The 114235-nt window shown below is 49.7% G+C and carries 118 protein-coding genes, 3 tRNA genes and 4 pseudogenes (2 of these 125 cut by a window edge); 82 read left to right on the forward strand and 43 right to left on the reverse strand.

Going from position 1 to position 114235, the window contains the following annotated elements; all coding sequences use genetic code 11:
- Nucleotides 1-31, forward strand: the 3' end of a protein-coding gene (locus C2M17_RS06420; protein ID WP_105200021.1) for a cysteine desulfurase-like protein. It extends 1208 nt beyond the left edge of the window; the window shows 31 of its 1239 coding nt (coding positions 1209-1239); the start codon falls outside the window, past its left edge; the stop codon is at nt 29-31.
- Nucleotides 32-88: 57 nt separating this feature from the next.
- Here C2M17_RS06420 and C2M17_RS06425 read toward each other — a convergent pair whose 3' ends face one another.
- Nucleotides 89-793, reverse strand: a complete 705-nt coding sequence (locus C2M17_RS06425) for a 2OG-Fe(II) oxygenase (protein ID WP_105200022.1) — start codon at nt 791-793, stop codon at nt 89-91.
- A 28-nt stretch (nt 794-821) separates the two neighbouring features.
- Here C2M17_RS06425 and C2M17_RS06430 point away from each other — a divergent pair, with 28 nt between their 5' ends.
- Entirely contained in the window at nt 822-1226 is a 405-nt protein-coding gene (locus C2M17_RS06430; protein ID WP_105200023.1) for an acyl-CoA thioesterase, read from the forward strand.
- Here C2M17_RS06430 and C2M17_RS06435 read toward each other — a convergent pair.
- A complete protein-coding gene (locus C2M17_RS06435; protein ID WP_158683990.1) occupies nt 1223-2155 on the reverse strand; it encodes a hypothetical protein in 933 nt (310 codons plus the stop codon). The genes C2M17_RS06430 and C2M17_RS06435 overlap by 4 nt on opposite strands.
- A 50-nt stretch (nt 2156-2205) precedes the next feature.
- Nucleotides 2206-5031 (reverse strand): excinuclease ABC subunit UvrA, encoded by a 2826-nt coding sequence (uvrA, locus tag C2M17_RS06445; RefSeq protein WP_105200026.1) that lies wholly within the window; start codon nt 5029-5031, stop codon nt 2206-2208.
- Between the two features lie 208 nt (nt 5032-5239).
- On the opposite strand from uvrA, the gene C2M17_RS06450 reads away from it, so the two are divergent.
- The 6 genes from C2M17_RS06450 to C2M17_RS06475 all read left to right on the forward strand — a co-directional run bounded on the left by C2M17_RS06450 (nt 5240) and on the right by C2M17_RS06475 (nt 11360).
- Nucleotides 5240-6607 (forward strand): MFS transporter, encoded by a 1368-nt coding sequence (locus C2M17_RS06450; protein ID WP_105200027.1) that lies wholly within the window; start codon nt 5240-5242, stop codon nt 6605-6607.
- Nucleotides 6608-6626: 19 nt separating this feature from the next.
- The gene (gene ssb, locus C2M17_RS06455; RefSeq protein WP_105200028.1) at nt 6627-7310 is read left to right on the forward strand and encodes a single-stranded DNA-binding protein; all 684 of its coding nucleotides are present in this window, start codon (nt 6627-6629) and stop codon (nt 7308-7310) included.
- Between the two features lie 116 nt (nt 7311-7426).
- Nucleotides 7427-7660, forward strand: a complete 234-nt coding sequence (locus C2M17_RS06460; protein ID WP_267894412.1) for a hypothetical protein — start codon at nt 7427-7429, stop codon at nt 7658-7660.
- Between the two features lie 154 nt (nt 7661-7814).
- On the forward strand, nt 7815-8909 hold the full coding sequence (locus C2M17_RS06465; protein WP_105200030.1) for a trypsin-like peptidase domain-containing protein: 1095 nt from the start codon (nt 7815-7817) through the stop codon (nt 8907-8909).
- Nucleotides 8903-9367, forward strand: coding sequence for a S1 family peptidase (locus C2M17_RS06470; RefSeq protein WP_158683991.1), 465 nt, complete (start codon nt 8903-8905; stop codon nt 9365-9367). Before C2M17_RS06465 ends, C2M17_RS06470 begins: the two co-directional genes overlap by 7 nt.
- Before the next feature lie 409 nt (nt 9368-9776).
- A complete protein-coding gene (locus C2M17_RS06475; RefSeq protein ID WP_105200032.1) occupies nt 9777-11360 on the forward strand; it encodes an EAL domain-containing protein in 1584 nt (527 codons plus the stop codon).
- Here the strand turns inward: C2M17_RS06475 and C2M17_RS06480 are convergent.
- Nucleotides 11344-12252, reverse strand: coding sequence for a 1-aminocyclopropane-1-carboxylate deaminase/D-cysteine desulfhydrase (locus C2M17_RS06480; RefSeq protein WP_105200033.1), 909 nt, complete (start codon nt 12250-12252; stop codon nt 11344-11346). The two genes, C2M17_RS06475 and C2M17_RS06480, sit on opposite strands and share 17 nt — an antisense overlap.
- Before the next feature lie 377 nt (nt 12253-12629).
- On the opposite strand from C2M17_RS06480, the gene C2M17_RS06490 reads away from it, so the two are divergent.
- The 8 genes from C2M17_RS06490 to tldD are packed head-to-tail and all read left to right on the forward strand — an operon-like array spanning nt 12630 to nt 23135.
- Nucleotides 12630-13673, forward strand: coding sequence for a rod shape-determining protein (locus C2M17_RS06490; RefSeq protein ID WP_105200035.1), 1044 nt, complete (start codon nt 12630-12632; stop codon nt 13671-13673).
- The gene (gene mreC, locus C2M17_RS06495) at nt 13673-14521 is read left to right on the forward strand and encodes a rod shape-determining protein MreC (RefSeq protein ID WP_105200036.1); all 849 of its coding nucleotides are present in this window, start codon (nt 13673-13675) and stop codon (nt 14519-14521) included. Before C2M17_RS06490 ends, mreC begins: the two co-directional genes overlap by 1 nt.
- On the forward strand, nt 14514-14990 hold the full coding sequence (gene mreD, locus C2M17_RS06500; RefSeq protein WP_105200037.1) for a rod shape-determining protein MreD: 477 nt from the start codon (nt 14514-14516) through the stop codon (nt 14988-14990). The genes mreC and mreD overlap by 8 nt, the downstream gene beginning before the upstream one ends.
- Before the next feature lie 2 nt (nt 14991-14992).
- Nucleotides 14993-15550, forward strand: coding sequence for a Maf family protein (locus C2M17_RS06505; RefSeq protein ID WP_199774427.1), 558 nt, complete (start codon nt 14993-14995; stop codon nt 15548-15550).
- Nucleotide 15551: 1 nt separating this feature from the next.
- Nucleotides 15552-17024 carry a ribonuclease G gene (gene rng, locus C2M17_RS06510; protein WP_105200039.1) on the forward strand — a complete coding sequence of 491 codons (1473 nt, stop codon included), beginning with the start codon at nt 15552-15554 and terminating at the stop codon, nt 17022-17024.
- Nucleotides 17024-20872, forward strand: a complete 3849-nt coding sequence (locus C2M17_RS06515; protein ID WP_105200040.1) for a YhdP family protein — start codon at nt 17024-17026, stop codon at nt 20870-20872. Before rng ends, C2M17_RS06515 begins: the two co-directional genes overlap by 1 nt.
- Complete coding sequence (locus tag C2M17_RS06520) at nt 20872-21699, forward strand: carbon-nitrogen hydrolase family protein (RefSeq protein ID WP_442792600.1); 828 nt, start codon at nt 20872-20874, stop codon at nt 21697-21699. The genes C2M17_RS06515 and C2M17_RS06520 overlap by 1 nt, the downstream gene beginning before the upstream one ends.
- Nucleotides 21696-23135 carry a metalloprotease TldD gene (tldD, locus tag C2M17_RS06525; RefSeq protein WP_105200042.1) on the forward strand — a complete coding sequence of 480 codons (1440 nt, stop codon included), beginning with the start codon at nt 21696-21698 and terminating at the stop codon, nt 23133-23135. Before C2M17_RS06520 ends, tldD begins: the two co-directional genes overlap by 4 nt.
- Before the next feature lie 62 nt (nt 23136-23197).
- Here the strand turns inward: tldD and yjgA are convergent, their stop codons facing one another.
- Nucleotides 23198-23710: a ribosome biogenesis factor YjgA gene (gene yjgA / locus C2M17_RS06530; protein ID WP_105200043.1), complete on the reverse strand. Its 513-nt coding sequence runs from the start codon at nt 23708-23710 to the stop codon at nt 23198-23200.
- Nucleotides 23711-23901: 191 nt separating this feature from the next.
- On the opposite strand from yjgA, the gene pmbA reads away from it, so the two are divergent.
- Nucleotides 23902-25251, forward strand: a complete 1350-nt coding sequence (pmbA, locus tag C2M17_RS06535; RefSeq protein WP_105200044.1) for a metalloprotease PmbA — start codon at nt 23902-23904, stop codon at nt 25249-25251.
- Between the two features lie 136 nt (nt 25252-25387).
- Entirely contained in the window at nt 25388-25804 is a 417-nt protein-coding gene (locus C2M17_RS06540; protein ID WP_105200045.1) for a VOC family protein, read from the forward strand.
- A gap of 59 nt (nt 25805-25863) precedes the next feature.
- On the opposite strand, the gene mgtE is transcribed toward C2M17_RS06540, so the two are convergent.
- The 12 genes and pseudogenes from mgtE to C2M17_RS06600 form a co-directional block, all read right to left on the reverse strand.
- Entirely contained in the window at nt 25864-27222 is a 1359-nt protein-coding gene (gene mgtE, locus C2M17_RS06545; RefSeq protein ID WP_105200046.1) for a magnesium transporter, read from the reverse strand.
- Nucleotides 27223-27333: 111 nt separating this feature from the next.
- A complete protein-coding gene (locus C2M17_RS06550) occupies nt 27334-27600 on the reverse strand; it encodes an HPr family phosphocarrier protein (RefSeq protein ID WP_105200047.1) in 267 nt (88 codons plus the stop codon).
- Nucleotides 27601-27605: 5 nt separating this feature from the next.
- Nucleotides 27606-28451: an RNase adapter RapZ gene (rapZ, locus tag C2M17_RS06555; protein WP_105200048.1), complete on the reverse strand. Its 846-nt coding sequence runs from the start codon at nt 28449-28451 to the stop codon at nt 27606-27608.
- Nucleotides 28452-28557: 106 nt separating this feature from the next.
- A complete protein-coding gene (gene ptsN, locus C2M17_RS06560) occupies nt 28558-29004 on the reverse strand; it encodes a PTS IIA-like nitrogen regulatory protein PtsN (RefSeq protein ID WP_105200049.1) in 447 nt (148 codons plus the stop codon).
- Nucleotide 29005: 1 nt separating this feature from the next.
- Entirely contained in the window at nt 29006-29293 is a 288-nt protein-coding gene (hpf, locus tag C2M17_RS06565) for a ribosome hibernation promoting factor (protein WP_022945550.1), read from the reverse strand.
- 25 nt (nt 29294-29318) lie between these two features.
- Entirely contained in the window at nt 29319-30809 is a 1491-nt protein-coding gene (locus tag C2M17_RS06570) for an RNA polymerase factor sigma-54 (protein ID WP_105200050.1), read from the reverse strand.
- A 23-nt stretch (nt 30810-30832) separates the two neighbouring features.
- Nucleotides 30833-31559: pseudogene (gene lptB, locus C2M17_RS06575) on the reverse strand (LPS export ABC transporter ATP-binding protein).
- Entirely contained in the window at nt 31556-32086 is a 531-nt protein-coding gene (lptA, locus tag C2M17_RS06580; protein ID WP_105200051.1) for a lipopolysaccharide transport periplasmic protein LptA, read from the reverse strand. The pseudogene lptB and the gene lptA overlap by 4 nt, the downstream one beginning before the upstream one ends.
- Nucleotides 32076-32630: an LPS export ABC transporter periplasmic protein LptC gene (gene lptC, locus C2M17_RS06585; protein WP_105200052.1), complete on the reverse strand. Its 555-nt coding sequence runs from the start codon at nt 32628-32630 to the stop codon at nt 32076-32078. The genes lptA and lptC overlap by 11 nt, the downstream gene beginning before the upstream one ends.
- Nucleotides 32627-33178, reverse strand: a complete 552-nt coding sequence (kdsC, locus tag C2M17_RS06590) for a 3-deoxy-manno-octulosonate-8-phosphatase KdsC (RefSeq protein ID WP_105200053.1) — start codon at nt 33176-33178, stop codon at nt 32627-32629. Before kdsC ends, lptC begins: the two co-directional genes overlap by 4 nt.
- The gene (locus C2M17_RS06595) at nt 33178-34146 is read right to left on the reverse strand and encodes a KpsF/GutQ family sugar-phosphate isomerase (RefSeq protein WP_105200054.1); all 969 of its coding nucleotides are present in this window, start codon (nt 34144-34146) and stop codon (nt 33178-33180) included. The genes kdsC and C2M17_RS06595 overlap by 1 nt, the downstream gene beginning before the upstream one ends.
- Nucleotides 34147-34157: 11 nt before the next feature.
- The gene (locus C2M17_RS06600) at nt 34158-35129 is read right to left on the reverse strand and encodes a calcium/sodium antiporter (protein ID WP_105200055.1); all 972 of its coding nucleotides are present in this window, start codon (nt 35127-35129) and stop codon (nt 34158-34160) included.
- A 203-nt stretch (nt 35130-35332) separates the two neighbouring features.
- On the opposite strand from C2M17_RS06600, the gene C2M17_RS06605 reads away from it, so the two are divergent.
- From C2M17_RS06605 to murA, 7 genes are read left to right on the forward strand one after another with little or no spacing between them, the layout of a single operon-like run.
- Complete coding sequence (locus C2M17_RS06605; protein ID WP_105200056.1) at nt 35333-36127, forward strand: ATP-binding cassette domain-containing protein; 795 nt, start codon at nt 35333-35335, stop codon at nt 36125-36127.
- Entirely contained in the window at nt 36127-36915 is a 789-nt protein-coding gene (gene mlaE, locus C2M17_RS06610; protein ID WP_442792512.1) for a lipid asymmetry maintenance ABC transporter permease subunit MlaE, read from the forward strand. Before C2M17_RS06605 ends, mlaE begins: the two co-directional genes overlap by 1 nt.
- A gap of 12 nt (nt 36916-36927) precedes the next feature.
- A complete protein-coding gene (mlaD, locus tag C2M17_RS06615) occupies nt 36928-37482 on the forward strand; it encodes an outer membrane lipid asymmetry maintenance protein MlaD (protein WP_105200057.1) in 555 nt (184 codons plus the stop codon).
- 6 nt (nt 37483-37488) lie between these two features.
- Nucleotides 37489-38166 (forward strand): MlaC/ttg2D family ABC transporter substrate-binding protein, encoded by a 678-nt coding sequence (locus tag C2M17_RS06620; protein WP_105200058.1) that lies wholly within the window; start codon nt 37489-37491, stop codon nt 38164-38166.
- Entirely contained in the window at nt 38159-38452 is a 294-nt protein-coding gene (locus C2M17_RS06625) for an STAS domain-containing protein (protein WP_105200059.1), read from the forward strand. Before C2M17_RS06620 ends, C2M17_RS06625 begins: the two co-directional genes overlap by 8 nt.
- A 5-nt stretch (nt 38453-38457) precedes the next feature.
- Nucleotides 38458-38715, forward strand: a complete 258-nt coding sequence (locus C2M17_RS06630; protein WP_105200060.1) for a BolA family protein — start codon at nt 38458-38460, stop codon at nt 38713-38715.
- A gap of 11 nt (nt 38716-38726) precedes the next feature.
- The gene (murA, locus tag C2M17_RS06635; RefSeq protein ID WP_105200061.1) at nt 38727-39986 is read left to right on the forward strand and encodes a UDP-N-acetylglucosamine 1-carboxyvinyltransferase; all 1260 of its coding nucleotides are present in this window, start codon (nt 38727-38729) and stop codon (nt 39984-39986) included.
- Between the two features lie 52 nt (nt 39987-40038).
- On the opposite strand, the gene C2M17_RS06640 is transcribed toward murA, so the two are convergent.
- The 3 genes and pseudogenes from C2M17_RS06640 to C2M17_RS06650 form a co-directional block, all read right to left on the reverse strand.
- Nucleotides 40039-41121: a trypsin-like peptidase domain-containing protein gene (locus C2M17_RS06640; RefSeq protein WP_105200062.1), complete on the reverse strand. Its 1083-nt coding sequence runs from the start codon at nt 41119-41121 to the stop codon at nt 40039-40041.
- Nucleotides 41122-41225: 104 nt separating this feature from the next.
- A pseudogene (locus tag C2M17_RS06645) lies at nt 41226-42577 on the reverse strand (DegQ family serine endoprotease).
- A gap of 120 nt (nt 42578-42697) precedes the next feature.
- Nucleotides 42698-43150, reverse strand: a complete 453-nt coding sequence (locus C2M17_RS06650) for a YhcB family protein (protein ID WP_105200063.1) — start codon at nt 43148-43150, stop codon at nt 42698-42700.
- Nucleotides 43151-43250: 100 nt separating this feature from the next.
- On the opposite strand from C2M17_RS06650, the gene zapE reads away from it, so the two are divergent.
- The 11 genes from zapE to C2M17_RS06705 all read left to right on the forward strand — a co-directional run bounded on the left by zapE (nt 43251) and on the right by C2M17_RS06705 (nt 52778).
- On the forward strand, nt 43251-44339 hold the full coding sequence (gene zapE / locus C2M17_RS06655) for a cell division protein ZapE (protein WP_105200294.1): 1089 nt from the start codon (nt 43251-43253) through the stop codon (nt 44337-44339).
- Between the two features lie 246 nt (nt 44340-44585).
- On the forward strand, nt 44586-45014 hold the full coding sequence (gene rplM / locus C2M17_RS06660) for a 50S ribosomal protein L13 (RefSeq protein WP_105187995.1): 429 nt from the start codon (nt 44586-44588) through the stop codon (nt 45012-45014).
- A 13-nt stretch (nt 45015-45027) separates the two neighbouring features.
- Nucleotides 45028-45417 (forward strand): 30S ribosomal protein S9, encoded by a 390-nt coding sequence (gene rpsI / locus C2M17_RS06665; protein WP_105200064.1) that lies wholly within the window; start codon nt 45028-45030, stop codon nt 45415-45417.
- 476 nt (nt 45418-45893) lie between these two features.
- The gene (gene petA, locus C2M17_RS06670; protein ID WP_105200065.1) at nt 45894-46490 is read left to right on the forward strand and encodes a ubiquinol-cytochrome c reductase iron-sulfur subunit; all 597 of its coding nucleotides are present in this window, start codon (nt 45894-45896) and stop codon (nt 46488-46490) included.
- Complete coding sequence (locus C2M17_RS06675) at nt 46490-47755, forward strand: cytochrome b (protein WP_105200066.1); 1266 nt, start codon at nt 46490-46492, stop codon at nt 47753-47755. The genes petA and C2M17_RS06675 overlap by 1 nt, the downstream gene beginning before the upstream one ends.
- Nucleotides 47752-48489, forward strand: coding sequence for a cytochrome c1 (locus C2M17_RS06680; RefSeq protein WP_105200067.1), 738 nt, complete (start codon nt 47752-47754; stop codon nt 48487-48489). Before C2M17_RS06675 ends, C2M17_RS06680 begins: the two co-directional genes overlap by 4 nt.
- 141 nt (nt 48490-48630) lie before the next feature.
- The gene (gene sspA / locus C2M17_RS06685) at nt 48631-49257 is read left to right on the forward strand and encodes a stringent starvation protein SspA (protein WP_105200068.1); all 627 of its coding nucleotides are present in this window, start codon (nt 48631-48633) and stop codon (nt 49255-49257) included.
- Nucleotides 49257-49739 (forward strand): ClpXP protease specificity-enhancing factor, encoded by a 483-nt coding sequence (locus C2M17_RS06690; RefSeq protein ID WP_105200069.1) that lies wholly within the window; start codon nt 49257-49259, stop codon nt 49737-49739. The genes sspA and C2M17_RS06690 overlap by 1 nt, the downstream gene beginning before the upstream one ends.
- Before the next feature lie 220 nt (nt 49740-49959).
- Complete coding sequence (gene aroK, locus C2M17_RS06695) at nt 49960-50478, forward strand: shikimate kinase AroK (protein WP_105187988.1); 519 nt, start codon at nt 49960-49962, stop codon at nt 50476-50478.
- A gap of 21 nt (nt 50479-50499) precedes the next feature.
- Nucleotides 50500-51570, forward strand: coding sequence for a 3-dehydroquinate synthase (gene aroB / locus C2M17_RS06700; protein ID WP_105200070.1), 1071 nt, complete (start codon nt 50500-50502; stop codon nt 51568-51570).
- Between the two features lie 329 nt (nt 51571-51899).
- On the forward strand, nt 51900-52778 hold the full coding sequence (locus C2M17_RS06705; RefSeq protein WP_105200071.1) for a Dam family site-specific DNA-(adenine-N6)-methyltransferase: 879 nt from the start codon (nt 51900-51902) through the stop codon (nt 52776-52778).
- Here C2M17_RS06705 and C2M17_RS06710 read toward each other — a convergent pair.
- Entirely contained in the window at nt 52734-52913 is a 180-nt protein-coding gene (locus tag C2M17_RS06710) for a DUF2970 domain-containing protein (protein WP_105200072.1), read from the reverse strand. The two genes, C2M17_RS06705 and C2M17_RS06710, sit on opposite strands and share 45 nt — an antisense overlap.
- Before the next feature lie 12 nt (nt 52914-52925).
- Entirely contained in the window at nt 52926-53234 is a 309-nt protein-coding gene (locus tag C2M17_RS06715; RefSeq protein ID WP_105200073.1) for a hypothetical protein, read from the reverse strand.
- A gap of 257 nt (nt 53235-53491) precedes the next feature.
- Between C2M17_RS06715 and rpe the strand changes: the two genes are divergently transcribed.
- From rpe to speD, 9 genes are all read left to right on the forward strand, one after another.
- A complete protein-coding gene (gene rpe, locus C2M17_RS06720) occupies nt 53492-54166 on the forward strand; it encodes a ribulose-phosphate 3-epimerase (protein ID WP_105200074.1) in 675 nt (224 codons plus the stop codon).
- Nucleotides 54163-54825, forward strand: coding sequence for an HAD-IA family hydrolase (locus C2M17_RS06725; protein WP_105200075.1), 663 nt, complete (start codon nt 54163-54165; stop codon nt 54823-54825). The genes rpe and C2M17_RS06725 overlap by 4 nt, the downstream gene beginning before the upstream one ends.
- Nucleotides 54826-54841: 16 nt before the next feature.
- Nucleotides 54842-55846: a tryptophan--tRNA ligase gene (trpS, locus tag C2M17_RS06730; protein WP_105200076.1), complete on the forward strand. Its 1005-nt coding sequence runs from the start codon at nt 54842-54844 to the stop codon at nt 55844-55846.
- A 69-nt stretch (nt 55847-55915) separates the two neighbouring features.
- The gene (locus C2M17_RS06735) at nt 55916-56497 is read left to right on the forward strand and encodes an anthranilate synthase component II (protein ID WP_105200295.1); all 582 of its coding nucleotides are present in this window, start codon (nt 55916-55918) and stop codon (nt 56495-56497) included.
- Between the two features lie 683 nt (nt 56498-57180).
- Complete coding sequence (locus C2M17_RS06740) at nt 57181-58380, forward strand: aspartate aminotransferase family protein (RefSeq protein ID WP_105200077.1); 1200 nt, start codon at nt 57181-57183, stop codon at nt 58378-58380.
- 116 nt (nt 58381-58496) lie between these two features.
- On the forward strand, nt 58497-59516 hold the full coding sequence (astA, locus tag C2M17_RS06745; RefSeq protein ID WP_105200078.1) for an arginine N-succinyltransferase: 1020 nt from the start codon (nt 58497-58499) through the stop codon (nt 59514-59516).
- Nucleotides 59517-59528: 12 nt separating this feature from the next.
- Nucleotides 59529-60998 (forward strand): succinylglutamate-semialdehyde dehydrogenase, encoded by a 1470-nt coding sequence (gene astD / locus C2M17_RS06750; RefSeq protein ID WP_105200079.1) that lies wholly within the window; start codon nt 59529-59531, stop codon nt 60996-60998.
- Between the two features lie 251 nt (nt 60999-61249).
- Nucleotides 61250-61657, forward strand: coding sequence for an OsmC family protein (locus C2M17_RS06755; protein ID WP_105200080.1), 408 nt, complete (start codon nt 61250-61252; stop codon nt 61655-61657).
- A 95-nt stretch (nt 61658-61752) separates the two neighbouring features.
- Nucleotides 61753-62559 carry an adenosylmethionine decarboxylase gene (speD, locus tag C2M17_RS06760; RefSeq protein WP_105200081.1) on the forward strand — a complete coding sequence of 269 codons (807 nt, stop codon included), beginning with the start codon at nt 61753-61755 and terminating at the stop codon, nt 62557-62559.
- Between the two features lie 24 nt (nt 62560-62583).
- Here the strand turns inward: speD and C2M17_RS06765 are convergent, their stop codons facing one another.
- A complete protein-coding gene (locus C2M17_RS06765; protein ID WP_105200082.1) occupies nt 62584-63483 on the reverse strand; it encodes a phosphoribulokinase in 900 nt (299 codons plus the stop codon).
- 137 nt (nt 63484-63620) lie between these two features.
- Between C2M17_RS06765 and C2M17_RS06770 the strand changes: the two genes are divergently transcribed.
- Nucleotides 63621-64523 (forward strand): hypothetical protein, encoded by a 903-nt coding sequence (locus tag C2M17_RS06770; protein WP_105200083.1) that lies wholly within the window; start codon nt 63621-63623, stop codon nt 64521-64523.
- On the opposite strand, the gene C2M17_RS06775 is transcribed toward C2M17_RS06770, so the two are convergent.
- The 5 genes from C2M17_RS06775 to C2M17_RS06795 all read right to left on the reverse strand — a co-directional run bounded on the left by C2M17_RS06775 (nt 64524) and on the right by C2M17_RS06795 (nt 67140).
- The gene (locus C2M17_RS06775) at nt 64524-65198 is read right to left on the reverse strand and encodes a hypothetical protein (RefSeq protein WP_105200084.1); all 675 of its coding nucleotides are present in this window, start codon (nt 65196-65198) and stop codon (nt 64524-64526) included.
- A 6-nt stretch (nt 65199-65204) separates the two neighbouring features.
- A complete protein-coding gene (locus C2M17_RS06780) occupies nt 65205-65558 on the reverse strand; it encodes a DUF2750 domain-containing protein (protein ID WP_105200085.1) in 354 nt (117 codons plus the stop codon).
- Between the two features lie 5 nt (nt 65559-65563).
- On the reverse strand, nt 65564-66136 hold the full coding sequence (locus C2M17_RS06785) for a glutathione S-transferase family protein (RefSeq protein ID WP_105200086.1): 573 nt from the start codon (nt 66134-66136) through the stop codon (nt 65564-65566).
- A gap of 86 nt (nt 66137-66222) precedes the next feature.
- The gene (locus C2M17_RS06790) at nt 66223-66504 is read right to left on the reverse strand and encodes a peptidylprolyl isomerase (protein ID WP_105200087.1); all 282 of its coding nucleotides are present in this window, start codon (nt 66502-66504) and stop codon (nt 66223-66225) included.
- An 84-nt stretch (nt 66505-66588) separates the two neighbouring features.
- The gene (locus C2M17_RS06795; RefSeq protein ID WP_105200088.1) at nt 66589-67140 is read right to left on the reverse strand and encodes a glutathione peroxidase; all 552 of its coding nucleotides are present in this window, start codon (nt 67138-67140) and stop codon (nt 66589-66591) included.
- 78 nt (nt 67141-67218) lie between these two features.
- On the opposite strand from C2M17_RS06795, the gene C2M17_RS06800 reads away from it, so the two are divergent.
- Complete coding sequence (locus tag C2M17_RS06800) at nt 67219-67707, forward strand: GNAT family N-acetyltransferase (protein WP_105200089.1); 489 nt, start codon at nt 67219-67221, stop codon at nt 67705-67707.
- On the opposite strand, the gene asd is transcribed toward C2M17_RS06800, so the two are convergent.
- Both asd and rsgA read right to left on the reverse strand, forming a co-directional pair.
- Complete coding sequence (gene asd, locus C2M17_RS06805) at nt 67696-68562, reverse strand: archaetidylserine decarboxylase (protein WP_105200090.1); 867 nt, start codon at nt 68560-68562, stop codon at nt 67696-67698. The two genes, C2M17_RS06800 and asd, sit on opposite strands and share 12 nt — an antisense overlap.
- Nucleotides 68563-68680: 118 nt before the next feature.
- Entirely contained in the window at nt 68681-69739 is a 1059-nt protein-coding gene (rsgA, locus tag C2M17_RS06810; RefSeq protein WP_105200091.1) for a small ribosomal subunit biogenesis GTPase RsgA, read from the reverse strand.
- 116 nt (nt 69740-69855) lie between these two features.
- On the opposite strand from rsgA, the gene orn reads away from it, so the two are divergent.
- The 4 genes from orn to C2M17_RS06830 all read left to right on the forward strand — a co-directional run bounded on the left by orn (nt 69856) and on the right by C2M17_RS06830 (nt 71018).
- Nucleotides 69856-70401: an oligoribonuclease gene (orn, locus tag C2M17_RS06815; protein WP_105200092.1), complete on the forward strand. Its 546-nt coding sequence runs from the start codon at nt 69856-69858 to the stop codon at nt 70399-70401.
- Between the two features lie 176 nt (nt 70402-70577).
- A tRNA-Gly gene (locus tag C2M17_RS06820) sits at nt 70578-70653 on the forward strand.
- Between the two features lie 132 nt (nt 70654-70785).
- A tRNA-Gly gene (locus C2M17_RS06825) sits at nt 70786-70861 on the forward strand.
- A gap of 81 nt (nt 70862-70942) precedes the next feature.
- Nucleotides 70943-71018 (forward strand) — tRNA-Gly (locus C2M17_RS06830).
- A gap of 132 nt (nt 71019-71150) precedes the next feature.
- Here C2M17_RS06830 and queG read toward each other — a convergent pair.
- On the reverse strand, nt 71151-72317 hold the full coding sequence (gene queG, locus C2M17_RS06835; protein WP_105200093.1) for a tRNA epoxyqueuosine(34) reductase QueG: 1167 nt from the start codon (nt 72315-72317) through the stop codon (nt 71151-71153).
- 12 nt (nt 72318-72329) lie between these two features.
- On the opposite strand from queG, the gene C2M17_RS06840 reads away from it, so the two are divergent.
- The 17 genes and pseudogenes from C2M17_RS06840 to rplI all read left to right on the forward strand — a co-directional run bounded on the left by C2M17_RS06840 (nt 72330) and on the right by rplI (nt 89081).
- Nucleotides 72330-73817 (forward strand): NAD(P)H-hydrate dehydratase, encoded by a 1488-nt coding sequence (locus tag C2M17_RS06840; protein WP_105200094.1) that lies wholly within the window; start codon nt 72330-72332, stop codon nt 73815-73817.
- 7 nt (nt 73818-73824) lie between these two features.
- Nucleotides 73825-74295, forward strand: a complete 471-nt coding sequence (tsaE, locus tag C2M17_RS06845) for a tRNA (adenosine(37)-N6)-threonylcarbamoyltransferase complex ATPase subunit type 1 TsaE (RefSeq protein ID WP_105200095.1) — start codon at nt 73825-73827, stop codon at nt 74293-74295.
- Nucleotides 74288-75627 (forward strand): annotated as a pseudogene (locus C2M17_RS06850) (N-acetylmuramoyl-L-alanine amidase). Before tsaE ends, C2M17_RS06850 begins: the two are co-directional and overlap by 8 nt.
- 8 nt (nt 75628-75635) lie before the next feature.
- Entirely contained in the window at nt 75636-77483 is a 1848-nt protein-coding gene (mutL, locus tag C2M17_RS06855) for a DNA mismatch repair endonuclease MutL (protein ID WP_105200096.1), read from the forward strand.
- 6 nt (nt 77484-77489) lie between these two features.
- Entirely contained in the window at nt 77490-78407 is a 918-nt protein-coding gene (gene miaA, locus C2M17_RS06860; RefSeq protein WP_105200097.1) for a tRNA (adenosine(37)-N6)-dimethylallyltransferase MiaA, read from the forward strand.
- Nucleotides 78408-78486: 79 nt separating this feature from the next.
- A pseudogene (gene hfq / locus C2M17_RS06865) lies at nt 78487-78754 on the forward strand (RNA chaperone Hfq).
- 11 nt (nt 78755-78765) lie between these two features.
- Entirely contained in the window at nt 78766-80049 is a 1284-nt protein-coding gene (gene hflX / locus C2M17_RS06870) for a ribosome rescue GTPase HflX (RefSeq protein WP_105200098.1), read from the forward strand.
- A gap of 142 nt (nt 80050-80191) precedes the next feature.
- A complete protein-coding gene (hflK, locus tag C2M17_RS06875) occupies nt 80192-81364 on the forward strand; it encodes an FtsH protease activity modulator HflK (RefSeq protein ID WP_105200099.1) in 1173 nt (390 codons plus the stop codon).
- 2 nt (nt 81365-81366) lie between these two features.
- Nucleotides 81367-82245: a protease modulator HflC gene (hflC, locus tag C2M17_RS06880; protein ID WP_105200100.1), complete on the forward strand. Its 879-nt coding sequence runs from the start codon at nt 81367-81369 to the stop codon at nt 82243-82245.
- 75 nt (nt 82246-82320) lie between these two features.
- The gene (locus tag C2M17_RS06885; RefSeq protein ID WP_105200101.1) at nt 82321-82515 is read left to right on the forward strand and encodes a DUF2065 domain-containing protein; all 195 of its coding nucleotides are present in this window, start codon (nt 82321-82323) and stop codon (nt 82513-82515) included.
- A gap of 125 nt (nt 82516-82640) precedes the next feature.
- Nucleotides 82641-83957, forward strand: coding sequence for an adenylosuccinate synthase (locus tag C2M17_RS06890; RefSeq protein ID WP_105200102.1), 1317 nt, complete (start codon nt 82641-82643; stop codon nt 83955-83957).
- A 316-nt stretch (nt 83958-84273) separates the two neighbouring features.
- Nucleotides 84274-86727, forward strand: a complete 2454-nt coding sequence (gene rnr / locus C2M17_RS06895) for a ribonuclease R (RefSeq protein ID WP_105200103.1) — start codon at nt 84274-84276, stop codon at nt 86725-86727.
- Nucleotides 86728-86739: 12 nt separating this feature from the next.
- On the forward strand, nt 86740-87474 hold the full coding sequence (gene rlmB / locus C2M17_RS06900; RefSeq protein WP_105200296.1) for a 23S rRNA (guanosine(2251)-2'-O)-methyltransferase RlmB: 735 nt from the start codon (nt 86740-86742) through the stop codon (nt 87472-87474).
- 187 nt (nt 87475-87661) lie between these two features.
- Nucleotides 87662-88006, forward strand: a complete 345-nt coding sequence (gene rpsF / locus C2M17_RS06905) for a 30S ribosomal protein S6 (protein WP_105200104.1) — start codon at nt 87662-87664, stop codon at nt 88004-88006.
- Nucleotides 88007-88024: 18 nt separating this feature from the next.
- Entirely contained in the window at nt 88025-88354 is a 330-nt protein-coding gene (priB, locus tag C2M17_RS06910; protein ID WP_105200105.1) for a primosomal replication protein N, read from the forward strand.
- An 11-nt stretch (nt 88355-88365) separates the two neighbouring features.
- Nucleotides 88366-88593 (forward strand): 30S ribosomal protein S18, encoded by a 228-nt coding sequence (gene rpsR, locus C2M17_RS06915; RefSeq protein WP_010386263.1) that lies wholly within the window; start codon nt 88366-88368, stop codon nt 88591-88593.
- A gap of 35 nt (nt 88594-88628) precedes the next feature.
- Nucleotides 88629-89081 carry a 50S ribosomal protein L9 gene (gene rplI / locus C2M17_RS06920; RefSeq protein WP_105200106.1) on the forward strand — a complete coding sequence of 151 codons (453 nt, stop codon included), beginning with the start codon at nt 88629-88631 and terminating at the stop codon, nt 89079-89081.
- A gap of 544 nt (nt 89082-89625) precedes the next feature.
- On the opposite strand, the gene C2M17_RS06925 is transcribed toward rplI, so the two are convergent.
- The 3 genes from C2M17_RS06925 to yidD form a co-directional block, all read right to left on the reverse strand.
- A complete protein-coding gene (locus C2M17_RS06925) occupies nt 89626-90156 on the reverse strand; it encodes an outer membrane beta-barrel protein (RefSeq protein ID WP_105200107.1) in 531 nt (176 codons plus the stop codon).
- Between the two features lie 433 nt (nt 90157-90589).
- Entirely contained in the window at nt 90590-90931 is a 342-nt protein-coding gene (locus C2M17_RS06930; RefSeq protein WP_105200108.1) for a cupin domain-containing protein, read from the reverse strand.
- A 20-nt stretch (nt 90932-90951) separates the two neighbouring features.
- Nucleotides 90952-91311, reverse strand: a complete 360-nt coding sequence (gene yidD / locus C2M17_RS06935; protein WP_105200109.1) for a membrane protein insertion efficiency factor YidD — start codon at nt 91309-91311, stop codon at nt 90952-90954.
- Nucleotides 91312-92359: 1048 nt separating this feature from the next.
- Here yidD and C2M17_RS06945 point away from each other — a divergent pair.
- The 7 genes from C2M17_RS06945 to C2M17_RS06975 all read left to right on the forward strand — a co-directional run bounded on the left by C2M17_RS06945 (nt 92360) and on the right by C2M17_RS06975 (nt 100827).
- Nucleotides 92360-92923: an RNA polymerase sigma factor gene (locus C2M17_RS06945; protein ID WP_105200111.1), complete on the forward strand. Its 564-nt coding sequence runs from the start codon at nt 92360-92362 to the stop codon at nt 92921-92923.
- Nucleotides 92910-93419, forward strand: a complete 510-nt coding sequence (locus C2M17_RS06950; protein ID WP_199774396.1) for a hypothetical protein — start codon at nt 92910-92912, stop codon at nt 93417-93419. The genes C2M17_RS06945 and C2M17_RS06950 overlap by 14 nt, the downstream gene beginning before the upstream one ends.
- Before the next feature lie 9 nt (nt 93420-93428).
- The gene (locus tag C2M17_RS06955; RefSeq protein ID WP_105200112.1) at nt 93429-94385 is read left to right on the forward strand and encodes a DUF4097 family beta strand repeat-containing protein; all 957 of its coding nucleotides are present in this window, start codon (nt 93429-93431) and stop codon (nt 94383-94385) included.
- A gap of 135 nt (nt 94386-94520) precedes the next feature.
- Nucleotides 94521-95900, forward strand: a complete 1380-nt coding sequence (gene dnaB, locus C2M17_RS06960; RefSeq protein WP_105200113.1) for a replicative DNA helicase — start codon at nt 94521-94523, stop codon at nt 95898-95900.
- A 5-nt stretch (nt 95901-95905) separates the two neighbouring features.
- Nucleotides 95906-96985 (forward strand): alanine racemase, encoded by a 1080-nt coding sequence (gene alr / locus C2M17_RS06965; RefSeq protein ID WP_105200114.1) that lies wholly within the window; start codon nt 95906-95908, stop codon nt 96983-96985.
- Between the two features lie 198 nt (nt 96986-97183).
- Nucleotides 97184-98164 (forward strand): FHA domain-containing protein, encoded by a 981-nt coding sequence (locus C2M17_RS06970; RefSeq protein WP_105187937.1) that lies wholly within the window; start codon nt 97184-97186, stop codon nt 98162-98164.
- Between the two features lie 14 nt (nt 98165-98178).
- Nucleotides 98179-100827, forward strand: a complete 2649-nt coding sequence (locus C2M17_RS06975) for a serine/threonine-protein kinase (RefSeq protein ID WP_105200115.1) — start codon at nt 98179-98181, stop codon at nt 100825-100827.
- On the opposite strand, the gene C2M17_RS06980 is transcribed toward C2M17_RS06975, so the two are convergent.
- The 3 genes from C2M17_RS06980 to C2M17_RS06990 all read right to left on the reverse strand — a co-directional run bounded on the left by C2M17_RS06980 (nt 100814) and on the right by C2M17_RS06990 (nt 102368).
- On the reverse strand, nt 100814-101362 hold the full coding sequence (locus C2M17_RS06980; protein ID WP_105200116.1) for a hypothetical protein: 549 nt from the start codon (nt 101360-101362) through the stop codon (nt 100814-100816). The two genes, C2M17_RS06975 and C2M17_RS06980, sit on opposite strands and share 14 nt — an antisense overlap.
- 101 nt (nt 101363-101463) lie before the next feature.
- On the reverse strand, nt 101464-101895 hold the full coding sequence (locus C2M17_RS06985; protein ID WP_105200117.1) for a secondary thiamine-phosphate synthase enzyme YjbQ: 432 nt from the start codon (nt 101893-101895) through the stop codon (nt 101464-101466).
- A gap of 38 nt (nt 101896-101933) precedes the next feature.
- Nucleotides 101934-102368 carry a transcriptional repressor gene (locus C2M17_RS06990; protein ID WP_105200118.1) on the reverse strand — a complete coding sequence of 145 codons (435 nt, stop codon included), beginning with the start codon at nt 102366-102368 and terminating at the stop codon, nt 101934-101936.
- Between the two features lie 113 nt (nt 102369-102481).
- Here C2M17_RS06990 and C2M17_RS06995 point away from each other — a divergent pair, with 113 nt between their 5' ends.
- The 6 genes from C2M17_RS06995 to C2M17_RS07020 all read left to right on the forward strand — a co-directional run bounded on the left by C2M17_RS06995 (nt 102482) and on the right by C2M17_RS07020 (nt 106923).
- On the forward strand, nt 102482-103090 hold the full coding sequence (locus tag C2M17_RS06995; RefSeq protein ID WP_105200119.1) for a MarC family protein: 609 nt from the start codon (nt 102482-102484) through the stop codon (nt 103088-103090).
- A gap of 108 nt (nt 103091-103198) precedes the next feature.
- The gene (dusA, locus tag C2M17_RS07000) at nt 103199-104203 is read left to right on the forward strand and encodes a tRNA dihydrouridine(20/20a) synthase DusA (protein ID WP_105200120.1); all 1005 of its coding nucleotides are present in this window, start codon (nt 103199-103201) and stop codon (nt 104201-104203) included.
- 143 nt (nt 104204-104346) lie between these two features.
- Nucleotides 104347-104550: a PspC domain-containing protein gene (locus tag C2M17_RS07005; RefSeq protein WP_105200121.1), complete on the forward strand. Its 204-nt coding sequence runs from the start codon at nt 104347-104349 to the stop codon at nt 104548-104550.
- A gap of 101 nt (nt 104551-104651) precedes the next feature.
- Nucleotides 104652-105140, forward strand: coding sequence for a copper chaperone PCu(A)C (locus tag C2M17_RS07010; protein ID WP_105200122.1), 489 nt, complete (start codon nt 104652-104654; stop codon nt 105138-105140).
- Between the two features lie 8 nt (nt 105141-105148).
- Nucleotides 105149-106135 carry a DUF2333 family protein gene (locus tag C2M17_RS07015; RefSeq protein WP_105200123.1) on the forward strand — a complete coding sequence of 329 codons (987 nt, stop codon included), beginning with the start codon at nt 105149-105151 and terminating at the stop codon, nt 106133-106135.
- An 11-nt stretch (nt 106136-106146) separates the two neighbouring features.
- Entirely contained in the window at nt 106147-106923 is a 777-nt protein-coding gene (locus tag C2M17_RS07020) for a TIGR04219 family outer membrane beta-barrel protein (RefSeq protein WP_105200124.1), read from the forward strand.
- Between the two features lie 236 nt (nt 106924-107159).
- Here the strand turns inward: C2M17_RS07020 and C2M17_RS07025 are convergent, their stop codons facing one another.
- The 3 genes from C2M17_RS07025 to C2M17_RS07035 form a co-directional block, all read right to left on the reverse strand.
- A complete protein-coding gene (locus C2M17_RS07025; protein WP_105200125.1) occupies nt 107160-107552 on the reverse strand; it encodes a hypothetical protein in 393 nt (130 codons plus the stop codon).
- 187 nt (nt 107553-107739) lie between these two features.
- The gene (locus C2M17_RS07030) at nt 107740-108525 is read right to left on the reverse strand and encodes an META domain-containing protein (RefSeq protein WP_105200126.1); all 786 of its coding nucleotides are present in this window, start codon (nt 108523-108525) and stop codon (nt 107740-107742) included.
- Nucleotides 108526-108628: 103 nt separating this feature from the next.
- A complete protein-coding gene (locus tag C2M17_RS07035) occupies nt 108629-109195 on the reverse strand; it encodes a PhnA domain-containing protein (protein WP_105200127.1) in 567 nt (188 codons plus the stop codon).
- A gap of 242 nt (nt 109196-109437) precedes the next feature.
- On the opposite strand from C2M17_RS07035, the gene C2M17_RS07040 reads away from it, so the two are divergent.
- Nucleotides 109438-110079 (forward strand): paraquat-inducible protein A, encoded by a 642-nt coding sequence (locus C2M17_RS07040; protein WP_233997928.1) that lies wholly within the window; start codon nt 109438-109440, stop codon nt 110077-110079.
- On the opposite strand, the gene C2M17_RS07045 is transcribed toward C2M17_RS07040, so the two are convergent.
- The 3 genes from C2M17_RS07045 to C2M17_RS07055 all read right to left on the reverse strand — a co-directional run.
- A complete protein-coding gene (locus C2M17_RS07045; RefSeq protein WP_233997929.1) occupies nt 110076-111563 on the reverse strand; it encodes a Ppx/GppA phosphatase family protein in 1488 nt (495 codons plus the stop codon). The two genes, C2M17_RS07040 and C2M17_RS07045, sit on opposite strands and share 4 nt — an antisense overlap.
- The gene (ppk1, locus tag C2M17_RS07050) at nt 111550-113628 is read right to left on the reverse strand and encodes a polyphosphate kinase 1 (protein ID WP_105200129.1); all 2079 of its coding nucleotides are present in this window, start codon (nt 113626-113628) and stop codon (nt 111550-111552) included. Before ppk1 ends, C2M17_RS07045 begins: the two co-directional genes overlap by 14 nt.
- A 109-nt stretch (nt 113629-113737) precedes the next feature.
- Nucleotides 113738-114235, reverse strand: the 3' portion of a protein-coding gene (locus C2M17_RS07055; RefSeq protein ID WP_105200130.1) for a glycine cleavage system protein R. The gene runs 3 nt beyond the window's last position; only the last 498 of its 501 coding nucleotides appear in the window; its start codon lies beyond the right edge, outside the window; it ends in the stop codon at nt 113738-113740.

The raw sequence follows: 114235 nt of genomic DNA on the forward strand, positions 1-114235 counted from the left end.
TACCCTGTTCGGCGAGCTACTCGGCTCATAGCGCTTCGCTCTGTTAAAAAGGCTGCCTAGGCAGCCTTTTTTGATCTTATATGATGGGTTATTTTTGTGCTTGGCCGTAGATCTGCTCGGCGCGATTAAACAACACCCAAGAGGTAAGAATGTACTTGTCATTCGACAAGGGTTTGTTGCCGCGGTGGGTATGGGTAAAGTAGGCCGGTGCGACCACCATGGTGCCGCGTTTTGGAGCGATTTTACGCTTTTGATAGTAAAACTCGGTTTCGCCGCCTTCGGTCACATCGTTCAAGTAGAACATAAACAGCAGGACGCGGTGTAAGGCTTCGTTATGGCCGGTTTGTGGATAGACCTCACTGTGCCAGTAAGGATACCCGCCCTTATTGATCTCGTATTTCTGCGCTTGAATACTGCCTAAACGAAACAGCTGTTGCATCAAGGTACCCAGTTGCGGTTTGGCCACCTCTTCAAAGTTGTCCTGGTTCAGCGCCACCGGTTTACCGGTTTTTGGGTGGAAGACCTGTAAGCCAAAGGCGCCAATCATCATAAATAGATGTTCTTCAACATAGCGCATCACGTGTTGTGCGGTGACCTGCTGAATATGCTGCAAGTGCTGCTGGTACTCTGGATGAGCATTGAGGTAAAGGTCTTTACTGTCTTTTTTACTTAAATCTATGCCGCCAGAGGTGGTACCCTGCTTCAAATGCGGGCTCTGCTCGAACAGGTCGATAAACTGACTACAAAAAGTGTCACTAAGCGCGTTATCATAAACGCCAATGAAGTCTGTCATGACTGCAACCTTACCTATTGGAATTATTATGCTTATTGAAAAAGTTCAGCCCAGATTTAGTGAAACGGATGTCCTCGGGCACATTAACAATACAGTACTACCGGTGTGGTTTGAAGCCGCCCGCACGCCTATTTTTAAAATCTTTACCCCAGATCTTAATCCACATCAATGGCGCTTGATTGTTGCTAAGGTGGAAGTGACCTTTTTGGGCGAGCTTTTCTATGGCCAGGAAGTGGAAGTGAAAACCATGATCGAGCGCATCGGCTCCAGCTCTTTTGTGATCAAACAACAAGCCTGGCAGCATGGGCAGTGTTGTGCCGAGGGTAAGACGGTGATGGTGCGTTATAACTTCGAAAACAAAGCGTCACAAGCCTTAAGCGAAGAGGAAAAGTCGCAACTTAGCCAGCATCTCGAGACGGCGCAAGAGCGTTAGGGAGTGGTGGGAAAGGCCGGAGACACACACCGTTTTGTTTCAAAGCGAACACCATACTCGGCTTGTTCATCCTCGAAGAGCTCAACAATTTCATAATCATTGAGCTCAACCACCTTACTGTTTTTACTTTTTTCGCAGCGTGAGAAGCTGTCTGCCTCCCAATTGTAGGCAAACTGGGCGACCAGGATTTTTATCCACTTATCGGAATCCTTGCCCGGCTCGGCAATGTTTGCTTCAAGGTGCATGGTCGCAGGGGCCTCTCGTGTTTGTTCTGCACTGGGTTCTAGCTCCTTACTCATCTCTTTTTCAAAGCTCGCACTAACCTGATCTATGACATCACCGGCGTTGTCGAAATCCCCTGAGGTTACCACTAGGTTGGCCGTGACAATAACACATAAAACAAAGCGGGCGATGGCGGTTTGAATGGGTCGTTTGGTGCTGTCCAAGAAGTGCAAGCCAAAGCGCTGGAAAGGTCTGAGTAAGAGTAACACCAAGATGTAAAGGGGAAGCACCAGCTGGAGAAGAAGCAAGGCGATAACCGAAAGCGCTAACATCCAACTGGGCAGGTACAGCAAGATAGCAAAGTTATGGGTATAGTCGAAATGGCTTGCCGCCACGCCGGTGACTTCATTTACCGTGCCAGCTGCATTCGCCAGCACAAAATTGGCTATGGTACCGTAAAACAGTAAGAGAATGGCTTTACCGGGAAGTGAGTGAAAAAGCTGAAGAAAGCGCGGCCAGAACTCAATGGTTAAAGCCGCCACTGTGCATGCCGTTGTCAGCCAGATACTGACGGGAGAGAGCAACAAAGCGACCGCGTACAGGCGTTGTGCCAGGGTCAATGCTTGCCAAAACCTTGCAAAGCCTAGTTTAAGGTTTCTCGTAGTTCGGGCTGTTTTTGCTTTGAGGCGTAATAAGGGGGCCGTCATGATAAGCCTGAATATTTTCTTTATTTATTCAGACTTTACCCCCTAATTGCTTATTTTGCCAACAATGGCTTGAGATAGTGCCCGGTATGGGAGCGCTCATGCGCAGCTACTTCTTCCGGGGTACCGGCGACGAGAATTTCACCGCCACCGCTGCCGCCTTCCGGCCCCAAATCAACAATCCAGTCGGCGGTTTTGATCACATCCAGGTTATGCTCAATCACCACTATGGTATTGCCGTGGTCGCGCAGGCGGTGCAATACCGTCAGCAGTTGCTGAATATCATGGAAGTGCAGGCCGGTAGTGGGCTCATCCAAGATATACAGGGTTTTACCCGTGTCGCGCTTGGACAGCTCTCGGGCCAGTTTCACACGCTGCGCCTCACCGCCGGATAAGGTGGTTGCCGCCTGTCCCAGACGAATATAGGACAGGCCTACATCCATCAGAGTTTGCAGCTTACGATTGATAGCAGGAATGGCATCGAAAAATTCGCGCGCGTCTTCCACCGTCATTTCCAGCACCTGATGGATGTTTTTACCCTTGTAGAGCACCTCTAATGTTTCGCGGTTATAGCGTTTGCCCTGACACACATCGCAAGGCACATACACATCCGGCAGGAAGTGCATTTCCACCTTGATCACGCCATCGCCCTGACAGGCCTCACAGCGTCCACCCTTAACGTTAAAGCTAAAGCGACCCACCTTGTAGCCACGCGAGCGTGACTCTTGAGTACCGGCAAAAAGTTCACGTATGGCGGTGAAAATACCCGTATAGGTGGCCGGGTTTGAGCGTGGCGTACGGCCGATAGGGCTTTGGTCGATATCGATAACTTTATCGAAATGATCCAGGCCGGTAATTTCTTTATGCGGCGCCGGCTCAACCGCTGTGGCGCCGTTGAGTACAGTGTGTGCCACCTTAAACAAGGTGTCGTTAACCAGGGTCGACTTACCCGAGCCGGAGACACCGGTAATACAGGTCATTAAACCGAATGGGATGCGCAAGTCGACATTCTTGAGGTTATTGCCGGTAGCGCCAAACAGCTCTAGCCATTTCTCGTTAGTCGGGTGGCGCTCCTTGGGCACGGCGATTTCTTTGACGCCGCTGAGGTATTGGCCCGTCAATGAGTCCGGATTGTTCATGATGTCGTCGCGCGAGCCTTCGGCCACCACGTGGCCACCATGAACTCCGGCGCCCGGACCGATATCGATAATGTAGTCAGCGGCGCGAATGGCGTCTTCATCGTGCTCCACCACCAAGACGGTATTGCCGAGGTCGCGCAGGCGCGTCAGGGTTTGCAGCAGGCGGTCGTTATCGCGCTGGTGCAAGCCGATAGAAGGCTCGTCCAACACATACATAACCCCTACCAGGCCGGCACCTATCTGGCTGGCCAAACGAATGCGCTGGGCTTCGCCCCCGGAGAGGGTATCGGCACTGCGCTCCAGGGATAAATAATTTAGGCCGACATTGACTAAGAAGGATAAGCGGTCGCGAATTTCTTTAAGGATCTTATCGGCAATCTGTGCTTTTTGGCCGCTGAATTCCAGGCTGTCGAAATAGTCGAAGGCCTGGCCTATGCTCATCAGGGTCACCTTAGGCAGGTTAGTCTCGTCGATAAAGACGTTACGTGCTTCCTGACGTAAGCGTGAGCCGCTACAACTGGGGCAAGCCTGTGAGGTTTGATACTTGGCCAGCTCCTCACGCACCGAATTGGACTCGGTCTCATGGTAGCGGCGCTGCATATTATTGAGCACGCCCTCGAATTCATGATTGCGGGTGATTAGATCGCCGCGGTCGTTACGATAATGGAAGGCGACCTTGTCCTTGCCAGAACCCTCCAGTACCACCTTTTTGGCCTCATCACTTAAATTTTGGAAGGGCGTATCCAAATCAAATTGATAATGCTCGGCCACAGATTGCAGCATTTGGAAATAGTAGAAGCTGCGCTTGTCCCAGCCCTTAATGGCACCACCGGCGAGGCTTAGCTCGGGGTTATGAACCACGCGGAGGGGGTCGAAATACTGGCGTACACCCAGGCCATCACAGGTTTGACAGGCACCGGCCGGGTTATTGAAGGAAAATAATCTTGGCTCAAGTTCGCTCATGGCATAGCCACAGCTTGGGCAGGCAAAGTTGGCGGAGAACACCAGCTCTTCTTCGAGGGAATCATCCATGGCGGCCACCTGAGCAACGCCACCGGAGAGCTCCAGCGCGGTTTCGAAGGACTCGGCTAAACGTTGTTGCTGCCCTTCTTTCACCTTTAAGCGGTCAACCACCACTTCTATGGTGTGCTTTTTATGTAGCTCTAACGGCGGAGGATCGGATAGGTCACAGACTTCACCATCGATGCGAGCGCGGATATAGCCTTGTGCCGCCAGTTGCTCGAGCAGCTTAACATGCTCACCCTTACGGTTTTTTACCACGGGTGCCAACAACATCAATTTGCTGCCCTCGGGCAGGGCTAGGACGTGATCCACCATCTGGCTGATGGTTTGCGCCGCCAACGGCAGGTGATGGGTTGGACAGCGTGGCTCGCCGACACGGGCAAACAGCAAACGCAGGTAATCGTATATCTCGGTGATGGTGCCCACGGTTGAACGTGGGTTATGGGAAGTCGACTTCTGCTCGATGGAAATAGCTGGCGACAGGCCTTCAATATGATCTACATCGGGCTTTTCCATCAGCGATAAAAACTGGCGCGCGTAGGCCGATAAGGATTCCACATAACGCCTTTGCCCTTCGGCATACAGGGTGTCGAAGGCGAGGGACGATTTGCCCGAGCCCGATAATCCGGTAATGACGATCAACTTATCCCGAGGTATGGTTAGATTGATGTTTTTAAGGTTATGGGTGCGCGCACCGCGAACTTCGATATTATCCATTCTTCGCCTGTTTCCCGAGCTGCTTATTAACCTGTAAGTATCGCATAGTTTGCCATTACTTAGCGATGCTTTCTTGCCCTTAAACCGAGCCGATGGCTTGCATCTTGGCAAGGGCTAAATTCGCGGCTAGGCATGTCCCAATGGCAGGCGATTATGCTATCATCGCCGGCCAAGATAGAATTTGTTATCAGCCGATTAGTAATCCGTCATGTCTGCATCCCAGTTAAACAGTGTTGAAAAGCGCGCCGCGCTGTCGTTGGCGAGCGTGTTTGCCTTTCGTATGCTTGGCCTCTTTATGTTGATGCCGGTGCTGGCCATTTATGGTCAGGATCTCAGTGGTTTTTCGCCCTTATGGATCGGACTTGCCATTGGTGCCTACGGTTTGACTCAGGCGCTGCTGCAAATCCCCATGGGCTGGCTATCTGACCGTTTCGGTCGTAAACGTATTATTATCGCCGGATTAATCGTCTTTACCCTGGGCTCTGTGATAGCTGCTTTGGCCGAGTCCATGTATATGCTGACGCTAGGTCGAGCACTACAGGGCATGGGCGCCATTGCCAGTGCCTTGTTGGCCTTGGCTGCGGATCTAAGCCGCGACGAGCAGCGTCCCAAGGTGATGGCGGTAATCGGCATGAGTATCGGCATGAGCTTTGCGATTGCCATGTTGCTTGGCCCCATGGTGGCGGCCAGCTTTGGCGTCTCAGGTATCTTTTGGTTAACGGCAGCACTGGCGCTGGTGGGAATGGCCATAGTTGTATGGCTGGTACCCAGTGCGGTTAATCGGGCTCCCAAGGGGGAAACCACTGTGACCCTGCGGGATGTGGGTAAACTGGTGCGCCACCCGGATCTGGCGCGTTTGGATTTGGGGGTGCTGTTTTTGCACCTGAGCCTGACCACCATTTTTGTTTCCTTGCCACCTCAGCTTATTAACGACGGTTTACCCGCGGCCCAGCATTGGCAATTGTATATTCCGGTATTTATTTTATCTTTTGTGCTTATGGTGCCTATGATGATAGTGGCTGTGGCTAAGCAAAAGGAAAAACCCCTGTTTTTGGTGGCTATAATTATGCTGGTTGTCAGCATGCTGGGCTTGGTTTTCGGAGTCAACTCTGTCTACATGATAGCCTTGTGTATGATGTTGTATTTTGTCGCATTTAACTTTTTAGAGGCGACCATGCCGGCCCTGGTATCTCGACTGTCGCCAGCCAATCAGAAGGGCTCGGCCATGGGCGTGTTCTCATCATCCCAGTTTATCGGTGCCTTTTTGGGCGGTATTCTTGGCGGATTTGTGGCTCAGCGCGGCACCCCTGAGATGGTGTTTGCGGCTGCCGCCTTGGTTGGGTTAATATGGTTTGTCATTGCTGTAAAAATGCGAGTACCGCCGCGCAGTAAAATTATCAGTTTGCTAAGTGCAGTAGGCAGCGAACATGATGCAGAACAATTAGCGGCGCAATTGGTAGAGCTGCCGGGAGTGCTTGAAGCCACGGTGGTATGTGATGAAAACCGTAGCTACCTCAAGGTAGACGAGAAGAAATTTGATTTACAGGCGGCGCAACAGCTAGTCGCCTCAGCGTAAAAAGTAGGAGCATATATCCATGGCGCGCGGTATTAATAAAGTGATTTTAGTGGGCAACCTGGGTCAAGACCCTGAAGTTCGCTACATGCCTAACGGCAATGGCGTTGCTAACATTAGCATCGCGACCAGCGACAGCTGGAAGGATAAAAACACGGGTCAGATGCAAGAGCGTACCGAGTGGCACCGCGTGGTGTTGTTCGGCAAGCTGGCCGAGGTAGCCGGTGAGTATCTACGTAAAGGCTCGCAGGTTTATATCGAAGGTAAATTGCAAACCCGTAAATGGACAGATCAAAGCGGTCAGGAAAAGTACACCACGGAAATCGTGGTTGACGGTTTCGACGGTAAAATGCAGATGCTCGGCGGTCGCGGTGAAAACCCAGGCGGCGCTCAAGGCGGTTACCAAGGTGGCCAGCAGCAGGGCGGCTTCGGTGGCGGCCAGGCGCAGAGCCAACAAGGCGGTCAGCAAAGTGGTGGCTATGGTCAATCACAGCAGCAGGGTTATGCACCGCAGGGTAACCAAGGCATGCAGCAAGCTGCTCCACAACAAGGTGGCCAGCAAGGTGGCCAACAAGGCGGTGGTTATGGCAACCAGCAGGGCGGCCAACAGGGCGGTTTCGCTCCCAAGCCACAAAATGCCCCTCAAGGCGGCGCTGCTAACCCAATGGAACCGCCAATCGACTTCGATGACGATATTCCGTTCTAAGGAATACATAACTAATAACTGTTGATTAAAAATATTAAAGGTCTGCTTTGCAGGCCTTTTTTATGCTCTGTAAAAAATTTTTTAAAAACTAAGTACGTTAACTCCCTTAATTAACAATCCACAAATCACAAGGTTCTCAATGGCCTAATTGCTTTGTCATGTTACCCAATGAAGCAGAAAAAATGATAGATAAATCGTTGCTTTATACCGCATCAATTCGTCCAAGTGAAAGGCTGGTGCTGATGGGCGATGAAAAGGTAATTGAAACGGCTATTGAAGTTGGTTCAAAGGCATTAAGCAGAGCGACATTTTTGACTGAGAGAATAGGTTCAGCCAGAAGCCTGTGCTAATTCACGTATTGTCCGTTATTTTGAAAAGCAGGCACTGTAACAGGATTGTATTTGCTCGATTTCAGACCTACGTGAACAATGACATAATATTTTTAATTGGTTATATTTATCTCAATAAAAATATAAGACAAAAAAGATTATAAAGGGAACTGGTATGAAAAAGATTTTACCATTAGCCATAGGGATCAGCATTCTATTAACAGGTTGTAACTCCACACCAAATTATCGAAAAGTTTCTGAATCCGAAATTACAAACCACCAGAGCCAGATCACAGATTTCCAAGCTGGAAATTATTACCCGCAATGGATTCAGCCTTCAAATAAATCTGAAAAATGCGAAATGCTTATGGAAGGCTATACCGAGCAACCCCATCAAGGCACAGTAGAATGGGATGGGAAGTGTAAAGACGGCAAAGCCGAGGGACTTGGTAAAATTAATGTTACAAATGGTAGTGTTAGAGGTTTTGAGATTACTTACCATAACAAAGGAATTACTGATCAACTCTATTACCTATGGGTTGAAGGAACAAATAATGTCGAGTTTGGCACGTATATTCGTGAAAATGACAAAATGACTAAAAAATTACAAAACCATGCGTCATTAAAACCAAATGGAGATATTGATTTCATATATTCTCAAGGGGAGCAAAGTCTTACAACAGGAATATTCACTGGAGTTGCAAGAAAGAACTATGCTGATGGTTTTGCTAAGCTATCAGGACAATTCGGCAATTTGCGTTTCTTTGGAGCCAGAGAGTCATTTGATAAAAGTAACCAGCCGACTTATACAATTTGGGGCTTCTATGATATGAACGCAGATAAGCCTGACAAGTATATTGTAGTGAAAAATAAACATGGGGTATTTCATCAGAAATGGCAATTTGGTACTCAGAAAGAAAATGTAACCTTACCGGAAAGTTATACAGATGAAACTTTAAAAGTATCAATTCAAGCCTCTACATTGGCAAATAGAGCTAATAGTTCAGGAAAGCTTGCACTAGCTATGAAGCAAAGGTATGACTCTCAGAATATTAATTCCTCACCTGTAACAACAAAGCCTGAAAACAAAAAGCCAGAGTCGTCTAAAGGTATTTCTACAGGCACTGGTTTCTTTATTTCTAATGATGGTTTCGTACTTACCAATAGCCATGTTATTGAAGGCTCAACAAGCATTTCAATTATTCTCAATGGTAAATCTGTATCGGCTACTCTAGTTGATCATGACCCTAGCAATGAATCGCTTTGCTGAAAGTAGATGAGGCGGTTGAAGGTTTGCCTATTGAGCTTAAGAAGAAAACGAAGCAAGGGACTGAAATTGCTGTATTAGGCTATCCAAATATAGGCTTACAAGGTAACGAGCAAAAAGCGACATTCGGCTATATTAATGCTAATTCAGGTATCCAAGGCGATACACGTTATTTTCAAATCAGTTCGCCTATCCAGCCCGGAAACTCTGGTAGCCCAATGGTAAATGATCAAGGCGTAGTCATTGGGATTGCTTCAGCATCGTTAAATCAATCAGCAGCTATTAAAGCTACGGGAACATTGGCTCAAAATGTAAATTATGCCGTTAAAATAGCTTATTCACTCCCAATGTTGATAAATCATGGTGTTGACTATATTGAACCAGCCAAGCAAAAAGCCTTGGAAAAAACAGAGCTGATAGAGAGTATTTCAAATAGCGTTGTTCTTGTTGTGGCAGAGTGATGTAGGTTAGTTATGTAATGGTATTACCCCCTGAATTAATTAAGTTAATTGATCGTAAAGCATCGGTAGAGTGTGGGCATAATAATTTACTTCACTCTTCTGTTTATATTAGTCAATTAAATGCGCACATAAACGGCACATTTGAGTTAGCAAAGCATGAAATCGAATCCAAAGTGGATTTCTTAGCTGGTTGCATGACTATAACACTATGAGGTAAATAAGCTTGCTTAACTGAGCTTATTGAAATCTAGATAGTTTCTTCTGAAGGCCCCGTAATACGGGGCTTTTTTATGGGCTCACACTTGAGCTTCCCCAGCACATGGACAACACTTTAGTCATGAGTAAAGATGACTAATAGACCTTGGATTTGTCCATTTTCACTAAGTATCAAAAGCTTGGCTTAACTTGCATGCTTGGCGCGCTGATGATGGTGCTGATCAACGCCATTTTGGTGTGGGGCTTGATGCAGGAGCGGCAATCGCAAATACAACAACTGGAAACGCGGCTTGAGCAATTGGGCAGTGTTAACGAGCAGGTGCTCTCCACGGCTCTGGCGCCTTATGGTTTATCAAGTAAGGCGCAAACGGGGAGTTTTGTGATGCCGGTACAATTTAATCTGGCCCTGAGCTCAGGGGCGCTCACTGTTTATAGTCAGCCCTTGTGGCAGCAGCATAGCCATTGGTTTATTGCCATTAATGTTTTGTTGCTTATTTTTTTATGGCGCACGGTACAGTGGCTGCGCAGGACCGAATGGCGTGCGGCGCGGGCATTCAGCTGCTACGGAGGGCAGAAAAAAGAGGACGAAGACCAGGATACCCATCCGGTCAGTGCCAATATGCTGGGGGTCAACCAGCTTTATCAAAGTGTTTTTGCTATTGTTTATTGCCAGCGCTTAAGCTCGGTAGCATCCGGGGTCGTGAGCTTATTCGAGACCCTGTTGCAGGAGCAGTTACAGCATCAACAAAGGGTATCGGTTAAAATTCTTAATTCCGGCTGCTTCGCCATTACGGTTAAAGAAGTGGCCTATAAACAGCTGGAAACTCATTTGCAAAGCTTTAGTGCCATGGCGCTTAAGTGTTGCCGTAGCCTATTGCCTGATTTGCGTCGCGATGAGGTTAAAGTCGGCCTTTGTAACTATCGCAGTGGTGCCGATCAGGCGGTGGTCTATCAGCTATGCCAATCGGCATTGGCATTGGCGTGTCAAAGTGAGCATAAGCATTGCTACCGCATTCCCTTTAGTCATAATCACTCCATGCTGCTGGCCGCCAAGTCCTGCTCTTTGGTTGATGCCATTAATAACGAGCAGTTTGTATGTTTCTTCCAGCCTGTATTCGACTTATATAATGAGGAGATTATGCATCACGAAACCCTGCTGCGAATTCGCCATCCACAGCTAGGGCTGATTTCTCCTGAATATTTACTAAGTCACAGCACGCCTGAAAGTGCTGCGCGCAGCGTTGATATTGCCGTACTGAAGCGTCTTGAAACCATGCTTAAGAGCGAGCAGCTGCAGGCCGATATCAGTTTAAATATTCACCCCAGCTCCTGGCTTGATGATGATGTATGGCGGCGGTTAGGGGAGTTTTTAGAAGCCCACCCCAGGGTGTGCCTGGAGTGTCCGGCAGCGATGCTGGCCAAGCAACCCAGGCTGATAGCAAAGCGCTTAAAAAGCACAACAGCGTGCCAGCGCGGTATCATTGTCGACCAGCTAAGCAAGTGGCCCACCGACGCCATAAACACCCTTAATGTACCGATTAAGGCCGTTAAATTAGCCAGTGAATTGATCAGCCATGTGGATACGGACAGGCATATTCAGCGTCGGGTTTTATCTTATGTCGCCAATGCACAGCGCTTGGGGATAGTGGTTTTTGCGGTCGGCATTGAGCGCCATCAACAGGCCGAAGTGCTAAAACAACTGGGTGTGCAAGGAGCGCAAGGCTTTTACTTCACCGGCACCATTAACCAACTCAGTGCCTTTAACTTGCCCCAATAAGGCCGCGATACCTAAGGCCTTCCTTACCCTGTAGGCCACCGGTATGGATGGCAATGATATGGCTGCCGCCGGGAAAATAACCCTGTTCGATCAGTTGCCAGAGGGCATAGATCATTTTGCCGCTGTAGATGGGCTCCAGTGGGACCTTGTGAGTGTGTTCGAACCATTGGCAAAAGCGCCATAGTTCGGGGCTAAAGCGACCATAGCCGCCGTCATGATGGTCACAAAGCAGACGCCATTCGCAGTTGGGCTGTGGCTGAAGCCGTGTGATTTCTAGTTTTAGGTATTCGGCATTTTTCAATACAGCTATGCCCAACACCTGGGTTTGTGTATGCCCGGATAGCAGTCCCGCCAGGGTGCCGCCACTGCCGGTGGCACACGCTAAGAACTGATGTTCCGGCAGGCTGTGGGCCAGTTCTTCGACTCCCCTTAAGGCGGCGGTATTGGTGCCACCTTCGGGAAGGATAAAAGCCTTGGTAAAGCGCTGCTGTAATTGCTCTAGGTACTCCGGGCTATTGCGCTGGCGATACTCGATACGGGTAACCGGATGCAACTGCATACCGCAGGCCTTGGCAAAACGCAGCGTCGGATTATGCTCATCCAGCTGCGGGCCGCGCACTATAGCGCGCGTTGGAATGCGGAATATTTTGCCGGCGGCGGCACTGGCATACAGGTGGTTGGAAAAGGCGCCACCAAAGGTCAGCAGCTCGGATTTACCGGATTGGGCAAAGGCGACCAGGTTGTACTTTAACTTGCGCCATTTGTTGCCATGGATAATGGGATGCAGCAAATCGTCACGTTTAATACTCAAGCGCACACAGTGTTTGGTTAGCAGCGCATCCTGGATTTGCTGCAGGGGAGATTCGGGGATTGTATTTTCGACCAGATTCATGGTTAACCGTGTTTATTTGCTGTGAGTATGTGCACTGATGGCGCTGCGTTATTATCCGTTGCGATTAGGATAAAAGCCAGCTTCAAGCTGGAATCCAGTACTTTTACCCACCGAGTCAGCGACTGTTAAGCGCAGAGGTGGACAATGAGCGCCAGCGGTGGCGAGATGAGGGGTTATACTAGGCTTGCCGCGGGTAAGTTTTTAAATGTACTACTTTATGCGTATGTCGACAGATGTCATCAAAGTTTTGCATTTACGGTGCTCAATGTGCTGTTTTTTAGAGACCAATGCAAGCTTTATGTTGCCGCGACGCAGTTGCATTGGTAAAGTGTCCCAAGCTTTCAGATAATAAGAATTTTCAAAGGTCAACCAGTCCCATGTTCAAGAAACTCCGTGGTCTTTTCTCCAACGATCTATCGATCGATTTGGGGACAGCGAATACCCTGATTTACGTTAAAGAAGAAGGTATCGTCCTTAACGAGCCTTCAGTAGTAGCCATTCGTCAAGAGCGTGCTGGTGGACCTAAAAGTGTGGCTTCGGTAGGGACGGAAGCCAAGCAAATGCTGGGTCGTACCCCAGGCAACATTAAAGCCATTCGCCCTATGAAAGACGGTGTTATTGCCGATTTTTATGTTACCGAAAAAATGCTGCAGCACTTTATTAAGCAAGTGCACAACAACAATTTCTTGCGCCCAAGCCCACGCGTTCTAATTTGTGTGCCTTGTGGTGCCACTCAGGTTGAAAAGCGCGCCATTCGCGAGTCGGCCATGGGTGCTGGTGCTCGTGAGGTGTATCTTATCGAAGAGCCGATGGCGGCAGCCATTGGTGCCGGTCTGCCGGTATCTGAAGCAACGGGTTCCATGGTGGTCGATATCGGTGGTGGTACCACAGAAGTGGCCATTATCTCACTGAACGGTGTGGTGTATTCTTCATCGGTGCGTATCGGTGGTGATAAGTTTGATGAAGCCATTATCAACTACGTACGTCGTAACTTCGGTAGCCTGATCGGTGAAGCCACGGCGGAGCAGATCAAGCACGAGATAGGTTCGGCATTTAAGACCGACGAAGTAAGAGAAATGGAAGTACGTGGCCGTAACTTGGCCGAAGGTGTACCGCGTTCATTTACTCTGAACTCACACGAGATCCTCGAAGCCTTGCAAGAGCCATTGATGGGCATAGTAAGTGCGGTAATGGTGGCACTGGAGCAATCGCCGCCAGAGTTGGCATCGGATATTTCTGCTCACGGCATGGTATTGACCGGCGGTGGCGCACTACTGAAAGACCTGGATCGCTTACTAATGGAAGAAACCGGTATTCCGGTTGTGGTAGCCGACGACCCACTTACTTGTGTTGCGCGTGGGGGCGGTAAGGCCCTGGAAATGATCGACATGCATGGTGGTGACGTATTTAGCTACGACTAATGAATTTATTATTTGGTCGCACTATTTCAATGCAACTGCGATTAACCATCGCAGTTGTGCTTAGTGTTATTCTTATTCTTGGTGATCGCTACACCAGTGGCGGCACAGCAGTACGTACCTCGCTTAATACCCTGGTCAGCCCCTTGTTATACCTGGCCAATCTTCCCTATGAGCTGCTTTCGACCAGCGCTAAAAACCTGACCTCTCGTGAACAACTGCTAAAAGAAAACGAAGCCCTGAAAAACAAGCAATTGTTGCAAAGTGAACAGCTGCAGCAATATGCCTTTTTGGTGCAGGAAAACGAAAAGCTGCGTGCTTTATTAGGCTCAAACCCGAGGCAGCAGCAAGGTAAGCTGGTGGCCCAGGTTTTATCCGTGCACTCGAATCCTTACAGTCACCAGGTGGTGATCAATAAAGGAACTTCGGATGGCCTGCGTGAAGGCTTGGCGGTAATAGATGAGTTGGGTGTGGTCGGCCAGGTGATCCAGGTCGGCGCCAGTACCAGTCGCGTCTTGTTGCTTACAGATACCACTCATGCCACGCCGGTGCGGGTGCTGCGCAACAATGTGCGTACAGTGGTTGAAGGCATGGGTAAGATCTCCAGTGTTAAACTTTCTCATGTGCCTCATAGCTTGGATATTCGTATCGGTGATGTGTTATTAAGCTCTGGGCTTGGCGAGCGTTTTCCCGAAGGTTATCCGGTTGCCGTGGTCACCCATATCAATCGTGATGAGGGTCGCCCCTTTGCGCAAATCTACGCGCAGCCGGTGGCGCAGCTCGATCGTATTCGACTATTGCTGGTGTTAACCGATTCACCCCAGATGCAAGAGGTAAAGATCGATGAGTAAGCAATATGGGCTCATTATCTTAAGCGTCTTTTTCTCCTTGGTAATGGCGCTAATGCCCTTACCGATTTCCATGGAAGCGTTTCGTCCCGACTGGGTGCTTTTGGTCTTAATGTATTGGTCATTAGCCTTGCCGCATCGCGTCAATATAGGCACCGCCTGGCTAACCGGCTTGATCATTGATTTGGCCACCGGCTCTCCGCTTGGAGTGCATTCGCTGACTTATGCGGTGACCATTTACATTACCGCCAGTAATTATCAAAAGCTGCGTAATTTTTCCATTTGGCAGCAAGGCTTATTAGTAGCCGTGTTCCTGGCCTTGCATCATCTGCTGCAGTTCTGGCTCCATCACTTTCTTTTGGATGTCTACTTTTCGCCGCAATACCTGTGGCCGGTGTTAACCGGTGCCATTTGTTGGCCCTGGTTGTTCCTGTTGCTGCGTAAATACCGCCGTCATTTTCGGATCCGTTAATCATGAAGCCAATTTATCTTGCTTCGCAGTCGCCCCGGCGCCGCGAGCTTTTAGCGCAACTGGGCGTTGAATTTGAACAGTTTTCCGTGGATGCGGACGAACGTCCCTTGGCCGGTGAAAGCGCTCTGGCGCTGGTGGAGCGTCTGGCTCGTCTTAAGGCGGAGACCGGCGTTGCCCTGGGCTATCATGACCGTCCTGTGCTTGGCAGTGACACAGTAGTGGTGTGCGACGAACAAATCATGGGTAAGCCCCATGATTTTGATGATTTTGCTGCCATGATGCGGCTGCTCAGTGGCCGCAGCCATGAGGTTTTGACCGCGGTGGCTTTGGCAGATACAGAGCATACAAGCAGTGTGGTGGTCAGCACTCAGGTCACTTTCAAGACCCTGAGCGAGGCGGAAATAGCCGCCTACTGGCACAGCGGTGAACCCTATGACAAGGCCGGAGGCTACGGCATTCAAGGGCGTGCGGGCGCTTTTGTCACCCACCTTAGCGGTAGCTATTTTGCGGTGATGGGGTTACCTTTGTATGAGACACAAAAATTACTAGCTGAATTTTAGCATGAGCTCAGAATTACTTATCAATGTGACTCCCAGTGAGAGTCGCGTCGCCTTAATAGAAAATGGCGTGCTGCAAGAGATCCAGGTTGAGCGCATCGGCAATCTCGGTATCGTCGGTAATATTTATCTCGGTAAGGTGAGTCGCGTATTGCCCGGTATGCAGGCTGCCTTCGTCGATATCGGCCTAGATAAAGCAGCATTTTTACACGCTTCCGACATAGTCAACAGCGCCTCCTTTGAAGACGGCCTCGACGAGCAGCCGGTGAAAAAGGTGCAGGATATTCGCGAGTTGGTACGTCAGGGCCAGCATATTATGGTGCAGGTGGTTAAAGATCCTATCGGCACCAAGGGTGCCCGATTAACCACGGACATCACCATTCCTTCACGTTATCTGGTGTTTATGCCGGACGCCACACACGTGGGCGTCAGCCAACGCATCGAAAGCGATGAGGAGCGCCAGCGTTTAAAAGACATAGTGGCTCAGTATAATGATGAAAACGGTGGCTTTATTGTGCGCACCGCCGCCGAAGGGGCGAGCGAGCACGAGCTTAAGCATGATGCCGAATTCCTTAAAAAGCGGTGGTTGAAAATAGTCGATAAGCGTAAAAAGACGCGTAAAGAAAGCATATTGCACGAAGACTTAAAGCTGGCGTTTCGTACCCTGCGTGATTACGTTGGCGAGGATATGGAGCGCATTCGTGTCGACTCCAAGCTGACTTATCAGGAGCTGGTGAGCTTTACCGAAGAGTTTGTGCCGCACCTTCATAAAGTGCTGGAATACTACCCAGGTGAGCGCCCCATTTTTGATCTTTTTGATGTCGAAAACGAGATTCAAAAGGCACTGCACCGCAAGGTAGAGCTGAAGTCCGGCGGATATCTTATTATCGATCAGACCGAGGCCATGACCACGGTGGATGTGAATACCGGCGCCTTTGTTGGTCATCGCAATCTAGAAGAAACGATCTTCAACACCAATATCGAAGCCACCAGTGCCATTGCGCGTCAGTTGCGACTGCGTAATCTGGGCGGCATCATAATTATCGACTTTATCGATATGATCTCCGATGAGCACAAAAGGCGGGTATTGCACTCTTTAGAGCAGGCGTTGTCTAAGGATAGAGCCAAGGCCAATATCAATGGCTTATCGGCACTGGGGCTGGTGGAAATGACCCGCAAACGCACCCGGGAAAGCCTGGAGCATATTCTCTGCGGTGTGTGTCCATCCTGTGCCGGTCGGGGCTCGTTGAAAACGGTGGAAACCGTCTGTTATGAAATCCTCCGTGAGATTGTGCGCGTCAACCGCGCCTATGATGCCGACAAATTTATGGTGTACGCCTCAGCGGCCGTCAGTGAAGCGCTGATAAACGATGAATATCACAATCTTGCCGAGCTAGAACTCTTTATTGGTAAACAAGTGATTATTCAAACCGAAAACCTGTATAGCCAAGAGCAGTTCGATGTGGTGATGATGTAGTGAACGCCAGGTCGGTTTGCTTTTTTTGCGTCACAAAAATTTGGCAACTCAGCGCCATAATTTTAGTGCTGTTGGCCGTGCTTGTGTCGCTGCTAAAATACAGCTTGCCTTATGCCAACGATTACCGTGTCGAGGTCGAGCAGTTTCTTGGCGAGCAGCTTAACGCCGATATCTCCATAGGTTCGCTTAGTGCCAGTTGGCAGGGCAATGGCCCGGCCCTGGTGGTTAACGAAGTGGGCTTTGCCGATAACGCCCAAGCCCCCATCAGCGTCAGCGTGGCGCAAACCCGCCTCCATATCAATTTGTGGCAATCCCTGCTGCACAGACAGTTACGCTCTAACTATTTTGTGCTTAATGGCTTTAAGGCCAAAATTGACGCTCGGCAACTGTTTGCCAATCAGCAAAGCAATAATAACTCACAGCAGCAAGCGCTGATCGAGAGCCTCTTCCTCGGCGCCTCAGGGCATTTTGCCATAGAGGAGAGCGAGCTTAATATCATCAGCCTGGATAATCGTAATCATAGAATCTTGTTAGAAAATTTGGTGTGGGAAAACCGCATCGACGGGCATTATGCCGAGGGGCAGGTAAGCCTGCCCGGCATTGAACAGAACTCTTTGGAAGCACGGCTTAAGCTATCCGGTGAAACCCTGGCCGGGGTGTATGGGGATCTTTATGTGCAGGCTCAAGGTCTGGATGTTTCCGGCTGGTTAAACGACTATCTGCACCCCGAACTTAAAGAGCTGCAGTCGGATTTAAACATTGAGTCTTGGTTGCATTTTGCCGGTGGGCGCCTGACCGATGTGCAGCTGTTAACCCATCCGAGCAAGTTATCCTGGCGTAATGGCGAGCAGGATGAATACCTTGAATTGCAGCAAGGCATGGTACGAATTCACCCGCAAGCCAAGGGCTGGCGAGTGCGTACATCCGGACTGCAGCTTAGCGACGAGCAGTTCCAATGGTCACCGCTGATTTTCGATGCCTTGTTTAGCGATGAGCAACAGGTCTGGGTGCAGGATTTGGATATCTCCATGGTCTCCACCTTTGCTCGTTTGGCCAAGGGCGAGGCCCTACAAGGCTTGCTTTCCATTCAGCCGCAAGGCTTTATCAATGAAGGTTATTTCCATTGGCAAAACGCCGATAAATGGCGCTTATGGTTTGCCGCCGAGCATCTCGGCTGGTCCGGCATTTATGGTATTCCTGGGGCGCAAGACCTCAGTGCCACAGCGCATATTACCAATGAAAAAGGCCTGCTAAGCGTACAGGGGAGTGATAATCACCTGCTTACCGGCGACACCTTTAGTCAGCCGCTGGCCTATCAACAACTGGTGGCGGAAATTGCCTTTTATAACCATGGCGATTATTGGTCGATTGAAAGCGATAATGTGCGCTTAAACAATGACGACCTGCAACTGGTGAGCGAATTTGCCTTGCACCTAGAGGCTCAGCCTAATCTTGACCTCTATGCTGAGATCAGCGGTGGCAGCGCCGCCAGCGCCGGGGCTTATTTTCCCGTGCCCTATATGCACAAAAATTTGATCGACTACCTCAATGGCGCCATTAAGGGCGGTGACATGCGCTTTGCTCAGGTGCTGATGCAGGGGCCGATTGCCGAGTTTCCCTACACAGAAAATCAGGGCCGCTTTGTTGTTAAGGCCGAGGTCGACAACGCCAAATTCGCCTTCGCCCCCCAGTGGCCAGCCCTTGACGAGATAGGAGTGAGCCTGAACTTTGATAATCAGCGCATGGATATCTACAGCCGGGAAGGGGAGTTATTAAATTTAAGCCTGGACAGCAGCGTGCATGTCTACCTGGAAGACTTGCTCAATGCGGATACCCTGTTTATCGATATTGACGAGCAGGTCGACGCCCCAGAATTACAGCCGTTTTTTGCCGATACGCCATTGGCTAAGCCACTGGCGACCGTATTTGATGTGATTCAGGCAAAGGGCAGTATTGCCGGACAGTTACAGCTGCAAATCGACCTTAAGGACGGTGGTGTGCTGGCAAAGGGCGATGTGGAATTTGCCGGCAACCCTGTGTATCTGGCTCAGCCCGGTTTAAACCTCGAAGACTTACGTGGTCGTTTGAGCTTTGCCAATGATCACATTGAGATTAAAGAGGCCAGTGCCACTTGGCAGGGCATGCCGCTCACCATCAGCCTGTTAGGGGCGCAGGAAGGTGACAGCTATAACACCAATATTGAGCTGAGCCTGGAGGCGGATAGTGCCAAGTTAGAGCAGCACCTAAATGGCTTGCTGGCGCCTCAGTTGCAAGGGAAAACGCCGCTGAATGCTCAGCTTCAACTGAAATTCGGTGCGCAAGGCTTTAATTATGAGGCCCATGTACAAAGCGATCTTATCGGCATCACCAGCAGCCTACCGGCACCCTATAACAAACAGGCACAAGAGGTATTACCCCTTAATGCGCTGATCCAAGGCGATGATATTTCTAACTTAATTATGGCTGAACTCGATGGTCAGCTGTATTTCAATGGCATCTTAGATAATGGCAGTGGGCAGATGAGCAGCGCTCACCTGATAGTCGGTGAGCAAAACCTTGGCCTGAATCAGCAGGGCTTTGATGTCACGGTAAACCTGCCCAAGGCGGATGTGTTGGCCTGGCAACCTGTTATCGACAATATTATCAATGTTTCGAGTCGCCCTGCGAACGGCAACTCGGTAATGCCCAAATTCAATAAGGTAGTTGGGCAGATAGGCCAGGCGCAGTTGGGCCCAGTGCCCTTCAACGAGCTGGAATTTACTCTGACTCCAACGCAAGGAGCCATGGATTTAAAGCTGAACGCCAAGGAATTAAGAGCGCGTGTTGATATCCCTACGGGGGAGCAGCAGCGCGATATTCATATTCAAGCCGATTACTTACGAGCCAATGTGCCTACAGAACAAAAGCCCCAGAACGAGCTGGAAAATGCATTGGCAGAGCAAGCGCTTGTGCTGCCTGAGGAAGACCTTAGCTGGCTAGCCCGTCTACCGGCGGTGCGCTTTGACTGCGACGACTGTCGCCTCAATCAATACCAGCTGGATAAGGTAAGCATGGCTTTTGAAGGGGATGGCCAGCAACTTAATATTAAAAATATCCTAGTCGATAAGGGCGAGCATACCTTACGTGCCGATGGTATCTGGCGAGACGGGCAAACGGCGCTGCAAGGAGAGTTTAACAGTGATGATATCGGCGAGCTGTTCGATGAATTCGATATTACTTCAACGCTCCAGGACTCTAACGCCAGCATGGATTTCGCCTTGCATTGGCGAGCAGCGCCCTATGATTTCGATATCGCCAGTTTGGGTGGCAATATCGAATGGCGTCTAGGGGAAGGACATTTAAGCGAGATCAGCGACGGCGGTGCCCGGGTATTTTCATTGCTGAGCTTGGACTCACTGGTGCGTAAACTGAAACTGGATTTTCGCGATGTTTTCGCCAAGGGCTTTTTCTATAACAGTATGGAAGGCAGCATGCAGCTGGCCAGCGGTATTGCCTACACCAAGGACACAAAAATGGATGGTGTGCCGGCGGATTTAACCATTCAAGGTTATGCGGATCTGAATAACCAGACTCTTAATTATGATTTGTCGGTGGCGCCGCAGGTAACTTCCAGCCTGCCCGTTATCGTGGCCTGGATGGTGAACCCGGTAACGGGCTTGGCGGCCTTGGCGCTGGACAAGGTGATCCACTCGGCGCGGGTGATCTCCGAGATTAAGTTTAAAATCAGTGGCCCCATGAGCGATCCTGAGGTGATTGAGCTTGACCGTAAGAGCCGTGAGGTGACCTTACCTCAGGCGGCGCAAAATGAACCGCCCCAAGAGGGCGATCTGGAGCCGCAACCACAGTGATTATTCATGCCTTGCAAGTGTGTGCTCAAAGCGACCCGGAAGTGAACTTTGCCGCGGTACAGGCCTTGATAGCCAAACTGCCGCCGCAGCGTCCCGCTCTGGTGTGCTTACCTGAGAGTTGGCTGTGCTTTGCCAAACAAAGCGAGCAGGTGCTGGCCGTTGCCGAGCAGCATCAAGCCTGGCGTCAACGTCTGGCACAGCTATGCCGGAAGGAAAATATTTGGCTGGCCGCCGGTACCTTGCCCGTGATGAGCGCCAGCGGTCGCTATTATGCCGCTTCCTTGCTTATCGACAACCAAGGCGTCGAGCGCGCCCAGTACAATAAAATTCACCTTTTCGATGTGACCGTTGCCGACAGCACGGGGAATTATCGCGAGTCCAAGCATACCCAGCCTGGCGAGCAAGTCGTCGTGGCCGACACGCCTTTTGCCCGGCTGGGACTCAGTGTGTGTTATGATATGCGCTTTAGTGAATTATATCGGGCGCAAGTGCAACAAGGCGCCGATGTGCTGCTTGTTCCCAGTGCCTTTACCGTGCCCACCGGGCGTGCCCACTGGCATACCCTGCTGCGGGCCCGCGCCATCGAAAGCCAGGCCTATGTGGTGGCCGCCGGTTTATATGGCCGTAATGGCACCGAGCTAAGCCATGATAATGGCCGCGAAACCTATGGTCACAGTGTGATAGTGTCGCCCTGGGGCGAGATCCTCGCCGAGCTAGATCATGGCCAAGGGTGGATAAGCGCCGCCCTCGACAGCAACGAATTAAATCAATGCCGTGAGCGCATGCCGATGGCCGCTCACCGCCAAGCGAGAAAAGTAATTTTATGAGCCAAGTAGAGCACAATCTCTTAACCCAGAGTCATATTGACCGTGATGATCTCGCCAAAGCCCTGGCCTATATTCACCAGCACAAGGTGGATTATGCCGACCTGTATTTCCAGTCCAGCTATAACGAGTCCTGGGTATTGGAAGATGGCCTGGTAAAAGAAGGCAGCTACAACATTGAGCGTGGTGTTGGCGTGCGCGCCATCAGCGGCGAGAAAACCGGCTTTTCCTATTCCGATGCTATCAATCTTGAGGCCATTAATAATGCCGCCATGGCCGCGCGCAGCATTGCCGATGCCGGTCAGGATGGCAAGGTACAAGTCTTTAGCGAGCAGGATGTAAAGCGCCAGTTTGAGCCCATGCAGCCCATTCAAAGCATGAAGGACGCGGACAAGGTGGCCCTGCTGCATGAAGTGGAAGACTATATCCGTCAATTGGCTCCAGAGGTTGAGCAGGTGGTCAGCTCCATGTCGGCGGTTTATGAAGAGGTTTTGATTGCCGCCAGTGATGGTACCTTTGCTACGGATATTCGCCCACTGGTGCGCTTGAATTGCTCCGTATTGCTGACCAAGGGCGACCGCCGTGAGCGCGGCGGTGCCGGCGGCGGTGGTCGCACAGATTTTCATTACTTTAAAGAGCTGGTCGAAGGTAAGCCACGCTGGATGCACTACGCCGAGGATGCGGTGCGCATGGCGCGAGTAAACCTTGAAGCCATAGATGCTCCGGCGGGCACCATGCCAGTGGTATTGGGCGCAGGTTGGCCGGGCGTGCTACTGCATGAAGCGGTAGGTCATGGCCTGGAAGGTGACTTCAACCGTAAAGGGGCATCGGCCTTTAGCGGTAAGATAGGTCAACAGGTGGCCTCCGAGCTTTGTACCGTTGTTGATGACGGCACCATGGCCGATCGTCGCGGTTCATTAAATATCGATGATGAAGGTACGCCTGCCGGTTATAACGTGCTGATTGAGAACGGTATCCTTAAGGGCTATATGCAGGATAAGCATAACGCCAAGCTGATGGGGGTGGCACCTACCGGCAATGGTCGTCGTGAGTCTTATGCTCACCTGCCTATGCCGCGTATGACCAACACCTATATGTTGGCCGGTGAACATTCACAGGCGGATATTATCTCCTCGGTCGATAAGGGCATTTATGCGCCTAACTTCGGCGGCGGTCAGGTAGACATTACCTCGGGTAAGTTTGTGTTCTCGGCTTCCGAAGCCTATTTGATCGAAAACGGTAAGATCACCACGCCGATTAAGGGCGCGACCCTGATAGGTAACGGCCCGGAGGTAATGAAGCAAATCTCCATGGTCGGCAACGACCTTGAGCTGGATAAGGGCGTGGGCGTGTGTGGTAAGGACGGTCAAAGTGTACCGGTTGGCGTGGGTCAGCCGTCGCTGAAAATTGATCAGCTTACCGTGGGCGGTACCGCCTAAGGTAGGTAAACAAGGAAAAAAGGCAGCCACGGCTGCCTTTTTTGTGTTTTAAGAGGTCGGCTCTAAAGCATCAGATCTTTAAGGATCTGAAATAGCTCTTTGAAGGCCTTGCCCGGTTTTTCCTGCTTAACCTCTTTCGCCGCCTGGCGAATAAGCTGGCGCATACGTTGGCGTTCCAGTTGCGGGTAGGTCTCCAGCAAGGGATTAAGACCGGCGTCGCCCTGGGCGATAAGATCATCACGAGTTTGCTCGATATGATTGATGATCACGTCTTTCTGGTTGTTCTTATTGGTGATTATAGCCATTGCCTGGTGAATGTCTTCGACATTGGTGGTGCTGCGCAGGGTTTTGGCAATATAGTTTAAGTGTCGACGGTAGGCGTCCTTTTTATCCTTTAAACGATCGGCCAGGTCCATCGCCGCTTCCAAGTCGGGACTAAGTGGAAGCTTCTCGCGTTGCTTTTTAGACAGGTTGGCAATCTCTATGCCTAGCTCATGGTATTCCATGGCATCGCGCTTAAGCTCGCTTTTAGATACGTAAATAATCTCTTCTTCGGGTTGCGGTTTTTTGGCCATACTGGTCTCGAATAATGCACTTTGTCGTTATTATACCAATTCGTTTGGGTAAGTGGTCGGAAAATTGCACAGATAAAATCGCGGCAGCACCGCCTGTAAGGCAGAAACAAACAACAAAGCGTAACTGACGCTAAATTAGTGTGAGGCTTTGTGGTAGGCTAGGGTCATTAGATTCAAGAGCGAAACGAATTATGCAAGAAAACGAATCTGCGGCGATTTACCAGCAAATCGACGAAGTAAAAGAGGCCGTCAGTGAAGTCTTAGAGCAGGCCAAAAAGCTCGGCGCCACGGCGGCCGAAGCGGCGATGTCGAGCACCAGCGGCTTGTCGGTGAGCACCCGTTTGGGCGAAGTCGAGACCATCGAATTTAACCAAGATGGTGGCTTAGGTGTGAGTGTTTATGTGGGTAATAAAAAGGGCTCGGCATCAACCGCAGACCTAAGTCCACAAGCCTTGCGTTCCGTGGTGGAAAAGGCCATTGAAATTGCCAAATACACCTCGGAAGACCCTTGCAATGGTTTGGCCGATGCCGAATTGTTAGAAATGAGCCCGCCGGATCTGGACCTTTATCATCCTTGGCAGGTAACGCCGGAACAAGGCATTGAAATTTGTCAGGAAGCGGAGCACGCGGCGCTAAACTTCGACCCGCGCATAGTGAATTCCGATGGCGCCAGTTTTAGCAGCCATCAGGGCCTGCGCGTATATGGTAACAGCCATGGCATGCTGGCTGGTTTCCCGCGTACCCGCCATAGCATAAGCACCATGGTGATAGGTCAGGAAGGGGAGCAAATGCAACGCGACTCGGCCTACACCATAGCTCGTGAACAAAGCGGTTTAAAGGCGGCCAGCGAAGTGGGCCTGGAAGCGGCCAGCGAAACCCTGGCGCGATTAAATAGCCAAAAGCTGGGCACCATGAAGGTACCGGTGATTTTCCGTGCCGATGTGGCTAACTCCTTGTTTGGCCACCTGGTAGGAGCCATTGGTGGTGGCGCCCTGTATCGCAAATCCAGCTTCTTGCTTGATAGCCTAAATACTAAGGTGTTCAGCGATATAGTTAATATTAGTGAGCGCCCGCACTTGCTTAAAGGCTTTGCCTCGTCACCCTTTGATTCAGAAGGGGTAAAAACTCAGGACCGTGAAATTATTCACGGCGGTGAGCTAAAAACCTATCTTCTGGCCAGCTATGCTGCCCGCAAAATGGGTATGACGGCAACTGGTCACGCCGGTGGCATTCATAACTGGCTGGTGGAACAAACGCACCAGGATTTAAAGGCGCTGCTGAAGCAGATGGGTCGTGGTTTATTGGTGACCGAGCTGATGGGTCAGGGCGTTAATACAGTGACAGGTGATTACTCCCGTGGTGCTGCCGGATTCTGGGTTGAAAACGGCGAAATTCAGTATCCGGTGAGTGAAATTACCATAGCCGGTAACCTGAAAGACATGTTTAAGGCCATAGTCGGCATAGGTGGTGACATCGACCCGCGCGGTGGTGTGCTGACAGGCTCAGTGCTTATTGAGCAAATGCAGATAGCCGGCGAGTAACTCAAGCATCTATTCCTCGAATAATTTTAAAGCGCCTGATGGGCGCTTTTTTTCATTTTGCGCTTTACCTTAACTTAAGTTGAGGTTTTAAAGTCTTTCCTAAGTTAAAAAATGAAAAACAAATTAGGAGAGAGCTATGTACTTAGAGCATGTAAATTTAGTGGTCACGGATATCAATGAGTCGCTGCGTTTTTATCGTGCCGCCTTCCCGCACTGGCAGGTACGCAGCAAGGGAGAAGGTACCTGGTCCGGTAAACCGCGCAACTGGCTGCACTTTGGTGATGACTACCACTACATTGCCCTGAGCGATAACGGCGAGGGGGTTAATCGTGATCTGGAAGGGCATCAACCCGGCTTGGCGCATTTCGCCTATGTCACTCAGGATATCGATGGGGTGATAGAGCGCTTGCAGCAGGCGGGCTTTGCTATTGCCAAAGACGGGATGGATAATCCCTATCGTCGTAATGTGTACTTCATGGACCCTGCGGGCTTTGAAGTGGAGTTTGTGCAATACCTGACGGATATTCCCGAGCTGCGTAATAATGAGCTTTGAGAGAATACGAAAAAGCCCAGATAAATCTGGGCCTTGTCTTTGTGATACGGCTCGTTTGGCTAGATAAGGAACCAGGTCGCGGTGCCGAGGAAGGCGAATATACCGACTATATCCGTGACCGTAGTCAATACCACATTACCCGCCAGGGCCGGGTCTATATTCATGCGCTTGAGAATAAGCGGGACCACCGCACCGGCGATACCGGCGGCCAGCAGGTTCATAAACATGGCAAAGGCAATCACCAGACCTATGGTGATATCCCATTTCCACAGGGCAATGGCACTGCCTATGAGTATCGCCCACAACACGCCGTTCAAGGCACCGATGGCCAGCTCCTTGGTCAGTAGGAACTTTTGGTTGGTCTCATTGACATGGCCTAGGGCCATGCCACGAATAACCAGGGTCAGGGTCTGCGAGCCGGCAACGCCACCCATGGACGGCACTATGCCGTTAAGCACGGCTAAGAAGGGTAAAATACCCAGGGTGGTTTCGAAAAAGCTGGCCACAAAGGCCGCCAACATGGCGGTAAGCAGGTTTACACCCAGCCAGATAGAGCGTCGCTTAGTACTTTTCACAACCGGCGCAAAGGTATCTTCTTCATCATCAAGACCGGCCAGGCTTAACATGCTGTGCTCGGCACTTTCACGGATAACGTCAACGATATCATCGATGGTAATACGACCGAGCAGATGGGCTTGATCATCCACTACCGGGGCTGAGATCCAGTTATGACGTTCGAACAGTTGTGCCACTTCCGACTCGTCCATGCTAATGGGAATGACTTCGCATTCCTCGTCCATTACCTCGCGCACTATGGCATCGGGCATATTGGTTAACAAGGCGGTAAGTGGTAGTGAGCCCAAAAAGCAGTTGTCTTTATCGACCACGTAGAGCTCATCCGTGCCCTCGGGTAATTCGCCTTTAAGGCGCAGGTAACGCAACACCACATCGATGGATACGTCCGGGCGTATGGTCACGGTATCCGTGTTCATCAAGGCCCCGGCCGAGCGCTCCTGATAAGACAGCGCCGTGGTTGCCCTGTCTCTATCCTGGCTGTCCATCGCCTCGATTACGTCTTTATAAACGGGCTCAGGCAGGCTTCGCAGTACTTCACCGAGATCATCGTCGTCCATGTCCTCGGTCGCCGCGGCAATGTGCTCCGGCTCCATGCGCGCAATAATGCTAAGACGCACGTCTTCAGACAGCTCTTCGAGCACGTCACCCTGAACGTCGGGGTCGACTAAGGCCCAAAGCTTGGAACGGGTTTTATGCGGCGATGATTCGAGTAAAAGGGCGGTGTCACAGGGCGCTGTTTTTGCTAGAAGCCGACGTACATGAACAAATTGGCCGCTATTGAGTGCTTCAGTGATCTCTTGAAGTGGTTGCAGCGGATTTTCTTGTTCATAGGCTTCAGGCATAGGCTTCCCTTGTCGATAAAAATGGAAGAAACGCACCGATAAGCGAGCACTTACAAGCGCTTAGTAAGTTTACCTTAACTCAGACTAAGATACCAAAGGTAAATGAGGGAGCTATTCTTGTTCGTGAAACTTTTCTGCTATCAACTGCCCAATGGCAGCCAGCGCACCTTCTTCGTCGTTGCCCTCGCACACCACTTTGACTTCCTTGCCTTGGCCGCTTTCGAGCAAGAGTAAGGCGAGGACGCTGTCAGCCTCGGCGCTTTTCTCACCCTGATACAGGGTGATCTTAGCATCAAAGTTCATTGCCAATTGTGCCAGCTGTGAGGCGGCACGGGCGTGCAACCCCAGCTTGTTTTGAATAACAAAGGTGGCTTCCATCAAGTCTAGCCCTCCTGCTCGCGATGGCGGATTTTCACGTTAGGGTGAGAGTCCATAAAGCGCTCGCCCAAAGTTTGCGCCAGATACACAGAGCGGTGCTGGCCACCGGTACAGCCTATGGCTATGGTCAGATAGCTGCGGTTATTACGCTCTAAATGAGGTAACCAGGTTTGCACGAAGGTTTGAATTTGCCAGGTAAATTTTTGCACTATGCTATGGCTGGCAAGGTAGTCTTTGACCGGTTGGTCTAGGCCGGTTAAGGGCTTAAGTTCCGGCTCCCAATGTGGGTTAGGTAAAAAGCGGGCGTCGAACACATAGTCGGCATTTTTTGGGATGCCGTGTTTAAAACCGAAGGATTCAAAGGTGATAAGCAGTTGCTTATCTTTTTTACCCAGTACCTTTTCTCGTATCATCTCGGCCAACTGGTGAACACTTAACTCACTGGTATCAATGATAAAGTTGGCGTGAGTGATCAACACATCCAGTAGTTGTTTTTCTTCGCGGATGGCCAAGTCCAGAGGCAGGTTTTGCATCGACAGCGGGTGCAGGCGTCGGGTTTCTGAAAAGCGTTTGATCAGGGTCTGCTCGTCACTGTCGAGGTAAAACAGCGTCGGTTGTGAAAATTCTGGTAGGTAACCTAGGATATCGCTGAATTCTTGTTCTTCTTTGGGAAGGTTACGAACGTCTATGCTGACGGCAATTTTATCGTAATTGTCGGAAACGCTGCGCACCAGGGCGGGCAATAGGTTGACCGGGATATTATCGACACAATAGTAGCCGAGATCTTCAAGTACATGCAGGGCGACGGATTTACCTGAACCGGAGCGCCCACTGACAATAATCAAATCCATTTATCCACCCCTTGCCGAGCCATATGCTGGCATTAAAGTTAAACACTCGAACTTATCAATCGCACTTCTCAGTCGAACTTTTCAGTCGAACTTACAGTGTGGCGCCTTAGGCAACCATTAACTGGTACAGTTCCTGGTCACTGGTGACCGATCTTAGCTGCTTACAGAATTGTTTATCTTTAAGTTTATCAGCAATTTTCGCCAAGGTCTTGAGATGTTGATCGCATTGATCGCCTGGTACAAGCAGCGCCACAAAAATATCAACGGGGCGATTGTCGATGGCGTCAAAATTGATGGCTTCACGGTTGGTGACGATAATGGCCAGGGTATTCTCTATGCCTTCAAGGCGACCGTGTGGAATGGCAACCCCTTTCCCTATGCCAGTGCTGCCAAGCTTTTCACGAGCCAGAAGGGAATCCAGTATAGCTTGCTCACTGAGGTGGGGGATATGTTGGTGTGCTACCTGAGAGAGGTATTCCAACATTCTTTTTTTGCTATTAAAAAGGACCGCAGCCTTGCTGCAGTCCTTGGAAAAAAGTAAATCTAAGCTCATTTTAATGACGAGACAATTTCTCTTTATGTTTGATTACCTGGCGGTCTAATTTGTCAATTAAGCCATCGATCGCCGCGTACATATCCTGATGCTCTGCGGTGGCAAACAGTTCGCCGCCGTTTACATGAAGTGTTGCTTCTGCTTTTTGTGTGAGTTTCTCGATATCAAGAATAACATGCACATTATTAATGTGGTCAAAGTGACGCTCTAATTTGGCAAATTTACTATTTACATAGTTGCGAAGAGAGTCTGTGATTTCTACATGACGACCGGTAAGATTTAATTGCATAAGCATTTTCCTTCTTGTCTAACGTCTATATCAAGCTTTTACGTTGATTTGACGGTGGTATGGCCAACGATTCACGATATTTTGCAATCGTTCGTCGAGCCACTTTGATTCCTTGCTCTGCTAGTATGTCGGTAATCTTGCTATCGCTTAACGGTTTTACAGGATTTTCCGCGGCTACTAGCTTTTTGATCAATGCTCTAATCGCTGTGGATGAGCATTCACCTCCATTCTCGGTATTCACATGGCTGGAGAAAAAGTACTTTAACTCAAAGATCCCACGTGGCGTGTGCATGTATTTTTGTGTGGTAACACGAGAGATTGTTGACTCGTGCATTTCCACCATTTCTGCAACGTCGTTAAGAACCATTGGCTTCATTGCTTCTTCGCCATGTTCAAAGAATGCCTGTTGTTGCTGAACAATGCAATTAGTTACTTTAAGTAAGGTGTCATTGCGTTGCTCCAGGCTCTTTATAAACCATTTTGCCTCTTGCAAGTGAGAGCGAATAAATTGGCTGTCACTTTGTGATTTGCAGTTGCGACCCAGGGATGCGTAGTGATCGTTGACACGTATCTTCGGCATGCTGTCGGGGTTTAATTCCACCTTCCAGCGACCCTTGACCTTCTTCACCGATACATCCGGGATCACATACTCCGACTCTTCGCGCACTATGGTCGCGGCGGGTTTGGGATTCAGGCTGTGTATCAGTGTCATCACCTCTTTCAACTGGGCTTCTTTAAGCTTAGTCTTTTTCATTAAGGTGCGGTAGTCACGGTTACCAAGCAAATCAATATAATTACAAACTACCTCTTTCGTCTCGTTAAGCCAAGGGGTTTGAGGCGAAAATTGCTTGAGCTGGATCAACAAGCACTCTTGTAGTGAGCGGGCGCCAATACCAATGGGATCAAACATTTGAACTCGCTTAAGCACGGCCTCTATTTCGTCGAGTTCAATCTCTTCTTCCAGCTCATCATGGTTGATGCTTTCGAGCAAGTCTTCGGTGCTAACGGTAAGTAAGCCGTTGTCGTCGATGGCTTCGATAATCGCGGTGGCAATGGCTTCATCTATGGCGCTAAACGGGGTGAGGCGTAATTGCCACATCAGGTAATCGTGCAGGGTTTCTGTGGTTTCGCCTTGGTAAATAGACTCGTCATCGGGCATGGGCCCAGATGCAACCGGGGCGGCACTGATGTACTCGTCCCAGGACACATCCATGGGCAGCTCATCGCTGATCGAGTCATTGTTGAGGGCGTCGCCGCTTTCAACTTCGTCCTGATTGCTTGTGCTGTTATTGCTTTGAATGTCGCTATCGCTGTCGGCCGCCGAATTTTTATCGCGTGGCAGGTCACTATCGCCGTAATGCTCTTCTTCGATTTCGAGCAAGGGGTTGGCATCAAGCGCTTCTTGAATTTCTTGTTGGAGATCCAAAGTACTGAGCTGCAACAGGCGGATAGCCTGCTGCAATTGTGGGGTCATTGTTAATTGCTGGCCTAGACGCAGCTGTAATGATTGCCTCATGTACTCTAACAATCCTTTTGTGATTAAAGTCTAAACTGCTCACCTAAATACACATCGCGTACTGTTTGATCTGCTAATACCTGTTGGGGAGTTCCTGATGCGATTAGCTCGCCATGGGAGACGATATAGGCAGTTTCACATACATCTAATGTTTCGCGCACATTGTGATCGGTAATAAGAACGCCAATACCACGGTTGCGGAGGTGTTCAATGATTTTCTTAATATCTAGCACCGAAATAGGGTCAACACCAGCAAAAGGTTCGTCGAGCAGAATAAATTTCGGGTTAGCGGCGAGGGCGCGGGCAATCTCCACACGACGGCGTTCGCCGCCGGACAGGGCCATGCCTAATGACTCACGAATATGCTGAATATTAAATTCGTCCAGCAGACCTTCGAGCTCGCTTTCACGGCCGCTTTTATCCAGGTCCTTACGGGTTTCCAAAATAGCCATCAGGTTCTGATAGACGGTTAATTTACGGAAAATAGAAGACTCTTGCGGCAAATAACCTATGCCTAAACGGGCGCGTGAATGCATGGGCAGCAGGGTGATATCCTGCTCATCGATGCTGATCACACCCTTGTCGCTTGGTACCAGGACCCACAATCATATAGAAGGTAGTGGTTTTACCGGCGCCGTTGGGGCCAAGCAAGCCGACTATGCTGCCGGCTTTGACTTCCAGGCCCACATCCTTGACCACTTCACGGCCTTTATAGCTTTTTGCCAGCTTTTGCGCCTTCAGCGTGGTCATGGTTGTCCCTTCTCTTTTTGCTCGTCATTTTGCGGTGTGAGCGTGGTTCTTACACGGGTGCTCGAATCTTTATCTTTTTCGGCACTGATCAGCTGCTTGTTTATATCATAGCTGATCGTCTCGGCGACGATCTGTTGATCGGCCATGGCAATTTTGGCGGTGCCGGAAATCTGTAGCATTTGCGTGGCTACATCGTAGCGGATTTCCTTAGCGGAAGCGGTGATTTGCGTACCATCGTCCATGGTTTCACTGTAGATGGCCGGGTTGCCGGTGGCAATAAGCAGCTGCTTGTTATCACCTAACTCAGGGCGACGGTGGGCCTCAAGGCGATCCGCCTTGATTTCTCGTTGACCATGAACAATGTGCACATTTTTATCAAAAATGGTGATGTTTTCTTTGATCAGCGCCTGCTGCTTATCGGCGTCGATCTGTACTTCCGTCACCGTGGCTGGTTGCTCTGCCCAGGCATTTACAGCGCCTAGTCCGAACCCCAAACCTATGATTAATGCTTTGAATTTACTGGTCATAATATACCGTTCGCGTATGTTTTATTAGTTCCACTATCTCTGTATTGATATCCGCTTTCAAGCCCTGACCTGTGATCAGTAGATCCGGCCCCCTGAGCTCAACACTTTGTTCCGATTCCATACGTTGGGCATCAATGTCTATTTGGATAGCTGCTGCTTGGACCTTTTCGATCATTGCCCCTGGTATTAAATTGGTGGCGATGACGTTGGTTTCCAAGATCAAAATATTATTATTGTAGAGCGTCGCCTCATCGGCGGTTACACGCCAACGTTCACCGTCGTTATAGAGGGTAAATACCGGCTTCTTGAAGTGGGTAAAACCCAGCTCGTCGAAGAGCTCCATATGTTCAGCATAGACGGTGTGGCTTAACGCCCCCTGATCGTTATAGCTGCTTTGTCTTAGTCCGGTGGCAATATAATCCGGGATAGAAATGGCATCGCTGCTGCTTTTTACCGTTTTTTCCGATTGCATATAATAGGGCGCCCATAGCCAGGCCATAAGCGCAATAAAAACGATGGATATCAGCACCCGCGCCATATTCATGAGCTGGTGCCCTCGGTGCCCAGGCTGCCGCCCTTGGCCAGTATCAGCAGGTCGGTGAGTTCGCGCACCGCACCAAAGCCACCTGGCAGCATAGTAGTGTAGTGGGCAACGCGCTTTACCAAGGGGTGCGCGTCATTAACGGCCACGGCAAAACCTACTTTTTCCATTACCGGCAAGTCAGGGCCATCATCACCTATATAGGCAACCTGCTCATCACTCAGACTAAGGGTTTGCTTGAGTTCGGCATAGGCATCGAGTTTATGCTCACGGCCCTGATAAATATAAGGGACGCCCAGGCTTTCCATGCGGGTTTGCACTATTTGTGACTGGCGGCCGGTGATCACCGCCACCTGAGTACCGCTATTAAGCAGCGCCTTAATGCCAAAGCCGTCTTTGGTGTTAAAGGCTTTGAGCTCTTCACCCTGATTGCCCAAATAAATACGGCCGTCGGAAAACACGCCGTCGATATCGCAGATAAGCAATTTTACCGCCTGCGCTCTTTGCCAGGCATCTTGCTCTATGGGCTGATACAAATCGGAAAATTGCATTAGAGCACTCCTGCACGCAGTAGGTCTTGCATATTCAGGGCGCCAATCGGGCGACTATCCTGATCGATGACGATCAGACCGTTGATACGCTTTTGTTCCATGATATTAAGTGCCTCGGCGGCCAGCATATTAGCGGTGGCCGTAGTGCAATTTGGTGTCATTACCTCGAGCAGGGCGGTGCTATGGATATCGATGCGTTGCTCTAGCACTCGGCGCAGGTCGCCATCGGTAAAGAGTCCAACCAGTTGTTGCTCATCGTTTATAACAGCCGTCATGCCCAGGCCCTTGCTGGAAATTTCCAACAAGGCTTCTTTAATGCTTTGTGATTGATGCGAACGCGGTACGCTATCGCCGCTGTGCATAACGTCGTTAAGCGTTAGCAATAAACGTTTACCCAGGCTGCCGCCGGGGTGGGATAAAGCAAAGTCATCGGCGGTAAAGCCCTTGGCTTCGAGCAGGGCAACGGCGATGGCATCGCCCATGGCTAAAGTGGCCGTGGTACTGGCGGTGGGAGCCAGGCCCAAGGGGCAGGCTTCCTGAGAAACGCCGATGCAGATATGCAGATCCGCCAGGGTAGCCATGCTTGACTGGGCGTTGCCTGTCATGGCCACCAAGGTTGCGCCAATGCGCTTAATCACAGGGATGATGCTGACAATCTCATGAGTCTCGCCGGAGTTAGAGATCAATAAAACCACATCCTGGGCGGTGATCATGCCTAAATCTCCGTGACTGGCTTCTCCCGGGTGCACAAAAAAGGCCGGGGTGCCTGTACTGGCCAGGGTGGCGGCTATCTTGTTGCCGATATGACCTGACTTGCCCATGCCGACCACGATAATGCGTCCGGCGCAGGCCTTCATTAGCTCACAGGCCTGAATAAACTGCTCGTCCAGATGTTGTAGCTGTTCTTGAAGGGCAAGAACTTCTGTCTCTATCACCCGCTGGGCGGAAGCGATGTAGCTTTGTGTCATATACGCTTACTCTATGCTATCTGACTAAAAATATATCCTTGGTAGGCAAAAAATGCGACCAGCAACATGCCTCCTTCTAACCTGTTGATGCGTCTGGCACCACGAAAGTTCAAACTCATGGCAATTAATACTATGGTCGCGGCTATCATCACCAGGGCGTCGCGGTTGGCTGCAGCCGGGTCAATCACAGCAGGGTTAAGAATGCCAGCAAGAGAAAGCACGGCAAGGATATTGAATAGGTTTGAACCGACGATATTACCCAGGGCCAGGTCGTCTTCGTTTTTTAACACCCCGGCCACACAGGCGGCAAGCTCTGGCAAACTGGTGCCAATGGCGATAATGGTGAGGCCGATTACCAGGTCGCTAAGACCAAAGAATTGAGCGATTTCCACCGCCGAAGAAACGATAAAATGCGAACTGACCGGCAGTAGTATCAGGCCCACAACCAGCCACAGTGAGGCGGTTTTGGTGCTTACGTCTTTAGGGATTTCATCACAGGCTTCGCTGACAAAGGGGTCGTCTTCAGTATTCTTGTGCTGGCGTGAAATAACGATAAGAAAAGCGATAAAGGCGACAAAGCCGGCCAGTAGCAACCAGCCTTCTACACTGGAGAAATAGTTGTCGGTAAACATGTACCAGGCGGCCACAGAGACCACAAAAACCAAGGGCATTTCCCGTTTAAGTGTTACCGAGGACACTGACAGCGGGCGCAACAGGGCGGTGATACCCAGCACCAGCAGAATATTGGTTATATTTGAGCCCACAGCATTACCGACCGCAGTATCGGTTTTATCCGCCAGCGCCGCTGACGCCGACACCATCATTTCCGGGGCGGAAGAGCCCATAGCGACTACGGTTAAACCTATGATTAAAGCGGGTACGCCAAGGTTGCGTGCCAAAGCCGCGGCGCCAAAGACAAAACGGTCAGCACTCCAAACGAGAGCGACAAAACCGGCGACGAGAATGGCAAAAGAAGTGAGCATGAGTGCAAAGCCAATGAGTTAGAAAAAATACTGGCGCAAATAGTATCAAAAGCCGTTGTAATTGTGTAAAAAAACGCACCTAATTTGTCGTCATTACAGCTTTGTTGAATGATCTTACAAATTTTTACAGATTCTTTTTTCCCTCGGCGCAAAAAAACTTTAAAATGTCGGGTCACATGATAGAAGAATAGTGGGAGAGCGACTTGTCGCAACCAATCGTTGAAATCAAGGATGTTACCTTCAAACGCGCGGAGCGTGTTATCTATCAGAATATGAGCCTAACCATTCCCAAGGGGAAGATCACTGCCATTATGGGCCCCAGTGGTATAGGTAAAACCACCTTGCTGCGGCTGATCGGCGGTCAGCTCAAGCCAAATAGTGGCGATATTCTTTTTCAAGGTCAAAGCATTCCCAGCATGAATCGCGCAGCGTTATACAAGGCGCGCACGAAAATGAGCATGCTGTTCCAAAGCGGCGCCTTATTTACCGATATGTCGGTGTACGACAATATCGCCTTTCCGCTGCGTGAACATACCCAGCTAAGCGAAGAATTAATCCGTCTTATCGTCCTGATGAAGCTGCAAGCCGTGGGTTTACGTGGTGCTAAAGACTTAATGCCCGCAGAGCTCTCTGGTGGCATGGCCCGTCGTGCCGCACTAGCGCGCGCCATCGCCCTGGACCCGGAATTCATCATGTACGATGAGCCGTTCGCCGGGCAAGACCCTATTTCCATGGGCGTGCTAGTGAAGTTGATCCGCTCGCTTAACAATGTTCTTGGGCTGTCGTCCTTAATCGTTACTCATGATGTGCCCGAGGTAATGAGCATCGCCGATCACGTGATTATCATCGCTGAAAAAGGGGTGATAGGTTGTGGCAGCCCGGATGAGCTGCGCAAGCATGAGTCGCCTCTGGTGCAGCAATTTTTACAGGGCTTATCCGATGGTCCTGTGCCATTTCATTTTGATGCTCAGCCTTATGAACAGGAGTTAATGTCATAATGTCAGCCTTGCTCGAGTTTTGGCAGCGCCTGGGGCATAAAACCCTGAGCCGCTTCGCCTCTATGGGCCGTGCTACCTATATGTTGTTAGGTGCTTTAATAAGCATGCCTAACTTTCGTAAGGGCACGCCGCTGCTGATCCGCCAGCTTTACATGGTGGGTTTCTTATCTCTGATTATTATTGTGGTATCCGGCTTGTTTATCGGCATGGTATTAGCGTTGCAAGGTCATACCGTGTTGGTGGATTATGGCGCCGAAGACAGTTTGGGGCCCTTGGTGGCACTGAGCTTATTGCGTGAATTAGGCCCTGTGGTTACAGCGCTATTGTTCGCCGGGCGTGCCGGCAGTGCGTTAACTGCAGAAATTGGATTAATGAAGGCCACCGAACAGCTTACCAGTCTGGAAATGATGGCGGTGGACCCTTTGAAACGGGTTATTGCACCGCGCTTTTGGGCGGGCATGATCAGCATGCCAGCGCTGGCACTCATCTTCTCTGCGGTGGCCATTTTAGGGGCGCATTTAGTCGGCGTTGATTGGCTTGGCGTTGACCGCGGTAGTTTCTGGTCAATTATGCAATCGCAGGTGTCGTTCGAGAAAGACATACTCAACGGCATCATTAAAAGCTGTGTATTTGCCTTAGTGGTGACCTGGATAGCCTTGTACAAGGGTTATGACTGCGTCCCCACATCGGAAGGGATCAGCAAAGCGACAACGGAAACCGTTGTCCATTCTTCACTGGCCGTGCTTGGCTTCGATTTTATTTTGACCGCCGTGATGTTTGGCGGCTAAAGGATTAACACCATGAATTCGAGAAAAATTGAAATTTTGGTCGGCTTGTTTGTCTCTCTGGGCATTGCCGCGCTTGTTATGCTGGCGCTCAAGGTAGCCAATGCGGGTTTAAGCGGCAGCAATGGCACTTATTCATTGCAGGCTAAGTTTGAAAATATAGGATCACTAAAATCTCGTGCACCTATCAAGGTGGGCGGGGTGGTTATCGGCCGTGTTGAAACCATTCAGGTGCACCCGAGTGAGTTTGTGCCTGTGGTCTATATGGCCATAGATAACGCCTATGAATGTAAGTTTTCCGATGCCACTTCGGTATCGATTTTGACCTCGGGAATCTTAGGTGAGCAATACTTGGGCCTTAACCCGGTTATTGCCAGCAACCAAGCGCAGCAGGCCTGTTTGGGTAATGCTGTGGCCGAGTCGCAACAAGATGATGAGTTATCAATTGACGCCATCTTTGGCGTGCAGTCAAAAGCGTTAAAGGACGGCGATATGATCACCGATACCAAGTCAGCCTTGGTGTTGGAAGAGCTAATCGGCCAGTTTCTATTCAATCAAGGTAGCGAGTAGGTAGTTATGGATAAGGTTTTCAGTTTCGTAGCAGGATTATTTTTGCTGCTAGCCCCTCAGGCGCAGGCGGTGGAAGTTGATTTAAGCGACCCATATAAAATGGTGCGCCAGGTTGCCGATCAAACCTTTAAGCGTATCGAACATGACCAAAGCAAGATTGCCGCCGATAAAGAGCATCTAAAAGTGATAGTGGAAGAAGAGCTTCTTCCTTATGTCGATTATAAGTATGCCTCTTATCGCGTGCTGGCGAGCTATATTCAAAAGGCGCGTAATATCGAAGACCCTGAGGAGAAAAAGCAGGCCATCGAAAATATTAAGCGCTTTATGGATGTGTTTAAGGATTATCTGGTAGCCACTTATGCCGGGGTATTTACCCAATACACCAACCAAACCGTGGAATTCGACAGTGCGAAAGAGTTCGGTAGCGATACTGTGGTAGTGGTAAAAACCACGATTAAAGATCCGGGTAAGCCAGACATTGATATTGGCTTTAAAGTGCGTAAGGATAATAGCAATCAGTGGCGCGCTTATGACATGATAGCCGAAGGCATTAGTTTGCTTGATGCCAAACAAAGTGAGCTGCATGGTATTTTACGCCAGGAAGGCATTGAACATGTCATTGATTTACTAGAGAAGAAAAGTAAACTGCCAGTTCAGTTTCGTGGTGAAGGTGGCAATGAGTAGCCTGACCTTATCACAACAAAGTGATGACCAATTTACACTTAGCGGTGAATTAACCCGATATAGTGTTGCCGATAAGACCTTGGTACAGCAGCTGCTCGCCAGTGGCAGTACAAAGGTAGCACTGGATTTAAATGACGTTAGTCACGTTGATACCGCTGGGTTGGCCTGGTTATTAGACAGCTTGTCGCAGCTTCATAAGCAAGGTAAAGAGTTGCGATTACAGCATATCCCTGAACAGCTGCAAAAGTTGATGCAACTGGGTCAGGTCGACAAAATTTTTGAGTGAGAGTAATGCAAAGCAGTCAAGTTGAAGCTTTATTGAAAGACGAGCTAGGGCTCGAAGAAGTAATAGTTAAAGTTGAAGGTACCCACTATCAGGTGATCGCCGTGGGTGACTGCTTTGACGGGTTAACCCCGGTCAAAAAACAGCAGTTGGTGTATAAGCCACTGATGGAGCAAATCTCAGATGGCACCATACATGCTGTGACTATTCGTGCCTTTACGCCAGAACAGTGGCAGCGTGAACGCAAATTTATCCTTCCGCAATAACAGGCACAGTAATGGATCATTTTATAATTCAAGGTGGCACCCCGTTAAGCGGTGAGGTGACCATTTCCGGGGCGAAAAATGCCGCCCTGCCCATTCTATTTGCAGCCCTTTTAGCCGATTCTAAAAGCTGCTTTAGCAATGTTCCCAAATTACGCGATATCACTACCACGGAAGCCCTGCTAAAAGAGCTGGGTGCCGAGGTGTATTGGCAAGACGACAAGCTTATCGTCGATGGCGCTACGGTCGACAATATCCTGGCGCCGTATGAATTGGTAAAGCAAATGCGCGCCTCGGTCTTGGCCCTGGGCCCTTTATTGGCCCGCTTTGGTAAGGCCCAGGTTTCTTTGCCTGGCGGTTGTGCCATAGGCGCCCGTCCGGTCGATATTCATATTCAAGGCATGCGCCGCATGGGTGCACAGATTGAAGTGGAAAACGGCTATATTCACGCTCAGGTTGATGGTCGTCTTAAAGGCGCGGAAATCTTTATGGATACAGTGAGTGTAGGCGCTACGGAAAACTTGCTGATGGCAGCAACCCTGGCGGAAGGTAAAACCATACTGGAAAATGCCGCCCGCGAACCTGAAATCAGCGATCTTGCTAAGTACCTGAATAATATGGGTGCCAAGATCAGCGGTGCCGGCAGCAGCCGCATCGAGATTGAAGGGGTTGAGCGTCTAGGTGGTTGCGAGCATTCCATTTTGCCTGACCGTATCGAAACCGGCACCTTCTTGGTTGCTGCGGCCATGGCTAAAGGCGATATCCTGTGTAAGAACACGGATCATCTGAGCCTGGAGCCGGTAATTGAAAAGTTACGCGAAGCCAATGCCCATATTGAGGTCACTGAGAATACCATTTATCTGGATATGCGCGATCGTGAACTTAAAGCGGTCAACATTAAAACCTTACCGCACCCGGGTTTCCCGACCGATATGCAGGCCCAGTTTACCGCCCTAAACGTGGTAGCCAAGGGCAGCGCGACTATTACAGAGACCATCTTTGAAAACCGCTTTATGCACGTACCTGAGCTGCAGCGCATGGGTGCAGACATCCGCCTTGAGGGCAATACCGCCATTTGTGGTGATACCCCTAAATTAAGCGGTGCGCGAGTGATGGCCACGGACTTGCGTGCCTCGGCCAGTTTGATTCTTACCGGTATTATCGCCGAGGGCGAAACTCGTGTGGATCGCATCTATCACGTTGATAGAGGCTATGAGCATATCGAGGATAAGCTGACCGCGTTAGGCGCTAACATCAAGCGCGTAAGCGACTAACTGCGAACATAAAAAAAGCTGCCTGATGGCAGCTTTTTTTATATCAATAGCATTACATGCGAGTTTCCAGCTCGGCCACGGTAACCGTAAGCTTATGTAGTTCGCCATCGCGGTAGAGTTCAACCTCCAGCTCGGTGCCCGGGTTGGTATTGGCAATACGCTCAAGGCTTTGCTGTATATTGCTGACCGAGTGGCCACCCATACGAATAACTATATCGCCTTCTTTTATACCCGCCTGCCAGGCCGGCCCAAGGGGGTCGAGCTTATTAATGCGCATGCCGGCAATGGCCATCTTATTATTGGTGACATCGCGCCCTTGTTTATCTACGGCTGTGACATCCATACCCATATAACCGCGCACCACACGGCCGTAGCGGATCAACTTATCCATCACGTCTTTGGCCAAGGAGTAGGGCACAGCAAAAAAGATCCCTTGAATATCCAGGTTGCTACGGGTTTTAAACTGGGCCGAGGTAATACCCACCAGATCGCCATGGGAATTAACCAGGGCGCCCCCTGAGTTACCGACGTTGATGGCGGCATCCATTTGTAACAGGCTGGAGTGTGAGCTGTCGGTGAGTCGCTGCTTACCCGTGGCACTGATAATGCCCTGGGTAATGGTTTGCCCGAGATTTAAGGGGTTACCTATAGCCAGGACCACATCGCCAACCTGGGGGGAAAAGGTTTCATCAATGGGAATAGTCGGCAGGCTTTGTGCGTTTATCTTTAACAGGGCCAGATCGGTGACGGTATCAAAACCCACCAGTTGCACATCACTAAAGTGGCGGCCATCGCTGAGCATCACCATGATCACATCGGCGCTATTGATAACATGGTAGTTGGTAAGAATATAACCATCTGCGCTCATTACTACGCCGGAGCCAATTTCCGATACCGTGCTTTGTTGCTGCATGTAACGGGGTTGAGTAGAAATGCGTTCGGAATAAACCGTGACCACGGCGGGTGCGGCGCGTTTTACGGCGGTGGCATAGCTCATATGTGAGCCGCTAAAGCCGTCGCTTGCCAACATTGGCAGTAAGGCATCCCGCAGCGAGGGTGTGGCCAGCACCATAATAAAGGCGAGCCCCAAACCGCTCAGCAGCGGCACGAGCACAAATCTGATTTGTTTTAGCACGAAATTAATAATTATTATTAGTTTGTTGAGCTAACAATGATGGCACAGAAGTAACAACAGCGGCAAGGGCGCCGCTGTTGAATTGTTGCAAGTCGAGGTGGTGCTTACTGAATCGGAGCGAAGAAGGTGCTGTTACCGCGGCGCACTACTAGCACTATATTGCCTTTAATATCGGCTATGGTGCTGGACAGCTCTCGCACTGTTTCTACGCGCTGGCGATTCACCTGAGTGATGATATCGCCTTCCTCTAAGCCGATACGGGCGGCAACCGAGCGGGGATCGACGCTATTGACTATCACGCCTTTGATGCCGTTACGCTTACCGGACTCGAGCTCGGCACCGGCCAGTGCCGGGTGCACTTCCGCCGCTTCTTTGGAGATATCACCGGCGGCGGCCAGGGTGACGTCCACTTCGATTTCATCGCCGTCACGATAGAGGCCGATTTCCACTTTCTTACCTTCGCCCAGGGTCGCTATTTTACCCTGTAGCTCCTGGAAGCTGCGTATATCATTGCCATTGACGCTGATGATTACACGCCCGCCTTGATACCGGCCTTTTCAGCGGCCGAGTCTTCGACCACGCGCTCAACCATGGCGCCGCGCTTCACATCAAGATCCAGGGCTTCGGCGTAACCGGCATCCAGCGTGCGTCCGGAGATCCCCAGCGAGCCACGGCGTACCTGGCCAAACTCAATGATCTGATCGACCAAGTTCTTCATCATATTTGAAGGAATGGCAAAGCCGATGCCCACGTTGCCACCTGAGGCGCCGAGGATGGCGGTGTTGATGCCGATCAGCTCGCCCTTAAGGTTCACCAAGGCACCACCTGAGTTACCCTGGTTGATGGCGGCATCGGTTTGAATAAAGTCTTCGTATCCTTCAATATTGAGGCCGCTACGGCCAAGAGCACTGACAATGCCCGAGGTGACCGTGTGACTTAAACCAAAGGGGTTGCCTATGGCCACGGAGAAGTCGCCGACGCGTAGTTTGTCTGAGTCGGCCAGTTTAATTTCGGTCAGGTCTTTGCCTTCGATTTGCAAAAGGGCGATATCCGACTCTTTATCGGCGCCAATCAACTTGGCGGCAAATTCACGGCCGTCTTCTAAGGTCACCAGCATTTCTTCGGCATCGTCGATAACATGGTTGTTGGTAACTATATAACCGTCATCGGCATCTATGATCACGCCTGAGCCTAAGCCGCTAAAAGGGCGCTTTTGCGAGCGAGGCTGAGGGCGACCAAAGAAAAAGTCGAATGGGTCGACACGACCACGGACTTCCTTGGAGCCGGAAACGCGAATACTAACAACGCCAGGTGTTACGCGCTCGAGCATAGGCGCTAGGGTGGGGAGTTGTTGACCATCAACGGCAACGGGTAATTTTGCCTCGGCAAGGCCGGGCTGCATAAAAAATGTGGCCGATAAAATTGCGGCACTGAGAACTGATAACTTCATTTTCATAGTATAGACAAACTCCAAAAGAGAGGGCCGCGAAGCAGCCCGGTACCTATAAAGCTATTTTCTATACTGACTATGGGGATGCTAAATTAGTTCCTCAAGGGTAGAACGACTGCTTATTTATCAAGCAGATTGTCTTTGTTCAACATCCTTCTTCTCGCCTCGAAACAGTCCGGATTCACCGGCGGCATAGTCGGCCGGCTGGCTGTCATGGACTATGTTGCTGGAGTGGCGCTCTGGGCGCTGACTTAATGATGCCTGCAGTTGTTCCGTGGTTTCTTTAGAGAAAAACGGCTGGCTCTCACCCAGGTCCTTTTTGCTCAGCAATAAATGGTCGCTTTGCTGCACATGATGAGCCAACTGCTCATAGTTGTCTTTTAATTTATTGATCAGTCTATTAGTGCTATCCAAGTGGTCAGCGACGTCCTGGCGATATTGTTCCAGCTCGTTTTGTGCTTTTTCAGCTTGTTGCTCTAATTCTTCCTGCTTAAAGCGTTTTTTTGTAAACAAGCCACCAACAAAGAAGCTGCCAATGGCAATAATGATTACAACTCCAATCCAAGTAATAGTGGACATAGATTTCCCCTTCTGAAAACTTTCTTAGCCAAATATACGCTTTGTTATGAGCCGTGTTAAGATAGCGCGAAAATTTACCTCTTTGTACGCCGTTACTATCATGACTCCTTGGCAAAAATACCAACAAGACTTACAGCGTGACGACTTTCTCTATGATGCCGCTCAGGAAAATGCCGTTAGGCACCTGCAAAGGCTATTCGATGATATGGTCGCGCAACCACCCAAGCCGGCCGGTTTATTCGCAAGACTCTTTTCTAAGGATAGCACGAAGACCATTAAAGGGCTTTATTTTTGGGGTGGTGTTGGTCGTGGTAAGACCTACCTGGTAGATACCTTTTATGAGGCTTTGCCAACGGAACGTAAAATGCGTGTGCACTTCCACCGTTTTATGCACCGGGTGCATCATGAATTAAAGCAATTACAAGAGGTTAAGAACCCTCTTTTGGTGGTGGCCGATAAGCTTAAAAGTGAAACGGATATCATCTGTTTTGATGAGTTTTTCGTCCAAGATATCACCGATGCCATGCTTTTGGGGGGCTTAATGGAGGCCTTGTTCGAGCGTGGCATCATCTTGGTGGCAACCTCGAATATAGTGCCAGATGAGTTATATAAGAATGGCCTGCAACGAGCGCGCTTTTTACCCGCCATTGAGTTGGTTAAGGCTAATACCGAGGTGGTGAATGTAGACTCAGGTGTCGATTATCGTTTGCGTACGCTCGAGCAGGCGGAGATCTTCCACAGTCCTCTAGATGAGCAGGCGGATAAAAACCTCTTTGCTTATTTTGAGCAGCTCTCTCCAGAGCCCGGGCGCGCCAATGAAGAGATTGAAATCGAAGGGCGAATGATAGGCACCCGTATGGTCAGCGACTGTATCGTGATGTTTGATTTTGAGCAGCTTTGCGAAAGTGCGCGCTCTCAGGTCGACTATATGGAAATCTCCCGTCTTTATAACACTGTTTTGTTGGCCAATGTTAAGCAGATGGGCCAGCATAATGATGATGCGGCGCGCCGTTTTATCGCTCTGGTCGATGAATTCTATGAACGTAATGTAACCTTGATCATCTCTGCCGAAGCGCCAATAGAGCAGCTTTACAGCAGTGGTCGGTTGAACTTTGAGTTTAAGCGTTGTGTTAGTCGTTTGCAGGAAATGCAGTCGCACGAATACCTAAAACGCCCTCATTTGGCCTGATCTTAGCGGTGCGTTTTGGTGCCGCCGCTTCGACCCCTTAAAGGCGCGCAAAAAAACAGCTAAGCAGTAGTAATTCCCTATTTGCTTTGCTATACTCCCGCGCCTACCACTTGCCGTTCTACCTCGGTTCGTTTAGCCACTACTGAGGGTTAAGTCTTAAACTCGAAGGGGTTGAAGCATATTTAATAGAGCAGCAGAAAAATTTCTGCTTGTGGTTTTATAATTGTAAACATTGGATTTTTATAAATGAAAACGTTTGTTGCTAAGCCAGAATCAGTAAAACGTGACTGGTACGTAGTTGACGCTGAAGGTAAAACTTTAGGTCGTATCGCTACTGAGATCGCTCGTCGCCTACGCGGTAAGCATAAAGCTGAGTACACTCCTCATGTTGACACTGGTGATTACATCATCGTTATCAACGCGGAAAAAGTAACCGTAACTGGTAACAAGACTCAGGACAAGATGTACTACGCGCACACTGGCTTCCCAGGTGGCCTTAAGTCTATCAACTTCGAGAAACTTCAAGCTAAAAAGCCTGAAATGATCATCGAAAAAGCTGTTAAAGGCATGCTTCCACGCGGTCCTCTTGGCCGTGCAATGTACCGTAAACTTAAAGTTTACGCAGGTACCGAGCATAACCACGCTGCACAACAGCCTCAGGTTCTAGACATTTAAGGAGCACTAACTCATGGCAAATCAATACTACGGTACAGGTCGTCGTAAAAGTTCAAGTGCTCGCGTTTTCCTACGCCCAGGCACTGGCAACATCGTAATCAATCAACGTTCTATCGAAGAATATTTCGGTCGTGAAACTGCTCGCATGGTTGTTCGTCAGCCTCTAGAGCTAGTTGAAATGACTGAAAAGTTTGACCTTTACATCACTGTTGAAGGTGGTGGTACTACTGGTCAAGCTGGTGCTATCCGTCACGGTATCACTCGTGCGCTTATGGAGTTCGATGAGTCACTTCGTCCTTCACTTCGTAAAGCTGGCTTTGTTACTCGCGACGCTCGTAAAGTTGAGCGTAAGAAAGTGGGTCTTAAGAAAGCACGTAAGAAAACACAGTTCTCGAAGCGTTAATTTATTACGTATCCAGAATTTCAAAACCCGGCTTTGCCTTTGGCAAACCGGGTTTTTTATTGCCTGTTTTCGACGCGGGGACGGCTTAGGTCTCTTTCGCCGAGAATATTTCATAATTTCCCCGATTTAATGCAAATCAAGCCGATAATTTTGAGAATTTTTTGCTACAATTGCCGGGCAAATAAACTAACGAAGTGATTTTAAACTACTTTGCTTGACTAGACCTTGATCTTTATCAGCGTCGGCGGCGAGTGTTTGCGATAACATAAACAGCACTGCTTGATAATCGAATACGCTTTTTGAACCCAGACTCAGTCGCTGAGAGGGTGCTTATTCGACTGTGAAACAGTGAATAACCTTGTTTTAATCAAGGCTTTTATTTATGATCGCTTCTATTTTGTAACTTCAAAAATTAACCTGCTGTAACTGATGTTCTCAATATAGCAAGTGTTGAGAATCATAGTGGAGATAAGTGGATGAGCAATGCGCCTGTAGACAACAGCCGACGCCGCTTTTTGACCATTGCTACCTCTGTTGTAGGTGGTGTGGGTGCGGTTGGAGCTGCTGTTCCTTTTATTGCGTCTTGGAACCCTAGTGAAAGAGCTAAATCTGCGGGTGCTCCCGTAGAAGTGGATATCTCTAAACTAGAGCCTGGACAATTAATCCGTGTTGAATGGCGAGGCAAACCTGTTTGGGTAATCTCGCGTACGCCGGAAATGCTAGAACAACTTAAAGCACACGAAGATCAACTCCGTGATCCTCAGTCTGATGAACCGCAACAGCCTGGGTTTGCCAAGAACGAATTCCGTTCAATCAAAGAAACTATCTTTGTGGCCGTGGGTATTTGTACTCACCTGGGTTGTTCTCCTAGCTTCCTACAAGGTGGCTTTGGTGAGAAAGTGGAAGGCACAGACGATGGTTTCTTCTGTCCATGTCATGGTTCTAAATTTGATATGGCCGGTCGAGTATTCCAGTCGGTTCCAGCTCCTCTAAACCTAGAGATCCCTCCTTATTACTTCATTGACGACACAACTATTTTAGTTGGTGCTGAGCAAGGCGAAGGGGTAGCATAATGTTTGGTAATATTATCAACTGGATTGATGAACGTATTCCTATGACTCGCGTCTGGAATATGCACATCGCACAATATCCCGCACCGAAAAACTTTAACTTCTGGTACTTCTTTGGCTCACTAGCCATGCTAGTACTAGTAAACCAGATCGTTACTGGTATCTGGCTAACCATGAACTTCGTTCCTTCAGCCGAAGGTGCGTTTGCTTCCGTTGAATACATCATGCGTGACGTAGAATACGGCTGGTTGCTGCGTTATCTCCACTCTACTGGCGCCTCGGCGTTCTTCGTAGTGGTTTATTTGCACATGTTCCGTGGCATGATCTACGGTTCATACCAGAAGCCGCGTGAACTGCTGTGGCTATTCGGTATGTTTATCTTCCTAGCGCTAATGGCTGAAGCCTTCATGGGTTATCTACTACCTTGGGGTCAGATGTCATTCTGGGGTGCTCAGGTAATTATTTCACTATTCGGTGCTATTCCGGTGATTGGTGATGACCTTACCCTGTGGATCCGTGGTGACTACGTAATCTCAGGTGCAACGCTTAACCGTTTCTTCGCCCTACACGTAATCGCACTGCCGCTGGTACTTGTTATCCTAGTGTTCTTGCACATTGTTGCTCTTCACGAAGTGGGTTCAAACAACCCAGATGGTGTTGAAATCAAGCGTAAGAAAGGCACGGTTGCCGAAGAAGACAAGCCAAAATTCAAGTTCCACGAATACTACACAAACAAGAAAGACATCGTTGATGCGATTCCTTTCCACCCTTACTACACAGTAAAAGATATTGTGGGTGTTGTGGGCTTCTTAATTCTATTCTGCTACGTGGTGTTCTTTGCGCCGGCTATGGGTGGTTTCTTCCTAGAAGCGCCAAACTTTGAAGCGGCAAACCCGCTGAAAACGCCTGAGCACATCTTCCCTGTTTGGTACTTCACGCCTTTCTATGCGATTTTGCGTGCGATTCCAGACAAGCTAATGGGTGTAATCGCCATGGGTGCGTCAATTGTAGTGCTAGCGCTGCTACCTTGGATTGACCGTGGTAAAGTTAAATCAATCCGCTACCGTTGTGGTTTCCACAAGCTGAACATTGCTCAGTTCGTTGTAACCTTCGTTATCCTTGGCTGGGTAGGTGCAACTCCACAAACTGACTTCAAAACGATTTTGTCGCAGATTTGTACAGTTACTTACTTTATGTTCTTCGTGCTACTGTTCTTCTACTCTAAGAACGAGAAGACTAAGCCATTGCCAGAGAGGTTGACTAAGTGATGAAAAAACTAGTAATCGGTTTATTCGCATTGCTGCCAACGCTATCAATGGCAGCGGGTCCTTCGATGCCTTTGCAAGAAGCAAACATCGACCTAACGGATCAAGCATCATTACAACGCGGTGCTAAGCTATTTATGAACTACTGCCTTGGTTGTCACCAAATGCAGTACCAGCGTTATGAGCGTACTTTCCGCGATATCGGTATTCCTACCGATATCGGCCAGGAAACGCTTATTTTCGATGGTTCGAAAGTAGGTAGCCACATCACCAATGCGATGGAAAAAGATGATGCTGCAAAATGGTTCGGTGCTGCGCCACCGGATTTAACACTGATTTCACGTGTTAAATCACCTGACTACATCTACACCTACTTAAAGTCGTTCTATAAAGATGAGTCGCGTCCATTTGGCGTAAACAACATTGTGTTCCCTTCTGTAGGTATGCCGCACGTTCTTCAAGAACTACAAGGCCTACCAAATCCTGTATTCGAGGAAGTAGAAGAGCACGGAAAAACAGTTAAGAAAGTGGTAGCGGTTGAAACCGACGGCCAGGGTGAAATGAGTGTTGACGAGTATGATCATGCTGCTCGCGACATTGCTAACTTCCTAGCCTATGTAGGTGAGCCTTCACGTTTAGATTCAGAGTCTTTAGGTATCAAGGTTATTGGTTTCCTATTTATCCTCTTTATCTTTGCTTTCTTACTGAAGAAAGAATACTGGCGTGATGTTCATTAATTAGAATAATCAACCAGTTAACTCAATAGGGGCGTATGCCCCTATTGCCGTTTAAAATCATTGCTGTGAATTTAGTCAGGCTAGGCACTGTGATGACGCAAAAAGTATGTTGTACTTTGTGATTTTTTAATGGAGGTAGGCATGGCCGTTGCTGCCAATAAACGCCCTGTAATGACGCTGTTTTCCGGCGCGAATTGTATGTACAGCCATCAAGTTCGTATTGTCTTGGCTGAGAAAGGCGTGAGCGTGGATATCCATTTGGCGGAGAAAGATAACCTGCCAGAAGCATTACACGAAATTAACCCGTACGGTACGGTTCCTACTTTGATCGATCGTGAGCTAGGTCTTTACCAAGCAAACATCATCATGGAATATTTGGATGAGCGCTTCCCGCACCCTCCATTAATGCCTGTGTACCCGGTAATGCGTGGTCGCAGCCGCTTGATGATGCACCGTATTGACACCGATTGGTATTCGCTTGCTGCGAAGATCCTAGCCGGTGGCAGCGATGCTGAGCAAGCACGCAAAGAGCTGACCGAAGCACTGCTTGCGGTAGCACCTATTTTCAATGAAGCACCATACTTTATGAGCGAAGAGTTCAGCCTAGTTGATTGCTACCTGGCGCCGCTATTATGGCGTTTACCTGAGCTTGGTATCGAGCTTGCGGGTGCTGGCAGCAAAGAGCTGAAAGAGTACATGATTCGCTTGTTTGAGCGTGAATCGTTCCAAGCGTCATTGACTGAAGCAGAACGTGAGATTCGTCTCTAATGACACCTAACAGACCTTATCTGTTACGTGCCTTTTACGACTGGATAGTCGACAACCAGTGCACACCGCACTTGGTTGTCGATGCCGAGTTTGCTCAGGTACAGGTACCGACTCAGTTTGTTCAAGACGGACAAATTGTGTTGAACATCAGCCCGAGCGCTGTAATGCAATTTTCAATGGATAACCGAGCATTGACCTTTAATGCTCGCTTTGGTGGTCAGCCCATGCAGGTTTATGTACCCATGGGAGCTGTATTGGCCATCTATGCCCGAGAAAATGGCGAAGGCACCGTATTTACTCAAGAAGAGTTATACGAAGAGCAGGATCGTTCTGAATCAGTACAATCAACTGCCGAGTCTGAGCCGCAACAACCGCAGGCCGGGTTCGAGGCAATTGACAATCCAAACCCACAAGCAAGCCGTGAGAACAGTCAGGACGACGGCAAAGGCAAAAAAGCTAATCACTTAAAAGTGATTAAGTAGCCTACTCAGATTCGGCTTAAGTAGAAATCCATCGTAAGCAGGGCTAAGTTCTAAAAGTGCGCTGGATTTCTCTAATCGACCCACCGCCCACTGTGATTATTTGCAGTATTATGCTTGAAAACAGGCATAAATTACTGAGATAATCTCCCCCTTGAATTTTGGGGCCAGTCGCGAGGCGGGGTTTTATTTCAAATTTTAGAGTTCGTTTGTACTAAAAGATATGGCTGAGAAACGTAATATATTTCTAGTAGGTCCCATGGGGGCCGGAAAGAGCACAATTGGTCGCCACATTGCAGACCAACTGCACCTTGAGTTTTATGACTCGGATAACGAAATCGAGCGCCGCACCGGTGCCGACATTGCTTGGGTATTTGATATCGAAGGCGAAGATGGTTTCCGTCGTCGTGAAGAAGCGGTGATCACAGATCTAACCGAGCTTCAGGGTATCGTGTTGGCAACAGGTGGTGGCTCAGTAGTCAGTAAAGAAGTACGCAACAAACTGTCTGCTCGCGGTATTGTGGTATACCTTGAGACCCCAATCGAAAAACAGGTTGCTCGCACCCAGCGTGATAAACGACGTCCGCTACTGCAAACAGAAGAAGCGCCGCAACATGTGTTGGAGCGTCTAGCCGAAGAGCGCAACCCGCTGTATCAAGAAATCGCCGACTTTGTTGTGCGTACCGATGAGCAGAGTGCGAAAGTTGTGGCTAACCAAATCATCGAGAAGCTTAACTTCTAAATATCCCAAGGAGAATTGCGCATGCTGGAACTCAATGTTGAACTCGGTGAGCGCAGTTATCCCATCTTTATTGGTAACGAGTTAATACAAGACGGTGCGCGCCTGCAGCAATATGTAGGCGAGCGACGCGCGGTAATCGTTACCAATGAAACCATAGCACCTCTCTACCTGGACACCCTTCTTGCCAGCTTGGCAGATAAGGATCTTCTTGTCTTCGTAATGCCCGACGGTGAGCAATACAAAACATTGGAATGGTTTGAGCGCCTCAATGCCTTTTTGTTAGAGCACAACTGTGGCCGCGATACCATTTTGCTGGCATTGGGTGGCGGGGTTATTGGTGACCTGACCGGTTTTGTTGCTGCCTGTTATCAGCGCGGCGTACCTTTTGTGCAGATCCCTACCACCTTGTTGTCGCAAGTGGATTCATCCGTAGGCGGTAAAACCGCGGTTAATCACCCCTTGGGCAAGAATATGATCGGTGCCTTTTATCAGCCTCAGGCTGTGTTTATCGATACCGCTGCGCTGGCCACCCTACCGGCCAAGGAATTTGCCGCCGGTATGGCCGAGGTGATTAAATACGGCTTGATCTACGACCTTGATTTGTTCGAGTTACTTGAGCGTAATGTTGAAGAGATCAAGGCCTTGGATGCTCAGCTATTGCCAAGGGTGATACAGCGTTGCTGTGCCATTAAGGCGGAGATAGTAGCGGCGGACGAAAAAGAAGCCGGGCTTAGGGCCTTGCTTAATTTAGGTCATACTTTTGGTCATGCTATCGAAGCTGAAATGGGCTACGGCGCCTGGCTTCACGGTGAAGCGGTCGCGGTCGGTATGGTGCTGGCAGCACAACTGGCACACAGCCGAGGCAAGCTAAGTAGTGCCGAGGTTGAGCGTATTATTGCCTTGCTCAAAGCCTATGATCTACCAGTGCAAATCCCAGATGAAATGACTCCTGCGCAGTTTCTTGCCCATATGCGCAAGGACAAAAAAAACAAAGCGGGACGCATTCGCTTTATTCTGCCTAGCCAATTTGGACGTTGTGAATTGGTTGATGATGTCAGCGACGCCGAGCTAGAAACCCTGCTCACACGCTAATACAATCGCTCCTCCTGGCTGTGGCCTATAATGGTCAGCACCAATAAGAAGGTGCAGTGCGCCTTATCATAGTGCCGTTAAAGGCCGGCATGTGCTTACCTGGGCTCAGGCCGTGTCTAAGAATGAACTAACCTCTTAGTTGGCGGCGATACGCATACTAATTGGCGAGGCCCAGCGCTAAGGTAAACAAATAGCGCAGATAAAAGGGGAGATAAACTCGCAACAGTCCCCTGAATTGCGGTAGAATTTGGCGTTGACCCCGGTATTTACATTTACCCTTGTGGTGCACCGGGAGTGAGATAATAATTAAAGATGAGCTAGTAGAATAGATGCAAAAGAAAACCCGTGCTTTCCTGAAATGGGCGGGCGGCAAATACAGTTTGGTCGAAGATATCGCCAAACGTTTAGATCAAGCTCAGGAGCTCACCGGCAGCTCTGCATCTACGCTCGTTGAACCCTTTGTTGGCGCCGGCTCGGTGTTTCTAAATACCAATTTTAAGCATTACGTGCTTAACGATATCAATGCGGATCTAATCAACCTCTATAAAGAATTAGCCCATGCGCCTGATGAGTTTATCAGTGATGCGCGTAAGCTGTTTTGCGAGCTTAATAATGACGCCGATGTCTATTATGGCTTGCGGGCTCGCTTTAACGAAAGTCGCGATGCCTACGAACGCGCCATCCTATTCCTCTATATGAATCGTCATGGTTACAATGGCTTGTGCCGTTATAATCTTAAAGGCATTTTTAATGTGCCTTTTGGAAAATATAAAAAGCCTTATTTCCCCGAAGCGGAAATGTATTTCTTTGCTGAAAAGGCACAGCAAGCCACCTTTACCTGTTTAAGCTATCGCGATGTCTTTGCTTCATTACCGCAAGATGCCGTGGTTTATTGCGATCCTCCCTATGTGCCGCTGAGTAAAACCGCATCCTTTACCAGCTACGCCAAAGGCGGTTTTAACCTGGACGACCAAGCGAACCTGGCCAACTTGGCCGAGCAGGCCGCGGGTGAGCAGCAAACTTCGGTACTGATCTCTAACCACGATACCTTATGGACCAGAAAGATCTATGAGCAGGCGGATATTGATGTGCTCAAGGTAAAGCGCACCATCAGCCCTAAGGGGAATGGTCGCAATAAGGTCAATGAATTGATGGCTATGTATTTATCCGGTCGCCAATACCAGTTGAACCAGGCCAAACACGGCTAGGACAAAAATAACAAACAGGGCAATGGCGAGGGCAATAATGATCTTGGGATTATGATTGCTGAAGTCTTGTTGACGTTTGGCATCGCTTTGTACACCAAAAAAGGCCGCGACCACAGTTTGAATTTGTGACCACATAAGAATTCCTGCCTAGTAGGAGGTATTAGAGAATTGTCGGGCGTTTTCCTTGTTGTCGTTACGGCTAAGCAATTCCAACAAGTCTAAATAATGAAATTGGGCACTGCGACTGTCGCCGGCAAACCAGGCAAACCAGGATTGTTCACCATCAGGATTAGCGCAGTTTTGAGTTTGTTCGCCGTACGCATTGGTATCACAAACGCATTGACTATAGGTTTCAGAGTTAAGAGATGAGCCAGATTGGATAGCAAAAGTGCCAACAATCATAGCAGTAGTTGCAACGCCTGCTAACAACGCATGTTTTTTCAGCACTAACAACATATCCCTCTCCGATCCTTAACTAGTCACTAGAGCTTACGCAAAGTTGTTTAAAAAAACAACTGAACTTTTAAAAATAATTAAACTTTTTACTTTAAAAACAAGGGTGTAATGTTTAATTTATGTTAACGGTTGGGCTTTAACGTTTTGTTTCTAAATAATTCGTCGGGATCGATGAAAAACCTCGCAAAAATAAACATACGCTAACAACTATGCGTATTTTTCGTTAAAGTATAGGCCCCGTTCAAAGGAGCAGTATTATGAAAGACTACCTGATCGCGCCCTCGATCCTTTCCGCCGACTTTGCCCGTCTTGGTGAAGACGTAGAGCGAGTTATTTCCGCCGGCGCCGATGTGGTGCATTTTGATGTGATGGATAATCACTATGTGCCGAACCTGACGTTTGGTCCCATGGTGTGTAAGGCGCTTAGAGATTATGGCATCACGGCACCTATTGATGTGCACCTGATGGTGAAGCCGGTCGACAGCCTGATCCCTGAATTTGCCAAGGCTGGTGCCAGCATTATTACCTTCCACCCCGAGGCCAGCGAGCATGTGGATCGTACCCTGGCTCTGATCAAGGAGCATGGTTGTCAGGCAGGTCTGGTATTTAACCCGGCGACACCGCTGCATATTATTGAGCATGTTATTGATAAGCTGGATGTTATCTTATTAATGTCAGTTAACCCTGGGTTTGGCGGTCAGAGCTTTATTCCTCATACCTTGGAAAAGCTTAAGCAGGTACGTGCCATCATAGATGCCAGTGGTCGTGATATTCGACTTGAGGTCGACGGTGGTGTAAAGGTGGATAATATTGCCGAAGTGGCGGCCGCCGGTGCCGATATGTTTGTAGCCGGTTCGGCTATTTTTAGCCAACCCGACTATCAGGTAGTCATCGAGCAGATGCGCAGCGAACTCGCCAAGGTTGCTCAGTGAAATACCAGGCGCTGATATTTGATCTTGATGGCACCCTGGTCGACAGCGTGCCGGATATGTACATAGCGGTGAACCTGATGCTTACCGATCTGGCTCGACCGGTAATCTCTCACGCCATGGTCAGCCAGTTTGTCGGTAATGGCATAGAGCAGCTAGTGGTGCGTGCGCTCAGTGGTGATATGGAGCCCAATCCGTTGCTAACGGAGCAGGAGATTAGCCGTGCCAACGAGCTGTTCTGCCACCATTATCTTGCGGTGTTGGGCCAGTATTCGCAGCTTTACCCCCATGTTGAAACTGTATTGGCGGCCTTTGCGGCTACGCCCAAGGCTTTGGTCACCAACAAGGCCCGATGTTTTACCGAGGCTTTATTGCAACAGCTGGGTATTGCCAGTCATTTTCAGGTGATTGTGTGTGGCGATGATGGTAAGAAAAAACCTTCGCCCGAGCCCTTGTTAAAGGCTTGCCAGCAGCTTGGTGTCGAACCGGCTCAAGCCTTGATGATCGGCGACTCGAAATCGGATCTGCTGGCGGCACAAGCAGCGGCCATGGATGCCCTGGCTTTGAGCGGCGGTTATCACCAGGGTGAAGACCTGCGCCAGTACAATCCAGAGTACCTCTGTGACCAATTCTTAGATATAATCACCGCCATTAATCGATAAGCAATAAAGGAACATCATGAGTAAACCAGTAGTGTTAAGCGGCATTCAGCCAACAGGTGGTATGACAATCGGCAATTATGTTGGCGCCATTAACCAGTGGCTTAGCTTGCAAGAGCATCATGAAAGTTACTTTATGCTGGTTGACCTGCATGCCATCACCATCCGCCAAGAGCCGGAAGTATTACGCTCGCGTGTGCTTGATGGTGTGGCCCTTTATGCGGCTTGTGGTATCGACCCGGAAAAAGCAGCGTTATTCGTGCAATCTCAGGTGCCTGAGCATGCGCAGCTGGCCTGGGTGTTGAACTGCTACGCGCAAATGGGCGAACTTAACCGCATGACACAGTTCAAGGATAAGTCGGCCAAGCACGCCAACAATGTCAATGTTGGTCTATTTGCCTATCCTGTGTTACAGGCGGCCGATATCCTCCTGTATCAGGCGGATCAGGTGCCGGTAGGTGAAGACCAAAAGCAACACCTGGAGCTGACCCGGGATATCGCCACGCGCTTTAACAACCTTTATGGTGAAGTATTTAAGCTGCCAGAGCCTTATATTCCTGAGTTTGGTGCCCGTGTAATGAGCTTGCAGGATCCATTGAAGAAGATGTCCAAGTCGGATGAAAATCCAAATGGTTACATCATGCTTCTGGACGAGCCGAAGAAGATCGAGAAAAAGCTGAAAAAAGCGGTGACCGACTCTGACGAGCAGGCACGTATTTACTTTGATCGTCAGGAAAAGCCGGGCGTATCAAACTTGTTGACCTTACTGTCGGTAGCAACCAAGCGTTCTATCGATGATCTAGTGCCTGAGTACGAAGACAAGATGTATGGTCACCTGAAGAAGGACACCGCCGATGCCGTGGTAGCCATGATTGAGCCTATTCAACAGCGCTTTAAAGAGATCCGTGCGGATCAGGCGTTGCTGGATCAGATCATGCGCAGCGGCGCCGAGAAAGCCAGAGCGAAGGCAGCGCCGACATTAAAAGCAGTGTACGACGCACTTGGCTTTATTCCGCGTCCTTAAGCGTTAGGGCAGAAATAGACTAATCCAAAGCCAAGCGTGTAAATGCTTGGCTTTTTAGTGGAAGATTCCATGTTATTAATGATCGACAACTACGACTCATTTACCTTTAACTTGGTGCAGTATTTCCAGCGTCTTGACCAGGAAGTCTTGGTTAAGCGCAACGATGAATTGACCCTGGCCGATATTCAAGCGCTTAAACCCGAGCATATAGTGCTGTCGCCCGGACCATGCAGTCCCAATGAGGCGGGTATTTCCCTTGATCTGGTGCGCCGTTTTCAGGGCAGTATTCCTATTCTTGGTGTTTGCCTGGGACATCAAACCATAGCCCAGGCCTTAGGCGCTCAAGTGGTGCGTGCCAGAGAGGTTATGCATGGTAAAACTTCTGTGATACGTACTACACAGCAGGGCGTTTTTGCCGGATTAGACGAGCGCATTGAGGTGTGTCGTTATCATTCCTTGGTGGTGGCCCCGGAAACCTTACCAGCCGAGCTGAAAATTACCGCTTGGACCGAGAATGAGCAGGGGGAGATGGATGAAATCATGGGCTTATTGCATACCGATAAGGCCTTAGAAGGGATTCAGTTTCACCCGGAAGCCATTCTTACCCAGCACGGGTTGGACATGCTAAAGCACTTTATCGAGCGAAATTAACGCACAGAATATAGCAACTCAGCAGGCGCACTTGCTTCAAGTCTAAAGGCGTAGATTATTAGCGCTAATGTGAGTACTAACTTACATCTCTTTATTAAAGAAGACATTGAAGCTTAAGCCTGTGCTTTATTACTTCGCTTAGGTAAGCCGTCATAGTTCAGCGGCGTGGCCAAGATTTTGGTGCAGGCCAATGGCTCTTGCCAGAACCATTGGTTGTAGCAGATGAACGGCGGTTATGCTGTGGCTATCTTGATGTGCAAAATCCTCAACTTACCCCTTGATATGGTATCGATTTAGGTACTTTCACCCAGCAAACTGATGCAAAATAAGCCGTTGCTGAAAATATTTTGTAAATTTTTTACGTATATTCATTCAAATACTGTTCAGTATGTGCTTTGACGGCGGCAACTCATGCCATATGGCTTCTTTATTAATGGCGCTAAAATAGTTATTCACTCAAGGTGAAAATCTACCCTCAATGCCTGTGTTTACGGGGTCTGCATGAAAGCTTTGCATGAGACTTTACGGGTTTTTTCTGAAATAATGATGTTATTCATGTAGTGCTTTGTCCGTCGCCTTAATGGCGGATTTCATAGCCTTGTTAAGAGTGTTGCACTAGCTTTAAGGTCCCCAGACCTGTACTTGGTACCCACTTTTAACGCCAGACTCAATGAGGAAAGAAAATGACAGTTAATCGCGCTTTATTTGATGAAGTAATGGTTCCTAACTACAACCCATCGGATGTGATCCCGGTACGCGGCGAAGGTGCTCGTGTATGGGACCAGCAAGGCCGTGAGTTTATCGACTTTGCCGGTGGTATTGCGGTTAACTGTTTGGGTCATTGTCATCCAGCGCTAGTTACGGCATTAAAAGAGCAGGGCGAGAAACTTTGGCACCTGTCGAATATCTGGACCAATGAGCCGGCACTGCGCCTGGCGAAGAAAATGACCGACGCGACCTTTGCCGAGCAGGTTTATTTTGCCAACTCGGGTGCGGAAGCTAACGAAGCGGCACTAAAGCTTGCTCGTCGCTGGGCCCTAGATAACTTCGGTGCACAAAAATCAAAAATCATTGCCTTTAACCAAGGCTTCCACGGTCGTACCTTCTTTACCGTAACCGTGGGTGGCCAGGCTGCTTATTCAGACGGTTTCGGTCCTAAGCCGGGTGATATTGTGCATTGTGATTACAACGACCTGGAAGCATTCAAGTCATTGATCGATGACAACACGTGTGCGGTTATGATGGAGCCACTGCAAGGTGAAGGCGGCATCATTGCTCCTGAAGCTGATTTCGTTAAGGGCGTACGTGAGCTGTGCGATAAGCACAATGCACTGCTTATTTTCGATGAAGTACAAACAGGTGTTGGCCGTACCGGTGAGCTTTATGCTTATCAGGGTCTGGGTGTAACTCCAGATATCATGAGCTCGGCTAAAGCCTTGGGCGGCGGTTTCCCTATCGGTGCCATGCTGACCACTAAAGAGATTGCCAAGCACCTTAAGCCGGGTACGCACGGTTCAACCTACGGCGGTAACCCGCTTGCGTGTGCGGTAGCCGAAGCGGCTTTCGACACTATCAATGACCCTGCGGTATTGGCAGGCGTAAAAGAAAAAGAAGCGCTATTTAAGCAACTTCTAAATGATATCAATGCTAAGTACGATGTTTTCAGTGATGTGCGTGGTAAAGGCTTGCTTATCGGTGCAGTAGTGAACGATAAGTTCAAGGGTCGTGCCCGTGAATTCCTGGTTGCCAGCATGGAACAAGGTTTGATGTCGCTTGTGGCCGGTGCCGATGTGGTACGTTTTACACCGTCATTGGTGATCAGCGAAGAAGAGATTCGTGAAGGCATGGCACGCTTTGAAAAAGCGGTTGCCAGCCTAGTTTAAGCACTTCACCGCGGCGTTCTGTCTAACTACTAGAACGCCGGTCAATTTGAAGTTTGGCGCTGCATGGCGCGGCGCCAGGCTTGTTATGGTTTAACCTTTAGGGAGTAAGCGGATCTATGATGGTTCTTCGCCCAATCCGACAACAAGATTATCAAGAGCTGCTCGTTATCGCCGAGGAGTCGGGGCATGGTTTTACCTCGCTGCCACTGAATGAAGAGTTGTTGCAGAATAAGATCACCCGTTCTATTGAATCCTTCGCCAAGCCGACAGCAAAAGCCGGTGATGAAGGCTACTTGTTTGTTCTTGAAGATAGCGAAACCGGTGAAATCGCCGGTACCTGTGGCATTGAAGCTGCGGTGGGTTTAGATGATGCATTTTATCACTACCACCTTTCCAAAGTGATCCACTCGTCTCGCACCTTAGGTGTGTACAAGGCGGTTGATATTCTAACCCTGTGTAACGATTACACCGGCGCCACCGAACTTTGTACGCTGTTCCTGAAGGAAAAATATCGGCAAAAATTTAATGGCAAGTTACTGTCTAAATCGCGTTTCTTGTTTATTAACCAGCACCGTGAGCGTTTTGCTGACACAGTGATCGCCGAAATGCGTGGTGTATCCGACGAGCAGGGCAGCAGTCCGTTTTGGCAGTGGCTTGAAGAGCACTTTTTCAGCATGGACTTCCCCACCGCGGATTACCTGACTGGCATAGGCCAGAAGGTGTTTATCGCCGAATTGATGCCGAAATACCCGATTTACGTCAACTTGTTGAGCAAAGAAGCGCAGCAGGTTGTGGGTCAGGTGCATACCAATACGCGTCCCGCCATTGAATTGCTCAAAAGCGAAGGCTTCACCTTTAACGGCTATGTCGATATTTTCGATGCCGGTCCTACGGTGGAAGCCAAGGTCGACAATATCCGCACTGTTATCAACAGTGGCCTGCGCACCGTAGTGATAGGTGAGAGTCAGGGCGACAACGCAGTGATGGTGGCCAATCAGAATATTGAAGATTACCGTGCCCTGGTGGTTGAGGTAGATCTAGATGGTGGCGATGACGCCGAAATTATTTTAACGCAAAGCACCGCCGATGCGCTCAAAGTACAGAGCGGCGACCAGGTGTGCGTGGCAGCATTATAAGGAGTCATATTTATGTCTCATCCAGCACAATTTATTAATGGTCAATGGCTTGCAGGCCAAGGCCATGCAGTTAGCTCGGTAAACCCGGCTAACAACGAACAGCTTTGGCAGGCCAACAGTGCCACCGCCGAGCAAGTAAATGACGCCGTTGTAGCGGCGCGTACTGCTTTTATCCCTTGGTCGGATAAAACCTTTGCCGAGCGTCTGGCTGTAGTTCAGGCCTTCGCCGAGCAGCTTAAGGCGAACAGCGAAGAAATGGCGGTAATTATCGCCCAGGAAACCGGTAAACCTTTATGGGAAACACGCACTGAAGCCGCCGCCATGGTGGGCAAGGTAGCGATTTCTGAAAAAGCGTATCAAGAGCGTACCGGCACGGTAGAAAATGCCATGCCAGTAGGTAAAGCGGTTATTCGTCACCGCGCCCACGGTGTAGTAGCTGTGTTTGGCCCTTATAACTTCCCAGGCCACCTGCCTAACGGTCATATAGTGCCAGCGCTTTTAGCGGGTAATACCGTGGTGTTTAAGCCTTCTGAGCTGACTCCGGCAGTAGCCGAGTTTACTTTGAAACTATGGCAACAAGCGGGTCTGCCTAATGGTGTGCTTAACCTGGTTCAGGGTGAAGTTGAAACCGGTAAGGCTTTGGCCTCACACCCGGGTATCGACGGTCTATTCTTTACCGGTTCATCACGCACGGGTCATATCCTGCATGAGCAGTTTGCCGGTCAGCCGGGTAAAATTCTGGCTTTGGAAATGGGTGGTAACAACCCGCTTATCGTTAAAGATGTTAGCGATATCAAGGCGGCGGTACACGATATTATCCAGTCGGCCTTTATTTCCAGCGGCCAGCGTTGTACTTGTGCGCGTAAGCTGTTCTTGCCTGAAGGCGAGTTGGGTGATGCTATTTTGGCGCAACTGCTAACGGCCACTAAAAACATCAAGGTTGGCGACTATGATGCCGCTGAGCAGCCGTTTATGGGTTCTATGATCTCCGAAGCAGCAGCCAAGGGCATGGTTGCGGCGCAGCAACAGCTTGTTGAGCTAGGTGCTCAGCCGTTGCTGGAGCTTACTCATACCGCAGGCACAGGTTTTGTTACTCCGGGTATTATTGAATGTACCTCGGTACAAAACTTCCCGGATGATGAGCACTTTGGCCCACTGCTTAAGGTATTCCGTTACAGCGACTTTGATCGTGCTATCGAGCAAGCCAATGAAACCGCTTATGGTCTGTCTGCCGGCCTACTGGGTGACAACGAAGCGGACTATGAATACTTCCTGCGTCGTATTCGTGCCGGTATCGTCAACTGGAACCGTCCTATCACAGGTGCATCAAGTGCAGCGCCATTTGGTGGTATTGGTGCCTCGGGTAACCACAGAGCCAGTGCCTACTATGCCGCGGACTATTGCGCATACCCGGTAGCCTCGGTAGAGCTGGAGCAGTTGACTCTGCCGGACACGCTTAGCCCAGGCTTAAGCCTGGACTGATCAGCTCTTGTGGATAAAAAAGCAGCTTAGGCTGCTTTTTGTCTTTAGGTGACTCGGGAGCTGCGCGTTTTTATCGATGAAGTTGCCAGTTTGGTAAAAAAAACTATTCGATAACGCCATGGCATCAGTGGCTCAATAACCGCTCGTCCCGCGCATGAGCGCAATTATCGCAGCGGGGATAAATGCAGGTTTGCATCATCGGCGTGCTGCTTTACAATCGCTGAGATTTTAATTTAAACAACGAGGTTTACATGCAAGCAAACGTAAAGTGGGTTGAGGGCGACACCTTCATCGGTACTTCACATTCTGGCCATAACGTGGTGTTTGATACTGGCAGTGATCCTAAGGCGCCGTCGCCGATGGAAATGGTGTTAATGTCGGCGGGTGCATGTTCATCGGTGGACGTGGTTAGCATTCTAAAAAAGGCGCGCCAGCAGGTAAGTGGTGTGCAGGTGCAGCTAAGCGGTGAGCGTGCCGAGACAACACCTCGCGTGTTTACAAAGATTAATTTGCACTTTATCGTTACCGGTACCGAGGTGAGCGAGAAGCATGTTGAGCGTGCCGTAGCCCTGTCTGCGGATAAATATTGCTCGGTGGCGATTATGCTGGAAAAGTCGGTGCAAATAACCCATAGTTTTGAAGTACAAGAAATCGTTTAAAAAGTACTTTTTAAGGGAGCCAAATTGGGCTAAAATCCGCCCTCTTTTTTGAGTCCCTGAGTGACTTTTGTGACTAGGTTTGAGGTTGGTTTATAGTGAACAAGCCCTTTGATAAAATTAAGCTTCATGGTTTCAATAACTTAACCAAAAGCTTAAGTTTTAGTATTTACGATATTTGCTATGCGAAAACAGAGCAACAACGTAAAGAATACATTGAATATATTGATGAGCAATACAGTGCTGATCGTCTTACGGACATTCTTGGTGAAGTCGTTGACATTATTGGCGCCAATATCCTTAATGTTGCCCGTCAGGATTATGACCCTCAAGGGGCCAGTGTAACTATTCTGATCTCGGAAGAGCCGGTAGACGAACAGAGCTTTGACAGCGAAGAAACGCCGGGGCCATTACCTGAGTCTGTGGTTGCGCACCTGGATAAAAGCCATATTTGTGTGCACACCTACCCAGAGTCGCACCCGCATGATGGTATTTGTACCTTCCGTGCTGATATCGAAGTATCAACCTGTGGTATTATTTCGCCACTTAAAGCGTTGAACTTCTTGATCCACTCGTTGGAATCGGACGTGGTAACTATTGACTACCGTGTGCGTGGTTTTACCCGTGACGTTAACGGTGTTAAGCATTATATCGACCATGCCATTAATTCGATTCAGAATTACATGACTGATGATACCAAAGAGCTGTATCAGATGATGGACGTGAATGTGTACCAGGAGAACCTGTTCCACACCAAGATGATGCTTAAAGAAACGGATTTAAATACTTACCTGTTCGGTGTAACCACCGATGAGCTTGAAGAAAGCGAGCAGGAAGAAATCCGTGAGCGTTTAAACCGCGAGATCCAAGAGATCTTCTACGGTCGCAACCTACCAGAAGCTTAATCCTTTAAGCTTTATTAGCGCCGGCTAGATGGGTAAATCTGCTGGCGCTAAATGTTCTAAAGCCCGCTTTTTCACTAATAATTCTTTGATCAGCGGCGTTAACAACAACTCCATTGCCAAACCCATTTTACCGCCGGGCACCACAAGTGTGTTCATTCGCGACATAAAGCTGCCATCTATCATCTGCAAAAAGTAGGGGAAGTCGACGCTGTCGATGCCACGAAAACGGATCACCACAAAGCTTTCGTCCAGTGAGGGAATGTCCTTGGCACTAAAAGGGTTGGAAGTATCCACAGTAGGCACGCGCTGAAAGTTAATATGAGTGCGCGAGAACTGCGGGGTGATATGGTTTACGTAATCATCCATGCTGCGCAGTATGGAGTCCATCACCGCCTCTCGGGAGTGTCCACGCTCCGAGGTATCGCGGATCAGTTTTTGTATCCACTCAAGGTTGATGATGGGCACCATGCCAATCAGGAGGTCGACATGCTTGGCCACATCATGCTCTTCGTCAACCACACCACCGTGTAAGCCTTCGTAGAACATCAAATCTGTACCGCTTTCTAAATCCTGCCAGGGTGTGAAGGTGCCCGGAAGTTGGTTGTAGGGCACGGCTTCATCAAAGGTATGTAGATAACGACGCACCTTGCCGCTGCCGGTTTCGCCATAGTTGGTAAACAGCTGTTCTAGGGCGGCAAAATCATTGGCTTCACGACCAAAATAACTGATATGACGACCTTGTTGCTCTGCTTCGCGTATTTTCTTATCCATCTCGGGGCGGGTATAGCGGTGGAAGCTATCGCCTTCGATAAACGCGGCGTTGACGTCCAGGCTGCGGAAAATATGCTTAATGGCATTGGTGGTGGTGGTAGTGCCCGCACCTGAAGAACCGGTAATCGCGACAATGGGATGTTTGGCCGACATAAGATTAATCGTTTGTTAACTCAAATACCCTTTATAAAGGGGCTTCCATGTTAAATCAAGGCGCGGTTTGCCCTAAAGGGATTTCACGCTAGTATAGAAGGGCAAATTTAAGAGCAAAAATAAGAACGAAAACAATAATGAAATTAACGACTTTAAAGGTATTAAGCTTGCTGTGTTGCAGCCCGCTGGCCTTGGCCCAGAGCCAAATACTGCTGTTGCAACACGATGAGCAGGGACAACCCGAAGTGCTGGCGGTAAGCGAACGAGGAACTTACAGTAATCAACCTGCGATAAGTAAGGCTGGCGTCTACTACAGTTATGAAATAGGCACTGATAAGCAGGCACAAAAGGAGATCTTCTTTTACGACTTCGCCACCCAAGACCGTCGCAATATCAGTAATACCCCAGCTTACAGCGAATATTCGCCTACTCTGGTGCCAGGTTTAAATGCCTTGTCGGTCGTAGTGCCAGGTTTAAACGCCTTGTCGGCTGTGGTGGTTGAGCCCGATGGGGGGCAAAAGCTTTGGTCTTACCCCCTGGGTGAGTCGGCGCCAAGCACACGCATCCTGGATAACGGCCTCACCATAGGTTATCACGCTTGGGGAGCACGGCAGGACTTGCTGGTGTTTGCTCTTGGTGAGCCGCACAGCGCCAAATACTTTAATCTGGCCGAGCCGGAAAAAATCCATCATGTGGCCGATAATCCAGGTCGTGGCTTTAGCTATAACCCGGCGCTGGGCGTCTTCACCTTTACCCAGCAGCAGGACTTGCAAAACTGGTTTAGCAGCTTTGCCCCAGACACGAAAACCGTGACCCAGCTGTTTCGTTTGCCACAAGGAGTGCAGGACTATACCTGGGTGACGGATAAGACCATAGCCTATGCCTACGGCGGGCGGGTATATCAAAAGCAGTTACAGAGCGCCAAAGCGGCCAGCCTGTGGCATGATTTAAGCGAATACTGTGCAGGAAATATCACCCGACTGAGCTATTTGCCCGAGGGCGATAAGCTGGCTTTTGTCTGTGAGGATAAGGCGCCCTAGTTAGCTGCGGGCGCAGAAGCGCTGCCAATGGCTATGAGCATTAACTATGCGTACCCCGCGGACAATCTTTTGCAGGGTGCGCAGATCGGCAAAATCATCTTCGGGGTAGTCTTTTAGTCCCATCAGATAATAAAAGCCGGGTTTGCAGCCAAGCTGCATGGCGCTGATGCGAATGCTTTGCTCAAAGTTAAGGCGCAAACTGCTGAGCGCGGTTTTATGACCTTGTTGATCCACGGTCGGCAGATGGCATTTTTGCATATACCCGGCGCGCTCGCCTTCACCAGAGAACCAAATACGGGCCTTTTCACTGTAACGCCCTGACTTTGATGGTAAGTCGAATAATAAGCGGCTGTGCTGCTGCGTTTTGATGAAATCGACATATTCACTCAGACCACAGGCAAACAAATGCGGGTGGATGGGGATTTTACGGGCCTTGATCTTGCCATGGGTGTGCAGGTGTAGCACGGGGATGGTGCTGGTGATATCGACATCACCCAGTTCTAAGGAAGCGAGTTCATCGCTAAAACCACCGCTGTAATAGGCCAGCAGCGGCAGCCAAAAATGCCAATGCTTGGGCTGCTCGCGCGCTTGTTTGTCATCACCATAAACATACCCGGAAAACAGGGTATGCAACTCCATACTGGTAAATGGCCGCCGGCCTAAATGGGTCTTCACTAGGTACTAATCGGTTAGCGCGCTCACCAAGGACTTGGCCGACAGCTCGGTGCAGACCTGATTATCCCAGTTGATACCCACCATGACATTATCATCGATTAACTGAGGGGCGAAGTCCTCAAGCACTTCCTCGAGGGGCAATGAGAAAGGGCTAAACCCTTGCCAGTCACCTGTGCATTGCGCCTGAGCCAGCTCTTCGCTGTGCCACATAAGCAATACATCCTGGTTGTCGTCATAGGCGGAGCTGACCGAGGCGATACCGCCGTCATCACTGCCGAGCAACCAGATCTCTTTACTTTGTTGCACTTGGTCGCAGAATAATTCCCACTGCGATTCAATTTCAATGTCGTCATGTGCCATCTTAATTACCCCTGTCTTGGATCGGTTGCTTGTGCGTGTGGTGATGTTTTCTGGGCTTGCCAAAAAGCCATGAGTGCCGGGTAAGGCGTTACATCATGCAGCTCTCTAAATTGTAGCCAATCAAGTAGACAAAACAGGCTGGCGCATACGTAGCTATGCTGTATAGCCGCTACCTGTTGCTCTAGGGCATCAAGGCACAGGGCGATACGCTGTTTTTGCAAGTCGAAAAATAAGTGTTCTTCATTGGTGTCAAAGCCGGAGCGCTGGCTTAACAGCAGCTCTATGGCCGAGTCATTGGCGGCATTGATAACCGTGAGTTGATTGCGCTCATCCCAACTCATGCTGGGCAGTTTAAAGTGCGCACTTAGGTATTCGTACACCACATTGGAGTCGTAAATGACCTGTTCGCCATCGACCAAAAAGGGAATTTTAGCCACTGGACTGTGAGCCAAAAGGAATTTTCTGCCATCGGGCGAAAAAATATCAAGGTGTTGAAAAGAAACCGCTAGATTGTGCTGTTTACACCAGATGCGTAAGCGACGAGCGAAAGGAGACGTGTTGGAGCCATACAGTTGCATTGCCAAACCTGCCGTAAGCGTGAGTCTGTGTTCGAGAGCTCAAACATAACAGGCTTGGCGGTCAATGCAACTGAAATTTAAAGGAATTAATCGCTACGACTGGTAACCTCAAGAAGGTGATAGCCGAACTGGGTTTGCACCGGGCCCTGAACTACATTAAGAGGGGCCGAAAATACCACTTTATCAAATTCTGGCACCATCATACCCGGGCCAAATTCACCGAGGGCACCGCCATCTTGCGAACTTGGACACATGGAATGCAACTTTGCTAATTCTGCAAAATCAGCGCCTTGCTCAATTTGTTCCTTCAGATCAAGACACAGGGCCTCGTTGTCTACCAGTATGTGACGCGCACTTGCCAATGTCATATTTACTCTCCATATCTTCTTTATAATCAATGAGACAAGACTAGCTTGCTAGCCCTGAGTTGGCCACCGTAATTGTGTTAAAGTTTAGTCTTTGTGAGCGAGGGCTTGTTCAATTGCCTTGGTGAGTTCGCTCGACAGCGGCTTGGTACGGCTGTTAAAGCGTTGTACCTGCTGTCTATCCTTGCTCACCAGATATTTGTAAAAGTTCCAATTGGGCGAGCTGGTTTTCTTGTTGAGGTATTGAAATACCGGATGGGCATCTGAGCCACGCACCGACACCGGCGCCATCATGGTAAAGGTCACGCCATAATTGATAAAGCAGACCTTGGCAGTGTCTTTTTCCTCATCTTCTTCTTGGAAAAAATCATCGGAAGGGAAACCCAAAATCACCAGCCCCTGGTCTTTGTATTTTTGATGCAGCTGTTCGAGCTCTTTAAATTGGGGCGTAAAGCCGCAATTACTGGCGGTGTTGACTATCAGCAAGGGCGAGTCTTTAAACTCACACAGGTTGATGCTTTGCTCGGAGCGCAGTTTGCGCACCTGGATATCGGTAAAGTCGCCACATTCCTGGTTGTCACTGGCATAAGCCAGGCTCGTAGCCAATAAGAATAAGCTGGCGAGAAATAATTTAAACATGTTCGTTCTCAAGTTATTGTTAGTTTTAATATATAGGTTAGTATCGGCACATTAGATCACCCAGCTTGTGGCTGAAATATGTTTGTACCTGCACAGATTGAAGACTTACCCAGTATAGTCGCCATTTATAATCAAACCATCCCCAGTCGCATGGTGACCGCCGACACCGAGTTGGTGAGCGTTGAGTCGCGTCGAGAGTGGTTTCTATCCCATAACGATAAACGCCCCATCTATGTTTACAAAGACGGTGATAAGGTGGTGGGCTGGTTGAGCTTTAAATCCTTCTATGGTCGTCCTGCCTACGAGCAAACCGTGGAGATCGCAATTTACCTGTGTGAATCGGTGCGCGGTCGCGGATTAGGCAAACTGAGCCTAGCATTTGCCGAGCAGCAGGCGCATCGTTTGGGGGTGACCAATTTGTTGGCCTTTATATTCAGCCATAACATACCGAGCATGCGTTTGTTTAAACAGGCTGGTTTTAGCCAGTGGGGCGAGTTGCCTAAGGTGGCGATTATGGATGGCCAGAGTTACAACCTGACCATCCTGGGGAAGTGTCTAGTCGACTAATTTCGCAAAAGGCGTGCCCATGCGGGTGACGGCTTCAGGCACTTGAGTGCTGATAAAGTCGGCCTGATTAGCACCCCAAGCCATTACTACGGTGGAGCCCAGTTTAAAGCGGCCCATTTCTTCACCTTTTTTCAGGTGCACGGCGCGGTCGCCTGTGCTCGGGTAATCCCAACTGAACACGTCTTTACCCGCTGGTGGTGTTACCGTGCCGGCCCAAATGGTTTCTATGCTGGCGACTATGGTGGCGCCGACCAAGACCATGGCAAGGGGGCCTATCTCGGTGTCGAATATGGCTACCACACGCTCGTTACGGGCGAACAGGTTAGGCACGTTTTGCGCCGTTAACGGGTTAACCGAGAATAAATCGCCCGGCACGTAAATCATGCGTTTTAGCGTACCATCGACAGGCATATGAATACGGTGATAATCCTTGGGCGCCAGGTAGATGGTAGCAAACTTACCGCCTAAAAACGGCTGGGCATCCTCGGCCTTACCGCCAAGCAGGGCTTCAAGGCTGTAGTAGTGGCCCTTGGCCTGCACTAATTGACCATCAAGAATATCACCGAGTTGGCTAATGGCGCCGTCCACCGGGTGGGCGACAATGTTTGCATCTTCAGCCAAGGGGCGAATACCCGGCTTAAGAGGACGGGTGAAGAACTCATTAAAGGTTTGATAATGCTCGGGAGCTTCATGCAATGCTTCGCTCATATCAATTTTATATTGTTTAATAAACAACTTGATAAGGGCAGTGGTTAGTTTACCCGCTTTGGCAGCAGCCAGTTTACCAACCAAACGGGATACGCCGTGTTTTGGCAATGCATATTGAAAAGCAATTTTTACTTTATCTAAGTTCACTGTTTAATTCTCAAAATATTTTTACGAATGGTAGCTAAATCAAGGAGTAAAAACCATAGCCTAATAAACAGGCAAGGCGTTGGCGGCCGTTTCCTGCCGCCGCGGGTTAGCGCTCGGCTTACACTCTTGGATTACGTGCCCCGGCGCGGCCATCTGCCATGGATTCGATAATCCTGTGGTAGTTCTCAAAACGAAACTCGGCAATATCACCATTTTCCACGGCTTCGCGTAATAAACAGCCAGGATCGTCCAGATGTTTGCAGTCCCTGAACTTACAGCCGCCTAAGAACTGGCGAAACTCTTTAAAACACCAAGCCACACGCTCAGGCTCTAAATGCCATAAACCGAATTCGCGAATTCCCGGTGAGTCAATTAGATTACCGCCGCTGGGCAGGTGATGCAGGCGCGAGACAGTGGTGGTATGTTGCCCTAGGCCGCTGTTAGAGGAGACTTCCTGAGTGAGGATCTCGGCATCGGGCAGCAGGGTATTAACTAGGCTTGATTTACCGACGCCACTTTGCCCCACGAAAATACTGTTTTTATCGACCAGCTCGGCTTTAAGGTGCTCTATGCCTTCACCGCTGTGGCTACTGACCAGATGAATGTCGTAGCCCAGCTCATGATATTCGGCGAGTATTTCCATAAACATATCGCGGTCTTCATCCTCAAGCATGTCGACCTTATTTAACAGTAAGACAGGGGCTATGCCCATGTCTTCGCAGGCAACGATATAACGGTCGATAATTTGCGTGCTGAACTCGGGCACCACGGCCGATACCATAAGGATCTGGTCGATGTTGGCGGCCACCACCTTAACGCCATCATAAAAGTCCGGGCGGGTAAGCTGAGAGCGGCGCTCTTCAACCAGTTCCACCACGCCGGCAATATCGCCGTCGCTGACGTTGGCGCGGCGAAACAGCACCTCATCGCCACAGACTAGGCTGGTTACTGTGCGGCGAATATTACAGCGAAGTACATCGCCGTCGGGCGTTTCTATGTCGGCATGTTGGCCAAAACGACTGACCACAACCCCAGGCTCCTGAGCGCCGAGGTTATCGCTATCGAATTCGCTTGTTTGGGTGTCGGCTGAGCTTTCTTTAGCGCGTTGTAAGCGCTTTTGATGATTGGCTCGAATGCGTCGAGCCTGGCCTTTGGACAGTTTTTGCTTTTTTGCCACGCGGTCTCTGTACTTAGCTGGGCTAAACCTTTTTAAAAAAGCTTTAGGTCTATGAGTTAAGCTAATATGATATATCTTATTGCGTTAAACCGAAAGTAAAGCAGGGTTAGGTTGATATGGCTGTGAATGATAAGAATTTAGTGTGGTTGGATTTGGAAATGACGGGGTTGGACCCAGAGCAGGATAGGATCCTGGAAATTGCCACCATAATCACAGACAGCGAACTCAATATCCTGGCTCAGGGCCCGGTTATAGCAATAAAGCAAAGTGATGAGTTACTTGATGGCATGGACCAGTGGTGCACCAACCAACATGGCAAGTCGGGTTTAACGGCGCGATGCAAGGCCAGTGAGGTAACTGAGCAAGAGGCCATGGCTGATACCCTGGCATTTTTAGAGCAGTGGGTACCCAAAGGAGCTTCGCCCCTGTGTGGCAATTCCATCGGCCAGGACCGCCGTTTTCTTGTGCGTTATATGCCCGAGCTTGATAATTACTTCCATTACCGCAGCATTGATGTCAGTACCATCAAAGAGTTGGCGCGACGCTGGCAACCGGAAGTACTTGATAAGGTAAAAAAGCAGGGATCGCACCTGGCACTGGACGATATCAAGGACTCGATCATGGAATTGCAGGTTTATCGTACAGAAATCTTCAAAATTTAAAAAAATCCCAAAAAAGGGCTTGCAAAGAAGGGGCAATCTTGTAGAATCCTGCCCCGCTTAAGACGAACATGAATGTGTTAATTTTGAGCTATATATGAAGCGGCACTAGCTCAGCTGCTAAAACGTTAGACGCAACCTGTTGCGCTCCTGCGGGAAATTTATGAGCGACCTATGAAGCGGCACTAGCTCAGCTGGTAGAGCGCAACCTTGCCAAGGTTGAGGTCACGAGTTCGAACCTCGTGTGCCGCTCCAAATTTTCACTCGTTTAGCTCAACGTTTGAATCTCACTCAGAGCACTTATGAAGCGGCACTAGCTCAGCTGCTAAATTGCAAAGCCGCAACCTCAGGTTGCGACCAGCGATAAAACAAAGAGCAACCTATGAAGCGGCACTAGCTCAGCTGGTAGAGCGCAACCTTGCCAAGGTTGAGGTCACGAGTTCGAACCTCGTGTGCCGCTCCAAATTTTCACTCGTTTAGCTCAACGTTTGAATCTCACTCAGAGCACTTATGAAGCAGCATATTTTTGCTTCAGACCTATGAAGCGGCACTAGCTCAGCTGGTAGAGCGCAACCTTGCCAAGGTTGAGGTCACGAGTTCGAACCTCGTGTGCCGCTCCAATTTTCCCCATTTAATAAAAATCCCTCTTTTTAACAGCAAAAATTTACCAATGCCTTGTCGTGCGTGGTATTTATAACTTCGAATCCTTAATTGCTCGTCCTAACTAGAGGTCCCGAACTACGCGTCCCGAACTACGCGTCTCGAACTAAGCCTTTTTCAACGGCGCGAACAAGTCGCAGAGTTTTCTTTTGTGTGCTAATCACCTTGACCTCTATGGCTTGTGCTTTTCGTTGTTGCTGCGCTAATGCCCAGTGAATATGCTCGCCGACCAACTCATCGACTTCACTGAGTCGCTCCTCAAGGGCTTGCACTATGGCTTGATCATAAGGGGCGTTACCCAGAGCCACGGCAATATTGCGAAGCCAGCGTTGATGACCGATGCGGCGTATCGGGCTGCCTTCGGTATTCTTTAAAAAGGTCGCTTCGTCCCAAGCAAAGAGGGCAAGCAGACTTTTATCGCGTAATTGCGCTCGGGCATGAAAGTCTTGCTCGGCGGTGATTTGGCCATAGCGATTCCAAGGGCAGATCAGCTGGCAATCATCACAGCCATAAATACGGTTGCCCATGGCCTGACGGTACTGCTCGGGGATAGCGCCTTTAAGCTCTATGGTCAGGTAGGAAATACATTTGCGGGCATCGACCACAAAGGGTTCTACTATGGCGCCGGTAGGGCACATGGTCATGCAGGCCACGCAGTTGCCACAGTCCCCTTGGCTGGCTAAGCGCTCGGTGGGGTCATCCACGGGCAGGGGAATATCGATAAACAATTCACCCAAGAAGAACCAGGAGCCGGCCTGCTTATCGATAATTAAGCTGTGTTTGCCGGTAAAACCAAGCCCGGCCTTGGCGGCCAGCTGGCGCTCTAATACAGGAGCCGAGTCGACAAAGGGGCGAAAGGCAAGACTTTCTACCTGCTCGCTGATGCGCTCTCCTAGTTTCTTAATGCGGTTGCGCATAAGCTTATGGTAATCGCGTCCCAGGGCGTAGCGACTAATATAAGCAAGATTTGGGTCCTTTAAGGTTTTTGCGAAGCCTGCATCGGGGGGCAGATAGTGCATTTTTAGGGAGATCACCCGCTGCGTGCCCGGTACCAGCTCGTCCGGGCGAGAGCGTTTGGTGCCATGCTCGGCCATAAAGTTCATTTCGCCGTGATACCCTAAATCGAGCCAGCGTTGCAGCTGAGCTTCATGCTGGCGCAAATCGATATCGCAGATCGCCGCGTCGGCAAAACCCAGTTCGCTTGCCCATTGCTTAATTTGCTGGGCTAGTTCAGGATAATTGATAGTGTCTTGAGGCAAAAGTAAACAACCATGTATCTTAACTACAGTACTAATTTACCACAGCAGGCTTATAGCCCCCAACAGTTAAGAGAAAACGAGGCGCATGCGGCCAAGCACTGCGGCATTAGCATGACGGAGCTGATGGCAACCGCTGGTGGCGCTGTAGCGGCCTGGGTGCAGGCCCATTATGCCAATAACCAGCGAGTGCTGGTGCTGGTAGGCAGCGGCAATAATGGCGGCGATGGTTTCGTTGTTGCCGAGCAACTAAGACGTGCCGGTTACTCTGTGCAGGTGTGGCCCCTGTTATCCTTAGCTCACTTGGGAAGCGACGCCAAAGAAATGATGCAGCGCTATAAAAATGGCGGTGGTGAGTGCGTGGCAAAGCCCAATTTGCACCAGTTTGAGTTGATCATAGACGGTGTCTTTGGCATTGGTCTGGATCGCCCTCTGAGCCCGGAACTGCAAGACACCTTTACACATCTTAATGAATTGCGTGCGGTGCGTATTGCCATCGATGTTCCCAGCGGCGTAAATGCCACAAGCGGTGAGGTTTACCCCGGCGCTTTTGCCGCGCACCATACCCTGACCTTTATCGGCTTAAAACAGGGGATGCTCACCGGACGAGCCAAGGCGCAATGTGGCTTACTCTGGTTTGCGCCTTTGGGCGTGGATCAGGCCTTTGCTCATATCTGTATGCCGAAGGCGCGTCGCCTAATTCATGATGAGATGATGAGAAAACGCCCGCAGCGCCAGCCCTGTGCCCATAAAAATAATGCCGGTCATGTGCTGGTGATAGGTGGTGGCCCAGGCATGGCCGGAGCCGCGCGTTTGGCCAGTGAGGCAGCGCTTCGTTGCGGTGCCGGCCTGGTCAGCGTGGCGACCCACCCGGAAAATGTCATGGCGGTATTGCAGGGGCGTTTTGAGTTGATGGTGCATGGGGTTGAGACGCCGGAGCAATTGATGCCGCTGCTCGACAAGGCTTCGGTGCTGGTGGTAGGGCCCGGACTGGGGCAGTGCCAATGGGCTCAAACCTTATTGCAGCAGGTGCTAAAGCAGGGCAAGGACAAAGTTAAGGTGCTTGATGCCGATGCCCTTAACCTGCTGGCTCAAAACCCTCAGGAACTAGAAAAAGCCGTGTTGACGCCGCACCCAAAAGAGGCGGCCAGGCTGTTGAATACCTCGGTGGCTGAAGTTGAAGCCAACCGCTTTGCGGCGCTAACCGAGTTGGTAAAGCATTATCGGGCAACCGCGCTGTTAAAAGGGCCGGGTACCTTGATTGCTTGTGAGCAAAGACTGTGGATCAACAGCAGTGGCAGCGAGGTACTAGCGAGTGCTGGGATGGGTGATGTATTATCTGGTATTATAGCTGCTTTATTAGCCCAGGGCCTGAGTGCCCAGGATGCGACATGCCTTGGTGCCTACTTGCATGGGTTTGCTGCCGAGCAAGCGGCGGCACAAGGCGGCAAGGGGCTATTAGCCAGCGATTTATTCCCAGTTTTAAGAGCATTAGTAGGATAAGCAATAGATGAGTCATGAATTTCACCAGTATTTAGCCGATGAAGCGGCCACCGTGGCCTTTGGCAACACTCTCGCCAAATTTGTGGCGGGCGGTGTGGTGATTTATCTTTATGGCGATCTGGGGGCGGGTAAAACCACCTTGAGTCGCGGTCTAGTGCAAGGGCTGGGCCATAAAGGCAAGGTTAAGAGTCCCACCTATACCTTGGTGGAACCTTACGAACTGCCCGAGGTCAATATATATCATTTTGATTTATATCGATTAGCTGATCCCGAAGAACTGGAGTTTATGGGGATCAGGGATTATTTTGATAATAGTGCCGTATGTATTCTAGAGTGGCCAAGTAAGGGTGCCGGGATGATCCCTCGCGCCGATTTAAAAATCACCTTAGAGTATAACGGCGAAGCGCGTGAGATCAGCATTCTTGCCGACACCGAGCGAGGCGCTGACATAGTAACGAAGTTAAAAGGCAATGCTTAAAACAATTATAACCGCGAGCAAGATTACCTTAAGTTGCATACTAGTGCTGTGGGCTGCGGCCGCATCGGCACAGAATAAAATTGAAGGGGTGCGGGTTTGGCCGTCGCCGGATAGTACCCCATCGTATTCGATATGGCCGAAAAGCCGGATTACAGCTTTTTTATGCTCAGTAATCCGCGGCGCCTGGTGGTGGATATTAATAACACCGCCCGACACAGCGACTTTCCGAACATAGAAAAAAAGCATCAACTCGTTGATGTGATCCGCGCCAGCAAGCCAAAAAAAGCCGGCTCTACCCGAGTGGTGTTTGAATTACTTAAACCGACAAAGCCCGTGCTCTTTGCTCTGGCACCAACTGGTCCCTATAAAGACCGCTTGGTGATCGACCTGTACGATAAAAGCGCCAACCAAAGCGCCGAGAAAACACCTAAGAATCGCGTGCTTGAAACCAATCGTGACATAGTGATTGCCATAGATGCCGGTCATGGCGGTGAAGATCCGGGCTCTATAGGCCCAAGCGGTACCTATGAAAAAGACATTACTCTGAAAATTGCCAAGCGCCTGGAGCGTTTGATTAATGCCGAGCGTGGCATGAAGGCACATTTGGTGCGCAGTGGCGATTACTTTATCAAGGTCAACTCACGTAGCGCCAAGGCCCGTGAAAGCAAGGCCGACTTCCTGGTTTCTATTCACGCGGATGCTTTCACCAGCCCGCAGCCAAGAGGGGCTTCGGTGTGGGTGTTGTCGCTGCGCCGGGCTAACTCGGAAATCGGTAAATGGATTGAGGACAGGGAAAAACATTCAGAGCTTCTTGGTGGTGCTGCGGATGTGATTCGTGATACCGCCAGTGAAAAATACCTGGCGCAGACGCTGCTTGATATGTCCATGGATCATTCCATGAAAACCGGCTTTAAGATTGCCGAAGAGGCGGTTAAAGAGCTGAGCAAGGTCGCGAAAATGCATAAACGCTATCCGCAGGCGGCGAGCTTGGGGGTATTGAAATCACCGGATATTCCATCCATCCTGGTTGAAACCGGCTTTATTTCCAACCCACAGGAAGAGCGTTTATTGCTTTCGGCGGGGCATCAGGAAAAGCTGGCACAGGCTGTGTTTAAATCGATCCGCGGCTATTATCAGCAAAATCCGCCGGATGATTCCCTGTTCGCCACCATTAAGGCGCAGAATCCAACCCGCCACAAGATCTCCCGTGGTGAGTCGTTAAGCGTGGTTGCCAGCCGTTATGGTGTATCGGTGAGCGACCTGAAGCGGGCTAACAAACTCAAATCAGATCGGGTCTATATCGGCCAGGTACTGACCATTCCCAGCACCTAAGTGAGCTTATGAGTATAGAGATATTACCGGCGCGTTTGGCTAACCAAATCGCCGCCGGTGAGGTTGTTGAGCGTCCTGCATCCGTGGTTAAAGAGCTGGTTGAAAACAGCCTGGATGCCGGTGCCACCCGCATTCGCGTCGACATTGAGCGCGGCGGCCATAAGCTTATTCGTATTAGTGATAATGGCAGCGGTATTGCCAAAGACGAGCTCACCCTGGCGCTATCGCGTCATGCCACCAGTAAGCTGAAAAGTCTCGATGATCTGGAAAATATTTGCTCTTTGGGCTTTCGTGGTGAAGCCCTGGCGTCGATTAGCTCGGTCTCTCGACTGACGCTTAAATCCAAGCCCGCAGCGCAAGCAGAAGCCTGGCAGGCCTTTGCCGAGGGGCGGGATATGGCGGTGCAGGTACAGCCGACGGCGCATCCGGACGGCACCAGTATCGAAGTAAAAGATCTGTTTTTTAATACCCCGGCGCGGCGCAAATTTTTACGTACCGAAAAGACTGAGTTTAGCCATATCGATGAACTGCTTAAGCGTATAGCCCTCAGCCGCCTCGATATCGCTCTGACCTTAACACACAATGGCAAGGTGGTACGCCAGTATCGCCCTGTGTCCGAAGAGCAGGCGGTGAAGCGTATTGCGCAGGTCGCCGGCAAGGGCTTTGCCGAGCAGGGCATGCACCTGCAAAGTGGCGAACAGGGCCTGTATTTGCACGGCTGGATCATGCCTCAGGAAACCCAAACCGAGCCGCAATACACCTATGTAAATGGCCGCATGATGCGCGATAAGCTGATCTTGCATGCAATTCGCCAGGCCTTTGAAGAGCATGTGGGCGCCACCCATGTGCCGGCCTTTGTGCTGTATTTGGAAATCGACCCTCGCCAGGTGGATGTGAATGTGCATCCGGCTAAACACGAGGTGCGTTTTCATCAGGCGCGCCTGGTGCATGACTTTATTTTGCAGGCGGTGCAGCAGTTAATCACTACCGAGCAAAGCCTGTTTGGCCACCAGGAAGCGCAGCTGCCAACACAAGCCGCGACGCCGAGTGAGTATGGTGATTATCCGAAATCCCATTTACAGCCGCAGCTTATGCAGCCGCAATCTGAATCTCAAACTTGGGGAAGCGCTTCATCAGTTTCAGCTAGGGCGTCATCGGGTGGCGGCAATGCGAGTGCGGGCTATGGTGCTAAAGCACCCGGCTCAGCGCCCAAAGCGGCACAAATTGAACAGGTTAATCGCTTTTATCAGGGCATTAGCGAGGTGCAGGCGCATAGCTTTACTCAGGCCGCGCAGCAGGTTGCGCCAGTAGCAGGAGCGACAGCTTTAGGGCAAAACGTCGACATTCTCCCTTTAAATCAGGGGCGCTGCGCCCTAAGCCAGGAAGGCGAGCTTTACCTGGGCCATTGGCGCAGTGTGTTATTACCAGCTTGGCAGCAAGGGCTTGAAGCAGATGCACAGTTGCCGGGAAGGGCACTGTTACTGCCGGTGCGGGTGGCTATCAATAGCGAAGAGTTTACCCGGCTGGAGGCAAGCCAGTCCTGGCTGGCGGTGCTGGGCTTTGATCTGGAGCTGGTAAAACAGCATGTGATGGTCAAACGTTTACCCAGCTGTTTGTACAGTGTGGACGCCAAACAGGTGATCGAATGTGTATTGGCGGCGCCGCTCAGTGAAAAAGATGGCGAACAGCCCTGGCTGCAATGGCTGGCAAGTCAGGTGCCGGAGACTTACTTTGACGGTCAGGACTTTCTTAACTGGCGCTTGCGGCTGCAAAAATGCCCCGAGATTATGCAGCACTTACAGCAAAAAGCCGTTAAAATAGACGTATCCCAGTACCTCAACCAAATAAGCGTCTAAAGTTCCGTGAGTACACTGCCAGTTATATTTTTAATGGGGCCAACGGCCTCGGGTAAAACCGATCTAGCCATTGAGCTCTGCAAGCACTTCGATACCGAAGTGATCAGTGTCGACTCGGCCCTGGTATATAAGGGCATGGACATAGGTACGGCCAAACCTAATGCCGAAGAGCTGGCAAAAGCGCCGCATCGATTAATCGATATTATCGACCCGGCGGAAAGTTACTCCATGGCGGATTTTCGCAGCGATGCTCTGGCGCATATCAAGGAGCTGCACGCTCAGGGCAAGGTGCCCCTGTTGGTGGGTGGTACCATGATGTATTTCAAAGGCTTGCTTGAGGGCTTGTCGCCTTTGCCCGAGGCGGATGAAGCGGTGCGGGCCGAGTTGGAAAAAGAAGCCAAGGAGCAAGGCTGGCCAGCCTTGCATCAGCAGCTGCAGGAGATCGATCCTCAGGCCGCGGCGAAAATCAATGCCAATGATTCGCAGCGTATTAACCGTGCCCTAGAGGTGTACCGCATTAGCGGCAAGACCATGACGGAGTTACAGCAAAACAAGGCGCAAGCTCTTGATTTTCCTGTTTATCAGTTTGCCATTGCGCCAAGCGATCGCAAGGTGCTGCACCAGCGTATTGAGAAAAGATTCAAAATAATGCTGGAGCAGGGGTTTGAAAATGAAGTTTTGTCCTTATATAACAGGGATGATTTGCATCCAGATTTGCCATCGATACGTTGTGTCTGCTATAGACAAATGTGGGATTACATCGCCGGTGAAATTGACTATGATGAGATGGTTTTTCGCGGCATTGCGGCAACCCGTCAGTTAGCAAAACGTCAGCTGACCTGGTTACGCGGTTGGTCGGACCTCACCTGGCTTGAAAGTGGGGATAGTGAAAACTTGCAACGTATAGTAAGTTCGCTAAGCTAGTATTATTGGAACGATTTTTGTTTTAAGTATGTTCCAGATATAGTTACATAATAACATCTATAAACTAAGGAAAATAACAATGGCAAAAGGCCAATCGTTACAAGACCCATTTTTGAATGCGTTACGTCGTGAACGTGTTCCTGTTTCTATCTTTTTAGTTAACGGCATTAAACTGCAAGGTAAAAATTCAGTCATTTGACCAATTTGTGATCTTGCTTGAAAACACAGTAAACCAAATGGTGTATAAGCACGCGATTTCGACCGTAGTGCCGGCCCGTTCAGTTAATTTCCACGGTGCGCAAGGAACAGACGCGCCAGAGTCAGAAGAAGGGAATTTTAATCAGTAGGAGCAGTGTGCTTGTTTGACCGTTATGAAGCCGGCGAACAGGCAGTCTTAGTACACATAGAGTTTCCCCATGAAGGTGATAGAGAAGACCTTCAAGAGTTGGAAATGCTGGTGTCTTCTGCAGGTGTTAGTAGTCTGATGGTTGTGCAAGGCAGCCGTCAGGCACCACATCCCAAGCTATTCGTCGGCACGGGTAAAGCAGAAGAAATCGCTGAGATTGTCCAATCCCACAACGCAGATGTCATTATATTCAATCACGAATTAAGCCCATCACAAGAGCGCAACCTAGAGCGAGTGTGCAAATGCCGCGTGCTCGATAGAACCGCGTTGATTTTAGATATTTTCGCCCAAAGGGCGCGTACCCATGAAGGTAAACTCCAGGTTGAACTGGCGCAGCTACGCCATATTTCCACCCGTTTGATCCGCGGTTGGACACACTTGGAGAGACAAAAAGGTGGTATAGGTTTACGGGGTCCTGGTGAGACCCAGCTTGAGACCGACCGCCGTTTATTGCGTGCACGTATTAAAAACATTCTTAAACGTCTTGATAAAGTAGCGAAACAACGTGAACAAGGGCGTCGTGCGCGAAATCGAAATGAAATTCCCGGTGTTTCTCTGGTGGGCTATACCAACGCCGGAAAGTCGACCCTGTTTAATCGCCTGACCGAGTCGGATGTGTATGCAGCGGATCAGCTGTTTGCGACCCTGGACCCCACTTTGCGTAAGCTTGAAGTGCCGGATATTGGCAGTGTGATCCTCGCCGATACCGTGGGCTTTATTCGCCATTTGCCCCATGACCTGGTGGCGGCCTTTAAAGCCACACTGACCGAGACCCGTGAAGCGGACCTTCAGTTACATGTGATCGATGCGGCAGATCCTCGCCGTAAAGAAAACATCGAGCAGGTACAGGAAGTGCTGGAGGAGATTGAGGCCAACGAGATCCCGCAATTGCTGGTGTACAACAAAATTGACCAACTCGAAGATGTTGAGCCGCGTATTGACAGAGACGACGAAGGCAAGCCACGTCGAGTGTGGTTGTCGGCGCAGCAGGGTCAAGGGGTTGAACTGCTAAAGCAGGCGATCAGCGAATTGCTGGCTAAGCAAATGCTCAACACCTTGTTGTGTGTGCCGCCGAGTCAGGGGCGTTTACGTGGTGCTCTGTACAACCTCAACAGCATCAACAAGGAAGACCATGACGAAGATGGCAACTGGTTGCTGCAGGTGAATGTACCCATGAGCGAGTGGAATAAGTTGAAAAAGGAAATCGGTGAACAAATCGATAGCTACCTTACTTAGCATGGGAAAATACGCTAAAGTAGCACCATTAAAGATTTTCTTTGTTTACAGCTGGGCGTTTAACGCCTCGTTGTGACAACGCAGGTAGTGCTGAGCTAGCATTACCCCGAATAACGAATATTGATAACTATGGAGTAGAGCTATGGCCTGGAACGAGCCGGGTAACAATGGCAACGGCAAAGACCCTTGGGACAATAAAGGCGGTCGCGACCAAGGCCCACCTGATTTAGACGAGGTACTGAAAAAGTATTCCGATAAATTTGGCGGTCTGTTTGGCGGCAACAAGGGCGGAAATAAAGGCGGTGGTGTCGGTGGCGCCGGCATCTTTATCGTGGTGATCATCGCGCTGATCATTTGGGCCTTGAGCGGTTTTTACACCGTAAAAGAAGCGGAACGTGGTGTGGTCTTACAGTTTGGTAAGTTTGCCCGTATCGCCGAGCCAGGTCTGCGTTGGAAAGCCACCTTTATCGAAAACGTTATTCCCGTGGATATCGAAGCGGTACGTTCACTGTCGGCGTCTGGCTTTATGCTGACCGAAGACGAGAACGTGGTTAGCGTTGAGTTTGAAGTTCAGTATCGTGTGCTTGACCCTTATCTTTACAAGTACAGTGTTACCGATGCGGATCACAGTCTTCAGCAAGCCCTGGATAGCGCCCTGCGTTATGTGGTTGGTCATGCGAAGATGGACCAGGTACTGACCACTGGCCGTGAGGTGGTACGTCAGCAGACTTGGGAAGAGTTGAACGGTATTATCGAGCCTTATAAATTGGGTCTGGTTGTTACCGACGTGAACTTTAAAGACTCTCGCCCGCCTTCGGAAGTAAAAGACGCCTTCGATGACGCCATTGCCGCGCAAGAAGATGAAGAGCGCTTTATCCGTGAAGCGGAAGCCTATGCCCGTGAAATCGAGCCTCGTGCCCGTGGTCGCGTTACGCGTATGACCCAGGAAGCGGAAGCCTACCGTGAGCGTGTAACTTTGGAAGCTCAGGGTGAGGTGGCGCGTTTTGAAAAGCTGCTACCTGAGTATCAAAGTGCTAAGCAGGTAACACGCCAGCGTTTGTATATTGATGCCATGGAGCAGGTGCTTGGCAGCAGCTCTAAAGTCTTGGTTGACGTGAAAGGCGGCAACAACATGATGTATCTGCCTTTGGATAAAATCATGGAGCAGCATTCGTCAGGTAAAAAAGTAACTTTACCAAATGCCAATACCATCCAGGATTTACGTAACAAGCTAGGCACCAATTCATCGCAAAACAGCCAGGTGAATTCAGGTAATGACCGTTTCGCTAAAGACCGCTTTAATGGAGGACGATAAAAGTGAGAAATTTTAGTTTAATCCTCATTATTGCTGCTGTGGTATTTTCTTTTTCTGCGGTATTTGTGGTGCCGGAAGGACAAAGAGCCATTGTTTTGCTATTCAGCAAGGTGCAAAAAGACGACAGCGATAACGCCGTGGTGTATGAGCCGGGTCTGCACTTTAAGGTGCCCTTTGTGGCTCAGGTGCGCAAACTGGATGCCCGTATTCAAACCTTGGATGGTGCACCGGATCGCTTTGTAACCAGCGAGAAAAAAGATTTGATCGTTGATTCTTACGTGAAGTGGCGTGTTCAAGACTTTAGTGATTATTACCTGCGTACTCGCGGTGATAAGAACTATGCGGAAACCCTGCTTAAGCAAAAGGTAAACAATGGCCTGCGTACCAACTTTGGTGCTCGTACTATTCGTGAAATCGTTTCTGGTGAGCGTAGCGAGTTGATGGCGGATGCCTTAATTCAGGCCTCGGAAAGTGCCCGCGAGTTGGGTATTGAAGTGCTGGACGTGCGCGTGAAGCAAATCAACCTGCCAGACGAAGTGAGCAGCTCAATCTACCAGCGTATGCGCGCCGAGCGTACCGCGGTAGCGAAAGAACACCGCTCACAGGGTCAGGAAAAAGCCGAAGAGCTGCGCGCCGAAGTGGATCGTCGCGTGACGGTTATGCTGGCGGATGCCGAGCGTAATGCCCGCTCTGTGCGCGGTGAAGGTGATGCCCAGGCGGCAAAAATTTATGCCGATGCCTACAACAAGGATCCTGAATTCTTCGGTTTCCTGCGTAGTCTTGATGCGTATAAAAACACCTTTAAGAATAAACAAGATGTGATGGTGATAGAGCCCAACAGCGAATTCTTCAAATACATGAAGAACGCCTCGGCGCAGTAATCGCTCCATTTTTAAAAGCCCTGAGATTTAGTCTCGGGGCTTTTTTTTGCCATTATTTTAACTGGGGGAGGCTAAATGAGCTGGCAATTATTTTTAAGTGCCGTAGCATTAATGCTGATATTTGAAGGCCTGGGGCCGGCGCTATTTCCAAAACAGTGGCGCGCTTATTTACTGCAGATAGTGCAGACCGATGAGCGGACTCTGAAGGTGGTCGGCATAATTTTAATACTCATTGGCGCGGTGTTATTTCACTTTGTGCAACCAGGTTAATCCCTTGCTAGCCCTATGAGTAAAAAGTAAAAAAACTATTAGCGGAAAAAATAGCCAAAACGGGGTGATCTCTGGCCCTCTTTTCTGGTAAAATCTGCGCCTAATTTTTTCTAAGTGAATTTGCAATGGGTAAAAACGTCGTTGTATTAGGCACCCAGTGGGGTGACGAAGGGAAAGGGAAGGTTGTTGACCTTCTTACAGATAAAGCATCTTTAGTAGTACGCTACCAAGGTGGTCACAATGCTGGTCACACGCTAGTGATCAATGGTGAGAAAACCGTACTGCACTTGATCCCATCGGGTGTACTGCGTGACAACGTTAAATGTATCATTGGTAACGGTGTTGTACTTGCTCCAGACGCCTTAATGAGAGAAATCGGCATGCTTGAAGAGCGTGGCGTGCCTGTGCGTGAGCGTCTTCTAATTTCTGAAGCTTGTCCGCTGATCTTGCCTTATCACGTAGCACTTGATGTTGCGCGTGAAAAAGCACGTGGCGATAAAGCCATTGGTACTACTGGTCGTGGTATCGGTCCTGCCTACGAGGACAAGGTAGCACGTCGTGGTCTGCGTGTTGGTGATTTGTTCAACCCAGAGCAATTCGCGAACAAACTACGCGAGATCCTTGAGTACCACAACTTCACTTTAGAAAATTACTACAAGGTTGAGCCGGTCGACTTCCAGAAGACATTCGATGACGCTATGGCTGTGGCTGAGATCCTTAAAGCTATGGTTGTTGACGTTACCGAGCTGCTTGACCAAGCGCGCGCAAACGGTGAAAACATCCTGTTTGAAGGTGCTCAAGGTACACTTCTTGACATCGACCACGGTACATATCCGTATGTAACTTCTTCAAACACCACAGCTGGTGGTGTGGCGACAGGTGCTGGTTTTGGTCCATTAAATCTGGACTACGTACTAGGTATCGTAAAAGCCTACACTACTCGTGTTGGTTCAGGCCCATTCCCTACAGAGCTTTACGACGGCCTTGATAAGCAAGACCCAGTTGGTAAGCACCTAGGTGAGAAGGGTCACGAGTTCGGCGCGACCACAGGTCGTCTGCGTCGTACTGGTTGGTTTGATGCCGTGGCTATGCGTCGTGCAGTGCAGATCAACAGCATCTCAGGCTTCTGTATGACCAAGCTTGACGTACTTGACGGTATCGAAACCATCAAGATCTGTACTGGCTACCAGCTTGAAGATGGCACAGTTACCAACGTAACTCCGCTTGCCGCTGAAGGCTACGAGAAGGTAACGCCTGTATACGAAGAAATGCCGGGCTGGAGCGAAAACACTTTCGGTGTGACTCGTGTTGAAGACCTGCCTAAAGCAGCAATCGACTACATCAAGCGTATCGAAGAAATCACAGGCGTACCTGTTGATATTATCTCTACCGGTCCAGACCGTGTTGAGACCATGATAGTACGCAACCCATTCGGTGAGTAATTACCAAATGCGTTAGAAAAAAGCTGCTTCGGCAGCTTTTTTTGTGCCCAAATTTTGAAATTTTGTTACTGCTTTTGCCTTTAAATGGCGCTAAGCGAAAAATGTCACAGCAGCGTTGGCGTTTTTACGTACCGCTTGTTGCTTGCTTAGCTCTCACCTGGGCAAGGTTGCACCTTGCACACGGCATTCTTGTTGCGGGAAAGAGCCTCAATTTGATTTAAAAGCCCAATCGACCCAAAACTTTAACAGTAATTCCCTGTTGCCTTTTTCTTATATGGGTTAAAATAACAGCATAAATCATAGTATAAGTTAATGAATGACCAAGCAGGATCCATACCTCGATAGAGAACAGCAAAAATACGACAATCCCGTCCCCAGCCGAGAGTTTATTCTCGACCACATAAAGAAACGCTCTAAACCTGCCACCTTTAGCCAACTTTGCGGCGAACTCGAAGTTTATGAAAGTGATCGTCAAATCGCTTTTAAGCGTCGTTTGCGTGCCATGGAGCGTGAAGGTCAGGTGCATTTTAATAAGCACAAATGTTACGTCATCCCCGAGGATAGCGCCCTGGTGAAAGGCAAGGTCATCGGCCACCGTGACGGCTTTGGCTTCTTGCAGGTTGAGGGTGAACCTAAAGACTGGTTTATTCCCCGTCATCAGATGAATCTGGTGCTCCATGGTGATGTGGTGCTGGCCAAGGCTGGCTCACGAGGCCAGGGTGGTAAGGTGGAAGCGCGCATTGTTCGGGTGCTGGAAAACGAGCGTGCGCCTATTATTGGTCGTTATTTTGTTGAGCACGGTATGGCCGTGGTGGTGCCGGAAGATCCGCGCCTGACGCAAGACATTATAGTTCTGCCCGGTGCAGAAAAGGGTGCGCGTCATAATCAAATGGTGCAAATTGAGATCACCCAAAACCCGACCCGCCATATGAATGCGGTAGGCAAGGTGACCGAAGTGCTGGGCGATCACCTGGCGCCGGGCATGGAAATCGAAGTGGCACTGCGCAACTACGAAATTCCCCATCAATGGCCGGAGGCCGTTGAACAGCAGGTTGCGCCTCTGGGCGAGTTTGTTGAAGAAAAAGATAAGCAAGGGCGAGTAGATTTACGTCATCTGCCGCTGGTGACCATAGACGGTGAAGACGCCCGAGATTTCGATGACGCCGTGTATTGTGAGCGCAATAAATCCGGTGGCTGGCGCCTGTGGGTGGCCATCGCCGATGTTTCTCACTATGTGAAAAAGGGCTCACCGCTGGATATGGAAGCCATCAACCGTGGTAACTCAGTGTACTTCCCCGAGCAGGTGATCCCTATGCTGCCGAAAGTGCTTTCCAACGGCCTGTGTTCCTTGAACCCTAAGGTGGACCGCCTGTGTATGGTGGCGGAAATGACGGTTTCCGATGCGGGTAAGTTGTCGGGTTATCGTTTCTACGAAGCGGTGATGAACTCCCATGCCCGTCTAACCTACACCAAGGTGCATGGTATTTTAGAAGGCGACGAGCGCCTGTGCGAAGAGTACGAGCCGTTAGTGGGTTATCTAAAAGACCTGCAGCAAATGTATATGGCATTAAAAGCGGCGCGTCAGCAGCGCGGTGCCATTGAGTTTGATACTCTGGAAACCCGCTTTGTCTTTAATGCTCATCGCAAAATAGACTCGATTGTGCCCGTTGTGCGTAACGATGCTCATATGCTGATTGAAGAGTGTATGATCATGGCCAACGTCGCCGCCGCGCGCTTGTTGGAAAAACATGAAGCCAGCGCCCTGTATCGGGTGCATGATGAGCCGGACAGCGAAAAGCTGGGACATTTCCGTGAGTTCTTAGGTGAGCTGGGTGTGGAGCATCCCTTTGGTGATGCCCCCGAGCCCGGTGAGATCACCGCCGCCATCAATAAGCTGGCGGAGCGTCCGGAAATTGAGCTGATCCAAACCATGTTGCTGCGCGCCATGAAGCAAGCCGTGTATCAGGCCGACAACATTGGCCACTTTGGTTTGGCTCTGCCGGCATATGCGCATTTTACCTCGCCCATACGTCGTTACCCGGATTTGGTGGTGCACCGTGCCATTAAGGCCATTTTAAAATCTCAGGGTCAGCAAACCAGCGGCGAGCATGCATACAGCGCCGATGAAGCGGATAAACTGGGCGAGCAATGCTCCATGACCGAACGCCGCGCCGATGATGCCACCCGTGAAGTGGCGGATTGGCTAAAATGTGAATATATGCAAGACCATGTGGGCATGCAGTTTGGCGGGGTGATCTCCTCGGTGACCAACTTCGGCATTTTTGTACGCCTGGATGACCTGCAGATTGACGGCTTGGTGCATATTGCCAGTTTAGGTGATGAATACTTCCATTATGATGGTGCCAAGCACTGTTTAGTGGGCGAGCACACCAACAAGGTGTATCGCATGGGTGATAAGGTGCGCGTGCAGGTGGCCTCGGTGTCCCTTGAAGAGCGCCGCATTAACCTGGTGCTGGCCAGCGATGCTGAAGACAGATATAGTCGCCGCCGCGCTAAACCTTCGGTGCGCGAGCAGCTAAAATCAGGGGAGATCCCTGATAAAGGTAGAAAGCCTAGATCTGGCGCCAAGTCCGGAGCTAAGTCAGGTTCTAAATCTGGCTCAAGGTCGGGCGCTAAACCCGCAGGCAAGGACAAGCCTAAAAAGGCTGGTGAAAAAGACAAAAAGGGGGCCGTGGCGAAAAAAGCCAAGGCCAAGAAGGCAAAGAAAAAGCAGCGTGCAGGTAAAAATGCCCGCACCAGAGCAAAATAGTAGAGAGTGTTTGTGAGCAACGAACTAATTTTTGGCTTTCACAGCGTTGAAGCCATCTTAAGCAAAGAGCCTGAGCGCTTTTTAGAGATTTACGCACTCAAGGGCCGCGAAGACAAGCGTCTTAATGACGTTATTAATCAGGCTCGCAAGTTTGGTATTTCAATCCAGTTTATGCAGCGCAAGGCCCTGGACGATAAGGCCAAGGGCGAACAGCACCAGGGCATTATCGCCAATGTGCGCGCCGGTAAGCAGTACAGCGAAAAAGACTTGGACGATATTATCAAGCGCGAGCAAACCCCCTTCTTGTTGGTGCTTGATGGCATTACCGATCCGCACAATCTCGGTGCCTGTTTACGTAGCGCCGATGCCGCCGGTGTCCATGCCGTTGTGGTGCCTAAGGATAAGTCGGCCAGGTTAAATGCCACGGCCCGTAAGGTAGCCTGTGGAGCAGCGGAAACCGTGCCCTTAGTGCAGGTGACCAACCTGGCGCGTACCCTGCGTGAAATCAAGGACGCGGGCGTGTGGGTAGTGGGCACAGCCGGTGAAACCGACACCACCTTGTTCGAAGCCAATCTGACCGGCCCGATCGCCATAGTGATGGGCGCCGAGGGCGATGGCATGCGCCGCTTGACCCGCGAGCACTGCGATGTGTTGGTGAAAATCCCCATGGTGGGCACTGTATCCAGCCTCAATGTATCCGTGGCTACGGGCATCAGTTTATTCGAAGTGCTAAGACAGCGCGCTTAACTTATCGAAATAGCGTGAAGCCCGCATTATCGCGGGCTTTTTTATTGCGTAAGGCGGATAAATTAAGTTGCTTAATTTGCCAGCAATGCGTAGAATACGCGCTCATTTCGACCTTTTAACTTTAATTCCTTGCCTTAAACCGAGTGGTCGAAACGGTGGAAGGCTATATTAACCGTAAGGAATACCCATGCGTCATTACGAAATCGTATTCATGGTTCATCCAGATCAAAGTGAACAAGTAGCTGGTATGATCGAGCGTTATACTGGTTCTATCACTGAAGCTGGCGGTAAAATTCACCGTCTAGAAGACTGGGGTCGTCGTCAACTGGCTTACCCAATCGAAAAGCTTCACAAAGCACACTATGTTCTAATGAACGTTGAAGCACCAACTGAAGTAATCAACGAGCTTGAAACTTCTTTCCGCTACAACGATGCAGTGCTTCGTAACCTAGTTATGCGCACTAAAGATGCAGTAACTGAAGCTTCTCCTCTTGCTAAAGAAGAGAAAAAAGAAGCTGCTGCTGAAGCTTAATCGTTCTGCGTGGTTGTAATGGCTGAACTGTCTAGCGAGCAAGCGCTCAACCTAGTCGAACTTGGTGGCGTTATTTGTAAGGCCCCAAAATTCAGTCAAAGCCCGGCCGGTGTGCCACACTGTATTTTCGTGCTTGAGCATCGTTCAATACAGGTTGAAGCGCAACTTAACCGACAAAGTTATGTTCGCATTCAAGTGGTCGCAAGTGGCAATGAGCATCAACCAGCAACACAGTATTTGCAAGTTGAGCAACAGGTACGAGTTAGGGGATTTTTAAATCGCCATCAGGGCCGAAACGGCCTCAGTCAACTGGTACTGCACGCTCAGCAAATTGAAAGAATTAATTGAGGAAAATACTCATGGCACGTTACTTCAGACGTCGTAAGTTCTGCCGCTTCAAAGCGGAAGGCGTACAACAAATCGATTATAAAGATCTAGCTACTCTTAAAAACTACGTTACAGAAAGTGGCAAAATCGTACCTAGCCGTATCACAGGTACTAGCGCTAAGTATCAGCGTCAGCTAGCAACCGCTATCAAGCGTGCTCGCTACCTAGCCCTTCTTCCATACACTGACTTACACAAGTAAGCAGCGGATTAACTGTTTTTAAAAGGTGTAGAGACATGCAAGTTATTCTACTAGACAAGATCGCAAACCTAGGTAGCCTAGGTGACCAGGTTTCAGTTAAATCTGGTTTCGCACGTAACTTCCTTTTCCCTAAAGGTAAGGCAGTTCCTGCAACTAAAGTTAACATCGAAACTTTCGAAGCACGTCGCGCTGAGCTTGAAGCGAAAATCGCTGAAGAGCTAGCTGCTTCACAAGCACGCGCTGAGAAGCTTGAAGCACTTGCAGAAGTGACTCTTGTTTCTAAAGCAGGTGACGAAGGTAAACTATTTGGTTCAATCGGTACTCGTGACATCGCTGACGCGATCTCTGCAACTGGTATCGCTGTAGCTAAATCAGAAGTTCGCCTACCTACCGGTACTATCCGTGAAACAGGTGAGTTCGACGTAGCAATCCAGGTTCACTCAGAAGTTACTGCAACTATCAAAGTGATCGTTATTGCTGAAGCTTAATCGTCGATTAGCTTTATGTGAAAAACCGCGCCAAGGCGCGGTTTTTTTATGTCAGTTGTAGGTCGGTGCTTTGCGCCGACAAAGGTGCCTTTGGGTCGATCTTGTCGCGTTGGGTGAGCGCGTTAAGAAAATAGTCCGGTGGACTATTTTTAGCAAGCGAACGCCTTGAGCCAGAGAGAGGCCGGGGACGGCAACTTGAGATACAAATCACCTTAGGTGCAAGTGATTCATCCATGAAGCTGGGCTCCTGTCGGCATCCATGCCTCCACCTCCGTGAGCTGCGAAGCAAGGCTTCGGTCACCCGTCGCCCTCGCTCTCAATGACACACTCCACAACAAAACCTGATTTCTACAGCGCGAATTCAAACGGGAGATCGATACCTGTTAGTTTTGAGATTTCCTATAGGCCTCTAAGTGCCAAACTCGGAAGTAGAGCAATCATCAACTCCGCCCAATTGAGCAGAGTGTTCCTGAGCGATCAATCCCGCTATGCAGACTCGCGAAGCCATACAAGGGCATTATTTAGATTGATTGTTTCGCTCAGATTAGAACCTGAACAGTACACCGGCAGAAAACAGATCAACGTCTTCGTCAATATCATACCACTCCCACTCAGCGACAATACTGAATTGGTCATTGAACATGTATTCAGCGCCGAGGCCATACAAAAGATCGCTGCCATCGTCATCAATTCCGGAAGCAGCTCCGCCTCCTTCGAGATCCCAAGTGATCATGCCAAACTTGCCGAACAGGCCAAAATGCTCATTGAGTGGTAGCTTGCCCTTCGCAGCGAGTGACCACCCGTCTACTGCGGCGCTGACTTTCGAACCGTCTATGGAACCATCGATCTCACCAAAATCCACCCAAGCGGCCTCAAACGCGAGGTTCGAATAGAACTCCCAACCACCGAAGATCTTCCTGCCGGTGTCCTCATCGTCGCAACTGGTGATACCGCTGCACGCATCGATGGTAGCTTGCCCGATGCTCGCCCCCGCGTAGAAGTTATTCTGTGCGACGGCATTACCCGTTATGCCCAACATCAACAAAATTGCGCCATTAAGTTTCGATTTTTTCATTACTTTCTCCGAGTCGAGTATAGATAGCGTAAATGTTACTCCAAAGTATATTTGTACTTACTAGGACAGTTATAACACGCCCATTCCTTTGTAAAATTGGTTTCCTGTATATGCGTGTCTCACTGATGTTTCCATACTTTTGTGATTAATTTCATGTGGGTAGTGTTAATAATGTAGTCGAAGCGTCACGATCTGGAAAGTTTTGGAGCGAGCAGGCAAGGTTGCTCTCTTAAGAATTTGCATCAAGAGCGACCATCCTAGCCACAAAGGTAATGTATTAAAAGACAATGGGAAAAAGTGATGGGGCCAGAGTTATTGATGTTGGAAAGCCGTTATGGACGGTAATTACCGTTTAAATAGATAATATGAGATGCTTCGAGCGTCTTCTCCTCGCTCAGTGCAGACACTAAGCTGATGTTGATGGCTAAGCATTTCAAACTAACACTCTATCCCCATGGCTTGGGGGTGTTGAGATGACGATGAAACAGAGGTGTTCACCGTGTTTATTTTTGAGTTGGTGCGGTGTTTGGGCGGGGACGTGTATGCCTTGTTGAGGGTGTAATTCATACTCTTTACCGTCTACTTCGATGGTGGCGATGCCGCTGAGGACAAAGAAGAACTGTTCGGCATGTTCATGATAGTGAGAAACTTCTTCGCAACCTGGTGGCACGCATTCTTGGATAACGCTGAGGTTGGCTGATTTTACTAAATGCCAACCATCGCAGTTATCGCCCCAGGTGTAGTGCTCTGTATTTTCGGTATTAACGGGTTTCATGCTATTCCTGAGTTAAGTGTCTATGGCCAGCAGTCGCAGGGGAGGTAGGGTAGGTCGCAGTTTTTTCCTCTACCCGCGCAGCTGGCGACATCGCAGGCCGCGGATGGGTCGCAGCAGTCATAGCCGTTGTCTTTCTTTTTGCGTTTATTCTTATCTTTTTGGGCGTTTAGTTGTAGCGTGACATAGGCACTTTTGCACGCATGCATTCGTGTTCTGATTTTTTGGTATCCATGCCAGACACCATCTTTTTTGACGATGTCTAACACTGCGGTAGAACAGGACGTTCCTTTGTGCAGGCAGGCATGCGCACAGCGAAACCCTTTGTAGGGAGAAATAAAGCGCTGATAGAAGCGTATAAAAATTACCGCGAGGAAGTTCATCGTTATTTCCTAATACTTGACTCGCTACCACAGGTAAAGTTCGTGAAGCAGGATATACCCGAAGTAGCTAAGAAAACCCCAAACGATGGCAAACAAAACCTCACACCATATCTTTGTGTTTGTATCCAACTTGATACGCCGAAACTGTCTAGTGCCAATATAGCCGTATAGAAATGATGCGTTGGTGATGTTGCTCATCAAGCCAGATGGAGAGTCCCAACACTTTATTTCGTTTGGGTATTTGCATTTAAGTTTGCTGATAACAACAAGATTAACCAACAACATCAAAAATAGTAGCGAAAAGAAAATTTCCAAATGCTCAATCCTTGCTTAAAGCCGTTCGTGATTATGACTTTTAGACCACATCCCATGTTGGCTAGATTAACTTGTTAGCACAGAAAGTCCAATTTATGTACTTCCTCATAGTGAGATCTTTATCAACATAAACAACGCGATAATTGAACTCGGTGTATCAGCTAAATCCCCTTACATTGCATCCGAAACGCGATACGAGAAGAGTAATCGCCCTTTGGACTAAGGGCGAAAACATGCTCAGGAAATGGCTGAAAGCGGAAACAAGGGAGTGAATAATTTCACTCCCGCCGCTTGAAGGCGACGAGTTCTACGAGGAGGGGGACTGTCCTATGCATGTTGGTTACGTTCACTTCTCGTAGCGCGTTGAGGAGATAATGCAATGTCGGGGCGCCTCGGGGTTCTTAGGGGCGACGAATGACCGACGATTGATAATCGTCGCAGCATGAGGAGGTGGAGGTAGGGATGCCGACAGGAACCCAGCTTCAGGGACGAATTATTAGCACCGCACTGAACCAATCACTTCCTCTAAGTCGACGTCGGCGACCCTACAAAAACTCAATTCAAAGTACCATCGTCACTACGATCACCCAACTTTTCAGCCCCACGCCAAAGGCACCTTTGTGACCCTTTGAAAAATAAATTAAAAAATTTTTTAAAACCATTTAAACCCTTTGTACTTTTGGGTGCGTCTAATAGAGTAACAAAGCAAATAAACAACAACAGGATGACGCGGATGTTGGTTAATGCCGAACAGGCATTCTCACAAACACAAACGGCGCAGCAGGAACTACAAAGCATAGAGAAAGCCCAGCAGGGTGACCAAGATGCCTTTTATATCCTGTACCAAACGCATGTAAAACGAGTGTATGCGCTCTGTCTGCGCTTGGTGGCCGACCCGGCGCAGGCGGAAGATGTGACTCAGGAAGTGTTTGTGCAATTGTGGCAAAAAATACATAGCTTCGATGGTCAGTCGCAATTCAGCACCTGGTTGCATCGCGTGGCCAGCAATATCGCTATCAGTTATCTGCGCAAGCAAAAGAACTGGATTCAGCGGGTGGTGAGCAGTGAAGATGCCGGCATGGAGCACGAGCAAGCCGCGCAATGTCAGGAGCTTAATGGTCTCGACAAACTAATAGTGCGTTTGCCCGAGCGCGCCCGGCAAGTATTTGTCCTGCACGCCGTGGAAGGCTATCGCCACGAAGAAATAGCACAGATGATGAATATGGCGGTGGGATCGTCAAAATCCCAGTATCACCGCGCCAGAGGGTTGTTACAGGAGTGGTATGAAAATGAGTAAACCAGACTTCGACCAGTTTTTAGATGAGCAACTGCAATCGCAACAAAAAGAAGTGAGCCCGAGCCGCGACCTTTGGCCCGGTATTGAGCATGCGATTAACTTGCAGCAAAGCGCTAACCAAAACAAGGCAAAGCGCAATTGGCTGATGCCGGCATTCGGCAGTGCCGCCGCAGCGATTCTGGTGGCCGTGGTGGGCTTGAACATGCCAATGCAGCAAGACGCTCAACAACCCCAGTTTGCGCTTATAAGCGATGTATTTGAGCAACAAAAGCAGAGCCTGCTGGTGCAGTATCAGTCGCAACCGGCGTTAACCGATAACTGGCAACAGCAACTTGAAGAGTTGGAGCAGGCGGAAAAGGCAATCAAAACCGCGCTGGAAGACGACCCAAATAATCGCGCCCTACTTGGCATGTTAGCGCAAGTATACCAACAACAACTTGATTTAATTAATAAAGTGCACCAGCCCAAGCAGGGCACTGTATTACAGCATATTTAGGAGAAGAAGATGAAAGCACTAGCGTATACCCTGGCATTGGTTCCATGTTTGGCCTTGGCGGGCGAGAAAATCGACGAGCAGATCAACGTACCTGCGGATGGTCGTATCTTTATCGACAATCAGCGCGGCGACATCATTATCAAGGGCTGGGATAAGGCAAGCCTGCAGATCAAGGGCGAACTGGACGACAGAGCCGAAGGCTACACCCTGGAAACACGCGGTCAACGCACCGACTTTATTGTCAAAATGCCTAAGAGCTCCAATTGGGGTTGGGGCAATAAGGATGATGAGGGTGAAGGTTCCAAGCTTACCATTTATATGCCGATGCAAAGCGCCCTAAGCCTGGAAGGCGTGAATGTGGATGTAGATGTAAGCGATCTCAGTGGCGACAGCCGTATTGAAACCGTTAACGGCGATATCGATGCTAAAAAATTACAAGGCAAACTGACCTTTGAAACCGTTAACGGCGATATTGATGGCACCGACCTGCAAGGTGATATTCGCTACCAAACCGTCAATGGCGATATTAACGATGTTAATTCTGCCGGCCAGCTGCGCATGACCCTGGTAAACGGCGATGTCACCAGCAAAACCAGTTCAGAAGATATTCGTTTTGAGAACGTCAATGGTGATCTGACTTTGCACGCACAAACCCTGGGCAGCTTGAAGCTGAACACGGTTAACGGCGAGCTGGAAGTGTATGTGCAAGAGCTTAAAGCGAATGCGCAGATTCGTGCCGAAAGCGTCAGTGGTGACTTTGACTTGTACCTGCCAACGAGTGTATCGGCACGCTTTGACTTAGACGCTCATGCCGGTGGCGATATCCGCAACGAGCTGAGCAAAGACAAGGCGGTCAAAGCCAAGTACGGCCCGGGCGAGAGCCTAAGTTTCACCCTGGGTCAGGGCGAGGCCGAAGTGGAGGTGACCACCATCAGTGGTAACACCAACTTACGTAAAAACGACTAATTAACGCGACTAGCAAAAAACAACTCCCAACTTAGCGGGCACTTAGCCCGCTTCTTTTTTAAAAATACGACGCAATTGTTGCACTGCCATACTAAGCCGATAGAATAAGGCAATTCGCTCCCCTTTTGAGTAACTATGGCAAAGATAGATAAACAGGTTGATAGCCTAAAAGTACCCCCGCATTCCATTGAAGCCGAGCAATCCGTGCTTGGTGGCCTAATGCTTGATAATGAAGCCTTTGACCGTGTGGCTGAGATAGTGGTATCTCAGGATTTCTATACCCGCACGCACAGGTTTATTTTCGAGGCCATGGAACGTTTGGTGGAAGCTGGGCAGCCCATAGATCTCATCACCATTTCGGAATCGCTGGAGAAAAATAACCAGCTGGAAGGCATAGGTGGCTTTGCTTATTTAGGGGAAATTGCCAAAAATACGCCAAGTGCGGCGAATATCTCTGCCTATGCGCATATCGTACGTGAACGTGCCGTAGTGCGTGAAATGATCGGTGTGGCTAATGAAATTGCCGAAGCCGGTTTTAACCCCGAAGGGCGCGGCAGTCATGAGTTACTCGATCTGGCCGAGAGTAAAGTATTTAAAATCGCTGAACAGCGCACCAAGAGCACCGAAGGTCCGCAAAATATCCATACTATTTTGGAAAAGACCGTCGATAAAATCGAAGAGTTGTATCAGTCGCCCCAAGACGGTGTAACCGGTGTCAGCACGGGTTATTCGGATCTCGATAAAATGACCGCAGGTTTACAGCCTTCGGATTTGATCATAGTCGCCGCTCGTCCGTCCATGGGTAAAACCACCTTCGCCATGAACCTGGCCGAACATGCTGCCATGACCCGAGATAAGCCCGTAGTTATCTTCTCACTGGAGATGCCCTCGGAGCAGATCATGATGCGTATGTTGGCGTCATTAGGACGTATCAACCAAACCAAGGTACGTACCGGTCAGCTGGATGATGATGATTGGGCGCGTTTATCTTCCACCATGGGACTACTGATCGAAAAGGGCAAGATGTATGTCGATGACGCCTCGGGGCTAACGCCTACCGATGTGCGTTCACGAGCCCGTCGTATCGCCCGTGATCACGGCGGCATCAGTATGATCATGGTCGACTACCTGCAGCTGATGCGGGTGCCAAGTTTGTCTGATAACCGAACCCTGGAAATCGCCGAAATTTCTCGCTCACTTAAGGCCCTGGCCAAAGAGCTTGAGTGCCCCGTGGTAGCCCTGTCGCAGCTTAACCGTACGCTGGAGCAGCGTGCCGATAAGCGCCCGGTAAACTCGGACTTGCGTGAATCGGGCTCAATCGAGCAGGATGCCGACTTGATCATGTTTATCTACCGTGATGAGGTTTACAACGAAGACAGTAACGACAAGGGCACTGCGGAAATCATCATAGGTAAGCAGCGTAACGGCCCTATCGGTAAGGTCAGGTTAACTTTCCAGGGGCAATACTCACGCTTTGATAATTATGCCGGACCGGCAATGGAAGATGAGTACTAATAATTATGGCCCTGGCTACGGCAACTATTGATTTTTCTGCACTGCGAGCCAATCTCGCCCGGGTAAAAGAGCTGGCGCCCAACAGTCAGGTGATGGCGGTACTTAAGGCCAACGCCTATGGCCATGGTCTGGTGCCCATAGCCCAGCAACTGGCGGGGGCGGATGCCTTCGCCGTGGCCCGCATTGAAGAAGCCTTGGCGCTGCGCACCGGCGGTATTACCAAGCCAATTGTCTTGCTTGAAGGCTTTTTTAAGGCCAGCGATATCGACATCATGCTGGCCAACAATTTCCAAACCATAGTCCATGACGAGTACCAGTTAGCAGCGCTGGAGCAGGCGCAGCTCAATGGTCAAATCAAGGTGTGGCTTAAGGTCGACACCGGCATGCACCGCCTCGGCGTTGAGCCGGAGCAGTTTGAGCAGTTTTATCAGCGTCTTAAACGCTGTGCCAATGTGCATGAGCAGCTGCATTTGATGACTCATTTTGCCTGCGCCGACGAGCTTGAAAACAGCTATAACCAAACCCAGCTGGCCACCTTTACTACCTTGGTCAGCGATAAGCCAGCACCCTTATGCCTGGCTAATTCCGCCGCCATTATCAATTACCCGCAAAGCCATGGTCACTGGGTGCGCCCCGGCTTGATGCTTTATGGGGTATCGCCGGTGCAGGGTAAAACCTCCTCTGAGCTGGGTTTACAGCCGGTGATGAGCCTGACCAGCGAAGTGATTGCGGTGCGTCGGGTGAAAAAGGGCGAACCCGTAGGCTATGGCGGTCACTGGCAGGCCAGTGCCGATACCCAGTTGGCTGTGGTGGCTATAGGTTATGGTGACGGCTATCCGCGCCATGCCGAAAACGGCACCCCAGTGCTGATTAATGGTCGTCGCTATCCGCTGGTGGGCAGGGTGTCCATGGACATGATCAGCGTAGATATAGGCGCCGATAACCAGAGCGTGGCGGTGGGTGATGACGCCATCATGTGGGGCGCCGAGCTCGGCATCGAAGAAATTGCCACCTGCGCCAGCACTATCCCCTATGAATTGCTGTGCAATATCACTCCACGGGTTACCTACCAGTATCTAAACTAGGCGGTGAGAAGCCGCCTTTGTTGTTATTTTCCCGCCCTGCGCAATGAAAAATAAGCTATCAATTTGATTTATAAGTGAAAAGCTAATTATCCCAGTGGGGTTGTGGCCGACTTGTAAAGCAGTTGTTTCTTTTTTCTAAAAAAAAGCCCAAAATGTCAGTTACAACAATTCTTATAGGGACAGGTGCTGGGAGCGGATATGGCTTACCTTATCGAACTAGATACGGACAATGTGATCTACCTGCATGCCCACCATAGTTTTGGTCGCTTTCAATATAGCGTCGACACCCTAGTTGTTGAGCCCAGCGTGTCGAAAATTCACTGTATTATCGAGTGGCAGGGGAGTCATTGGCAGATCCGCGATCTAAGTCGTAATGGCACCTGGTTGAACTCGAAGCGCTTGGAAAAAGATCGCCCAGAGATACTTCATTGCAATGATCTGCTTACCTTTCCCGGCAATAGCTGCAGCGGTTATCGGGTTGCCAATCTCGATAAGCCCGAAGATATGCTGATTATTCTCAACTCATTGCAACGGCCCACCGAGCAACATATCCCCCTGAGCAGCTATAACCTGATCCCAGATGAGCAGCCGGAAATTGCCGTATTTATTCAGCGTGAGAGCGGCTTTTGGTGTTTTGAACGCCTCGACGGACCGCTGCTTGAGCACACCATTATCATAGAGCATGACAGGGTGAGCGACAGTCGCCATACCTATCAATTGCACTTAAGCCATAGCGAGGCGGCAACCGCCATGCGTGATGTGGCCAGCGTGAAACTGGCGGATCTTAACTTTATTTTCAACCTTACTTTAGATGAAGAGTCGGCGGAGCTGGTGATTAAAGGCCCTAATGAAGAGGTCGACCTGGGTGAGCGTTGCCATCATTATCTTACTCTGAACTTGGCGCGCTATAGGGCGCAGGACGCGGCCAAGGGCGTGCATGAGCTAAGCCAGGGATGGGTTGATACCGAAGTGATCGCCAAAGACTTAGGCATAGATTCCCGCTATCTTAATATTCAAATTCATCGCGCCCGCAAACAATTTAGCGATGCCCTGGCTCATGTGGAAGGGGCGGATCATGTTATTGAACGTAAGCTGCGCAAGGTGCGCTTTAACGCCAGTAACTTCGAGATTTATAAGGGTCACCAACTCGAGGGCGCAATCAACAGCGCTTCTAACTAGTAGGGCTAGCGGTAATGCAGAAGTTAGCACACTACGAGATTAAACATCTGATCTACCAGGGTGCCATGGGGACCGTCTTTGAAGCGTTCGATACCAAGTTGGAGCGCACGGTTGCCTTAAAGGTGTTGGCGCAGGCGGATCTTAGCGCCGCCGACAGTGCTGAAGCCCTGAGTGAAGCGCGCTTTCTCGCTCGATTAAATCACCCCAATATTATTCAAGTATTTGATTGTGCAGAAGATCAGGATACGCATTTTCTGGTAATGGAATTTTGCCGTGGCAAAAATCTGCTGCAGTACCAAAAACAGCATTTACTCAGCCTGGAACAAAAGCTCTCCCTGTTGATCGATATCGCCAAAGGGCTGGAGCATGCTCATCGCAACGGCATCATCCATAGGGATTTAAAGCCCAGCAATATTTTGATCAGTGAATCGGGGGCGGTAAAAGTTGCCGATTTTGGTATTGCCGAATTTATTGGTGCAAATGCCAAGGCCGGTGCGAGCGCCGGTACTCAAGGCTATATGGCGCCGGAGCAAATCCTTGGTCAGCCTCTTAGCAATAACAGCGACTGGTTTTCCTTTTGTGTGCTTGCCATCGAGTTACTGACGGGACAGCACCCCTATGGCGGCCAAGGCCAAGGTAGTGAAAAAGATATGGCGCGGGCCATATGCGATGGTCAGTTTATTGATCTGAATGCGTTTTCTGCCTACTTGCCGCAGCCGCTTATCCATATACTCAGTCAGGGCTTGGCGGTAGAGCCGGGTAAGCGTGTTAACATACGCCGTGGTGCGTTGAGCACTCAGCTTGAGCAAATATTGCAGTTGCAGGTACAGCAGGCCATTATGGCGCAGCAGACCGAGCCGCTAGAGGCCCCAGCCCAGGGCAAGCAAAATGAGATGGCTTCATCTGAGGCTGCCTCCGAAGCTTCAGAGCCGGCTAAAACGAGCTCAAAACCTACTCGGCGAGCCTGGTATTATGGCCTTACCTTTGGCTTTATCGCTGTCTTGCTGGTGAGCCTCTATCTGTTTCGCGATTACTTTATCAAGGCGCCTGTGGTGGCTATTTTACCCACTCAGGTAGAGATAGCAGCGCCCGAGTTGGCCTACTACCAGGGCACGCTAAGCGGTTCTATTCAAAGTGCATTGTGGCAACAATTGGCATCGCAAAATGAGCATCTGGTTAGTCGTACGGAACTGCAGATGCTGGCCAAGGGAGTTGAGCCGGAGCGCTTACAAGACCCCAAAACCTATTTTCAGATGCTGGCCGATTACACCGGAGCCAGCGTTTTTATCACCAGCTCGGCTTCTTGCCAACAGCGCTATTGCAGCATTGAAATCAGCCGCTTAGAGGCGCCAGACTGGCAGCTGGTGGCCACCAAGCAATGGCAGTCGGATTTGGTCGACACCCGCAATGTGCATGAGTCGGCGCGCTTTTATGGCGCCAGTCTGTTTGCTCATGAGACAAGCTTTAATATCCAGGATGAGCAGGCGCTTCAGGAGCAAATCTTCAATTATTACAACCGTTATTATAATGATGACGAGATCAGTGAGCCCTTGTTCAACGAGGTTATGGCTTTGTTGAGTACACAATCGCATTTTGATGTGGGCTATACGCTGGCGCGGGAATTGGCGCTGCAGCTGAAGGAGATCACCGGCAAGGATGAATATCTAGAGCAGGTGCAAGGCTTGTTGGCTCAGGCGCCGCGACAATATCAGCGTCGGCCCAGTTATTTTAGCAGCCGTATCTTACTGTCCTTGGCCCAGGGAAAGGTTGAAGATGCGTCTCATGACCTGGCGCAATTACGCCGGCTAGGTGGGGGGGAGGCGGAATATTTAAACCTGCAAGCTTCCTGGTATTTGGCTCAAGGAGAGCGAGAAAAGGGACGTGATGCCTTGGAGCGTTCCCTGATGATGCGACCCAATCTAAATGTGCAAATAAAGCTGGCGTCCTTGCTCTATAGCATGGGCGACATCGACTCGGCGCTGTCCTTGCTCGATGATGTGCTCAATAAGCTGCCACTGGACAAGGATGCCTTACAGTTAATGGCGGTGCTGGCGCTCACCCAGGGGGACTTTGCGACAGTGATCCGCCATTATGAGGCGCTCATTAAGGAGTCTTTAGATCCCAAAGATGTTGCCAACACCAGCATCTTGGCTAATCTTGCTTTGGCCTATTTGTATGTGCAGCAATATCAGCAGGCGCAAATCATAGCCGGGCAAGCCCATAGCCTGGCGCCAAATAATTCGGGGATCCTGTTAAACTATGCGGATGCGTTGACCCTGGCGGGGCAATTGGCTTTGGGACGTGAGTATTATCAGCGAGTGATAGATGTGAATAATGGTCAGCAGTCCGCTTACTCCTGGTCAGACAGGGCCCAGGCCTATGCCCATCTGGGAGATTATCAAAGGGCAACCACCGCCATTAATACCAGTTTGGAGCTCGGGCAGGAGCTGGCGGATATCCATTATGCCGCAGCCATTGTCTATGCTGCTACCGGCGATAATCATTCGGCGCTGTATTACGTGCAAAAGGCGATGCAGGCTGGGTATGGCGCCAACTGGTTTGTTCTACCTTGGTTCAAGCCGTTATGTGCCTATCCGCAATTTACCCAGCGATTACACCAGTCACAACGGCTTTGTGATGACGCCCCGGTTACTGCTCTTTAGGGCGATCGACTATAATGCGCGGGTCCTGAGACATATAAAAACGGCCGCTGCTCAATTGCTTGGCGGTATAACGAAAGCCAATGGTTAGCGGTTGTGCCGAAGGTGAGGGCGTGACCTCAATCACCTTATCAAGTGGGCTGTTATCACTGCCTGCATAGCGAATCGTGGGTTCTACCTGGCGCAGCACTATGGTGAGCTGTTTCTTATCTTCGCTCAACTGCGAGTCGACATTGTAGTTACAATTGCTGTCACTCTTAACATATTCCACCCCATTGCCGAAAAATTCCCAATCTGGGTCTTCAATATGCACTATAAATCTGGCTTCCTGGCGCTTTTCAATACTGGGATCGTCGGCATTATTGGTGAAGGTGACGTTGAAGTCGTCGTTATTGGCGCCGCCTAAACGCTCACCACTGTCGCTCAGTTGGGTTACCCAGCGTTGTGAGCTGCTGGGGGTGAGCATAAAGCTTTGTTGTGCTGTGTAGTCATTGGGCAGGCAGGGAACGATCAAATTTGTATGATTTGGAGTGAGCATTGTTGTTCCTTATTGATTCAGAGTCTATTAACTATAGCCATAGTTTGAATAAAAAAGGAAAATTGTAATCTATTGTAAGAAAAGAACTTTTGGTGTTTTTATTAGGGGTACAGTTGACCCTGAAAGGTCGCCAAAATGCGTCGCTTGCCACCCATATCTCTGTGCTCACCCAGATAAATGCCCTGCCAGGTGCCTAGCACCAGATGCCCGTCGCGAATAGGCAAGGTCAGCTCGCAGCCCAAGGTGCTGGCCTTGATATGGGCCGGCATATCGTCATCCCCTTCATAGGTGTGGCGATAGAAGGGCTGGCGCTCGGGGGCGGCCCAGTTGAAGTGGGCTTCCATATCCTGACGCACCGTGGGATCGGCGTTTTCATTAATGGTTAAACTGGCGGAGGTGTGCAGCAGTAACAGGTGTACTAAGCCGACCTGATATTGGCCGATTTGTGGCAAAAGTCGCTCCAGTTCATCATCGATAAGATGAAAACCACGCGTTTTGGCGCTTAGGGTGACTTGATGTTGTTGCCAGCTCATAAGGTATCACGGCTCATTTTGACGTACTGCTGTGGCGCTTAAGATTGGCAGTTCTTGCAAATGCCATGGGCCTCTATGGTTTGGGCGCTGACACTAAAGCCATGCTCAAGGGCAAGAGCGCTTAGCTCATGGGAAAGCACGCTGGAGTGCAGCTCGGCCACATGACCGCACTGATCACAGATCAGCAATTGCACCGGGTGGATGGACTCAAAATGATGGCACAGCATAAAGGCATTGGTGCTTTCGATTTTATGAATAAAGCCTTGCTCCGCCAGAAAATCGAGGGCGCGATAAATGGTGGCCGGTTTGGCGCTGCTTTCGGTAACCTTAAGCTGCTCAAGTAAGTCGTAGGCACCTACACCGCTTTCGGTGCTCGCCAGTAAGCGAAAAACCTTTTCTCTAATGGGTGTGAAGCGCGCACCCTTGCTATCACACATTCTTTTCGCTTTATTGACCAGCGCATCAACGTTCATAGGTTACCTTTTTGATCTTCTCGCACCCCTAATAGCATACTATGGTCGCGAAAAATTACTATCTCTGAATTGTCGCCAACGGTATAATTTTGTTTTCATAACTGGGAGTTAGCGTGAACGAGTTAATCGCCACATTTATCTTCTTTTTTGCGGTTATCGACCCGGTTGGCACCATTCCGGTGTTTATCGCCGTCACCCGAGGCGAAGATGCCGCCTTTAAACGCAAGGTAGCCTATAAGGCCGTCGCCGTTTCAGCCCTGGTGTTATTATTCTTTGTGGTGGTTGGCGAGCTGCTGTTAAACGCTATTCGTATTCCCTTAGCCGCGTTTCAAATTGCCGGCGGTATCGTTCTGTTGTTATTTGCTTTGACCATGATCTTCGGTGAGGGGAAGCCTGAGTCCGAGATCAAGAGCATGCGTGACTCCACCGAAACTGCGATTTTCCCCTTGGCCATTCCTTCCATTGCCAGCCCCGGGGCCATGCTGGGCGCGGTACTGATGACCCGTAATGCCGAGTTTACCTGGGTCGAGCAGGCGATCACTTCTGCTGTGATGCTGGGCGTGCTGGTTTTGGTGCTCGTGCTCTTGCTGCTTGCCCGTTATGTGCATAACTTTATCGGTGACAGTGGCGCCAGTATTATTTCCCGGGTTATGGGTTTGATCTTAAGCTCGGTGGCGGTGGCCAATATCCTCGGCGGCATTAAAGATTATTTTGCTCTCTAGCAAGAGGATTGCTGGATGGCGTGAAATTTACGCGTTAGTTGCGTATAATTCGCGCCCTTACTGCACACTAGTACTGCACGACCGCAGGCGTTTTTTAGGTAATCAGCCATGACAGATACTATCACTCATACTCCGACTCCCACTTGGCAGCAAGACACTTTCCGCCGTTTTAGCGTTGCCCCTATGCTGGATTGGACCGACCGTCATTGCCGTACCTTTCATCGCCTGATGAGCAAAGAGGCGGTGCTTTACACTGAGATGATCACTACCGGTGCCATTATTCATGGCAAGGGCGATTACCTGCATTTTAACCAGCATGAGCAACCTGTGGCCTTGCAGCTTGGTGGTTCAAACCCCGAGGAGTTGGCCCATTGCGCTAAGCTGGCGGCAGAGCGCGGTTATGCGGAAATTAACTTAAACGTGGGTTGTCCTTCCGATAGGGTGCAAAATGGTCGCTTTGGCGCCTGTTTGATGGCCCAGCCGGAGCTGGTGGCCGAGGGCATTGCGGCGATGAAGGCGGTGACCGATATCCCGGTTACGGTAAAAACCCGTATTGGTATCGATGAGCAAGACAGCTATGAGTTCCTTTTGGCGTTGATCGATGCCAACCATAAAATCGGCTGTGATGATTTTATTATCCATGCCCGTAAGGCCTGGTTGCAGGGCTTGAGCCCGAAGGAAAACCGTGAAATCCCGCCGCTTGATTATCCTCGTGTGTACCAGTTGAAAAAAGACTATCCGCATCTGCATATCAGCATTAACGGCGGCATCAAAACCCTTGCCGAGTGTCAGCATCATTTAGAGCATGTTGATGGTGTGATGATAGGCCGTGAAGCATACAGCAATCCTTATTTGCTGGCGCAGGTGGATGCCGAGCTTTATGGCCTGCCGGGCTGCACCTTGACCCGCCATCAGGTGGCCGAGCAAATGTTGGATTATATTGACGATGAAATGCGCCAGGGCGCCCGCTTTTGGCATGTCGCGCGTCATATGCTGGGGCTTTTCCAAGGGATGCCGGGAGCGCGCGGTTATCGTCGCCACCTTTCCGAGAACGGCCATAAAAGTGAAGCCACGGCGCAAACCCTGGTACAGGCATTGGGCTTTGTCAGCTAGAAGTAGGCAAATACACTACAAATTAGTCTGTCCGGCTAATTAAAATTAGCCGAATGGATTTTATAATCCTTTCAATTCAACATCTTATGTTTTGGCATATAACTTGAGAGCCATGCAGTAGTTCCACTAATTAGGAGTACAGCATGGCTAAATCAAGCAGCACTTATTATCGCGATGCCCTGAATAAGAAAATCTCCGGCGTATGTGCCGGTTTTGCGAAACATCACCATCTGCCAATCTGGCTGGTTCGTTTGGCGGTGATCATCGTCTTTCTCAATGCCCCCATTATCATGGCGGCGCTTTACCTAGTTTGCCACCTGCTCTTTGAGGAGCAGATCCTGGTTTAATCCCACCCCAGTGGGGGTTAGGTCGCTGATTTTACTAAAGACACTCAGTTGTCATTAAGTTATATTAGGGTACCTTCAAGGGATAAATTCAAGGAAGCATTATGTTGCGTATTTTCAATCGGGCCTTGCTTGCGGCAACGGCCCTCTGTGCTTGTACCTTTAGCTACGCCCAGGATGGGCTAATGATCAGCGAGGCTAAGGTTCGCCAGTTTTTGCCGGCGGCCAGCAGCTCGGTGGGCTATTTTACCTTGGAAAATAATTCCGAGCGTGAGCGCACCCTTAAAGCCGTTGAACTAGAGTCGCTGGGGCGCGTGGAAATTCATACCCATGAACACAGCGATGGCATGATGAAAATGCGCAAGTTGGACAGCCTCACTATCGGCGCAAATAGCCGCATAGTGTTGCAACCGGGTGGGCTACACTTAATGTTATTTTCGCCACAGCAGGCCCTTAGCGTCGATCAGACTCTGAAAATGACATTGATCTTCGCCGATGGCGAACGTGTAAATGGCCAGGCGCGTGTTTTCAGCTTGATAGAGAAAGAGCAAAAGCGCGACAGCGGCAGTGAGCACCAGCACCACCACAACTAGGAGTTGATATGTCACAGCATAAAGGAAAGATCGCAGCGGCCATCGCCGCTGTATTATTGTTATTTTATTTAATTGCCGTGTATTGGAGCATAGAGCCAGACCGCTTTGATGTGCTCGAAAATGCCAAGCAGCAGGCCAGTGAACGTAACGAGCAACTGGTGACAGGATATGTGACCACCTCGGCGCTGATCACTGTGACTCAAACCTTACTCGATAAACCAGGTGGCTACCTCAGCAATGACATGATGCCGCCGAGCGTTATGATGGACAATATGCCGGCCTGGGAATACGGCGCATTGGAAATGGCCCGTGATATGGCCCTATCCATGCGTAAAGACTTTAGCCGTTCGCAATCTCAGTCAACCGAGCATCCTTCGCTGAAAAAAGCTCAGCCGCAATTTAACATCAGCAATACCGCCTGGATGTGGCCAAGTGCCGAGGGTGAGTATCAAAAAGGCATAGAGCTGCTGATTGAATACCGCTCGCAAATTGCCGACAGCGGTGATCGCCAAAGTCAGTTTTACGCCCGTGCCGATAACCTGCGCGCCTGGGTTAAAGAAGCAGAAAAGCGCCTAGGTAGCTTAAGTCAGCGCCTCAGTGCCAGTGTCGGTCAGGAGCGCTTAAACACGGATTTAGCCGGCGATCGCGAAGCCCATCAGGCCACCTATGCGCCTCATGAGCAAATGGTGCGTACTTCCTGGTGGAAAATTGACGACACCTTTTACGAAGCCCGTGGCGCCACCTGGGCGTTACTGCATTTTCTAAATGCCATTGAGTATGACTTTGCCGATGTATTAGAGAAGAAAAATGCCAGGGTGAGTGTGCAGCAGATCATCCGCGAGCTTGAAGCTACGCAGGAGCCGGTATGGAGTCCAATGGTCTTAAACGGCAGTGGTTTTGGTTTTGTGGCCAATCACTCTTTGGTGATGGCTAATTATATTTCGCGTGCCAATGCGGCACTGATTGAACTAAGCGAGTTACTCGCACAAGGATAATAGGGGATAAAATGAAAAAGTACGTTCTAGCGGCAGCGGTATCGTTAGCAAGCATGGCGCCAGTAGCCCAGGCCGATACGTTACTGGGTTTATACGTAGGTGCCGAAGGCTGGCAGGCAGAGCCAGAAGGCAGCTTTGGTAGTAAAGGCAATGCCCAGCAGGATTTCGCGTTTGAAGATGAAACCTTAACCAGCTACTACGTAGCCCTAGAGCACCCAGTACCGCTTATCCCTAACGTAAAATTACGTTACACGGAAATGGACGTAACCGGCGACACCACCCTAGTTGACGGTTTTGAGTTCCAGGACGTTAACTTTGGCGCCGGCACGAACCTGTATACCGAAACCGATCTTACTCATATCGACTATGTGTTGTACTACGAAATTTTCGATAACGATACCCTGTCGATCGACTTGGGTCTAAGTGCTAAGCAGTTCGATGGTGATTTTTACATCATTGATACCATGAGTGGTGAAAACGCCAGCACAGGGGCCATGGTGCGTACCGACTTCTCTGGCTTTGTACCACTAGCCTATGGCCGTGCTCAGATTGGCCTGCCGTTCACAGGTCTTAGCGTGTTTGCTGAAGGCAGTATGTTCGCTCTTGATGACAGCTCGGTACATGACTACCAGGTTGGTGTTGAGTGGGAAGTGATCGATAACTTAGCGGTTGATGTGGCTATTCGCGGCGGTTACCGCAGCATGCTGATCGAGCTTGATGATATTGACGATATCAATACGGATATCGATGTATCTGGACCGTTCGCAGGTTTGCAGGTGCACTTCTAAGCGCAGATCTGCGCAGCAAAAAAGCGCCTTTTGGCGCTTTTTTTGTGTCTTTCCAAAAGCAGGCTAGGGGTCGCTGGGCTGCTCACTATCCTTATCGTGCTCTGGCTGGGGCAGCTCGGATAGGGTTCTTAAGTTATTCAGACTGTGGGTGATGGTATTTTGCAGTTGATGCTCGGCAAGCCAAGCCAGATAAGGACCAAGTACCGGGATGGTGATTTCTCCCCGCTGTTGCCAGGTTACCCTACTGCCTGGGCATAGCCTTGGATGCTGATAGTGCCACGGGAAAGGTATTCGTCATTTACCAGCACCTGAAATTCTAATTGCTCTGCACTGCTGTGGGTAATGCTCAGTTCACCACGGGAGCTGTCACCTAGCCAGTTGATATGCGCACCCACGCCCTGAGTTCTGCCATGTACCTGCAGCCGGGCGCGATCTTCGATTTGTTGCACCGCCAGCCATTTTGGCCAGTTGTTTAAATCCTGTAACCAGGGGGTAATTTGCGCCGATGAACTTGTGATATCGACACTGCGCTGCACCTGATAGCTGGGGGTCAGGACCAGACCAAAAAAGACGATAACAAGTAGGATAAGCACCAGGACTTTGAGCGATTTTTCTAAGGCTGTCAGCACGCTATATGGCCTCTTACCGTAAGTTACGGATAATTATAAAGGATTAGAATATCCTGTTCGTGGCAAATTTACCATGCTGTTGTTTTTGTAATGGGAACAAAAGCGGCGTTTTCTAGGGATAAAGGGGCAAGGGAAGAGCTGAAAAAATAAAGGAGAATGCGGCGCCAAGACGCCGCAATAAAAAGCCTTATGGCAGGTGTACGGCCTTAAAGCTAGCCAAGGCATCGCCTTGCTCATTTTTCAAGGTTAAGGTGTCGCCATTAATGCGGTATGAGAAGGTATCGGCTAGCACCTTGCTGAATGCTTGCTCTTGATCCATTTGCTCCATACACATTTTTCTGGTGCTGGCTAACGACTTAAAGCGTAAGCCAAAGTGCTGAGCTGTCACGTATTGACCCATAACCTGGTTACAACCCAAGAAGCCGCTGACACGACCGTCCTGGTGCAGGGTGATTTGTGGTTCACGCTGTTGAACAACTACTTGCTCAGTGCCGATTTTCATCGCTTTCCAGTAGGTATTAACCAGGTTTTCATTCGGCTTGGCAACGCGCTCCATCATCACCTTAATCGGGCTTTGTGTCTGCGTGGTACCGAAGGGGTCGTTATTTTGCGTGGTGATATAACGCAGCTCACCATTATGGGTTATTTTGGCGCTGACGCTGTAACGCATACGCTCTTTTACCGCATCGGCGGCATAGGTCAAGGCTAGATCATAAGGCGGCGCACCATCTAAAGTAACGGTTTCGCTGGCAATGACTTCGGCGGCCACATCCATTTTTGAGACATCGGAAAGGGTAACGGTTAACTGCGAGCCAGGCGGTAGCATGCTGCGGTCTTTGTAAAGAACCTGCACCTGCATGGTTTTCATTTGTTGCTCGGCGGCGGTTTGTGCGCCTTGCTCCGGGGTATTGCTACAGGCACCCAATAATACGCTGGTAAGGGCTAGGGCCGAAAAAGTAATCTTTTTGCTCATATTATTAACTCCTTTAATACTGCCAGTATTTTAAGTAAATATGTATTAATTACACCTTAATACATGGACTTATACTGCGACCCTCGCGGTTAAACGGCGGTCGCTATTTCTTTACAAATTTAGTCAGAATAACGATTCGCTGACCTTCCACGCGCCCTTCGATATGCTCAGGGTTCGAGGTCAGGCCGATATTGCGTACCGCTGTGCCACGTTTGGCAACCAGGCTGCTGCCTTTTACATCTAGATCTTTGATCAGGGTGACGGTATCACCGGCGGCCAGACGCACACCGTTGGAATCAAGATGCACCACATCTTCGTCTTCAGCAATGGCGGCTTCGGCCCACTGTTGGGTTTGCTCATCTAGGTATAGCATATCCAGCATATCGCCGGCCCAGCTGTGCTCGGCACTTAATTTATTCAGTAGGCGCCACGCCACAACTTGTACCGCAGGTACCTGGCTCCACATGCTGTCGTTAAGGCAGTGCCAATGGGTGTCGCTTAACTGATCTTGGTTTTGTAATTGCTCGGCACAAAAACCACATACCAGGATGGATTTGTCGGAATGGGCTTCACCTTCCGGTGGTACGGCGTACACGCTTAGGTGGTCGCTGCTGGCACATAATTCACATTGGTTGTTGCTACGATCGCGTAACGTTTGTTCTATGCTCATAAAAATCAGTACTTAATAGAGTAGAGTAAAGCCCAATTATAACCAATATACCCATACAAAAGGTATTGTTTTAGGAACTGTTGCCTTTACAGTAAACCTTTAGGGGAGGCAGTCCCTAATTAATTCGTGTACATAAATGTACAAAAATGCTTTTTTGCACCACAGAAAGAGTCATAATAACAAGCTCTTGCGATCTGGCTTGGCCATGGCAAGTGCATTTTTGGCTCTGTTGGAGGAATGCCGTGCGTCGTTTTTTTATTAGTCTACTGCTTATTTTTTCTCTGGTGTTGCTGGCCTTTGCCGTTACCGAGCCGGCACTGACTATAGAAGCAAAAATTGCCAAGTCTGAATTGGCAAGCAGTGCCGTTGAAGCCATTACCGAGGAGGGGGACAGCCAAAGCCGGTATATGCTCCAGACCTTGTCGCAAATGCTCGGTCTGGATCGACTCGAAGGGCATATTGAAGCCTATGGCAAGACGCGCAGCATCTGGGGGACTGTGATGGAGTTGTACCAGCATGACAATGTTTTGGTGGCCGTGCTGGTAGCTATGTTTTCCGTGGTGGTGCCCCTGTTTAAATCCACATTGCAATTTGTTGTTTTGCTGCTTGGACCTGGGCCGAGAGGTGGGAGCCGACTTGGACGAGTGCAGGGGCGTTTGCAAAGGGTCACTGCTATGCTGAGTAAATGGAGTATGGCTGATGTGTTTGTGCTGGCGCTGATCATCACCTATCTGGGTGGTAATGCCGATGGCCACTTTGGTCAATTAGTCATAATGCAGGCGCAGTTACACCAGGGCTTTTGGCTGTTTCTCGGCTATTGCCTGGTGTCCATAATCACCAGTATTGTGTTACATCGACAGTGCCAACTATGGAATAGGGCCTAGAACACCTGAAGTTTTAGGCCCAGTTTCTGCCATTGCCTTTGTTCCGCTTCCAGATCGGCGGCGAACAAGGTGTGCTCCTTAAGCCACTTTCCCTTAAATTCCACGTTCAATGAATGGCCATCCACAGTGATGGCAAACTGAGGTTTACTCTGCGCCTGGCGCTTGCGGTTAAGCAAGACAGCCAAACGAAACAGGACGATCAGCCGATAGAGTGTGGCCTGCGGCAAATGAATAAAGTCGGGCATTTCTCTGAGCTTGATTTTCTTGCGCGAGAAACGGGTTAAGGTCGCCAGCAGTTGTTGCTGCTCCTGAGTAAAGCCGGGCAACTGGCTGTGGGCAATAATATAAGCGCTGTGCTTATGCAGTGCGGAGGAATTGATGCTCAAGCCCACCTCATGCAGTTGTGCGGCCCAGTTAAGAACGGCCAAATCCTCTTCGCTTAATTGCCACGGCTTGGCAACATGAGGAAAAAGCCATTGCAGGGAAGCGCATACATTGGCGGCGTGCTCGGTATCTATCACATAACGGGCACTTAAGTTGGTGATGGTGGTAACGCGGATATCCTTGTCCGTGAGTTTGTCATGAAGCTCATGCAGCAGGCCTTCACGCAGCGAGTAATCGCAATAACTGAGCTTTTCTATATTCAGCGAGCGCATTACCGCAATCATAATGGCTAAACCTCCGCAAAAGGTGCCACGGCGCTCGGGCACCAGCTCGCTATAGGGCAGATTATCGAAGTGGCCAGCGGCGCAGCTGCTGTTCATTAGCTGTAATAAATCGTCCAGGGTCAGCTCCTGGTTCAGATCACCCTGATGGCAAACGGCGGTCAACACCTTGGCGGTGCCCGAGGTGGCCAGCACATGCTGCCAACCTAGTTGACCATAACTGGTGGTGATTGACTCCAGCTCCTGCTCGGCGCGTAAAATGGCGCGCTGAAAACGCTTTTTGGTGATCCGGCCATCGCCGAAAAACTGCTGCGAATAACTGACACAGCCCATATTTCGACTGCTGAGCGCCAAATGCTGATGATGCTCGCCGATCACCAGCTCGGTGCTGCCACCGCCTATATCTATCACTAAACGGCGGCCTTCATGATGCATATGATGAGCCACGCCCTGGTAAATAAGTCGCGCTTCTTCCTGACCGGAAATTACCTCGATATGAAAGGGGAAAATCGCTCGCGCTCTTTGCATAAAGCGTTTAACGTTACGGGCCCGGCGCAGAGTATAGGTGGCGACCACCTTAACGTTGGCGGCGGGAAAGTCCGCCAGGGTAAGGGCAAATTGCTTGAGTACAGCAACCGCCCTGTCTATGGCTTCATCGCTGAGGCAGTAGCGGTGATCCAGCCCCGCGGCCAGATAGACCCGTTGTTTTTCCTTATGCAGTACCTCGAAGCGGCCATCGACTTCACGTGCTAGCAGCAGGTGAAAACTGTTCGATCCTAAGTCAACTGCGGCGTAGGTAGTGGGCTCATTGGTTTGCACGGCTGCTTTCCCATTTCTTCAGGTAATCATGTATGGCTATCTGCGAGCGGATTTTCTTTTTATTACCGCGACGCACATAGTGATTTTGTTGTTGTGCGTCAATAATACGAGCTTTGCTGCGGTCGCGCCATTGCAGTTCAAGAATATCTATGATCACCTGCTGCAGGGCCGGGCTGTAGATGGGGACCCCGACTTCGACGCGATGATCCAGGTTACGGGTCATCCAGTCGGCGGAGGAAATATAGACCTTACTTTGTTCATATTTACCGAACACCATGACTCGCGGGTGCTCTAAAAAGCGATCCACTATGCTGATAACCTTGATATTCTCGCTTAATCCCTTAATGCCTGGCACCAGGGAGCACATACCGCGAATAATCAGGCGTATCTTCACCCCTTGCTGCGAAGCCAGATACAGCTTGTCGATCAGTTCCTTATCTACCAGGTTGTTGATCTTGATAAGAATGCTGCCGTTACGCTTAAGCTGGCACTGCTCTTCAATCAAACTGTTGATACGCTCGCGGGCATTGACCGGCGACACCATAAGGTGTTCAAAGTTAAATGGCTTGTAGCTGTGCTCGATAAACTTAAAGACGTTGTCGCATTCCTCACAAATGGCAGGATCTTTGGTGAACAGGCTAAAGTCGGTATAGATTTTCGCTGTTTTCTCGTGGAAGTTACCCGTGCCTATATGGGCATAGGAAACGATTTGCCCCTGCTCTTTACGGTGGATCACGCAAAGTTTGGAATGCACCTTCAAAGAAGGGATACCGAAGATAACCTTGATGCCAGCCTCGTCCAGGGATTTGGCCCATTCAATATTGTTCTGCTCATCAAACCTGGCCTTGAGCTCCACCATGACGGTCACCTTTTTACCATTTTTGGCGGCATTGACCAGGGCGCCAATTAAGCGCGACTGGCTGGCAACACGATAAATATTGACCTTGATATGCACCACATCCGGGTCGAAGGAGGCCTGGCGCACATAGTTTAAAAAGTGATTAAAGGTGTGATAGGGGTAATAGAGCAAGATGTCTTCATGGCTGATGGCATCGAACACGCTGCTAAAGCGCTCAAAGGCATGAGAGCGCAGGCTCGGCAGCGGGCTGTTTTCTAAATAGCGACGACCTACATTGGGAAAGGCCAAAAAATCGCGGAAATTACGGTATCGGCCACCTGGGATCAGGGCATCAAAGCGGTTGATACCTAAGCGTTTACGCAGCACCTTGTGCATTTCGCTGGGCATAGTATGGTCGTATACCAGACGCACCGGCTCGGAGCGCAGGCGCTGTTTTAAGCCCTTGGACATCTTGTCCAATACGCCTTCTTCGATTTCATCATCGAGATTGTATTCGGCATCTCGGGTCAGTTTAATGGCGTAGCCACGAATGGAGTCGAAGGCGAAAAAGTTGCCGAATACGTCTTTAAGAAAATAAAGAATAATATCATCGAGCAGCACTATGGTCTTTTGGCGCCGGGTTCTTTCTGCCGGCAGCACCACAAAGCGCGGCAGGCGATTGGTCGGCACCTCCAGCAGGGCGTAGTGATTTTTGTCATCCTGCATTTCCACGAACAAATAGGTCATGGTGTCGTTGATATGGCCCGAGTAATTCTTGTTTTCGTCCACCAAAATAGGTGACAGGTGTTCAAGTACCTCGGCCTTAAAGAAACCACCCAGCCATTGCTGATGAAAGGGGCTGAGCTGCTCTGGGCGTTTTACATGGATATTGTGTTCGGTCAGGGTCTTAAGAATATCATCATAGGCGACATTGAAATCATGACCTAGGGTTAAGACCTTGTCCTGAATTTGCTGCATTAAGGCCTCATCTTCGTCAAAATTGGCGTCTGGCAGCTTGTTAAGAAGAATTCGGCGCTTTACATCGGCAACCCGCACCTGGAAAAATTCATCGAGATTATTGGAGAAAATACCTAAAAAGCGAATACGCTCGATAATGGGGTTAGTTGTATCTCTCGCTTCTTGCAATACCCGCTCGTTAAACGATAACCAACTCAGCTCTTTGGGATAATAGCTGGTGACGTGCAGGTCGACTTGTTCCATGTTCATAACACACTCAGAATAAAGGGCTGGCTAAGTGCGCTAATTTATTGCAGAAACATGACCGAAATATGACAGAGGCCGTAGCCTTGCCTATTTCGGTCGTAAGTTTTTGCCGCTAATCTTCGATATCGACGATCACATCCGAGGTAATGGATTCTAGCGCTTCAATAACCACGTCTCGACTCATTCCCGCAGGTAAGGACACGGTCGCCATGGCGCTGAAAATAGGCACGCCCCAGTTAGGTGCGCTTTGTCGCTTTGATGTCAGATGGGTGATATTGGCCCCCTTATGACGGATCACGGTTGCCAGCTCTTGTACTATACCCGGGCGATCATTGCCGGTGATCACCAGGTTAATTAACTCGGCAGTTGCGGCGTTGGTGAGGTCGCCGGATTCGACGCGAATTTCCAAATGCGCAATGCTATTGAGGGAATCTTGTAACTCGCGCAGGTGCTCTTCGGCCACTTCGACCTGAACGATACCGGCAAACTTACCGGCAAGATGGGAAAGGTTACTGGCTAACCAGTTACCATGGTGACTAAGAATAACGGAAGCAAGGTCTTCTAAGAGGCCGGGGCGGTCTTGGCCGATTACGGTTAATACTAACTGCTG

Origin of the sequence: Pseudoalteromonas sp. T1lg10 (assembly GCF_002964545.1) — a bacterium.
Lineage (GTDB): Bacteria > Pseudomonadota > Gammaproteobacteria > Enterobacterales > Alteromonadaceae > Pseudoalteromonas.

Bases quoted from the DNA above. Each gene is read 5' to 3' on its own strand.
- ssb (WP_105200028.1), top strand. From the start codon at position 6,627: ATGGCGCGCGGTATTAATAAAGTGATTTTAGTGGGCAACCTGGGTCAA.
- C2M17_RS06620 (WP_105200058.1), top strand. From the start codon at position 37,489: ATGGATAAGGTTTTCAGTTTCGTAGCAGGATTATTTTTGCTGCTAGCC.
- aroB (WP_105200070.1), top strand. From the start codon at position 50,500: ATGCTGGAACTCAATGTTGAACTCGGTGAGCGCAGTTATCCCATCTTT.
- C2M17_RS06710 (WP_105200072.1), bottom strand. From the start codon at position 52,913: ATGTGGTCACAAATTCAAACTGTGGTCGCGGCCTTTTTTGGTGTACAA.
- C2M17_RS06600 (WP_105200055.1), bottom strand. From the start codon at position 35,129: ATGCTCACTTCTTTTGCCATTCTCGTCGCCGGTTTTGTCGCTCTCGTT.
- trpS (WP_105200076.1), top strand. From the start codon at position 54,842: ATGAGTAAACCAGTAGTGTTAAGCGGCATTCAGCCAACAGGTGGTATG.
- C2M17_RS06890 (WP_105200102.1), top strand. From the start codon at position 82,641: ATGGGTAAAAACGTCGTTGTATTAGGCACCCAGTGGGGTGACGAAGGG.
- C2M17_RS06465 (WP_105200030.1), top strand. From the start codon at position 7,815: ATGAAAAAGATTTTACCATTAGCCATAGGGATCAGCATTCTATTAACA.
- C2M17_RS06800 (WP_105200089.1), top strand. From the start codon at position 67,219: ATGTTTGTACCTGCACAGATTGAAGACTTACCCAGTATAGTCGCCATT.
- C2M17_RS06475 (WP_105200032.1), top strand. From the start codon at position 9,777: ATGCTTGGCGCGCTGATGATGGTGCTGATCAACGCCATTTTGGTGTGG.
- C2M17_RS07035 (WP_105200127.1), bottom strand. From the start codon at position 109,195: ATGAGCATAGAACAAACGTTACGCGATCGTAGCAACAACCAATGTGAA.
- C2M17_RS06780 (WP_105200085.1), bottom strand. From the start codon at position 65,558: ATGGCACATGACGACATTGAAATTGAATCGCAGTGGGAATTATTCTGC.
- kdsC (WP_105200053.1), bottom strand. From the start codon at position 33,178: ATGCAATTTTCCGATTTGTATCAGCCCATAGAGCAAGATGCCTGGCAA.
- C2M17_RS06740 (WP_105200077.1), top strand. From the start codon at position 57,181: ATGACAGTTAATCGCGCTTTATTTGATGAAGTAATGGTTCCTAACTAC.
- hpf (WP_022945550.1), bottom strand. From the start codon at position 29,293: ATGCAATTAAATCTTACCGGTCGTCATGTAGAAATCACAGACTCTCTT.
- aroK (WP_105187988.1), top strand. From the start codon at position 49,960: ATGGCTGAGAAACGTAATATATTTCTAGTAGGTCCCATGGGGGCCGGA.
- pmbA (WP_105200044.1), top strand. From the start codon at position 23,902: ATGCAAGAAAACGAATCTGCGGCGATTTACCAGCAAATCGACGAAGTA.
- C2M17_RS06885 (WP_105200101.1), top strand. From the start codon at position 82,321: ATGAGCTGGCAATTATTTTTAAGTGCCGTAGCATTAATGCTGATATTT.
- rpsI (WP_105200064.1), top strand. From the start codon at position 45,028: ATGGCAAATCAATACTACGGTACAGGTCGTCGTAAAAGTTCAAGTGCT.
- C2M17_RS06840 (WP_105200094.1), top strand. From the start codon at position 72,330: ATGTATCTTAACTACAGTACTAATTTACCACAGCAGGCTTATAGCCCC.
- C2M17_RS06970 (WP_105187937.1), top strand. From the start codon at position 97,184: ATGGCTTACCTTATCGAACTAGATACGGACAATGTGATCTACCTGCAT.
- C2M17_RS06990 (WP_105200118.1), bottom strand. From the start codon at position 102,368: ATGAACGTTGATGCGCTGGTCAATAAAGCGAAAAGAATGTGTGATAGC.
- C2M17_RS06770 (WP_105200083.1), top strand. From the start codon at position 63,621: ATGAAATTAACGACTTTAAAGGTATTAAGCTTGCTGTGTTGCAGCCCG.
- C2M17_RS06985 (WP_105200117.1), bottom strand. From the start codon at position 101,895: ATGAGCTGGCAACAACATCAAGTCACCCTAAGCGCCAAAACGCGTGGT.
- C2M17_RS06505 (WP_199774427.1), top strand. From the start codon at position 14,993: ATGAAGCCAATTTATCTTGCTTCGCAGTCGCCCCGGCGCCGCGAGCTT.
- C2M17_RS06795 (WP_105200088.1), bottom strand. From the start codon at position 67,140: ATGTTTAAATTATTTCTCGCCAGCTTATTCTTATTGGCTACGAGCCTG.
- C2M17_RS06430 (WP_105200023.1), top strand. From the start codon at position 822: ATGCTTATTGAAAAAGTTCAGCCCAGATTTAGTGAAACGGATGTCCTC.
- ppk1 (WP_105200129.1), bottom strand. From the start codon at position 113,628: ATGAACATGGAACAAGTCGACCTGCACGTCACCAGCTATTATCCCAAA.
- ptsN (WP_105200049.1), bottom strand. From the start codon at position 29,004: ATGAGCTTAGATTTACTTTTTTCCAAGGACTGCAGCAAGGCTGCGGTC.
- C2M17_RS06450 (WP_105200027.1), top strand. From the start codon at position 5,240: ATGTCTGCATCCCAGTTAAACAGTGTTGAAAAGCGCGCCGCGCTGTCG.
- sspA (WP_105200068.1), top strand. From the start codon at position 48,631: ATGGCCGTTGCTGCCAATAAACGCCCTGTAATGACGCTGTTTTCCGGC.
- C2M17_RS06625 (WP_105200059.1), top strand. From the start codon at position 38,159: ATGAGTAGCCTGACCTTATCACAACAAAGTGATGACCAATTTACACTT.
- C2M17_RS06765 (WP_105200082.1), bottom strand. From the start codon at position 63,483: ATGTCGGCCAAACATCCCATTGTCGCGATTACCGGTTCTTCAGGTGCG.
- rng (WP_105200039.1), top strand. From the start codon at position 15,552: ATGAGCTCAGAATTACTTATCAATGTGACTCCCAGTGAGAGTCGCGTC.
- C2M17_RS06715 (WP_105200073.1), bottom strand. From the start codon at position 53,234: ATGTTGTTAGTGCTGAAAAAACATGCGTTGTTAGCAGGCGTTGCAACT.
- C2M17_RS06790 (WP_105200087.1), bottom strand. From the start codon at position 66,504: ATGACATTGGCAAGTGCGCGTCACATACTGGTAGACAACGAGGCCCTG.
- C2M17_RS06755 (WP_105200080.1), top strand. From the start codon at position 61,250: ATGCAAGCAAACGTAAAGTGGGTTGAGGGCGACACCTTCATCGGTACT.
- tsaE (WP_105200095.1), top strand. From the start codon at position 73,825: ATGAGTCATGAATTTCACCAGTATTTAGCCGATGAAGCGGCCACCGTG.
- C2M17_RS06490 (WP_105200035.1), top strand. From the start codon at position 12,630: ATGTTCAAGAAACTCCGTGGTCTTTTCTCCAACGATCTATCGATCGAT.
- lptA (WP_105200051.1), bottom strand. From the start codon at position 32,086: ATGACCAGTAAATTCAAAGCATTAATCATAGGTTTGGGGTTCGGACTA.
- murA (WP_105200061.1), top strand. From the start codon at position 38,727: ATGGATCATTTTATAATTCAAGGTGGCACCCCGTTAAGCGGTGAGGTG.
- C2M17_RS06425 (WP_105200022.1), bottom strand. From the start codon at position 793: ATGACAGACTTCATTGGCGTTTATGATAACGCGCTTAGTGACACTTTT.
- zapE (WP_105200294.1), top strand. From the start codon at position 43,251: ATGACTCCTTGGCAAAAATACCAACAAGACTTACAGCGTGACGACTTT.
- rpsF (WP_105200104.1), top strand. From the start codon at position 87,662: ATGCGTCATTACGAAATCGTATTCATGGTTCATCCAGATCAAAGTGAA.
- C2M17_RS06955 (WP_105200112.1), top strand. From the start codon at position 93,429: ATGAAAGCACTAGCGTATACCCTGGCATTGGTTCCATGTTTGGCCTTG.
- C2M17_RS07010 (WP_105200122.1), top strand. From the start codon at position 104,652: ATGTTGCGTATTTTCAATCGGGCCTTGCTTGCGGCAACGGCCCTCTGT.
- uvrA (WP_105200026.1), bottom strand. From the start codon at position 5,031: ATGGATAATATCGAAGTTCGCGGTGCGCGCACCCATAACCTTAAAAAC.
- mgtE (WP_105200046.1), bottom strand. From the start codon at position 27,222: ATGCCTGAAGCCTATGAACAAGAAAATCCGCTGCAACCACTTCAAGAG.
- mreD (WP_105200037.1), top strand. From the start codon at position 14,514: ATGAGTAAGCAATATGGGCTCATTATCTTAAGCGTCTTTTTCTCCTTG.
- C2M17_RS06925 (WP_105200107.1), bottom strand. From the start codon at position 90,156: ATGAAAAAATCGAAACTTAATGGCGCAATTTTGTTGATGTTGGGCATA.
- C2M17_RS06705 (WP_105200071.1), top strand. From the start codon at position 51,900: ATGCAAAAGAAAACCCGTGCTTTCCTGAAATGGGCGGGCGGCAAATAC.
- C2M17_RS06480 (WP_105200033.1), bottom strand. From the start codon at position 12,252: ATGAATCTGGTCGAAAATACAATCCCCGAATCTCCCCTGCAGCAAATC.
- rplM (WP_105187995.1), top strand. From the start codon at position 44,586: ATGAAAACGTTTGTTGCTAAGCCAGAATCAGTAAAACGTGACTGGTAC.
- astA (WP_105200078.1), top strand. From the start codon at position 58,497: ATGATGGTTCTTCGCCCAATCCGACAACAAGATTATCAAGAGCTGCTC.
- C2M17_RS06570 (WP_105200050.1), bottom strand. From the start codon at position 30,809: ATGAGGCAATCATTACAGCTGCGTCTAGGCCAGCAATTAACAATGACC.
- rnr (WP_105200103.1), top strand. From the start codon at position 84,274: ATGACCAAGCAGGATCCATACCTCGATAGAGAACAGCAAAAATACGAC.
- tldD (WP_105200042.1), top strand. From the start codon at position 21,696: ATGAGCCAAGTAGAGCACAATCTCTTAACCCAGAGTCATATTGACCGT.
- C2M17_RS06675 (WP_105200066.1), top strand. From the start codon at position 46,490: ATGTTTGGTAATATTATCAACTGGATTGATGAACGTATTCCTATGACT.
- C2M17_RS06950 (WP_199774396.1), top strand. From the start codon at position 92,910: ATGAAAATGAGTAAACCAGACTTCGACCAGTTTTTAGATGAGCAACTG.
- C2M17_RS06540 (WP_105200045.1), top strand. From the start codon at position 25,388: ATGTACTTAGAGCATGTAAATTTAGTGGTCACGGATATCAATGAGTCG.
- dnaB (WP_105200113.1), top strand. From the start codon at position 94,521: ATGGCAAAGATAGATAAACAGGTTGATAGCCTAAAAGTACCCCCGCAT.
- mlaD (WP_105200057.1), top strand. From the start codon at position 36,928: ATGAATTCGAGAAAAATTGAAATTTTGGTCGGCTTGTTTGTCTCTCTG.
- yidD (WP_105200109.1), bottom strand. From the start codon at position 91,311: ATGAACTTCCTCGCGGTAATTTTTATACGCTTCTATCAGCGCTTTATT.
- C2M17_RS06735 (WP_105200295.1), top strand. From the start codon at position 55,916: ATGTTATTAATGATCGACAACTACGACTCATTTACCTTTAACTTGGTG.
- C2M17_RS07030 (WP_105200126.1), bottom strand. From the start codon at position 108,525: ATGAGCAAAAAGATTACTTTTTCGGCCCTAGCCCTTACCAGCGTATTA.
- orn (WP_105200092.1), top strand. From the start codon at position 69,856: ATGGCTGTGAATGATAAGAATTTAGTGTGGTTGGATTTGGAAATGACG.
- C2M17_RS06785 (WP_105200086.1), bottom strand. From the start codon at position 66,136: ATGCAACTGTATGGCTCCAACACGTCTCCTTTCGCTCGTCGCTTACGC.
- priB (WP_105200105.1), top strand. From the start codon at position 88,025: ATGGCTGAACTGTCTAGCGAGCAAGCGCTCAACCTAGTCGAACTTGGT.
- C2M17_RS06980 (WP_105200116.1), bottom strand. From the start codon at position 101,362: ATGCTCACTCCAAATCATACAAATTTGATCGTTCCCTGCCTGCCCAAT.
- rpe (WP_105200074.1), top strand. From the start codon at position 53,492: ATGAAAGACTACCTGATCGCGCCCTCGATCCTTTCCGCCGACTTTGCC.
- C2M17_RS06550 (WP_105200047.1), bottom strand. From the start codon at position 27,600: ATGGAAGCCACCTTTGTTATTCAAAACAAGCTGGGGTTGCACGCCCGT.
- rplI (WP_105200106.1), top strand. From the start codon at position 88,629: ATGCAAGTTATTCTACTAGACAAGATCGCAAACCTAGGTAGCCTAGGT.
- lptC (WP_105200052.1), bottom strand. From the start codon at position 32,630: ATGAATATGGCGCGGGTGCTGATATCCATCGTTTTTATTGCGCTTATG.
- C2M17_RS06945 (WP_105200111.1), top strand. From the start codon at position 92,360: ATGTTGGTTAATGCCGAACAGGCATTCTCACAAACACAAACGGCGCAG.
- C2M17_RS06595 (WP_105200054.1), bottom strand. From the start codon at position 34,146: ATGACACAAAGCTACATCGCTTCCGCCCAGCGGGTGATAGAGACAGAA.
- C2M17_RS07020 (WP_105200124.1), top strand. From the start codon at position 106,147: ATGAAAAAGTACGTTCTAGCGGCAGCGGTATCGTTAGCAAGCATGGCG.
- rpsR (WP_010386263.1), top strand. From the start codon at position 88,366: ATGGCACGTTACTTCAGACGTCGTAAGTTCTGCCGCTTCAAAGCGGAA.
- C2M17_RS06690 (WP_105200069.1), top strand. From the start codon at position 49,257: ATGACACCTAACAGACCTTATCTGTTACGTGCCTTTTACGACTGGATA.
- C2M17_RS06650 (WP_105200063.1), bottom strand. From the start codon at position 43,150: ATGTCCACTATTACTTGGATTGGAGTTGTAATCATTATTGCCATTGGC.
- mlaE (WP_442792512.1), top strand. From the start codon at position 36,127: ATGTCAGCCTTGCTCGAGTTTTGGCAGCGCCTGGGGCATAAAACCCTG.
- C2M17_RS06435 (WP_158683990.1), bottom strand. From the start codon at position 2,155: ATGACGGCCCCCTTATTACGCCTCAAAGCAAAAACAGCCCGAACTACG.
- alr (WP_105200114.1), top strand. From the start codon at position 95,906: ATGGCCCTGGCTACGGCAACTATTGATTTTTCTGCACTGCGAGCCAAT.
- petA (WP_105200065.1), top strand. From the start codon at position 45,894: ATGAGCAATGCGCCTGTAGACAACAGCCGACGCCGCTTTTTGACCATT.
- C2M17_RS06930 (WP_105200108.1), bottom strand. From the start codon at position 90,931: ATGAAACCCGTTAATACCGAAAATACAGAGCACTACACCTGGGGCGAT.
- C2M17_RS06630 (WP_105200060.1), top strand. From the start codon at position 38,458: ATGCAAAGCAGTCAAGTTGAAGCTTTATTGAAAGACGAGCTAGGGCTC.
- dusA (WP_105200120.1), top strand. From the start codon at position 103,199: ATGACAGATACTATCACTCATACTCCGACTCCCACTTGGCAGCAAGAC.
- C2M17_RS07015 (WP_105200123.1), top strand. From the start codon at position 105,149: ATGTCACAGCATAAAGGAAAGATCGCAGCGGCCATCGCCGCTGTATTA.
- yjgA (WP_105200043.1), bottom strand. From the start codon at position 23,710: ATGGCCAAAAAACCGCAACCCGAAGAAGAGATTATTTACGTATCTAAA.
- mutL (WP_105200096.1), top strand. From the start codon at position 75,636: ATGAGTATAGAGATATTACCGGCGCGTTTGGCTAACCAAATCGCCGCC.
- rapZ (WP_105200048.1), bottom strand. From the start codon at position 28,451: ATGGATTTGATTATTGTCAGTGGGCGCTCCGGTTCAGGTAAATCCGTC.
- C2M17_RS06975 (WP_105200115.1), top strand. From the start codon at position 98,179: ATGCAGAAGTTAGCACACTACGAGATTAAACATCTGATCTACCAGGGT.
- astD (WP_105200079.1), top strand. From the start codon at position 59,529: ATGTCTCATCCAGCACAATTTATTAATGGTCAATGGCTTGCAGGCCAA.
- hflK (WP_105200099.1), top strand. From the start codon at position 80,192: ATGGCCTGGAACGAGCCGGGTAACAATGGCAACGGCAAAGACCCTTGG.
- mreC (WP_105200036.1), top strand. From the start codon at position 13,673: ATGAATTTATTATTTGGTCGCACTATTTCAATGCAACTGCGATTAACC.
- C2M17_RS07005 (WP_105200121.1), top strand. From the start codon at position 104,347: ATGGCTAAATCAAGCAGCACTTATTATCGCGATGCCCTGAATAAGAAA.